This is a genomic window from Labrys okinawensis, assembly GCF_002982075.1.
Lineage (GTDB): Bacteria > Pseudomonadota > Alphaproteobacteria > Rhizobiales > Labraceae > Labrys > Labrys okinawensis_A.
Genome location: NZ_PUEJ01000004.1, coordinates 508,084 through 621,285 on the forward strand (window position 1 = coordinate 508,084; position 113,202 = coordinate 621,285).

The following is a 113,202-nucleotide window of genomic DNA, read 5'->3' on the forward strand; positions in this document are numbered from 1 at the left end:
CCGTCGCCTACTACCTCGCCATCAAGGCACCGCCCCGCTGGCGGCTGATTCTCCTGGCGCTGGTCGTCATCCCGTTCTGGACCAGCCTTTTGATGCGCTCCTATGCCTGGATGTACATCCTCGGCTCGCGCGGTATCCCGGCGTTGCTCGACCTGGTGGGCATTGCCGATATCAGGCTGCTCAACACGCCGGGCTCGGTGCTGGTCGGCATCGTCTATGGCTACCTGCCGCTGATGATCCTGCCGATCTATGTCAGTCTCGAACGGCTCGACCGGCGCCTGCTGGAAGCCTCGGCCGACCTCGGCGCCACCCCCTTCTCGACCTTTTTCGGCGTCACGCTGCCTTTGTCCCTGCCCGGCGTGATGACGGGTTTCAGCCTGGTGATGATCCTGCTGCTCGGCGAATATCTGATCCCGACCCTGCTCGGCGGAGGCAAGGTGTTCTTCATCGGCAACGCCCTGGTCGATCTCTTCCTGCAATCGCGCAACTGGCCGTTCGGCTCGGCCATCGCCGTGACGCTGGTCGTCGCCTCGGTCGTGGTGCTGCTGATCGCCAACCGCATCACCGCACGCGTCTCGGGCGCCCGGCAGGTGGACCTGATCTGATGAGAGCCTTCGTCGCCGCCGTCTTTGCCTTCCTCTATCTGCCCATCGGGCTGCTGGTGCTGTTCTCCTTCAATGCCGGCCGCAATGCCAGCGAGATCGTCGGCTTCTCGACCAAATGGTACGGCACGGCGCTCGCCAACCCCTTCCTCACCGAAGCCCTGCGCAACAGCCTGATCGTCGCCTCCAGCAGCGCCCTGCTGGCCGCGATCTTCGGCACGGCCGCCGCCCTCGGCCTTTCGCGCGTGGGACCCCGGACCCGCCTCGTCTTCGATGCCCTTTTCGGCGCCGCCCTCGTGGTGCCCGGCGTGGTCATCGGCATCGCCACGCTGGTGGCGCTGGTCCAGGTCTTCGCCTTCGCCAATCCGCTGCTCGCCGCAATCTGGCCCGGCGACGCCCCGCCCAGGCTGGGCCTCGGCTACGGCTCGATCATCGCCGCCCACGGCCTGTTCTCGATGGCACTGGTAACCATGATCGTGCGGGCCAGGCTCGGCAGCCTGAGCCGGGACCTGGTGGAGGCTTCGAGCGATCTCTACGCCACGCCCTTCACCACTTTCCGTTCCATCGTGCTGCCGCAGATCTTCCCGGCCATTCTCGCCGGCTTGCTGCTGGCCTTCACCTTTTCCTTCGACGATTTCATCGTCGCCTTCTTCGTGGCCGGCCCCCAAACCACCCTGCCGATCTATGTGTTCGCCTCGATCCGCCGGGGCGTCACTCCCGAGATCAACGCCATCGCCACGCTGGTGCTGGTCGCCTCGGTGCTGATGGTGCTGCTGGCCCAGTTCCTGCTGCGCAAGCGCCGGTAACGGGCGTTGCGCCCACCAATCCTGAGTGAGTGACCATGATCCTCGAAAATCGCATCGCCATCGTCACCGGCTCGGGCTCGGGCATTGGCCAGGCTGGCGCCCTTGCCATGGCGCGCGAGGGCGCCATCGTGGTCGTCGCCGATCGGGACAACGATGCCGGCGAGGCGACCGCCAGCATGATTCGCGCGCAAGGCGGCCGTGCCGATGCCGTCACCACCGACGTGGCAGATGACACGGCGGTCGAACGCCTCATCGGCGGCACGCTCGACCGCCATGGCCGCATCGACATTCTGCACAACCATGCCGGCATTCAGGTCGGCGGTCCGCTGACAGAGGTCAGCCCGGATGGATTCGACGCCTCCTGGCGCATCAATGTGCGCGCGCATTTTCTGGCGGCGCGCCTCGCCATGCCGGCGATGATCGCGGCAGGGGGTGGCGTCATCCTCAACACCGCTTCCAATTCCGGCGTGTTCTACGATCGGGAAATGATCGCCTATGCCACCTCCAAGCATGCCGTGGTGGCGATGACGCGCCAGATGGCGCTCGACTATGCCCGGCACAAGGTTCGAGTGAATGCCCTCTGTCCCGGCTGGGTCGACACGCCGTTCAACGAGCCCTTCATTGCCCAGATGGGCGGCCGCGCCGCCATCGAGGCCTATGTGCGCGAAAAGATCCCGATGGGCCGCTGGGCCACGGCGGAAGAGATCGCCGAGGCCATTCTCTTCCTGGTCTCGGACCGTTCCGCCTTCATGACCGGCCAGGCCCTGGTCGTCGACGGCGGCGAAAGCATCGGCTGATACCAAGCCTCGGAGATGCCGACGGGTCAAAGCATGGCCTGCCTGCGATCGGAGGAAGGGTCAAATCAAAGACTTGACATGAGCCGTCGCCGCCAGCTCGGGCCAACTCGTATGAAGTCTGATTTACCCGCTCTGTCATTGTGAGCGAAGCGAAGCAATCCAGAGGCTTGAAGGCACAGAGTTTGCGGCCTCTGGATTGCTTCGCTTCGCTCACAATGACGGGCGGCCTTTTGGGTTCCTGATATTACAAATCAGCTCTACTCGTCTCCCGCGCGCCTTCCGCGCGGGCGGTATGGTCCTGCCTCGCGTTGACCAAAATGAACGCCCCTGTTTTTCGAGCAAAACACCCTGTCAATATTCGGCAGGAAACGTGTCGGTCGTCATCTGCAAAAGCGCTTTGAAAAGGCTTGACTCGGGCCGCCGGCTGGAGTGCAACTATGTCAATAACATGACAAATCTGTCGCAAACATTTGTCATCCGCGTTTTTCCGACGCTGTTGTCTGATGATTTGCCAGGGGAATCTCGCTTGCCTGCTTCCCGCCAGATGCAACCGTTAGGTCAAACGAGGGGGTCAACTTGAATAGGAATTTCGTCTACGTGATGATCGGTCTCGTGCTGGGCATCGCGCTCGGCATCGCCTGTTACTATTCCTTCCCCGACAAGAAAACGGCGGCCACGATCGCCGACTACATGTCCCTCGTCAGCACGATCTTCCTGAAGCTGATCAAGATGATCATCGGCCCGCTGGTGCTCTCCACCCTGATCGTCGGCATCGGCCATATGGGCGACGCGGCTACCCTGGGGCGGGTCGGCGCCAAGACCATGGGCTGGTTCATTTCCGCTTCGATCGTGTCGCTGCTGCTCGGCTTGGTCATGGCCAATCTCGTCCAGCCGGGGCACGGCATCGTCATCGCCGACCAGAGCGGCAATACCGCCAACATCCAGACGGCCTCCTTCAGCTTCAAGAATTTCATCGAACATCTGGTCCCGACCTCGATCTTCAAGGCGATGGCCGAAGGCGAGATCTTGCAGATCGTGGTGTTCTCGCTGTTCGCGGGCGTCGCCTGCATGGCCTTGGGCGAGCGCGGCAAGCCCCTCGTCCACCTGGCCGACGACGTCGCCCACATGATGCTCACCATCACGGGTTATGTGATGACGCTGGCGCCGCTGGCAGTATGCGCGGCCGTGGCCTCCGTCATAACTACATCCGGCCCGGGCGTACTGTTGAACTTCGTCAAGTTCCTCGGCGGCTTCTATCTGACGCTGTTCATCCTTTGGGCAATCCTGATCGGCATCGGCTATTTTCTGCTCGGCGCCCGCATGGGCAACCTGATCCGGCGCATGCGCGAGCCCTTCCTGCTCGCCTTCTCGACCGCGAGTTCGGAAGCCGCCTATCCCAAGATCCTCGACCAGCTCGAGAGGTTCGGCGTCCCCAAGCGCATCGCCAGTTTCGTGCTGCCGCTCGGCTATTCCTTCAATCTCGACGGCACCATGGCCTATACGACCTTCGCGACCCTCTTCGTCGCCCAGGCCTATGGCATGGAGCTTTCGCTCGGTACCCAGCTTGCCATCGCCGGTACGCTGATGCTGACGTCGAAGGGGGTCGCCGGCGTACCGAAGGCATCGCTGGTGGTGATCCTCGCCACCTTGCACCAGTTCAACATCCCGGATGCGGGGCTCTACTTGATCATCGGCATCGATCAGTTCCTCGACATGGGCCGCAGCGCCACCAATGTGATCGGCAACTCGCTGGCGGCCTCGGCAGTCGCCAAGTTCGAGGGCGGCCTCGGCCCCGAGAAGGACGACATCAACGCGCCGGAGGCGGCGCCTGTGGCGGCACCCGCCTGAGCCATCGGCGGCGGCACGGCTCGTGCCGCCGCTATCGTCCGGCAGTTCTCGCATGGCTACGCCCGGATTTTTCAGGAGAGACTCTTGCACAAACTCGTTGCGCTTGCTGCCGTCGCCCTGCTGACGGCAGCCGGGCCTGCCAAAGCCGAGGACATGATCGGGCAGGACCTGACGGCCGCGCCGAAGCAGGACTATTTTCCGCTGGAGCTGTCCGGCGTGCTGCTGAAGGCGAACCAGGCCGGTACTGTCACGATTGGCTATCGCGACGCCTCCTTCCCCTTCTCCTTCAAGCTCCCGACGCAGGCGGAGCCACAGGGCTACGCCATAGAACTGTGCAAGGGTGTGGTCGAGGAGATCTCCCGCGAACTGCACGACAAGCCGGTGCGCGTCGACTACAAGCTCGTCACCTCAGACACCCGCATCGCGGCCGTGACCTCAGGTGACGTCGACCTCGAATGCGGCTCGACCACCGCCAATGTCGAACGACAGAAGAGCGTCGCCTTCTCGCCCGTCACCTATGTCGCGGGCACCAAGCTGCTGGTCAAACGCGGCTCGGGCATCCGCTCCTACAAGGATCTGCAGGGCAAGACCCTGGTTGTGACGGCCGGTACCACCAATGAGGCGGCGCTGAAGCAGCTCAACGACAAATACCATCTCGGCATGATCATCGCCTCGGCACCGGACCATCAGCAGTCCTACGATATGCTGTCGGCCGGAAAGGCCGATGCTTTCGCCACCGACGATGTGCTGCTCTACGGCTTCATCGCCCGCAACCATGCCCAGAAGTCGCTGGCCGTGGTCGGTGATTTCATCACCTATGACGCCTATGGCATCATGTTCCGCAAGGACGACCCCCTGATGGCCGAAGCCGTCAAGCGCGCCTTCGCGGCGATGGCCGAACAGGGCAAGTTGGTGAGGACATACCGCAGATGGTTCCTCCAGCCGACCCCGACGGGCGAAAACCTCAATCTGCCGATCTCCCTGCAATTGACCGAAGCTTGGCGGGCGCTTGGCATCGACGCATTTTGATTGGCCAAGCCCCGGATGACGAACACCCCCGAATCTGGTTCGGGGGTGCCGATCGTCAGGCTGCGGAGACGATTTTCATCAGCGCCAGCAGACGCGGCGGTTCACCCAGCGCCAACCGTAATAGGTGTGGACGCGCACGCGCTGCCAGCGGCAGTAACGCGCCGGACGCGGACGCCAATGCGGGCGGTAATAGTGCGGACGGTAATAATGCGGGCGGCCACGGTGGTAGACCTTCTGTGCGGCATCCGGTGACGGGGCCGACTGCTCGATGGCCTGAATCACACCGGCATTGGCTGCGGGATGAACCACTGCAGCCTGGGCCGACTGCGCCGTCATTGCAGCGCCCCCCATGCCGAAAGCCAAGGCGGCTGCCAAAGCGAGTTTGCGAAACATTCGTTCCTCCTGCGATTCAAATCGGTGAAAGCTCGACCCAACCCCGAAGGGCCAGCTTACTATGATGTTAACTGCCGGAGCCGTGAAGGTTCCGGAGGAGCGGCGATTGTCGTTCGTCCCTTCCTGCCTTCACTATCCCCAGCATCGGCTGAATGCTGCTTGATCGACCCGTTCATCCAGCATTCAGCCAATAAGCCAACCTATCGTTCCGCCGGGATTTCGTGCCTATATGAAGCAAAGGCGTTCATCACCTTCTCGTGAGGATTGCCGTTTCACGATGCAAAGGAAAGGCGGAGCTGCGTTGACGACACCCGATACCCCGAAATCGGACAATCCATTGAAGCGAAGTTTCGGCCGAATCCGGCAGTTGCTGCCCGAGAAGTGGCGCCAGCCCGCGCCCGTGATCGCCGTCCTTCCGCTTTCCGGCACCATCGGCACCGGCTCTCGTTTCAGCAGCAGCCTCAGCATGACCAAGGTCGCCAAACTCATCGACGGCGCTTTCGCCGTGAAAGGCGCCAAGGCGGTGGCGCTGGTCATCAATTCGCCCGGCGGCTCGCCGGCACAATCGCATCTGATCATGCGCCGTATCCGGGCCCTCTCTGCCGAGAAGAAGCTGCCGGTCTTCGCCTTCGTGGAGGATGTCGCGGCCTCGGGCGGTTACATGATCGCCTGCGCCGCCGACGAGATCATCGCCGATCCTGCCTCGATCCTGGGTTCCATCGGCGTGGTCTCCGCCTCGTTCGGCTTCGACAAATTGATCGAGAAGATCGGGGTCGAGCGCCGCGTCCACACGGCCGGGCGCTCCAAGACGATGCTGGATCCTTTCCGCCCCGAAAACCCCGAGGATGTCGAAAGGCTGGCCGCCCTGCAGCGCGACATCCACGACATGTTCATCGCCCTCGTCAAAGAGCGCCGCGCCGGCAAGCTCAAGGGCGAGGACGAGCAGTTGTTTTCGGGCGAGTTCTGGCTCGCGCCGCGGGCCATCGAACTCGGCCTTGCCGACGCCATCGGCGACGTAAGGTCCACCATGCGCGCGCGCTATGGCGAGAAGGTGCGCTTCAAGACCGTTACCGAACCACGTGGTCTGCTTGCCCGGCGCCTCGGGCTCGGCGCCCATTTTTCGGCCGCCGAAAGCGAGCAATTAACCGAAGGCATTCTTGCCGCACTCGAAGGGCGTGCAATTCGAGCCCGTTTCGGTTTATAGTTACGAAATGATGAATGAAGAGGACCTGCCATGCATCCTGTCGTTCTAGCCGTCGCCAGCCTTGTCGGGACCGTGGTTCTCGCGCGTCTGGTCAAGCGCGAATGGGAGCGAGTGAACAACGAACTCTACAAGCCCCAGCCCGTGCGGCAGGAAGCCATCAATCTGCGACGCGATCCGCGCAGCGGCGTCTATCGCCCGGAGTAGGGCCGAGCCCCGTCTGGCCGGTCCGGTCGCGGGCCCTCACGCAGTTCCATCAAACGCAAAGAAGCAGGTTCTTGCGAACCTGCTTCTGCTTTTTTGGCAGAACTTCGATCAATCGACGTTGCGGATGATCCGGCAATGCTTGCGCATCGGTACCGTCCGATCCTCGATGACGCTGCCGTCATCCAGCACCACCTGGCGCCAGACATTGGTGCAGCGCTGCTGATCGACGAATTTGAGCTGGACCTTGACCGGAGCGGGGACCGGGCGGCGCGGCGGCGGATTGCAGGCATGGGTGGGGCAAGGCGGCGGGTTGGTGATGATCACGCGCGCCTGGTCGGACATGCCGCCACCACCGCCGCCGCCACCCGGGTTTGACGGGCCGGAGCCGCGGTTGCCGCCGCCGCCACCACCGCCATTGCCGCCACTGCTGGCGGAGCCCGGACCAGTGCTCGCGGCAAAGGAGGTGGAAATAGAGCCGGCCAGCGAGCCCATGATCAGGGCTGCGACGAGACCGGTACGAAGAAGGGATTGCCTGGACATTATACTTACTCTCCTGAGGTTTGATTGTACGGGATCGGTTGATGTGTCCCGTTGCATCCCTTGTCTCATGAGAGCCTTCCGGCATCTGTGCGGACAGGCACAAGGCCGCGTGCCGCACAAACAGGTTTCCCCAGTGTCGATCTTGCTCTAAGGGTCGGGCACAGGTCTGTACCGGCGGAAACAGTTGCCCCGGCACGGCTCCGCTGGAGAAAAGTACGGTTTTCCTGAACCGCAATTTTCCGGTCTCTTTTGTTTTGACGCATCTTCTCAATCGAACAGCCGGCCGGCTTTCCAGAGAAGATGCTCTAGTTCGAGAACCGTCATGGCCGACGCTATTCCTGCCCATATGCGCCCTGAACGCTCCTTTCAGGGCCTGATCCTGACCCTTCAGCGCTATTGGGCCGATCACGGCTGTGTGGTGCTGCAGCCCTATGACATGGAAGTGGGCGCCGGTACCTTCCACCCCGCCACCACCTTGCGTTCGCTCGGTCCCAAGGCCTGGAAAGCAGCCTATGTGCAGCCTTCGCGCCGTCCCAAGGACGGGCGTTATGGCGAGAACCCCAACCGCCTGCAGCATTATTACCAGTTCCAGGTCATCCTGAAGCCTTCGCCGCCGGAGCTGCAGGACCTTTATCTCGGCTCGCTTGCCGCCATCGGGCTCGATCCCCTGGTCCATGACGTGCGCTTCGTCGAGGACGATTGGGAGAGCCCCACGCTCGGGGCCTGGGGCCTGGGCTGGGAGTGCTGGTGCGACGGCATGGAAGTGTCGCAGTTCACCTATTTCCAGCAGGTCGCCGGCCAGGAATGCAACCCCGTCTCCGGGGAACTGACCTATGGCCTCGAACGCCTGGCCATGTATGTGCAGGGCGTCGAGAACGTCTACGACCTCAACTATAACGGCCGCGAAGGCGCCGAGAAGGTGACCTACGGCGATGTCTTCCTGCAGGCCGAGCAGGAATATTCGCGCCATAATTTCGAGCATGCCGACATCGAGATGCTCAAGCAGCACTTCATCGATGCCGAAAAGGAGTGCAAGGCCCTGCTCGCGGCCGGCGACAAGGGCAACCGACATCAGCTCGCCCTACCTGCCTATGACCAATGCATCAAGGCGAGCCACCGTTTCAACCTGCTCGACGCGCGCGGCGCCATCTCGGTGACGGAGCGCCAGAGCTACATCCTGCGCGTGCGCGAACTCGCCAAGGCCTGCGGCGAGGCGTGGGTCAAGACCGAAGCCGGCGGGGCCTAGCGCGACTACCCTCCCCTGCAGGGGGAGGGTCGACGCGAAGCGTCGGGGTGGGGTGCGCGACGGCGGGTTTCAAATGACCGGGCTGCAATTTCGATGAGCAGAAAGACGATATCGGACTTTCGCCGCACCACGGCTCAGCGTCTTCGCGCCGACACAACGGAAGCGGAAAGAAAACTCTGGCGAGCTTTGGAACGTTTGCCGCTTGAGGGTACCCATTTTCGCCGGCAAGCGCCGTTAGGATCTTATGTCGTCGATTTTCTATGTCCCGCAGCCAAACTCGTCATCGAGCTTGATGGTGAACAACATGGTCGCGAAGAGATCAAGGCTCGGGACGACATTCGGACCCGATGGCTCAATAGCCAGGGTTACAATGTCGTTCGTTTTTGGAATCACGAGATCTTCGACAATTTAGAAGGTGTCCTGGACACCCTTTATGCAGCTCTTTACGGAGAGTTGAATACGCCAGCAACTCGGTTTCGCCACATCAGATATGTGAAGGCAAGGCCGGCAGATCACCCCACCCCGACGCTACGCGTCGACCCTCCCCCTCCAGGGGAGGGTGAAGCTCAGTAGACCATCCCATGCCCGACCTCCTGCTCGAACTCTTCTCCGAGGAAATCCCCGCCCGCATGCAGGCCAAGGCGGCCGACGACCTCAAGAAAATGGTGACGGATGCGCTCGTCGAGCGTGGCGTCGTCTATGAGGGCGCCTCGGCCTATGCCACGCCGCGCCGTCTGGCCCTGACGGTGCACGGCCTGCCGATCCGCCAGCCCGACACGCGCGAGGAGCGCAAGGGCCCCCGTGTCGGCGCCCCCGACGGCGCGATCCAGGGCTTCCTGAAGGCGGCCGGCCTCGCCTCGCTCGATCAGGCGCGTATCGAAAGCGACCCAAAGAAGGGCGAGTTCTATGTCGCGGTGGTGGAAAAGGCCGGACGGGCCGTGCCCGACCTCATCGCCGAGATCGTGCCCGAGGTCATCCGCAGTTTCCCCTGGCCCAAATCCATGCGCTGGGGGTCGGGAAGCCTGCGCTGGGTGCGCCCGCTGCATTCGATCCTCTGCACCTTCGGCCCCGAGACCGAGGACCCGGAGGTGGTGCGCTTCGAGATCGAGGGCGTCGCCGTCGGCGATACCACCAAGGGCCATCGCTTCCTGGCGCCCGGCACCATCCAGGTGAGGCGCTTCGAGGATTATGTCGCCAAGCTGGAAGCGGCCAAGGTGGTGCTCGATCCGGCCCGCCGGCGCGACATCATCCTCACCGATGCCCGCAACCTCGCTTTCGCCCAAGGGCTGGAATTGGTCGAGGACGATGCCGTGCTGCACGAGGCCGCCGGCCTGGTGGAATGGCCGGTGGTGCTGATGGGCTCCTTCGAGGAGAGCTTCCTCTCGGTGCCGGACGAAGCGATCCAGGCTACCATCCGCGCCAACCAGAAGTGCTTCGTGGTGCGCAATCCCAAGACCGGGCGCCTTGCCAACCGCTTCATCCTAATTGCCAATATCGAGGCGAGCGATGGCGGAGCGGCCATCGTCGCCGGCAATGAGCGCGTCATCCGCGCCCGTCTGTCCGATGCCAAGTTCTTCTGGGAAACCGACCAGAAGCCCCTGCCCGGCTACGAAGATGAAGGCAAACCGCTCGACCAGCGTCTCGCCAAGATCGTCGCTTCGAACGTGGTGTTCCACGAGAAGCTCGGCACGCAGGGCCAGCGCATCGAACGCATCGCCTCTCTCGCCAGGGCGCTGGCCCCCGCCGTGGGTGCCGACCCGGCCAAGGCCGAGCGGGCAGCCAGGCTCGCCAAGGCTGACCTCGCCACCGAAATGGTCGGCGAATTCCCCGAATTGCAGGGGCTGATGGGCCGCTATTACGCCACGGCCCAGGGTGAGGACGCCGCCATCGCCGCCGCGCTGGAGGATCATTACCGGCCCAAGGGTGCCGGCGATAGCGCGCCGACCGATCCTGTCGCGGTCGCCGTGGCGCTCGCCGACAAGCTCGACACGCTGATCGGCTTCTGGACCATCGACGAGAAGCCGACCGGCAGCAAGGATCCCTATGCCCTTCGACGGGCCGCTCTCGGCGTCATCCGCCTGGTACTCGACAACAGGCTGCGCCTTCCGCTGCTGGCTGTCATCGCCAAGGCTCCCTTTGCCAAGAGCAACGACATCGCCGACGACCTCCTCGCCTTCTTCGCCGACCGCCTGAAGGTGCAGCTGCGCGAACAGGGCGCCCGGCACGATCTCGTCGACGCCGTCTTCGGCCTTGGCGGGCAGGACGATCTCCTGCTCATCGTCCGCCGCGTCGAGGCGCTCGGCCGCTTCCTCGGCAGCGAGGACGGCAAGGCCCTGCTGGCCGGGGCCAAGCGCGCCGCCAATATCCTGCGCATCGAGGAGAAGAAGGACGGCGCCGGGGCCTATGCCGGCGGCGCAGACGCCTCTCTTCTCACCGAGCCGGAGGAGAAGGGCCTGCAGGCGGCTCTGCAGACGGCGAGGCAGGCAGCCACCAGCGCCATCGACTCCGAGGATTATGAAGGTGCGATGACGGCCCTCGCGCAACTGCGCCGGCCCGTCGACGCCTTCTTCGACAAGATCCTCGTCAATGCCGAGGATGCCGCCCTGCGCCTCAACCGCTTGAAGCTGCTGGAGGAGATCCGGACGGCAACCCGCAGCGTGGCCGATTTCTCGCGCATCGAGGGCTGAAATCACGCTGCTCCTCGCCTCGATCCTCTCTGCCCGCGGCCAGAGGATAGAACCGAGGGGCAACGCGCCCTGACTGGCAAAGCCCGGAAAAACATTTGTTTAGGTCCAGGGCGGATTGTCATCCACAAGATGATCTTGCGCCGTTGCTCGTCGGTGCTATAGCGTTTTGCGATTAGACGGAGCCACCAAGAATCGCAAAGACGCGTCAGAACAATGAGTTAGAGCAAATAAGCGTTCACGCTTGAACGCGCTTTGCTCTAGGACTAGAGAGCCTTTATCAGATCCGCGTTTCTTGCCGCCAGGGACGCCTGCATGACCGTTTCTGACTCCGCTCTACAGCGTCCATCTCCCAATTGGGATGATTACCGTTATGTTCGCGCCGTCGCGGAGACCAAATCCCTCGCTGGCGCGGCAACGGCGCTCGGGGTCAACCATTCTACCGTGTTCCGCCGCATCAATGCCGTCGAGGAAATGCTCGGCGCCCGCCTGTTCGAGCGCGGGCGCAGCGGCTATGCGCTCACTGCGGCGGGGGAAGAGATGGTGGCGCTCGCCGGCCGCATGGCCGAGGACATCAGCGGCTTCGAGCGCCGTGTGGCGGGACGGGACGTCAAACCCTCCGGGGAACTGCGCGTCACCACCAATGACAGCATCATGGCCCACCTGGCGATGCCGGTCTTCACCAGCTTCCTGACCAGCTTTCCCGACATTCGCCTCGACGTCGTGGTCTCCAACCTGCCGCTGAACCTGTCCAAGCGGGACGCCGACATCGCGATCCGTGCCACATCGGCGCCCCCCGATACGCTGGTGGGGCGGCGGGTCTGCACCATTGCCTGGGCCATCTACGGCCCGGAGCGCCTGAAAGGGGCCGAACTCACGGATCTCTTCGCCGAGCGCTGGATCGCCACCGGCGAAGGGCTCTCCAACATCCCGCCGGCGCGTTGGGTGGAACGCGAAGTGCCGAACGAGCGCATCGTGTTGCGCCTCAACACCATTCTCGGCGTCGCCGAGGCCCTGCGGGCCGGCTTCGGCGTCGGCCTGCTGCCCTGCTATATCGGCGATACCCTGCCGCTGCCGCGCCTGTCCGAACCGCTGCCGGGCGTCGGCGCCGGCCTGTGGCTCCTGACCCATCCCGATCTCAAGCACTCGGCCAAGGTCCGCGTCTTCATGGACCATGGCTGGGACGCGCTGACGAAGCTGCGGCCCCTGCTGGAGGGAACCGGCGAAGCCTGAGCACCTGCTCCGCCAATCGGGCATCGCAGTTTTCGTTTCCCGCTACACCACCATCCCGGTCCGCCTGCCCGCTCCCCGATAGGCCAGCGCCGCTGCCGCCAGGGCCAAGGCGGCCAGGCCCGCGCCGATGCCCGGCAGATAGACGATCGGCACCCGCTCCACCGCGACGCCGCCCAGGGCCGTGCCGAGGCCGACCCCGATATGCATGGCCGACAGATTGAGGCTCACCCCCGCCTCCGCGGTATCGGGCCCCGTCGCGATCAGGAAACTCTGCACCACCGGCGAGATCATCCAGCTCAGGCAGGCCCAGACCATCATCACCGGAAAGAAGGCCAGGCTCGTGCCGGCTGCGAACGGGATCAGCACGAGCGCCGCGAGATAGCCTGCCGGGACCAGCACGATCGCCCGGCGCGGCGTGACCTTGTCGGCAGCGAGGCCGCCGAGATAGCCGCCCGAGACGCCGGCGACGCCGAAGGCGACGAAGCCCACTACGATTCCAGCGCCGGTGACGCCGAGGACGTCGGCAATATAAGGCGAAAGATAGCCGAACAGGACGAAGTGGCCTGATATCATCAGGATGGAAACGAGCTGGGCACTCGCCAATGGAGTGGAGCGCAGATGGGTCCCGTAATCAGGCGAGCCCTGCCGGCTGGCGCCGATGTCGGGCAGCTTCAGGCGGCAGACGATCAGGACGCCGGCAGCCAGGGCGGCAAGCGCCAGGAACACGCTGCGCCAGCCTGCAAGCGAGCTGACCAGCATGCCGATCGGCACGCCGAGCACCAGCGAGCCGCTGACCCCCATGAAGATCATGCCGATCGCCCGGCCTTTCATGCGCTCGTCGACGAGTTCGGTGGCGAGCATGGTCGCCAGCAATGCGATGGTGGCGCTCGCCGCCGCCATGCCGATGCGGGCGGCAAACAAAACGCCATAGCCGGGGCTGGCGGCGGCGAGGAGGTTGCAGAGGAGGAAGGCGGCAAGAGCGGCCGTGAAGGCGCCCTTGCGCTCGAAGCGCGCAGTCAGCAGCAGAGCGAGCGGCGCCGCCAGCGCAAAGGTGATCGAAAAGATCGCCGTGAGCTGGCCGGCCAGGCCGATGGAGACGCCGAGTCCGCCGGCGATGTCAGGCAGGATGCCGATGACGATGTTCTCGGCGGTGCCGGTGACGAAGGTGGCGAGTGCGAGGAGCAGGACGCGGCGATCCATCTGGTCTTCCCGATCATGAGACCTCGCGTTCGCGATCGGGATGGTGCCGACGATCCGCCTCGCGAGGACAAGGATGTCGGGTTTCGAGGCAGCGCTTCGGTTATCCCTCCGGGGCTCCGGATAGCATGGAGCGGGCGATTTTGGAACGGCGCCGGCGAATCCCGGGGCTCAGAACTCAGGTTGACGAGTGCCGTTAATACCCTCCCCTGGAGGGGGAGGGTAAAGAAAGGCCGCCTCGCTTTACGACGCAGTAGTGCTCAAACCGACACATGCCCCGCCCTTGACCCAGGCACCGGCGCCGGCCGAAGCTGGATTGCCGGGTCAAGCCCGGCAATGGCACAAGGCCGGCAAGCTCTGCCGTATCGGGTTTTGGCCGCCCCTCAGCCGATCTCGACCACCACCCGCCCCCTCACCTTGCCCTCCAGGATGCTGGCGGCGGTTTCGCGGACCTCGTCGAAGGGGATCGAGCTCGTCATGGCATCGAGCTTGTCGCGGTCGAGCTCGTTGGCAAGGCGCCGCCAGGCCTCCTGGCGGACGACCTGGGGGCATTGCACCGAATCGATGCCGAGCAATGAGACCCCCCGCAGGATGAATGGCATCACGCTGGACGGCAGGTCCGATCCACCTGCCAGGCCGCAAGCGGCGACGGCGCCGCCATATTTGATCTGCGACAATACATTGGCGAGGGTGAGCGAACCGACCGTATCGACGGCGCCGGCAAAGCGCTCCTTGCCGAGAGGGCGCAGGGGGCCGGTGAGTTCGGCCCGATCGATCACCTCGGAGGCGCCCAGATTCTTGAGATAATCGCCTTCTTCCGGGCGCCCTGTCGAGGCGATCACCGTGTAGCCGGCCCGCGCCAGCAAGGCGACGGCCGTGGAACCCACGCCGCCGGCGGCGCCGGTCACCAGCACCGGCCCGCGGGCGGGCGTGATGGCATGGGCCTCGAGCGCCATCAGGCTCAGCATCGCGGTATAGCCGGCGGTGCCGATCGCCATCGCCTGCGCATGCGTCATGCCATAGGGCACCCGCACCAGCCATTCGCCCTTGACGCGGGCCCGCTCGGCATAGCCGCCGAGATGGGTCTCGCCCACGCCCCAGCCATTGAGGATGACATGGTCGCCCGGATCCCAGTCCTTCGAGGAGGAGGCGATCACCTCGCCGGCGAAATCGACGCCCGGAATCATCGGAAAACGGCGCACCACCGGCCCCTTGCCGGTTATGGCAAGGCCGTCCTTGTAGTTGACGGTCGAGTGGGTGACCCGGACCGTGACGTCGCCATCCATGAGATCGCGCTCGTCGAACTCAGCGAAGTTGCAGGCATAGCCGGTATCCGGCTTGGTGACGACGAGAGCCTTGAAAGTCGACATGCACGCTCCTGCAATTGCTGTCTGGTGTCCAGATCGTGTCTTGGCGTTTTCGAGGCCCGAGCCGGTTATGGCAAGCGGAAAAATGGCCGCATGGTCGGCGATCCGTCACGCCGATCCGGCCAGCGATCCCTGGACAAAGCCATATCGAGCGTTCGGTCCAATTAATCCGACATATAAGGCCCTGGACACGTCGGTTCTTCAGACAAAAGCAGGGTCAGACGCAATTATTACACTCTGACACATTTTGTTATCCGGCCAACCTATCGATTTAGACGTTTGAAGAATTGAATTTATCGGCCGGCTGTGGAAAGGCTCTGCGCCAAATACGTGCCGGCGTAATCGGCCAATCCGAAATCACTGAGGAAGTGCAATGACGAAGTGGGTGTATGGGTTCGGCGACGGCAAGGCCGAAGGCGAACAGGGCATGAAAAACCTGCTGGGCGGCAAGGGCGCCAACCTGGCGGAGATGTCGAATCTGGGCCTTCCGGTGCCGCCCGGCTTCACCATCACCACGGAAGTCTGCACCTATTACTATGCCAACGAGCGGACCTATCCGCCAGAACTGAAGGGTCAGGTCGAAGCGGCCCTGGCCGAGATCGGCCGCATCACCGGCAAGGCCTTCGGCGATGCCAGGAACCCGCTGCTGGTCTCGGTGCGCTCGGGCGCCCGCGCCTCGATGCCGGGCATGATGGATACGGTGCTCAATCTCGGCCTCAATGACACCACGGTCGCCGCGGTGGCGGCAGCCTCCAACAACGAGCGCTTCGCCTGGGATTCCTACCGGCGTTTCATCACCATGTTCTCCGATGTGGTGCTCGGCGTCGACCACGGCCATTTCGAGGAGATCCTCGACACCTACAAGGAGCGCAAGGGCTATGTGCTCGACACCGATCTCCAGGCCGGCGACTGGAAGACGCTGGTCGGCCAATACAAGGCCCTGGTGCTCGAGGAGCTCGGCAAGCCCTTCCCCGAAGACCCGCAGGAGCAGCTCTGGGGCGCTGTCGGCGCCGTATTCGCTTCGTGGATGAATGCGCGCGCCATCACCTATCGCTCGCTGCACAACATTCCCGCCGAATGGGGCACGGGCGTCAATGTGCAGGCGATGGTATTCGGCAATCGCGGTGATACCTCGGCCACCGGCGTCGCCTTCACCCGCAATCCCTCCACCGGCGAGCATGCGCTCTATGGGGAGTTCCTGATCAACGCCCAGGGCGAGGACGTGGTGGCCGGCATCCGCACGCCGCAGCCGATCTCCAAGGCGGCCGCCCAGGCCGGCGCCTCGAACAAGCCCTCGATGGAGGAGGCGATGCCTGCCGCCTTCGCCGAATTCGTCGGCATCACCAAAGTGCTCGAGAAGCACTACCGCGACATGCAGGACATCGAGTTCACGGTCGAAGACAACAAGCTGTGGATGCTGCAGACGCGCTCGGGCAAGCGTACCGCCAAGGCCTCGCTGCGCATCGCGGTCGAAATGGCCAAGGAAGGCCTGATCAGCGAGGAAGAGGCCGTTGGCCGCGTCGATCCGGCGGCGCTCGACCAGCTCCTCCACCCCACCATCGATCCCAAGGCCGAGCGCATCGAGATCGCACGCGGCCTGCCGGCTTCCCCCGGTGCGGCCTCCGGCGAGATCGTCTTCACCTCCGAGGAGGCCGAAGCCGGCAAGGCGGCCGGCAAGACCGTCATCCTGGTGCGCCAGGAAACCAGCCCCGAGGACATCAAGGGCATGCTGGCGGCTTCCGGCATCCTCACCCGCCTGGGCGGCATGACCTCGCACGCCGCCGTGGTGGCGCGCGGCTGGGGCAAGCCCTGCGTCTCCGGCGCGGGCAGCATCCGCGTCGATGGTGCCAGCGGCACACTGATGGCCGGCGGCAAGACCTACAAGAAAGGCGACGTCATCACCATCGACGGCTCGACCGGGCAGGTGCTGGCCGGCAAGATCGCCATGGTGCAGCCCGAGCTTTCCGGCGAGTTCGCCGAGCTGATGGCCTGGGCCGACGGCGTCAGGCGCATGAAGGTGCGCACCAATGCCGAGACCCCGGCCGATGCCCGCCAGGCCCGCCAGTTCGGGGCCGAAGGTATCGGCCTGTGCCGCACCGAGCACATGTTCTTCGACGAAGGCCGCATCGTCGCCATGCGCGAAATGATCCTGGCCGACGACGAGAAGGGCCGGCGCGCAGCGCTCGCCAAGCTCCTGCCGATGCAGCGCGAGGATTTCCGCCAGCTCTTCGAGATCATGTCGGGCCTGCCGGTCACCATCCGTCTGCTTGACCCGCCGCTGCATGAGTTCCTGCCGCATTCGGAGGAAGAGATCGCCGAAGTCGCGGCGGCGATGGGCGCCTCGGCCGCCAAGCTGAAGTCGCGGGCCCAGGAGTTGCACGAGTTCAACCCGATGCTCGGCTTCCGCGGCTGCCGGCTGGCGATCGCCTTCCCGGAGATCGCCGAGATGCAGGCGCGCGCCATCTTCGAGGCGGCGGTCGAGGCCGCCGCCTCCACCGGCCAGCCGGTGACGCCGGAAATCATGGTGCCGCTGGTGGCGACGAGGACCGAACTCGACCTGGTCAAGGCCCGCATCGATGCCATGGCGCAGGCAGTGGAAAAGGAAAAGGGCGTCAAGCTGGTCTACCAGGTCGGCACCATGATCGAGCTGCCGCGCGCCGCCATCCGTGCCGGCGAGATCGCCGAGAGTGCCGAATTCTTCTCCTTCGGCACCAACGACTTGACGCAGACCACCATCGGCATCTCGCGCGACGACGCGGCCTCCTTCCTCGGCACCTATGTGCAGAAGGGCATCTTCGCCACCGATCCCTTCGTCTCGATCGACCAGGAAGGCGTCGGCGCGCTGGTGGAGATCGGCGTCGAGCGCGGCCGCAAGCAGCGCGCCAATCTCAAGCTCGGCATTTGCGGCGAGCATGGCGGCGATCCGGCTTCGATCGCCTTCTGCGAGCGCAGCGGGCTCGACTATGTCTCCTGCTCGCCCTTCCGCGTGCCGATCGCCAGGCTGGCGGCTGCCCAAGCAGCCCTGGAGGCCAAGAAGTAAGGCCTGGACCTTCCTCGGAATTCACCGAGGCGTCTTCGAGTTTGCACGACCTTTGTCATTGCCGGGTTTGACCCCGGCAATCCAGGTCGAGCCCGGCGATGACAATCTGCTTCGGACATCTCATTCCGGGGCCGTGACCATGCCCTGACCGATATCGACCTCTGGAACATCCGGGGCGAACACGTTCCGGCGGGCGCTGGCGAGAATGCGGGCGCCGACGCTGGCGGCGCTGCCGTTGATGCCTTTGTGCTCCAGCGCCTGCCACCACAAGGCAGCCACGCCCGAGACATGCGGGCAGGCCATGCTGGTGCCACTGATGGTATGAAGGCCGCCACCGGGCCAGGCCGAGGTGATGTCGACGCCGGGCGCCGCCACTGCCGCCAGCATGTTGGAAAAGGACGCCACCCTGTATGTGTCGGCGTCCCGTCCCACCGCCGCCACCGCGATCACGCCGTCGGCTGCCGCCGGCAGGGAAGCGGCGATGCGATAAGGCGTCACCGCCGCCCGTTTGCTCTCATTGCCCGCCGCCGCCACCACCAGCGGCGAAGTGCCGAGGGCGCCATGGGCCTTGAGCATTGCCATGATGGTATCGAGCATGCGCAGATTGCTGCGATAGCCCACCAGGGCCATCGAGGTGGCCGGCTCGATATCCCAGCCCTCCGAGGTCAGGCGTTTCACCAGACCGGGGAAATCGAAGCCCAGCGACATGGAGACGATATCGGCCTTCTCCGTCAGCGCCCATTGCAGGGCTTCGAAAATCATGCCGGAATCGCCCTTGCCGTCATTGCCGAGCACCTTGCCGATCAAGGCTTTGCCGACACCGCGCGCAATGCCGATACGCTGGCCGCCGACGTCCCGGCCGAAAATGGTGCCGGCGCAGTGCGTGCCATGGCCCTTGACGTCGCCATTGCCGCTGCCGGTGAAGTCCCTCTCGACCAGTGTTACGCCAGCAAAAGCCGGATGGGCGGCATCGATGCCGGTGTCGAGCACGGCAACCGTGACCCCGGCGCCGGTAAAGGGACTGGCATCGGCGCCGACGGCCGCGACGCCCCAGCTGGCGCCAGCCTCGGCTACCGCCGGTGCGGGGCTGTCGAGAGGCTCGATCAGCGCCGTCGGCATGTTCTCGGCATAGGAGATGTCCGGATCGGCCTCCAACTCGCGCAGGGCTTGGTCCGGCAGGGTCTCGACCGTGATTTCCGGCGGCTTGGGCTGGAGCCGCTCAAGCCCCATCCGACCGGGCTGGTCCGCCTTGGGCCGACGCAGAATGACATAGGATCGCATGACTTCCTCCTGCCTTGTCGCCGTACCGAACGTTCCGGTTCTCTCATGCGACAATCGGCGTTATCGCGCCGTGACAACGACCGACGGGGCTGTGGGCTGTTCCGCGGGATGCTTTGCCCCCGCCGGCGGCGTCGATATAAGGACATGATGGCTGGCTGTTCGCCGGCACGACAAAGGGGGCCTTGCATGTCGGGATTGGCACGAATTCTCGCGATCCTTGCCGTTATCGTAGTGGTGGTCGGGCTGGTGGTCAGCGGCGGCATCAACACCATTCCCACCGACGAGGAGAAGGCCAAGGCCGCCTGGAGCGAGGTCCAGAACCAGTATCAGCGCCGCGCCGATCTGGTGCCGAACCTGGTCGAGACCGTGAAGGGCTATGCCAAGCAGGAAGAAAAGGTGCTGACCGAAGTGGTCGAGGCCCGCGCCAAGGCGACCAGCGTGAAGATCGACGCCAGTACGATCACCGATCCCGAGAAGTTCAAGCAATTCCAGGAAGCGCAGCAGGGCCTGTCCGGTGCTCTCGGCCGCCTGATTGCCCTGCGGGAAGCCTATCCTGACTTGAAATCGAACCAGAACTTCCTGTCGCTGCAATCGCAGCTCGAAGGCACCGAAAACCGCATCGCCGTGGCGCGCAAGGACTATATCGAGGCGGTCCGGGTCTTCAACACCGACCTTCGCACCTTCCCGCAGAGCATCTACAAGGCGATCTTCTACAGCGGGACCAAGCCGATGGAGACCTTCAACGCCGCGCCGGAGAACCAGGCCGCCCCGAAGGTCAACTTCAACTGAGGCTTCGCGAGGCATGAGCAAGCAGGTGTTCTTCGGTGTGCCGGTCTTCTCGGCTCCATCGAGAGATGGAGCGGGACCGGCACGGGCCGCAGAGAATGCCGGTCTGAAGACCGGCAGACCATTTTGCGCTGCGCTCGCCTTGCTGCTTTTCTTCCTCGTTCCCGCCTTCGCCCTGAACTTTCCCATCCTGACGGACCGCGTGGTCGATCAGGCGGGCATCATTCCAGCCGGCGAGCGCGCCAGCCTCGACCAGTCCCTGAAGGCTCTGGAGGACAAGTCGAGCGACCAGCTCGTCGTCGTCACCCTCAAGAGCCTGGAAGGCCTGGAGATCGCCGATTACGGCTATCAGCTCGGCCGTCACTGGGGCATCGGCCAGGGCAAGCTCAACAATGGCGTGCTGCTCATCGTCGCCCCCAACGAACGCAAGGTGCGTATCGAGGTCGGCTATGGGCTTGAAGGCACGCTGACCGACGCGCTCTCCAGCGTGGTGATCCAGCAGGCGATCCTGCCCAAGTTCAAGGCCGGCGACATACCAGCCGGCATCAAGGCCGGCGTCGCCGCCATCGAGGATGTGCTGCTCAACAATGAGAGCGAATGGAAGCAGCGGGCCAAGGATGGCGCCCGCAGCGACGAAGGCTTCGATCCTCAGACCGTCTTCGTGATTTTCTTCATTCTGTTCTTCATCTTCGTGATTGCCTCGGGCTGGATCGATTCCTCGCGCGGCGGCCCCCGCGGGCCGGGTGCCCGGCGGCGGGGCTCCGGCCCTGTCTTCATCCCGACCTCGTCGGGTTGGGGCGGCGGCTCGGGCTGGGGCGGAGGATCATCCGGCGGCGGTTTTTCCGGCGGAGGCGGCTCCTTCGGCGGCGGCGGTTCGAGCGGGAGCTGGTGAGATGACCCGTGTATTGACGCAGGACGATCATCGCCGCATCGCGGCGGCCATCACCGCGGCGGAAGCGGGCACGTCCGGCGAGATCTACTGCGTCGTCAGCCATGCCGTAGCGAGCTATCGCTGGATCCCGGTAACCCTGGGCGCAGTGGCCGTGCTGCTCACTCCGGTGCTGATCGGCCTGCTGGCGCCGGATCTGCTGCACGCCTCGCTGTTCGGCGAGCCGTGGAGCAGCGGCAATTTCAGCCAGGCCGACATGGCGTCCGCCCTCAGAAAGGGGCTGCTCACCCTCAGCCTGACCCAGATCGCCGTCTTCGTGGTGGTGACCGCCCTGAGCTGGCCGCAGCGCGTGCGGCTCTGGTTTGCCCCGCCGCCCATGCGCCGCCACAAGGTGATGCTTGCGGCCCGCAGCCAGTTCCTGGCCCAGGGATTGCAGCAGACCGCCGACCGCACCGGTCTCCTCCTCTTTATCGCCATGGCCGAGCGGCAGGCTGTGCTGATCGCCGACGAAGGCATCAACGCCAAAGTCGAGCAGCAGGTCTGGGACGATACCATCGATGGCCTGACCAAGGCCGCCGCCGCCGGACGCCTCGCCGAGGGCCTGGTTGCCGCCATCGGCCAATGCGGGGGCCTGCTGGCGCAGCATTTTCCGCCTGAGAGCCAGCCGCAGAACCAACTGCCGAACCGTGTGGTGGAGCTGTAGGGCTCATACCAACAGCATTGATGCTTGACAGATCAAGCACCGTCATTGCGAGCGTAGCGAAGCAATCCAGGGGCCGTGAGCTTTGTGCCTTCAAGCCCTGGATTGCTTCGCTGCGCTCGCAATGACGGATCAGCTTTAGGCCTGTCCTGATATCATTCGCCCGTCAGCGCCTCGTCGAAGCGGCGCCAGCTGTCGGTGAGGTCGAGCACGGCGCGGCTGGCGCGGGCCTCGTCCATCTTGATGGCGGTCAGGCCAGCCGCGAGCGCGTCCACCACCGAGACCGGCAGCGGCGCGCCGTCGATCAGGTGCTTGCCGATATCGGCGGCCATCTGCTCGTCGGCGCCGTAATGGGCGGAGAGCTCCGTCGTCTCATAGCTCTTGTCGATCAGCTTTTGCGAGGTGCGCGCATCATGCACCCGGAAGTAATTGCGCACGAAATCCCCTTCGGCCATGCCTTTGGAGCCGATCACGCAGAAGCGCCGGAATTCGTCGGGCACGTTGATATTGGTGTGGAAATTGAGGGCGACGCCATTCTCGAATTCGACGATCGCCACCTGGAAATCGATGATGTCTGCATCGGAATCGAACACCTTGTCCGTGCTCAGCCAACCGCTCGGCTTGCGGTGATAAACCTCCATGTCGTTGACACCCTCGGCGCTGGGCGCATTGCCCGGCAGGAAGGTGCGGCGGCCGCCGAAGCTTGCCACCCGCACCGGGCGCGAGCCGACCAGACCCTGATAGAGGTCGATGTCGTGGCAGCATTTTTCCAGCATGAAGCCGCCGGAATAATGCTGATAGCGCCGCCAGTCACGCATGAAGAAGGCCCCGTGATAGGGCGCCAGATGCTCGGAGGCCTCGATCGAGACGATGTCGCCCAGCACGCCCTCGTCGCGCATGCGCGTGAGGTCGCGATAGAGCGAGGCATAGCGCAGCACCAGGCCGACCATCACGCTGTCGGTGCCGTGGGTGCGAAGGAGTTCGAGCAGCTTGAAGGTGTCTTCCTGCGAGGTCACCACCGGCTTTTCGGCGAAGACCTTGACGCCATGCTCGAGCCCCGCCCGAATATGGTCCAGATGCATCGCATTCGGCGAGCCGACCATCAGGAGATCGAGCGTCTCGGCGGCGAGCAAGGCATCAGGGCTGTCATGGGCGCGGCCCGCTGCGATGCCATGCTCCTTCATATAGCCCAGGCCTGCCGGCGCGGGATCGACATAGCCGACCACGGTGAAGCCCGGCACCATCAGACTGAAGATGCGGGCAAGATAGCCCATGCGATAGCCGAGCCCGATGATGCCGACCTTCATTCCGCCTACTCCGTGACTGTTCGGACAATTCCTACAGGCCTTCCGCGAACGATTGAACACATCCTTGGTGGCAGGGAGCGTTCGCCCACAGCCTGGAGGCGTCTCATTTCACAGCTCCCGCCGTAAGGCCCTGGATGAAATTGCGCTGGAAGATCAGATAGACCACGATGATCGGAGCCACGATGATCACCGCTCCTGCCGTCAGGGTCGGGATGTCGACGATATAGCGTCCCTGGAAGAACAGCATGCCGATCGGCAGCGTGCGCACTTCGTCGTTGTTGACCAGGATCAGCGGGATCAGGAATTCGTTCCAGGTCCAGATGAACAGGAAGAGCGCGAGCGTCGACATCGCCGGCTTCATCAAGGGCAGGATGACGTGGCGCAGCACCTGCAGCCGCGTGGCGCCGTCGATCACGGCGGCATCGACGAGTTCGGTCGGCAATTGCCGCATGGCACTCGCCATGAACAGGGTGGCGAAGGGGATCGACATGCCGATCTGCGGCAGGATAAGCGCCCAATAGGTGTTGAGCAGACCGAGCCAGCGGAACTCGTGGAACAGCGGAATGATGAAAGCCTCGGTCGGCACCATCATGCCCAGCGTCAGCATCGCAAAGAGCATGCGCTTGAGCGGCAGCGTGAGAAAGGCGAAGGCAAAGCCCGAAAGGATGCCGAGCACGATGGAAATGCCGACCACCGGCACCACCACCAGGATGGAATTGAGGAAATAAGTGTCGAAATGCCCGTCCACCCAGGCCCGGGCGAAATTTTCGAAATGCGGCTGCTGCGGCAGCGCGAAGGCGCCGGCCAGAACGTCCTTCTGGCTCTTGAGCGAGGTCAGCACCAGGAGCGCGAAGGGCGCGACGGTCAGCAGGGCAAACAGCCACAACAGGGCCCGAAGCGGCAGCAAGGCAGACGCGGTACGCGAGGAGGCCGCCATCAGTGCTCCCTCTCCCGTTCCGGCATGAAACGGTGGATCGCCCCGTTCACGATGAAAATCAGGATCGCGCCGATCACCGCAACCGCCGAGGCATAGCCGTAGCGCCCGAGATCGAAGCCGAGCTGATACATGTAGAGATTGGGCACCAGGGTCGCGTTGGCGGGGGCGCCCCGCGTCATGGTGAAAACGAGGTCGAAATTCTTGATCGAGAATATGATGGTCAAGAGCAGCACGATGCGCACTTCCGGCAGCAGCGAGGGCACGCTGATATGGCGGAAGGACTGCAGGGGCGTAGCGCCGTCGACCTTGGCGGCGTCGTAGAGCGAGGGCTCGATGCGCTGCAGGCCGGACATGAAGATGGCCATGCAGAAACCGGCATAATACCAGGTGGCGACGAGGCCGACCGCTGGCAGGGCGAAGGTGAAGCTGCCGAGCCAGGGCAGAGCGAGCGATTTCAGGCCGATCGCCTTCAGGGCCTGGTTCAACGGCCCGAAGGCGGGATTGTAGAGCCAGCGCCAGATGATGCCGAGCACGGCGGTGGGCATCACATAGGGCATGAAATAGAGGGTGCGCAGGACAAGCTGCTCGCGCGAATGGATCGAGGTGACGATGGCCGCCATCGCCAGGCCGAGCAGCAGCGGCAGCGCCACATAGAAGATCAGCAGAACCAGATTGTTCTTGAGCGCGACATAGAACACCGGATCGGAGAACAGCGCGGCATAGTTCTCCAGCCCGACGAAGCGCGGCGCGCTGATGCCGTCCCAGGCCGTGAATCCAAGCACGATGGAACTGAGGATCGGCACCAGCACGAAGGCGCCATAGATCAGAAGCGACGGCAATATGTAGAGAAGGTTGCGATATTTGGAAGCGTCGAGCATAGGCGCGGCTGGCCTTCCTGAGGCGTTGATCAAAGAGGGCGCGGCTTCCTTCTCCCCTGCGGGAGAAGGAGTGTCGCGCTTCTCAGGGGACCGATCCGGGGATCGTCCCTATTTCTTCAGGCTTGCCATATAGCCCTGATAATCCTTGTCGACGGCAGCGACGAAGGCCTCCGGCGTCTCTTCCTTGGCGATCACCCGGGTCAGGCCATCGGTCAGGGTCTTCAGCATGGTGGGGCTGGCCCAATCGGGATAGTGGCCGAGGGCATTGGCGGCATTGACCGTATTCCACACCTTGATGGTCTCGCCGAGCAAGGCGGGGATCTGCACCTTGTCGGGCTTTTCGAGGGCTGCCACCGGCAGGTAGCCCGCCGCCGCCCAGGCTGCCGCGGCATCGTCGGACAGAAGGTAGTTGATATAGTCGGCGGCCAGGTCCTGCGTCGCCTTGTCCTTGGCGAGCGCCGTGATGGTCCAGGCCAGCTCGACCCCGCCGACCACGAGCGGATCCTTCACGCTGGCCGCGGGCGGCAGCGCCATGAAGTGGATGTCGGGATTGGCCTGCATGTCGCCGAGCCGCCAGGTGCCGCTGATCAGAAAAGCACCCTGGCCGCCCACGAAGAGCTGCACGGCATCGTCATCCGCGATGCCCTGGAAACCGTCGTTGAAGGCTCCGCCATTGGCCCAATCCTGAACCTGCTTGGCGGCAGCGACATTGCCGGGCGTGTTCCAGCTGCCGCCCCGGCCATAGACGAGATCGTCGAGGCTCTTGCGGTCGGCGGCGCCGATCATGGCCTGCGACAGGGAGGCAAACATGTGCAGGGCCATGTCACCCTTGGTCGTGCCGAGGGTGAAGGGCGTGACGCCCTTGGCCTTCAGCGTCTCCACATCCTTGGCCAGTTCATCCAGCGTGGCCGGCGGCTTGTCGATGCCGGCTTCCTTCAGCACCTTGGCGTTGTAGTAAAGGCCGACCAGTTCGCCGAGCGCCGAAATGCCATAGGTCGGCCCCGTGCCGAATTCGCCCTTGTCGGACCAGCGGTCGCGCGCGAGCACGCCGTCGGACTGCTTCTTGTCCCAGCCATATTTGCTGATATAGGCGTCGAGGGGCAGCAGCAGCTTCTCCTTGACCAGGGCTCCCATCTGTTGCGCGCCCTGATTGGCCTTGGTGACAGCCGGCCCTCCGCCGGAGGAGAGCGTCAGCTTGAGCGTCAGCCCCAGATCCTCGAAGGTGCGTGCCGTCCGGGCGATCTTCACGCCGGGATGGGCCGCCTCGAACTTGGCATTGATCTCCGAAATCACTTTGGCCTGGGACGGCAGAGCCTGATCGTCCCAGACGGTCAGCGTCTGCGCCCCGGCGCTCTCGGGGGCAGTTCCCCACCACAGGGCGGCGAGTGCCAGGGAAGGCAGGAGCCGACACAATACAAATCTGGTTCTCAAATACGACGTCCCCGTCCGCAACATCGGCAATTCCTCCCTGCGTTGCGTTTGCACCGGATACTCGCCGCCGCGGAGAAGAGCAGAAGCGGCAGCGTCTCTCTCATCGTCGGCGCTACCATCATTGGGAAGCGTGCCCTTGGCAAGCTGCATTTGTAATACCAGTCCGCATTGGGCCTCACCCGCGGAACGACACCGGACCGGAGGGTCGATCTCAGATCGGCCCTCCGGGAAATACTGCACCTTGCGGCACGAACGATGCCGACCGGAGGCCGACACTCCGCATCGCCAGCGCCTGCTTTGGCGAAATGCGACTGCAATGCTATGGCATTTTGAGATTAGACGGCGTCACCACGAATCGCAAAGACGCGTTGAAACAAAGAGATAGAGCAAAAAGCGTTCACGCCTGAACGCTTTTTGCTCTAGGTAAGGCCGGGTGGGAGAATCCGACCCTGGACCATTCCATCCCTCGAAGTCAGCACGGGAGCGCAGCCTTGGCCGAGAATCCTGTCATCCGTCCCGCCACCGAGGCCGACCGCCCTGCCCTCTACGAAATCTGCCTGCGCACGGCCGACAATGGTTCCGACGCCAGCCATCTCTATTCCGAGCCGCGCCTACCCGGCTTCATCTGGGCGGCGCCCTATCAGGCCATCGCCCCCGACTTCGCCTTCGTGCTCGATGCCGGCGGCGGAGCCGTGGGCTATGTCGTCGCCGCCCCCGACACCGCTGCCTTCGCCGCCAGGCTCGAACGCGAATGGTGGCCCGATGTCCGCCGGCTCGTCGCCGGCCTCGCGCCGCGCACGGCCAGTGACGAAAGGGTTCTGGCCTTGATTCGCCAGCCGGAGACGAAGGATCCGGCCATGCTCGCCGGCTATCCGGCGCACCTCCACATCAATCTGCTGCCGCCGTTCCAAAGCAGCGGCTGGGGCCGTCGCCTAGTCGAAACCGAACTCGCGGCCCTGCGTGCCGGGGGCGTGCCGGGCTTGCACCTCGGCGTCAGTGCCGGCAACACCAAGGTGCTCGGCTTCTACGAAAAGCTGGGTTTCCGCGAGATCGCGCGGCCTGCGAGCATCTATATGGGCATGCGGCTGTAGCGGCGTCGGCGCGCACGGGTCCGTCCCGCCGGTCCCTTCGAATGCCGGGCTGACGCAACGTCTTTCCGGCTTCCCATGCGGCTCCTTCCGTTTTACCAACGGGGAGGCGTTTTGCGATTTGGCAGAATCGCCACGAATCGCGAAGACGCATCGAACCAAAGAGTGAGAGCAAACGAGCGTTGCCGTCTAAACGCGCTTTGCTCCTGGACGCCGCTCGGTGACAGTTCAATTCGGGAAGACATCATGCCGGCACCGCATTCCGACGCTTTCGTTCTCTTCGGCGCCACGGGTGATCTCGCCTTCAAGCAGATCTTTCCGGCCCTTTACGCCATGGTCCGCCGCAACGTGCTGACCGTTCCGGTCATCGGCGTCGCCTTCGATCCCTGGGATGTGGAGAAGCTGCGCGCCCGGGCCCGCGAGAGCACGGTGAAAGCCTATGGCGATGCCTTCGACGAGAGCGTATTCGCCCGGTTTTCCGATCTTCTCGGTTATGTCAGCGGCGATTATCGCAGCCCAGAGACCTTCGCCAAGCTGAAGGCGGCCCTGGGCCAGGCGAACCGCCCCCTGCATTATCTGGCCATCCCGCCGAGCCTGTTCGAAACGGTGGCTCAGGGCCTGCAGCAATCGGGCTGCGCCGCCAATGCCAGGCTGATGGTGGAAAAGCCTTTCGGGCATGACGAGGCCTCCGCCAAGGAGCTCAACGCCGTGCTGCATCGCTTCTTCGACGAGAGCGCCATCTTCCGCATCGATCATTATGTCGGTAAGGAAGCCATCCAGAACCTGCTCTATTTCCGCTTCGCCAATGCCTTCCTCGAACCGATCTGGAATCGCAATTTCATCGAGAGCATTCAGATCACCATGGCCGAGAATTTCGGCGTGCAGGGCCGCGGCAAGTTCTATGACGAGGTCGGCACGATCAGGGACGTGATCCAGAACCATCTCGTCAACGTCCTGATCCTGCTCGCCATGGAGCCGCCGGCCGGCCGGCTCGAGGACGATCTGATCGAGGAAAAGGTCAAGATCTTCAAGGCGATCCGCACGCTGACACCGCAGGACGTGGTACGCGGCCAGTTCGTCGGCTATCATGACGAGCCCGGCGTGGCGCCGAACTCCACCGTGGAGACCTTCGCCGCCGTCAGGATGTTCGTCGATTCCTGGCGCTGGGCGGACGTGCCGTTCTATATCCGCGCCGGCAAGAACCTGCCCGTGCGCTGCACCGAAGTGGTGGTCCGGTTCCGCAAGCCGCCGCACGACGTGTTCGCCGAACGGCTGCAGGGACCTGCCAACGAACTAAGGTTCCGCATCAATCCGCAGATCACCATCGGCCTCGGCTCACGCATCAAGGCGCCCGGCGAGAACCTGGTCGGCGAGCCGGTCGAGCTCGTGGCCGTCGACGACGGCACCGGCGACCTCGCCCCCTATGAGCGCCTGATCGGCGACGCCATGGAAGGCGACAACGCCCTGTTCACCCGGCAGGACGCCGCCGAAATCGCCTGGCGTATCTTCGATCCCGTCATCGGCAATGTCGTGCCCGTCACTCCCTATCAGCCCGGCAGCTGGGGACCACCGACCATGGCCGGCTTCGAGCCGCCTTTCGGCTGGGTCGACCCGACGGTGTGAGGGGCCGCCTATGAAGGGCGACACTGAGCTTTGTCATGCCCGGGCTTGACCCGGGCATCCATTGCAGTGCCCGGCGCGATGGCGAGAAAAGACCGGGATTGCCGGGTCAAGCCCGGCAATGACAACGGTCGCGCGAGTTCAAGCCCGCTTGCGCCGGCCGAAGCCTCAGTTGCACTTCACGGCGTAGTCCGTCACCGAGGGGTAGTCGTTGTCGCCGGCCGTGGTGACCGAGAGGGTGCCCGCCTCGCTGCGATAATTGTAGCTGCAATAACCAAGGCCGGTGCCCGAGCAGGCCTCCGCCTCGACCACGCCGAGCTTGACCAGATCGGCGACACGGCTGTCCGCACGATCCTGTTCGCTCGACGGCACGGGCACCCAGCCATTCGCCCGCAGCGCGGCGCGCGCCTTGTCGATCGACATGTTGTTGATGTTCGGCACTTTGGCGCGGCCACCGCAGACGCTGTCATTGGCCGCTACCGGGTTGAACTCGAACTTGTAGTCGTCGATCGAGCGGATGTCGCCGAGCGGCGTGGCGAGATAATCGCCGTCGAGAACCCGGACACCACCTCCTTCGAGTGCCTCGAGGCGGCCCAGCGTCGCCTTGGCCCCCTTTTCGGCATAGAGCAAAGCAACGAGCTTGCTGCCGTCGAAAACACCGACATTGCCGTCATTGACAAGACAGGTACCGCTGGTGCCCGGCTCGAACCCGCCGGCGAAGCTCACGGCGCGCAGGGCGGTCCCCAGCTTGGCCTCGCCTGTCACGGCCCAGCCGCGATCAGCCACGAGGCGGCCGGCCTCGGAGGTCGGCTTGACGGTCAGATGGCTGCACTCGTCCGCTCCTTCCACCGGCCCGGGGGCACGCGGCAAGGTCGTCAGAAGGCGGAACACCACGCCCTTGACCTCGCTGCTGGTGGAGGGCGGCTCGTCCCCCATTCCCATCGCCGCGGCCAGAGCCGGAGCCGCCGAGGCACCCAGCATCAAGACACCTGCCAAAGATGCAGCAAGGAAAGTACGCCCTCTCCCGGTGATCGCTACAGCCCGCCGTCCATCCGTCATCATGGTCTCCACTGCAGCCGATTCACGGGATCGGCGCAGGCGCCAAGATATCGGCACGCGGCGACAAGACAATCGCTGCGATGCGCAGTTTCAAGCTCTGCTGGGGATAGAGGTTTCGCAGGGAACACGGCGGTCTTCGGTCAAGGCAAGACAAGGCGCGACCGGCCTTCTCCCCTGCGGGGAGAAGGTGCGGTGCGCCTCTACCGGCACCTCCTATCGATCACCCGATGGTCATCAGGCTGGCATTGCCGCCGGCGGCCGTGGTGTTGATGGAGGTGGAAACTTCTTCCAGGAGCCAGTTGAGGCAGTAGGCGTCCGCCTTCGCCGCCAGCTCCTGAGAGGAGGCTGCCTGGACCAGAACGAGCGGGCCCGGCAGGGCGGCGATGGCCTTGCTCGCCTCCTGGATCTGCTCCGGACTTCCCTCGACCAGGGCTCCGGCGAACGGCCCGGACGTCGTCCAGTCCTTGCTCCAGCTCACCCGCGCCGCCACGCTGGCCGGGAGATTCTTGAGCACGGACTGCAGCCCGCAGGCCATGTCGATCACCACGCTGTTGCCGGTGGCGAGCGCAGCGGTGAGCTGCCGATGCAGGCCGATCTCGGTCTGCGGCACCAAGAGGATGCTGCCGCGCGGATGCAGGGCGTAAAGGTTGCGCTCACCGACGGGCCCGGTCAGCTCGATCTCCAGGCCCAGGGCCGAGTCGCCACCGATCTCCCGCGCATCCTGGGCCAGATTGTTCATGCCCCGCTGCCCCAGCCATTTGGCGAAGTCGGTCAGGGCGGGATCGGTATGGACCGTGCTGTGCCGCGGGGGAATCGGCGGGATATCGACCAGGCGCCCGAGATAGAGAGGGCCGCCCGCCTTGGGGCCGGTGCCCGACAGGCCGCGTCCGCCGAAGGGCTGCACCCCGACGACGGCTCCGATCGTGTTGCGGTTGATATAGACATTGCCGACCCTCACCAGGCTGGTGACATGGGCGATGGTCTCGTCGAGGCGGGTGTGCAGGCCGAAGGTCAGGCCATAGCCGGTGGCATTGATTTGATCGATGAGGCGTTCGAGATCGTCCCGCTTGTAGCGCACCACATGCAGCACCGGCCCGAAAACCTCGCGCTCGAGATCGGCCAGTTCGTTGATCTCGATGATGGTCGGCGCCACGAAGGTACCGCGCAGGGTTTCCTGGCCGAGTGCCAGCTGCTCGACCTTGCGGCCGCGGGCGCGCATCGCCTCGACATGGGCCTCGATGGTCGCCTTGGCCTCGGCGGTGATGACCGGACCGATATCGATCTTCAAACTGTCGGTCGAACCGATGCGCAGCTCCTTCAGCGCGCCCTTGAGCATGGTAAGGGTGCGGTCGGCGACATCCTCCTGCAGGCAGAGCACGCGCAGGGCCGAGCAGCGCTGTCCGGCGCTGTCGAAGGCGGAGGCGATCACGTCCGCCACCACCTGTTCGGCCAAGGCCGAGGAATCGACAATCATAGCATTCTGGCCGCCGGTCTCGGCGATCAGCGGGATCGGCTTGCCATGGGAACCAAGGCGCGTGGCAAGCTGGGTCTGGATCAGGCGTGCCACCTCGGTCGAGCCGGTGAACATCACACCCGCGGTCTCAGGCGCGGCGACCAGCGCCGCGCCGACCCGGCCGTCTCCCGGCAGGAGCTGCAGGGCATCGGCGGGCACGCCGGCCTCATGCAGAATGCGCACGGCCTGGGCCGCGATCAGCGGCGTTTCTTCCGCCGGCTTGGCCAGCACGGCATTGCCCGCCACCAAAGCGGCGGCAACCTGGCCGGAGAAGATCGCCAGCGGGAAGTTCCACGGGCTGATGCAGACGACCGGCCCCAGCGGCCTGTGGGCGACGCCGAGCGTGCGGCGGGCCTGGTCGGCATAATAGCGCAGGAAATCGATGGCCTCGCGCACCTCGGCAATGGCGTTCGGCATGGACTTGCCCGCCTCGCGCATGATCAGGCCGAGCAGCACCGGCATCTCGCTCTGCATGATGTCGGCGGCCCGCCCCAGTGAGGTCGCCCGTTCGGCGGGCGACCAGCGGGACCAACCCTGCATCGCCTTCTGCGCATTCGCCATCGCCATGGTGACATCGGCCTCGGTAGCCTCGGTCACCCGCCCGACGACATCGTCGTGGTTTCCCGGATTGAGCACGGGTCGGCTCTCCCCGCCGCTCTTGGCGCCGGCGAGCTGCGGCACGGAGGTCCAGGCCCGGCCGGCGCTCTCCTTGAGGATCATACCGATCTCGGCCAGCGTCGTTTCGTTGGAGAGATCGAGCCCGGCGGAATTGGCGCGCTCGTCATAGAGGTCTGCCGGCAGGGAAATCTGGTCGTGCCGCGCACCGACCACCGCCATCGACCGCACCATTTCGACGGGATCGGCGATCAGTTCGTCGACCGAGACATTGCTGTCGCCGATGCGGTTGACGAAGGAGGAGTTCGCGCCGTTTTCCAAGAGACGACGCACCAGATAGGCAAGCAGCGTCTCATGTGTGCCGACGGGCGCATAGATGCGGGCCGGCCGGCGCAACTTGTGCGCCCCGACCACCTCGTCATAGAGCGGCTCGCCCATGCCGTGCAGGCACTGGAACTCATATTGGCCGGTTTTGAAATCGGGGCCCGCCAGATGATAGATGGTGGCGAGCGACTGGGCATTGTGCGTGGCGAATTGCGGGAAGACGGCGTCGGTGGCCGCGAGCAGCTTGCGCGCGCAGGCGATGTAGGAGACGTCCGTGTGCACTTTGCGGGTGAAGACGGGAAAGTCGGCGAGGCCGTCGACCTGCGCCCGCTTGATCTCGGCATCCCAATAGGCGCCCTTGACCAGGCGCACCATCACGCGGTGCCCGGTGCGGCGCGCCAGATCAATGATGAAGTCGAGCACGAAGGGGCAGCGCTTGCCATAGGCCTGCACCACGAAGCCGATGCCGTCCCAGCCCTTGAGGTCGGGGTCCTCGCACAGGCTCTCCAGGAGATCGAGCGAGAGCTCCAGTCTGTCGGCCTCCTCGGCATCGATGTTGAGGCCGATGTCGTACTGCTTGGCGATCCCGGCCAGCGCCTTCACTCTGGGCAGCAATTCCGCCATCACGCGCTCGGCCTGGGCGCGGACATAGCGCGGATGCAGTGCCGAGAGCTTGATGGAAATGCCAGGCCCTTCATAGATGCCGCGGCCGGCCGAGGCACGGCCGATGGCATGGATGGCGGTCTCGTAGTCCTTGTAATAACGCTCGGCATCGGCGGCCGTCGTGGCTGCCTCGCCCAGCATGTCGTAGGAATAGCGAAAACCCCTCTCCTCCAGCGGGCGGGCGCGCTTGAGGGCTTCGGCGATGGTCTCGCCGGTGACGAACTGCTCTCCCATCATGCGCATCGCCATGTCGACGCCGCGGCGGATCACCGGCTCGCCGCAGCGGGCGATCAACCGCGTCAGCGCCGCCGACAGGCCGCGGTCGTTCACCGTATTCGACAATTTGCCGGTGACGACCAGGCCCCAGGTCGCGGCGTTGACGAAGAGCGAACGGCCGCCACCGACATGGGAGCGCCAGTCGCCATCGGCGATCTTGTCGCGGATCAGCGCGTCTCGCGTAGCCATGTCGGGGATGCGCAGCAGGGCCTCGGCCAGGCACATCAGCGCCACACCTTCCTGGCTGGAGAGCGAATACTCATGCACCAGCGCCTCGACCCCACCGCCCCGGCGCTTGGCGCGCAGGGCCTCGATCAGCTTGCGCGCTGTGGCGCTGATCGCTTCCCTGACACCCGCCGGCATGTCGGCCTGTTCCAGCAGTGCCGCCACGCACTCTTCCTCGGAGCGCCGATAGGCCGCCGTGATCGCCTGACGCAGCGGTGTCTGCGGCCGGATCGGCGGCGCAAAATCGGCAAAGGGCGTGGCGGCTGTCGGGGGATTCTGCAAGGAAGCTTGGCTGAATGCGGCAGATGTCGTCATGGCGATCTCGCTCTTGAAAACGTCAGGTGCCATTGGCCCGGATTGGCGATGATACCTCGCGTCGCAGCGATCACATAGCACGCCCGGCATTTGCGTTTTTGCCAAGATCATGCGCATTTATAGGCGATATCACTTTTGTTTGAGCCTCACTCAGGATTTTTGAATGGCAAAAGCGACTGAGACAGGAAATCTGGATAGCTATGATCGCAAGATCATCGACGCGCTGGTCGAAAACGGCCGCATCTCCATCACCGAACTGTCTGAAAAGATTGGGCTTTCCAAGACACCGTGCCATCAGCGCCTGAAGCGCCTGATCGACGAGGGCTATATCCGCGGCTTCCGCGCCATCCTCGATTCCGGCAAGATGGGGCTCGACCATATCGCCTATACCGAGGTGAAGCTTTCGGACACGCGCGAAGCCGCGCTCAAGGCCTTCAACGCAGCGGTGTTCAAGATCCCGGAAGTCGAGGAATGCCACATGATCGCAAGCTCCTACGACTATCTCCTCAAGGTGCGCACCGCCAATATCCGCCGCTATCGCCAGGTGCTGGGCGAGCGCATCTCAAGCCTGCCCCATGTCGCCAACACGTCCACCTTCGTGGTGATGGAATCGGTCAAGGACACCGACCTGGTGCCGTAGGTAGTGGTGAGGCGGGTCTTCGGATCCGCCTGGAAACACCATTCTAGCCGGAGAGCTTCTGCCGGATCTCAAGACCCACCCTCCCCCGCTCACGCCCCTTCACATGGGCCAGCGCCTTCACGATCCGGGCGCGGTGTCCGGGCCCTCCAGGGCCAGCGCCGCGCCCGTGACGATGGCCGCGATCTGCTCGGAGAGGCCCGGATCGGAAACGGCGCGCGCCAGCGTGACGCCGCCGCTGAGCATGGCCAGCAGCAAGATTGCCCGTTCCTCCGCGCCCGCCGGATTTTTGGCACCTGACGGGCGTTTGGACAGGCCACCGGCAACCTCTTCAATCAGTCGGCGCAGCTCGACCGTGTAGGCACCGCGCGTCTCCTCATCCGCGCGCATGACGTCTGGCGAGAGGCTCGGCAGGGCACAACTCTCGCCCAGGCCGCAGGTGCGCTTGTAGCCGAGATAATAGCTGACGAAGCTCTTCAGCCAAGCTTTCGGCTGTTGCGCCTTCAAAGCGGCGATGCCTTCCCGCAGTTCTTCCAGTCCCGTGAGCACGGCCGTACGAAACGCCTCGCTTTTGGATTTGAAATGTCCGTAGAAGGCGCCGTTGGTGACGCCGGCCGCCTTGGTCAGCGCGTCGATGCCTGCGCCGCCATAGCCTTCCTTACGAAAAATCTGTCCTGCCGCCGCGATCACCCGCTGCCGGGTTTCCCGCTTGTGCTCGGCGTTGTACCGCATGATGTCACCTATTGAGAGCAATCACTCTTTATCCTTGCATAGAGAGCGATCGGTATGTATTCATAGAGAGCAATCGATATATATATATGATGTCAGCCACTGTTCGAACAGGGAGCTACCGATGCCGATCACACTCACCATATCAGACGGCCTGCTGTCGCCGCAGGCCCAGGCAGAGGCCTTTGCCGGGCTGACGAGTGCCCTTCTCGAAGTCTCCGGCTTCACCGGCAACAGCTTCATGACGGCCAATATCGTAGGCACGATCAACGTGCTTGCGAGGGAACACGTGCTCGCAGCGGGACAATCCGCGCCGGCCGCCTTCATCGAACTCAAGCTGCCCGAGATCGCCCTGACTGCCCCCGAGGCGAAAAGAGCCTTCATCGAAAAGGCGACGGACATCCTGGAACATGCAGGCGAGGGCCGGCTGAAGCGCGAACACATCTGGATCAACATCGTCTACGCGCCCGAATGGGCGTGGGGCATCGCCGGCCGCAGTTTCAGCAATAACGACCTGATCGATGCCATTCAGGCTGCTCCTCCTGCGGGGCAGCGGCCGACGGCTCCCTCGCCGGGCAACCAGCCAAACCGCTGATCTCGTAGCTTCGACACTTCGGCGGGATGAACCATGCAGCTTGCCAATTACCTGTTCTTCACCAGCCATTGCGAAGAAGCACTGGCCTTCCACGCCCAATGCGGATTGGGTCGGGCCTCGATTCTGCTGCGCCATGGCGAGCGCGGCATTCCCCTGGCGAACGAGGCGATGCGGGGAAAGGTGATGCACGCCCGCTTCGAGGGCCCCGGCATCCTGTTCTTTGCCTCGGACAATCACGACGCGGAACCGATGCGCGGCTCCGCCCATATGCTGGTCACGCGGGACCGCGGCACGACCGCTAGGCTCTTTGCCAGCCTGGCCGATGGCGGCACCGTGACGACACCGCTCGCGGTTCAGCCCTGGGGAAGCTTTTACGGCAAGCTGACCGACCGCTTCGGCGTGCAATGGATGCTCGACTGCGCGGACGGCGATCACCATGATCCCTCGTCCGCCCCTTCGGGGCATACAGTCCACTCCTAGTGGGGGCGAAATAGACGACTGAGGATCCGTGATCGGAAAGCCTCGGCCTGAAGCACTACGCGACCTCCTGCCTTTCCCGCCGCTCCAGCCGCTCCTTGCGGAACTCGCTCGGCGTCGCCTCGAAGCGCTGGCGGAAGCGGCGGCTGAAATGGGCCGAATCCGAGAAGCCGCACTCGATGGCGATCTTGGCGAAGGACTTGTTGGAGGTCTCGACCATATGGCGGGCGAGCGACAGCCGCATCTCCATGAAGGCGGCGCGCGGCGAGGTATCGAGCGCGTTCTCGAAATGGCGTTCGAGCCGGCGCTTGGTGATCCCGAGGTGCCGGGCGATCTGTCCGACGGACAGCGGCGCATCCAGGCTTTGCTGTACCAGCAGCAGCGCCTTCCTGACCAAGGGGTCGGAGGTGTTGAAATCGAGCGTCGGGCTCGGCTGCGGCGCCTCGCCGACCTCCGCTCCATTGATCATCATGATGTGCAGGCTCTTGGTCGCGGCCGCCTTGCCGAGATGCCGCTCGACCAGAAAGGCCGCCAGGTGGGCCGCGCTGGCGCCGCCCGGACAGGTGAGGCGGTCGCGATCGACGATGAAGATCTGGTCGGAGACCGGCTGGAGACCGTCGAACTGCTCCAGGAAATCGGTGTGGCGGAACCAGCTCACGCAGCAGCGATAGCCCTCCATCAACCCCGCATGGTGCAGGATGAAGGCACCGGTGCACACCCCCACGAGTGGCACCTTCGCCGCGGCGGCCTGCTGGAGATAGCGCGAATAGGCCGGGCTGAGCTTGGGAACCTCGTCGATCAAGCCGCCCACCACCACGATATAGTCGAACTTGCCGGGATCCCCCAGCCTCTCACTGGGCGCCACCACCACGCCGCTGCTGGAGGCGATCGGGCTCATGGTGTCGGACAACACGCTCCATTCGAAGCGGATCGGCCGGCTGCGATCGCCTTCATCAGCCGCCAGGCGCAGCACGTCGACGAAATTGGCAAAGGCGTTCAGGGTGAAATGCCGCGCCAGGATGAAGCCGACGGACAGCCGTGGCACCGGCCGAACGGACCGGGCCGGCTTCCTTGTTCCCGCTTCGCTCACGCCTGTGGCTCCCCTCGCCGGACGTCGCACATGTAACATCCGACCGACGCATTCATTCTATTCTTACCGACGAGGGCTAGCAAGATGCCGGGATCGGGCCGTTTTTCTGCGGATCGGGCAATTCTGTTGCGCCCGTCATACAAGTCATGGCGACGACGGCCTTCATGCTCTAAGAAGAGGATGGGGATATCCGATTTGGGATGGAGGGGACAGTCCATCGACAGCAGGTATTTCCATGAATATGGTAGAAGCATACCGAAGATTCTTGCGCTATAGACCGCGTTCCGCGCGTCTTTTTCCGATCGTATTCCTCGGCCTGGCCACCACGCCGGCCCTGGGACAGTATCAGCCTCGGGAAACCTTTGCCCCGCGTCCTCTGACGCAGGCCGTCAACGCCTATCGCTCGGCCAATGGCCTGCCCGGCCCGCAATATTGGCAGAACAAGGCCGATTATCAGATTCATGCGACGCTCCAGCCCGACCAGCCCGCCATCAGCGGCGACGAGGTCATCACCTATACCAACAACAGCCCCGACCGGTTGAGCGAGCTCTGGCTGCAGCTGGACCAGAACATCTACAAGGCCGACAGCCGCAGCAGCTACGCCAACGGCAAGCCACGCGAGGGCACCACGGACGGCTTCGTGCTGGACAGCGTCGAGATCGGCGGCGGCAAGGCTGCGCCGGTTTCCTTTACCGTCAGCGACACCCGCATGCGCATCGCCCTGCCCAGGCCGCTGGCCGCCAAGGGCGGGCAGATCAAGCTCCATATCCGCTATCACTTCGCCATTCCGGGCGAATGGGGCGGGCGCATGGGCTGGGGCAAGGCCAAGGCCGGCCCAGTCTACGAGATCGCCCAATGGTATCCCCGCATGGCCGTCTATGACGATATCCGCGGCTGGGACACGCTGCCTTATCTCGCCCAGGAATTTTATCTCGACTATGGCGATTTCGATTATTGGGTGACGGCACCGAGCGCCATGCTGGTCGCGGGCTCGGGCGAGCTCGTAAACCCGCAGGAAGTGCTGACATCGGAGCAGCAAGGCCGGCTCAAGAAGGCCCGCGCCAGCGACAAGACCGTGACCATCCGCAGCGTCCCGGAGATCGACGATCCCAGGTCACGCCCCAAGAAAGACGGCACGCTGACCTGGCATTACCGCATGAAGGACAGCCGCGACGTGGTTTTCGCGGCCTCCGCCGCCTTTGCCTGGGATGCGGCGCGCATCAACCTGCCGGCCGGCAAGTCGGCGCTCGCCATGTCCTTCTACCCGGCCGAGAGCCAGGGCAGCGAGCGCTGGGGCCGCTCGACCGAATATCTCAAGGACGCCGTCGAGCGCTTTTCGGCCCGCTGGTATCCCTATCCCTGGCCGGTCGCGGTCAACATCGCCGGCCCCGACGATCTTGCCGGCATGGAATATCCCGGTCTGCTCTTCGACGGCATCGGCGACAAGACCAAGGACCTGTTCTGGATCACCGCCCATGAGATCGGCCATACTTGGTTTCCGATGGTCGTCGGCTTCGACGAGCGCCGCGACGCCTGGATGGACGAGGGCTTCAACACCTTCATCGACGTCTATGAATCGGACGATTTCAACCACGGCGAATATGCGCCGAAACGCGATGTCGAATATGCGCCGGGCGGGGGCAATCCGGTCGACGAAATCATCGAGGTCTTGAAGGACCGCGAGGCGCCCCCGATCCTCTCGCGCGCCGACACGGTGATCGAGAAATACCGCCATCCGGTGACCTATTTCAAATCGGCGCTCGGCCTCGTCCTGCTGCGTGAACAGATCCTGGGGCCGGAACGCTTCGATGCGGCCTTCCGCCAGTTCACCGCCGCCTGGGCCTTCAAGCATCCCAAGCCGGATGATTTCTTCCGGGCGATGGAAAGCAGCGCCGGCGAGGACCTGTCCTGGTGGTGGCGCGGCTGGTATGACCACAACTGGACGCTCGACCTCGCCATCGACAAGATCGGCCCCGTGACCGACGACAAGGAGAAGGACAACAAGGCCAAGGCGCCGAAGGGCACGGCGATCACCATCGGCAGCCACGACAAGCTGGTCATGCCGGTGACGTTGCGGGTCGACTTCGCCGACGGCGGCCATCGCGACTATCGCCTGCCCGCCGAAAGCTGGATCAGGCAGCCAGCGACCACCGTCATCGTCGAGCCGGGCAAGACGGTGGTGCAGGCCACCCTCGATCCCGACCACAAGATCCCCGACCGGAACCGCGACAACGATAAGCTGCGCCCCGGCGCCAAATAGCGCACCGGCCTGCCGTGCCCGTGAAAGGGCACGGCGATTTGATCTGGCGAGAGGCCATAGAACCTGCTCGTTTCAAGCAATCGTGGACGTTGCCTTTCGGCGCCGATATCGTCCCGACTTCACTCCGCCAGTTGGAAGGCCTCGAACCGCCCCAGCGCTTCCTCGATCGCCGGCTTGTGGGAAGCGGCATCGCCCTCGCCGACCCAGTTCCATTGCTGGATCAGCATTTTGCCGGCGGCACGGTCCGTCTTGAGATCGATGGCCGCCACGATTTCCTCGCCCACCAGCACCGGCAGGGCGAAATAGCCGAAAACCCGTTTTTCCTTCGGTACATAGGCTTCGAAGCGGTGATCATAGTCGAAGAAGAGCTTCAGCCGCTTGCGCTGGATCACCAGGGGGTCGAAGGGCGAGAGGATATGCACGAGCTCGGCCGGCGGCGCCTCGGCGGCACTGTCGAGCGTGGCGGGGCTGGCCCAATGCTCGGTCTTGCCCGCGCCTTCGACCTCGACGGCGACGAGCTCCTTGCGCCGCACCCGGCTTTCGAGGCGCTCGCGCACCGCGCCCTTGCGGCCGGCATCGAGATGGCAGATCGAATCGAGGCTGACGAGGCCCTGCGCACGCAGCGTCCGGTCGATGATGTAGTCGAGCCGCTGGCGCTCGGTCGCCGGCTTGGGCTTGAGGTCCCGCTGCTCGGCCCAGCCGAAATGGCGCTCCATCAGCTCATAGGTCTTCACCATGCCCACCCGGGCGCTGATGGTCAAAACGCCGGTATAGAAGGCGAGCTGCAGCGCCTTCTTGGAAGGCTTGCGGCTGGCCCAGGGATGGGTCTTCTCCACCAGCACGTCGTCGTCGATGTCGCGGATGGTGAGAGGCCCGCTTTTGCGGATCAGGGTCAGGACCTTGCGCAGATCCGATTTTGCCACGCTCTCGAACCAGCCATTGGGCTTGTCGAGATAGGCCTTCATATCGGGCAGGAAGTAGCGCAGGTCCTGCGTGGGAATATAGGACAGCGCATGCGTCCAGTATTCGAATACGGATTTGTCGGCGCTCTGCGCTTGGACGAGATGGTCGCGGCGGTAATCGGGGATGCGCGTCCACAAGATGTGGTGATGGCTGCGCTCGATCACATTGATGGTGTCGATCTGCACATAGCCAAGATGCGCTGTCGCCGCAGGGGTGGCCTGGGGGCCATCGCCAAAAGGGGCGAGACTGTCGAGGCGCTGAGCCCGGAGCCAGATGCGCCGGGCCTGCGTCTTGTCGATGAAAGGCGGTTTACGGGGCATGGAAGCTTCATTTCAAAGCGGAGCGGCTGGGGCCGCGAACGTCCCCGTCCGCTCTTCCCAGCCTTCATGCCCAGCAAGATAAGTTTTCCCGGCCGAGTCGCCAGCCCCGGCCCGCCATTTTGTTCACGGAACGTTTCGTCCGGCAGACTCAGGGCACGTAGAGGATCTTGACCTCCCCCGGCCCTGCGGGTCTCGCGATGATGGCGGGCACCTCCGCCAGCTTGACCTCGCGCGAGATCAGTGCGTCGAGATCGAGCGCGCCGCTGGCCACCAGCTCGGCCGCCCGTCGATGCGTGAACGGATTGATGAAGGAGCCGAACACCTTCAACTCGCGGAACAGGATATCGAAGGGCTCGACCGCCACCTTCTCCCCCTGCGCCATGACGCCGAGGATCACCACCGTGCCGCCGGGCCGGGCGAGCTGGAAGGACTGCTCCACCGTCTCAGCCACGCCGGCGCACTCGATCACCACATCGGCGCCGCCGGGCAGCAGGCCGTCGGGACCAGTGACATTGGCGATGAAGTCGCCCTGGGTGGGATCGATGCTGGCGGTCGCCCCCACACGCTCCGCCAGTTCGCGTTTCACGGCCTGGCGGGTGGAAAGCACCACGCGCGCCGCGCCGGCGAGCCTGGCCAGTTGCACCGTGATCAGCCCGATCACACCGCCGCCGAGCACGATCACCGACGAACCAGCCTGGATGTCGGCGATGTCGATGCCGTGCAGGCAGCAGGCGATCGGCTCGCAGAAGGCACCATGGCTGGCCTTCAGGGACAGCGGCAGCTCATGGGCCTGCTGCTGCGGCACGATCACATATTCGGCCAGGCCCCCGTCGCGGTGGATGCCGATGGCGGTGAGATTGCGGCACAGATTGATCCGCCCGTTCTGGCAGTGCACGCAGCGCCCGCACACGATGTTGGGATCGCCCGTCACCCGCATGCCAGGACGAAAGCCCTGCACGTCTGGGCCGAGCTCCTCGACGATGCCGCAGAATTCGTGGCCCAGGGTCACCGGCGGCTTGGAGGGAAACTCGCCCTTGAGAAGATGGCGGTCCGTGCCGCAAATGCCGGAGGCCTCGACCCGCACCAGGAGATCGCCCGGACCGGGCTTGGGCCTGTCCACGTCCTTCAGAAAAAGCTCACCCACTGCATCGAGCCGCACCGCCTTCATCGTTTCCTCCTGCAACTTTATAATCTGCGGCCATGCTCCTAGCCCCGGCGCGGCTTGGCAAGAATGGAAGGGCAGATGAGACGAAATTAATCCGACAATATGCCAATGTGGACCAGCCTGCATTTTTTCGGCGGCCCCTTGCCAAATGAGGCATGGTGCCGTCCCACTTGGACCCGATATTTCGAGAAGCGGGTCTTTCATGTCCGACATTCTGTTGAACGCCGTTGCGGGGGCCCTGGCAGGTGCTGCTACGACATTTGCCATTCTGCGGCTGCGAACGAAAGCCTCAACCGACACCCAGCAAACCCTTGCCGTTCGCGAAGCCCCTCCTCCGCAATCTCAGCAATTGCCGGAACAGGAAGCGCCCGCGTCCTCCGAGAGCATTCCTGCCGCCATGGCGCGAATCAATCAGAGTTTGGGGCCTCTTGCCGAAGAGGTGAGTCATCCGCGCGAGCTGGTCGATCTGCCTAGCTTTCAGGATGCGCTGGCACAGCTGCAGCGCCCCGACGCAACATTGGAGAGCGTGCAGAATTACGCCCTGGGCGAGAACTGGCCATTCGCCTGTGCCGCCTTCCTGGCGCTCTGTGAGCGGCCGGATCGGCACGTTCTTTCCGAGGCAGTGCTCCGGCACCTGCCCCATACCCGCCCCTATGTGCTGCCCTACGCGCTGCGTTTTCTCACATCTCTGGAACCGCGACCGGCAACCGGCCTTTCCCTGCTCGCCGCGCCTTATTGGTGGCAGCAGAATCCCGTCCTGCCCGGTTTCTTCGAGACCTATTTCGACCGCAGCGCCGAATTGGGCGATACGCCGAGTTTCGGCGCCGGGCTTTCCCTGGACGCCGAGATCGACGCTGCGCCGATCGAGGCCTTCCTGGAAAAGGTCCATCATCCCTTCGCCGCACAATTGCTCGCCGCGCTGAAAAACTGGCAGGCAACGCGCATAGATCGCAAATTCCTCAAGAGCGTCGGTACGCTTTGGGATGACGAGGAGGAAGATAGCCTGCTCGTCTCCCCCGCGGCCTGGCGAAACAGTCTTTCGGCCGCCGAAGCGGCGGTCCGGTCAGCCAAGCCGCGCTCCGTGCTGGTAAGCGGCAAGCCGCGCATCGGGAAGAGCTCGTTCCTGCGTTTGCTCGGCATCCGGCTGCGCGGTGAAGGCTGGACCGTCTTCGCCGCCACCGGCAACGAGCTGATGGCCGATCAGATGTATATCGGCCAACTCGAGGGGCGTGTTCGTCTGCTCGTCAATGCCCTGCATTCCCGCCGAAAGATCATCTGGTTCGCGGGCGACCTCTGGCAATTGGCCGGCAGTGGCATCCATCAGGGCCAGACCGCCAGCATTCTCGATCAGATCATGCCGGCCGTGGTTTCCGGCGATCTCATTTTGATGGGCGAATGCAGCCAGGCGGCAGCGACGCGCCTGTTCCAATCCCGTCCATCCCTGCGCTCGGTGATCGAGGCCGTGCCATTGGATGCCATGAACGAAAATGAGACCAGGGAACTGGCTGTCGAATTTGGCCATCGGATCACCGCAGCAACCGACATTGCGGTCGCTCCACTGGCGGTGTCCGCTGCCATGGAACTTGCCCAACATTATCTGGGAAGCGGCCAATTGCCGGGCGCTGTGCTGGAACTGATCAAGCGCGCCACAGTCCACCGCCAGCATGCGGGCGAGCCTGAAGTAACCGCCCAAAGCGTCGTCACGACACTCTCGCAGATCTCCGGCCTGCCGCAAGTCATCCTCGACACCACGCAGAAAGTGGACCTGGCGGATGTCACGCGATTTTTCGCCGGTCGCGTCATCGGCCAGGACGAAGCCGTGAAAGCCGTCATCGACCGCATCGCCATGCTCAAGGCCGGATTGACGGATCCCGGCCGCCCGATCGGCGTCTTTCTTTTCGCCGGCCCGACCGGAACCGGCAAGACCGAACTGGCCAAAACGCTGGCATCCTATCTGTTCGGTTCCCCCGACCGCATGACCCGGCTGGACATGAGCGAGTTCCAGACAGCCGAATCCACCAGCAAGATTCTCGGTCAACGAGGTGAAACGGGTTCCGACGCCTTGATCGACCGCGTTCGCAAGCAGCCCTTCTCGGTCATTCTGCTCGACGAGTTCGAAAAGGCCCATCCCAATTGCTGGGATTTGTTTCTGCAGATCTTTGACGACGGCCGCCTCAGCGACGCCGACGGAAGGGAGGCCGACTTCCGCCATTGCTTCATCATCCTCACCTCAAATCTGGGGGCCACCGCTCATCGCGGCAGCGGTATCGGTTTCAGGGCACAGTCGGGCGTTTACGGAGAGGATCAGGTTCTCACCACCGTCGGCCAGACCTTCCGGCCCGAATTCGTCAATCGCCTGGACAAGATCATCGTATTCCGGCCGCTTTCGCGCGACCTGATGCGCAGCATCCTGCACAAGGAACTCGCCCTGGTGCAGGAACGGCGAGGCCTGAAGGAACGCAACTGGGCAGTGGAGTGGGAAGCCAGCGCAATCGAGTTTCTGCTCGATCACGGCTTCACGCCGACGATGGGCGCAAGACCGCTCAAACGCGCCATAGACCAGCACCTGCTCGCCCCGCTGGCAGCCACGCTGGTCGAACATCGTTTTCCCGAAGGCGACCAGTTTCTGTTCGTACGCTCCAGCGGCACGGCAATCGAAGTCGAGTTCGTCGATCCCGATGCCGATCCGGCGCAAGCGGGCGTTCCGGAAGCACCGGCCAGCGCTGCGCTTTCCCTACCCGCCATTCTGCTCTATCCGAGCGGCTCGCCCGCGGAGAGCGGCTATCTCGACGCGGCCTGGCAGCAAATCCAGGGCACTCTGAGGGACAGCGCCTGGACCATGCTCGAAGAGGAGTTGCGTGCGGTGATGGCAGATCCTCAGATTTGGTCACGCGCCGACCGCTTCGAGATCTTCACCCGCCTCGAACTCATGGATCGGGTGAAGGAGGCGGCTCGAACCGCCGAGCGCCTCAGCCAGCGCTTCAAGGCCGTTGCGAACCGTACGAGCCGTTCTTCCCGGGAACTGGCATCGCGGCTCGCCCTGCAACTTCACAATCTCCGCGAGGGGATCGAGGACGTTTCGGCTCGAAGCCCGGTGGATGTTCTGCTGCGCGCGGTTCCAACCCTCGATAATGACGCCAACAATCCACATGCCGAGGCCTGGCGCACGAGACTATGGGCAATGTACCGCAACTGGGCGGACAAGCGCCGAATGCAATGGCGCGAATTCCCGTCCCCTGACGGCAAACGGCTCCCGATCTTGCATGTTACCGGATTTGGCGCTTTCCGAACCCTGTTGCAGGAAAATGGGCTGCATGTCCTGGAGGATACGGGCAAGGAAGGCACCGTCCGCTCGGTTGTCCGCATCAGCATTGTCCCGGGCCCAACTTCGGAACTGCCGAGCGGCAAGGAGTATGGCACAGCTGCCGCCCTGCTCGATGCCAACGCCGGCGAGCCGGTGATCGTGCGGCGCTATCGCGACGGTCCGGCGCCCCTGGTCCGCGATGTCCGGGGCTGGCGCAGCGGCCGGCTCGACAAGGTTCTCGGCGGTGATTTCGATCTGCTGGGGGCGTCGGCTCCCGCGGAGCGGCAAGATCGGGCGTGAGGATTGCCACTGGTGCTATAGAATGCCGCCATGTCCGACATATCCCCTGATTCTCAGCCCTCCAACGCCCCTGAATGGTCCGTCTCCGAGCTCTCCGGCGCGCTCAAGCGCACGGTGGAGGACGCCTTCGGCTATGTGCGCGTCCGGGGCGAGATCTCGGGCTATCGCGGCCCGGTAGCCTCGGGACACGCCTATTTCGCTCTCAAGGACGAGGGCGCCAAGATCGATGCGGTGATCTGGAAGGGCAATTTCGCCCGGCTGCGCCAGCGGCCTGAGGAGGGCATGGAGGTGATCGCCCATGGCCGGCTGACCACCTTCCCCGGCAAGTCCTCCTACCAGATCATCATCGACCGGCTCGAGCCGGCCGGCCTAGGCGCATTGATGGCGCTGCTGGAGGAGCGCCGCCGTAAACTCGCGGCCGAGGGCCTGTTCGACGAGGGCCGCAAGCGCTCGCTGCCCTTCCTGCCGCGGGTGATCGGCGTGGTCACCTCGCCCACCGGCGCCGTGATCCGCGATATCCTGCATCGCATCACGGACCGCTTTCCGCGCCGGGTCGTCGTCTGGCCGGTACGGGTGCAGGGCGACACGTCGGCCGCCGAGATCGCCAATGCCATCGCCGGCTTCGACGCTCTGCCGGCGGGCGGCACCATTCCGCGCCCGGACGTGTTGATCGTCGCGCGCGGCGGCGGCAGCCTCGAAGACTTGTGGTCGTTCAACGAGGAAATCGTGGTGCGCGCCGCCGCGGCATGCTCGATCCCGCTGATCTCGGCCGTGGGACACGAGACCGACTGGACCTTGATCGACCATGTCGCCGACCGCCGCGCCCCGACGCCGACCGGCGCCGCCGAAATGGCGGTGCCGGTCAAGGCCGACCTCTTCGCCAACCTGCACGACCTCGGTGCCCGCCTCACCGGCCATGCGCTGCGCATGATCGAGCGTCGGCGCCAGGACCTGCGCAATCTCGGCCGGGCCCTGCCCAGCGGCGAGGCCTTGCTCGCGACGCCGCGCCAAAAACTCGACCTTGCCGCCGGCCGCCTGGTGCATGCGCTCACGCTCAACACCCGCCGCCATCACCAGCGCTACGACGCCCTCACCCGCCGGCTGCTGACGCAAAGCCCCGCCAACCGGCTCGATCGCAGCCGCGACCGCTTCCATGCGGTCGCCGAGCGCCTCGAAGCCTCGGCGCGCATCGCCCTTGCCCGCAAGCGCGAGGCCTTCGCCGGCCGCGCCGCGCAGCTCACGCCACTGCTGCTGTCCCGCCGCAGCGAGGCTGGGCGCGAGCGCCTGCAAACTCTCGCCGGCCGCCTGCTGCAGGCTGCCGCCACGCGCACATCGGCCCAGCGCGAAAGGCTCGATCGTTTCGCCGTGCTCTTGGAAGCCTATTCTTACCAGGGCGTGCTGCAGCGCGGTTTTGCCCTGGTGCGCGACGAACAAGGCCGCCCCATCCGCAATGTCGCGGCAGCCCAGGCGGCCGCGAGCCTTGACCTGCAATTCGCCGATGGCCATTTCACGGTTGGCAAGGGTACGGCGGCGCCGACCCCAAGCCCGGCGAAAGCCAAGCCGAAAGCCGGACAGGCAGGCCCGCAGCCGAGCCTGTTCGACGATTAGAAACGGCTCTGTTATAGTTTCGAGAAATTCTGCAAACACATAGGCCAGCGCCTCCATGAACCGTCACGAAAGCCGCATGACTTTGCCCGGCGAAGCACAGGTCCAGTACCTCGATTCCGATTTCCGCATTCTCAAGCCGGGCAATTATGTGCGTTGCGCCGTGACGGGCACGCATATCCCGATCGACGAATTGCGTTATTGGAACGTCGACCGCCAGGAAGCCTATGCCAGCCGGGAAGCCGTGCTGGAGCGGCTGAAGGGGCTTGGGGAAATCTGATAGGATTTCCGGGTGCGCGGACGTCCCGTCCGCTCTTCCTCAATCGCAGGCAGGCCATTTCCAAGAGCGGGCAAGATGCCCGCGCACCCGGGATCTCTTATCCCGCCAGGCGGAAGCGGTTCACCAGGAAATCATGCATTGCACCCTCGTCGTCGAAGGAAAGCCGGATCGGCACCGTCTGGCTGATCGAGGCAAGGCCGATGCGCGCCGGCCCTCCCGTGAGGCGGGTCATGTCCTTGGTGGTGGTCACGGGTAGGAGCTTGGCCGCCTGCGCCCGCGCCGCTATCCGAGCCGCCTCCTCCTCGCTGAAGGCATGGTGGTCGGCGAAGACCTCCGTCGCGGCGATGATGGCCCCCATATCCGCCAGGGTCTTGAAGAATTTCTCTGGACGGCCGATGCCGGCGAAGGCCAGCACCCGCTTGCCGCGCAGCGACGGGGCCTGCGGATCGAGGCCGATACGGGCCCGGAAGACGGCAATGCTCGAGCCGCGGGCGAAATCATAGACCGCGGTGCCGGCATCGCCCGGCCCGATCACCACCACCGCCGAGGCAAAGCCGATCTGGTCATGGATATCGGCCCGCAACGGGCCGGCGGGAAAGGCAAGGCCGTTGCCGATGCCCGTCTCGCCGTCGACGGCGATGATCGAGCAATCCTTGTCGAGGGAGGGATTCTGGAAGCCGTCATCCATGATGATGATGCTGGCACCCTGCTCGATTGCAAGGGCCGCCCCGGCAGGCCGGTCGACGGACTTCACCGTCAGAGCCTTGCGGGCCAGCAGCAGGGCCTCGTCGCCCACCTTGTCGGCGGCGTCATCGGGTTTCACCACCAGCGGGCCCTTTTCGCTGCCGCCATAGCCGCGGGTGAGGAAGGCCGGGCGCTGGCCCGCCGCGATCAGGATATCGGCGACCGCGAGCGCTAACGGTGTCTTGCCGGCGCCGCCTAGCGTGAAATTGCCGATGCAGACCACGGGAACGCCGGCCCGGCTGCCCGGCTGGCGCATGCGCGCGGCGACCTTGCCGCCATAGAGACGGGCCAACGGCGCGAGCAGGCGGGCCAGCCAGCCACGCGGCCGGTACCAGAAGGCCGGCGCCTTCAAGCTGATGCGCGGCTTGAGGCTCATGGCCGCCTCGCCCCGAGCGGCAGCAGGGCAGTGAGCGTGCGCTCCAGCGCTCCGGTCAGCGTCGCGATCGCCCTGGCACCCCCCTCGGCGAGACGATCGACTTCCGCGGGTTCGTCCAGCAGCCGCGCGACGGCATCGGACAACTCGGCCGCGCCATGCACCACCACGGCGCCGCCCATACCGTCGAGCGCGCCATAGGCCTCGACGAAGTTCTGGACTTCCGGCCCATGCAGCACGGCCGCGCCGAGCTTGACCGGCTCGATCGGGTTCTGCCCCCCCTTGCCGAGCAGCGACTTGCCCATGAAGACGATGCGGGCAAGGCGATAGAACACGCCCATTTCGCCGACCGTGTCGGCAACATAGACGTCGTGCCGTGCTTCCAGGGCGATGCCCCGCGAGCGAAGGGCGACGCTCAGTCCCCTTTCCCGCAAGGCAGCGGCGATCGCCTCGCCGCGCTCGGGATGGCGCGGCACGATCAGCGTCAGCAGGTCGGCAAAACGTTCCTTCTGCGCGGCATGCACCTCGCCGGCGAGCGCCTCCTCGCCCTCATGCGTCACCGCCGCAAGCCAGAGCGGGCGGCCTGCCACCGCCTGCCGCAAGCCTTCCAGCACGCCCGGATCGGCAGGCGGCAGCGGCGCGTCGAATTTCAGATTGCCGGTGACGACGACGCGCGGCGCCCCGAGGCTGGCGAAGCGCCGGCCGTCATCCTCGCTCTGCGCAGCGATGAGGTCGAAGCGCCCCAGCAGGGCCGCGCTGGTGCGCGGCACGCGGCACCAGCGCGCGAAGGAACGCGGCGACATCCGCCCATTGACGAGGGCCAGGGGGATACCGGCCGCCTTGATCTCAGCGATCATCACCGGCCAGAGTTCCGATTCCAGGAAACAGACGAGATCGGGCCGCCAGTGATCGAGAAAACGCCCGACATAGGCGGGAATGTCGAGTGGCACGAACTGATGGATCGCTCCGGCCGGCAGGCGCTCGGCCATCAGGGCCGCCGAGGTGACGGTGCCGGTCGTCATCAGGATGCGATAGCCTTCGCCGGCCAGGCGCGTCGCCAGCGGAAGCAGCGTGATGGCCTCCCCGACACTGGCGCCGTGCAGCCAGGCCAGGCGCCCCTCGGGCCGAGGCCGGCCGGCAATGCCGAGGCGCTCGGGCCGGCGCGAAGCGTCCTCCTTGCCGCGGCGCTGGCGCTTGTCCAGCAGCAGGCCGGCGAACGGGCGAAAGCAGCTCGTCGCCAGCCGGTAGGCCTTGAGGCTGAGGGGAAGCGCTGCGCTCACGTGCCCGCCTTCACGAAGGTCCGCCCGACCATGGCATAGGCGGTGCGATGCGCCGCATCCAGGGCACTCTCCACCTCCAGGCGCTTTGCCTCCATCAGCGTCTTGTCGGCGTCCTCCGGCACATGCACGAGATCGCCGACCACGAAGGCGCCGCGCGAAAACGGCAGGTTGATCACGGCCTTGTCCCAGGTGGAGAGCTGGATCATGTTGGACGTCGCCACCGCGACCGGCACGATCGGCCGTCCCGACAGCCGCGCCAGCGTAACGATGCCGAGCCCGGCCACGCCGCCGGTGCGCGGCACATCCGCCGTCACCCCCACAGACTGGCCGCCCTTCAGCGTTGCCACCAGCTCGCGCAGGGCCGCCGGGCCCCCCTTGTGGTGCTGGCGCTGGGGCCTGCCGCCCGAGCCGCGCACCAGGCCGAGCCCCAGACGCGTCACCGCAACCGCATTGATCTCGCCATCGCCATGGCGCGAGATCAGGATGCGGAACTCATGCCCCTCGCGGCGCATGAAGGGCACCAGGAAATGCTGCCCGTGCCACATCGCCACGATATAGGGATATTGATCGCGAATGGGCGCGTAGAGATCGGCCGGGCTGTCGGCAAAGCGGCTGGTGCCGTGCACGAGCTTCAACCACGCGGCGAGGCCTTCGCCGATGGCCTTCTGCACGAAGCGGGATCGGCCGATATTCTTGATCATGCAGGATTACGAGCGTTTCGTCGTGTCGGTCGTCGGATCGAGCAGACGGTGCAGATGCACGATGAAATAGCGCATCTGGGCGTTGTCGACGCTGGCCTGGGCCTTGGCCTTCCAGGCGGCCTGAGCGCTGGCATAATTGGGGTAGATGCCGACGATGTCGAGACCCTGAAGATCCTTGAATTCCACGCCTTCGATCGAGCTCAGCTCGCCGCCGAAGACCAGATGCAGCAATTGTTTCTGAGGTTCGCTCATCCCATACTCCTATAGCGTTTTCCAGAAAAGCCGACAGGCCTTTCGATCAAGAAAGCGCATTAAAAACAAAGACTTAGAGAAAAAGACAATTCGGAAGAAAAGTCATTTTGCTCTAATATCAGTTCATGCCCTCAAGCAGGGCAACCAGATCGCCCTGGCGTTCGCGCCCGGCCATCACCAGCGGCCGATGCACGGGGTCGGGGCGGTTATAGACGATCTCCGTGCCGGCCACGGTGGTGAGGCGCCCGCCGGCTTCGTCGAGAATGATGTCGGCGGCCGCGATGTCCCAATCGTGCGAGGACCCCGAAGCGAAAGCGCCGTCGACGCTGCCTTCCGCCACCATGGCGATGCGCAGGGCCAAAGAGGACATCGACGAGGCCCGTGCCACCCTCGGCAAGCTACGTTGCGCCAGATCGAACATCGGCTTGGGCCCGGCAAGGGTGCGGGTGGCAGCGAGGGGTCCCTGGCTGGCCTTCACAGCGACGCCGTTCTTGAAGGCGCCCAGGCCGCGCGCTCCGGTGTAGAGATCGCCATTGCTGGGACGCAAGAGCACGCCGGCCAGCGGGCGCCCAGCCTCGACCAGCGCAGCCGAGATCACCCATTCGCCATTGCCGGCGATGAAACCCCGCGTGCCGTCGATGGGATCGACCACCCAGACCTGCTGCTTGTCCAGGCGCTCGGCCGTATCGGCAGCCTCTTCGGACAGCCAGCCGATCGCGCTGGAAACATGGCGCAGCCGCTCGGCCAGGTGGGCATCGATGGCCAGATCTGCCTCGGTAACGGGCGACTTGTCGGCCTTGTCGAAGACCCGGGCTCCTTCGCGCGCAAAGCCGAGCCCGATCTCGCCCGCTTCCCTCACAGCCTCGATCAGCAAAGACAACGCCTCGCCCGCACTCAACCCACGGGCCATGCGCCCTGCCTCATCCTTCTCGATCATGGCTCGGATTTAGGCGAGCAGGCCAGCGCGCGCAAGCGAGAACCATGGGTTCGGAGCAGTTGGCCTGGCAAGCCGCCTTACCTGCTTCGCCGGGGCACGTGATAAATCACGGCGGTATATTTCCTGTCGCGCCGCTCCGCCTTCGGGATTCCGCCCAGGCCTTCGGCAATCCGGCGGCTCGCCAGATTCGCCTCTGCGACCGGATATTCGAAATAGCGCACGGCCGGATCCTCGGACGCCCAGTCGGCAAGCGCCCCGACGGCCTCACGGCCATAGCCTCGCCCATGTTCGTCTTCCCGGATCCAGATGCCGAGCTCGGGCGTCCTGCTCCCGGCCCGATGCAGCCCCGCCAGGCCGAGAAACAGTCCGTCCCGCCGGCGGATGACGAAAATATAGTCGCTGCCGACCTCGGCGAGGGTGCCCCAGCTGCGCCAGACCGAGGCAAAGGCCTCGCGCGACGGCAGCGGTTCCCAGGCCATGTATCGCGTCAGGCTCGGCGTGATGCAGGCGAAGATCTCATCGGCGTCATCGGCTTCGAAGGGCCTGAGCAGGAGACGTTCGCTGGCAAGGCCGGAGGGCGGCGGGTCGAGGGGCACATTGTTCTCCGCTCACGAAATGACGGCCTGCCGATGGGCGGGAACCATGACTGACGATATACCCAGGCTGGCCTCAATTTGAGGTCTTCCGGCGATGCGGGCAATCGACAACGGCGATAATGTGCCTTTGGAAAGATTCGTCCAAGAAGGCCGCCGTGATTACCTCCCGCGTAATTGAGACGCCGCCGTCCCCCGGCCATGCTGAGCGGGCCTGAAGCGATCAGGTTTGCCAAGAGGACCCTGTCGATGACCGACCCCGCCACCATTGCCCGCATCTATATCGCCACCTGGAACGAGACCGATCCGGCCCGCCGGCGCGCCCTGCTGGACGCCTCCTGGACGAATGACGCCCTCTATGTCGATCCCTTGATGCGCGGCCAGGGCCATGACGAGATCGATGGCCTGATCGCCGCCGTGCAGCAGCGCTTCCCCGATTTTCGCTTCTCCCTGATCGGCGAGGCGGACGGCCATGGCGACCATGTCCGTTTCTCCTGGCAGTTCGGCCCGGCCGGCGCGGACGGGCCGATCAAGGGCACCGATTTCGCCCGGCTCGACCAGGGGCGTCTGCATCAGGTCAGCGGTTTCCTCGACCAGGTTCCGGCGGCGGCATGAGCGTCCGCAGCAATGCCCAGACCGTCCGTCGCCCGGGCGCCTCGCCACAGGCGAGGGCCGCCCGGGGGATCGGCGATCACCTGCGCGCCTGGCGCCAGCATCGCCGCATGAGCCAGCTCGATTTCGCGCTGGAGGCGGAAATCTCGCAGCGCCATCTCAGTTTCATGGAAAGCGGCCGTTCCAAGCCGAGCCGCGAAATGGTGCTGCATCTGGCCGAGAGGCTGGAAGTGCCGCTGCGCGAGCGCAATGCCCTGCTGCTCGCGGCCGGCTATGCACCCATCTATCAGGAGCGCGGGCTGGACGATCCGGCCCTCGCCCCGGCCCGCGAGGCGATCGACCTCGTGATCGGGGGACACGAGCCCTATCCCGCCCTCGCCGTCGACCGCCACTGGACGCTGGTCGCCGCCAACAAGGCGGTCGCACCCTTGCTGGTCGGGGTTGCCGACAAGAGCCTGCTGGAGCCTCCGGTCAACGTCCTGCGCCTTGGTCTGCATCCCGGCGGCCTTGCGCCCCATACCGACAATCTGCCCGAATGGCGCGACCACCTGCTCGAACGCCTGCGCCAACAGATCGCCGTCAGCGGCGACGAGGTCCTGGCCCGGCTCCTGGAAGAGCTTTCCGCCTATCCGGCGCCGGCCTCGCGCCCCAAGCCCCGCGCCGACCTCGGCGGCATCGTCGTGCCTTTCGAGCTCAGGACACCGCAGGGCCTGATGTCCTTCTTCTCCACCACCACCGTGTTCGGCACGCCCGTCGACATCACCTTGTCGGAACTGGCGCTGGAGTGTTTCTATCCCGCCAATGCCGACACGGCGGAGATTCTCAAGCGGACGGTGTTGTGAGGGGAGCGTGCGAGATTGGAGGGTCGATCTCCCGATCGACCATCTTGGAAACGCTGAGCGTGAGAGAGGGCGAAGACGGTCGATCGGGAGATCGACCCTCCAATCCCGCGTCCGCCCCGGAAGGTAGTATCTATTCGCAGGGATGCCTGTTCCAGACATCTCTGTCTTTGCATAGAAAACGGGCGGGTCCCCGCCCTCGCCCACCCGGAAGCTGGAGGTCGCCTTCTCCCGGGAGGACGAGGCCGAAACCCGCCCGTCATTCCCCTCGCTGAGGGGAATGCGTGATGACCAGAGCAAAGCGCGTTTGGACGCTTGCTTGCTCTCATTCTTTGGTTCGAGGCGTCTTTGCGATTCTTGGCGTGACCACCAAATCGCAAAACGCTTTAGGCTGCCTTGCTTTCGGCCGGCGCATCCAATGTCTGCAGGACTTCGAAGCCTTCGAAGACGGGATGGCCGAGCGTCAGCGCCGGGCCCTTACCGGCATTGCGATGCGACAGGCGGAAGGCCTCCGACTGGGTCCAGGCCTCGAAATCGGCCTTGGAGCGCCAGACCACATGCGAGGAATACAGGACATGATCCTCCCGCTCCGGACCACGCAGCAGGTGGAACGAGACGAAGCCGGGCAGCTTGTCGATATGCACTTCACGATCGCGCCAGACGGTCTCGAAATCCGCAGTGGATTCCTTCTTCACCTGGAAACGGTTCATGGCGATGAACATGGGTAGTTCCTTTCGTTGTTAGGATTTTGGACATTGAACGGGGACGATGCGCGAAACGGCGCCTCCCGGTGGAGGCGGCGGCGATATTCCGCGGACGGCCGCTAGCGCGGCTCTGTCCAGTGCAGAGTCCCCCGACGGGCTGCTGAGACGTACGCTGCCAACGCTACCCGTTGCGGAGACATTGAAGCCAACATTGGCACGCCTGCCACCTTGGCACGCGATTCCGCCCATGGCCCTCACGCGACTATTCACGGCCGCGACAAGAATGGCATTGTATTTTTTCACCGCAGCACCATTGGTTCGGGCACTGTCGGCGACACCGATGTCCGACATGGCCCCCTCCCCGCCTTTCTGCGCATGACGAGTCTGCGTGGTCGTGTCGAGCTTGGCCAATCGCTTGACCTCCGGCTTATCCTTGATCGGCGTTTCGACCGCCTTCGTCTTCAAGGGTCGCTCTTTAGGCCTCTCAACCTTTTTCTTGGGCTTTTCCGGAATGGGCTTCTCGATCATCGGCTCTTTCGGCTCCGTCACCGTCTCGCTCCGCACAGTGTCGGGAACAGTCGCAACGGTCGCACTGGGCTGCGTCGACGTCGTGGTGACGACGTCAGGCACCAGCGCTGCCATCCTGTCCGGCTCGACAGGCGTCGGGAGAGCCTCTTCGGCCACCTGTACGGGCGGGGATTCCACGCTTTGCTCGTGAGGCGCCGCGGGCTCGGCGGCCACCGCATCGGGCGATATCTCGGTGACGGTATCCTCAGTCAGCGTCTCGCTCTCAGCTAACGGCGAGACGACCTCTTGCGACAGTGGCGAGCTTATCTCGTTTACGGCATCATTCGAAGGCGCCGGCATCAGCGATGCCTCGATCGGACGATCGAGGCGCGTCTCGACCCCGTCATGCGGCACCATCACCCAGGCGCCGGCGAACGCCGTCAGATGCAGGAGCGCCGCTCCCGCGATCATGCCGGCCCGCCAGTCCCTGAAGATGTCGGCCGACGTCATGGCTGCGGGGCCGCCTTGTCGGCCTTGCCGATGAAGGCGAGCTGGGTGACGCCGTTGCGGCTGAGATCGGCCATCAGGTCCAGCACCTTTTCATAGGGCACGCTGGCGTCGGCGCGGATATGGGCCATCACCTTGGGATCGGCGGCAAGACGGGCGCGGATATCGGCGTCGAAAGCCTCGCCGCTGCGGGCTTCCTGGCCGATATGGAGGGAGCCGTCCGCCTTGATGGACACCACCAGCGGCTCCTTGGCCGGCGACATCGCTGCCACGCCGCTCGCCTTGGGTAGGTCGACCTTGACGCCGGCCGCCAGCATGGGCGCCGTCACCATGAAGACGATGAGCAGCACCAGCATCACGTCGACGAAGGGCGTCACATTGATGTCGGAAACGGCCTTGGGCGCCCAGGACGTAGAGCCGGACCCATCGGCGCCTTCAGATTCCCCGAGGGAAAAGCTCATTCCGCCGCCTCCCTGAAACCTGCGACCTTGACCGACGCTCCGCGGCGGGTCGCCATGGTTTCCGCCTCGCGACGCAGGATCTGCTCGAACAACCGGCCGAGCCCGGCCATGCCCTGCGAGAGGCGGTTATAGGCGATCAGCGCCGGAATGGCCGCCACCAGGCCGAGCGCCGTGGTGAACAGAGCCTCGGCAATGCCCGGCGCGACGGTCGCCAGCGAGGTATCGTTGGCGCCGGCGATGGCGGAAAACGAGTTCATCACGCCCCATACCGTGCCGAACAGGCCGATGAAGGGCGTCACGGCGGCAATGGTGGCGAGGATCGACAGGCCAGCGTCGCTGGCGCCGACCAGCCCGCCGGCCGCCTCGCGCATCGCCCGCTCGATGCGTACCCGATATTCGCCGCCGGTCTCGCCGGGCACAGCAAGCCCGGCCGACCGCTCGCCCTGCGGCTGCAAGGCCTGCTCAACGGCCGGCGCCGCGCCGAGGCCCTTGGCGGTTGCGGCTTTCAGCAACCTACGAAGCCTCGCCTGCCGCCTCACCGTCTCGAAGCTCAGCCCCCAGGACAAGACCGAAGAGATCACGAGGATCAGCATGACGGCCTTCACCACCGGATCGGCGTTGAGCAGCATATTCACGAAGGAAAAATGCGCGGCGGTTTCGGTCATGGCACCCTCGCTCTCACTTTTTGTTCCGACACCTGTGCGAAGCAGGCCTCGATGGAAGAATTCGGCCTCACTTGAAGAATTTGGGGCCCGCCTTCGAACTGACGCTGACTGCCTCGAGGCAGGAAGGAGCCCCTGCCTTGCCATTGGCGAACTGGCAGGTCGGCACGTCGTTGAGCAGGATGCTGCCGATGCCCTCGCAGGCGAGCCCGGCGACGTCGAAGGCCTTGACGATGGTCTTGTTGGCCGGGATCGGGGCGAGATCGACGGCCAGGCGCTTGGCGACCACGCCATCCGCGCCGAACATCACCAGATCGGCGCGCAGGCTCTGCACCGCTTCCGTCCGCCCGTTCACCAGCACCATGGTCAGCCGGCAATTGCCGTTCTGGGTCTCGAGCTTGTTGAGGTCGATCGACACATCGGCGGCCAGGGCCGGCAGGGGCGCCAGAACAGGCGCCAATACGGCGAGAACGGCGGCGAAGCGAGACAATTTCATCATGCGGCTTGGTCCTGTGGAACGGCGTGCACGATGCAGGGGCCGCCATCCGGGATGGCGGTACCCACGCGCACCTTGAAGACACGCTCGATGAGGGAAGGGGTAAGGGTTTCGGCCATGACGCCCTGCGCCGCTATGCGGCCGCGATCGAGCACCAGCGCATCGTCGCCATAGATCGAAGCCAGCGTCAGATCATGCAGGGTGACCACCACGGTCGCGCCCTGTTTCGCCAATTGCCGGGCTTGGCCGAGCAGGCGGTGCTGGTGTTCGGGATCGAGGCTGGACACCGGCTCGTCCAGGATGACGAGATGCGGCTCGCCCGCCTGGCTGCGGTCGAAGATCTGCGCCACGGCCTTGGCGAAGGCCACACGCTGGCGTTCGCCGCCCGAGAGCATGGTAACGGGACGGCGGGCCAGGGATGCGAGATCGGCACCGGCAAGCGCCGCCGCAATTGCCGCCTTGTCCCGCGCGGCGCGCGGCGTGCCGACATGGCAGAGCCGGCCGAGGGCCACGATATCCTCGACGCTATAGGCAAAGGGACAATCGAAATGCTGCGCCATATAGGCGCGCTGGGCCGCCATCGCTGCCGGGCGCAGACCGGTGAGCGGAGCCCCGCCGAACTCGATCCCGCCTTGGGCCGTCTTGATGGCGCCGCCGATGGCGGCGAGCAAGGTCGTCTTGCCGGCGCCGTTCGGCCCCATCACGATGAGAACGCGGCCGGCTTGGGCCGCGAACGAGACCTCGTGCAGCACCGGGCGGCCGTTGCGCTCGACCGTGAGGCCGCGGACCTGAAGATTGCCGGTTTGGAGATTGCCGACCTCAAGGCTCATGCGCGCTGGGCCTTCTTCAGAATGGCGATGAAGATCGGCCCGCCGATCAGACTGGTGACGAGGCCGATCGGCAGCTCGGCCGGCGTGATCGCGACGCGGGCCACCGTATCGGCCAGCACCACCAGGGCAGCGCCCAACAGGGCCGAGGCCGGCAGCACGAAACGGTAGCGCTGCCCGCCCAGCAGGCGCACGCAATGGGGCGCGATCAGGCCGACGAAGCCGATCAGGCCGGTGAAGGCGACGGCCGCGCCGATCGCCAGGGCCGTCGCCGCGATCACCATGCGCTTGAGATGGACGGTGTCGACGCCGGAAAGAAAGGCTTCGCTTTCGCCGAGCGTGAAGGCGTCGAGCCCGCGGGCCTGCCGGGCCATCAGCACCGCCGCAATCCCGAGCGCCGCGCCCGCCGCCAGCACGGCGACCCAGTTCGCGCCCGAGAGCGACCCCATCATCCAGAACTGGATCGAGCGGAGCTGGGTGTCGTCGGCGATGGTGATGAACAGGCCGATCACGGCCATGGCCAGGGCGTTGATGCCGATGCCGGCCAGCAGGAGATTGGCGATGCTGACATGGCCATCACGGTCGCGCGCAATGCGGTAGGTGATCACCGTGGTCAGGCCGCAGGCTGCCGCTGCCGCGACCGGCAACGCATAGCTGCCGAGACCGCCGGTGCCGCCGACATGTTCCAGCAAGACGATGCCGGCGACCACGGCGAGGATGCCGCCGGACGCCGCCCCCGTCAGGCCGGGATCCGCCAGGGGGTTGCGGAAAAGGGCCTGCATGCCGGCGCCGGACATGGCCAGACCCGCTCCCACAAGAGCGCCCAGGAACACGCGCGGCAGGCGAATATTGACCAGGATGCCCGAATAGAGGTCCCAGCTTCCGGTCGCCGTTGAGAACCAGGTCGAGACCGGAATGCGCACGCCGCCGAAGCTGAGGCCCATCGCCAGGGCGGCTGCGAGCAGCAGCGCCAGGCCGGCCTGCACCAAGACCTCCCGCCGGCGCGGCGAAAGAGCTTGGGAAAGGCCTCGCGGTGTGGCTTGCACCAGACTCATCGCCCTACCCCGAGAACCGGTCCGGATGCAGGCGCCGCGCCAGCGACTGGATCTGCGTGGCCGCTGACGGCCCGAAACTGAACAGTGTGGAAAGGTCAGTCTCGACCAGCCGGTCGGGCCGGCCCGCAAAGGCCGAGCTCAACCCCAATTGCTCAAGAAAGACCGCCGCGCCGCCGGTGTTGGAGACGACCGCGCTGTCGGCCAGGATGAAATCCGGCGGCGTGGCGGCGAGCACCTCGCGCGACACAGGCTTGAACAAGGGGAAGTCGCCGAAGGCATTGACGCCGCCGGCCAGGGCATAGGTGGCATCGACCAGTCCCATCTTGCCGCCTGCCATCGGCGTGCCCCCGTCGATGGAACGGATGAAGCCGATCCTGGGGTGGCTGGTGATGCCGTCGAGGCGCCTGGCGACATCGACCATGGTGGCGCTCACCGTGCCGGCCAGCGCTTCGGCCTCCTTCTCGCGCCCGAGCAGGGCGCCGACATGCTTGATCTTGGCGGCCATGCCCTCCCCGTTCAGGGGGAAGGAGACGATCTCGATACGCAGCCCCGTACTGCGCAACTGCTCGACTGCGGTCGGCGGTCCGAGATCGCGATTGGCGATCAGGATATCCGGCTTGAGGGAAAGGATGCCTTCCACAGAGATCTGCCTGAGATAGCCGATGGACGCCAGTTTGGTCACCTCGGGCGGCGCCTTGGAGGTGGTGTCGACGCCCTGGATGACCGAGACGCCGGCCAGCCTTGCCACGATCTCGGTGACATCCGCGCCGGCACAGACCACACGCTGGATGCCTTCGGCGCGCGCCACGGTCGGCAGGGCCAGCAAGGCGAGTGCGCCGACCAGGACACCACGGCGATTGAGTTCGGACGTTCCCATCATCGCCTCCTCACTTGCCCGCGAGCTTGACGGTGAGCGCGAACTTCGCCGCCAGACCCGTGGAGTAGTCGGAATTGAGGAACGCCTTGTAGCGGCGGTCGAAGATGTTATCGACCGCCAGGCTGGCGCTGACATTGTCGCTGTATCTGTAGCTGGCGAAGACGTCGACCAGGCCGTAGCCACCGCTCGGCTCGGTCACCTTGCGGGAGGTCGCACCGACCAGGGTGACGCGCGAACCGATGGTCAGACGGTCATCCAGGAAGCGCAGGCCCACGGTGCCGCTGATCTTGTTCGGTGCTACCGAGTTCAGTGGCTGGTCGGTGACCCGATTCTTGCCGTTGGTATGCGATCCGGCGACCGATACGAAGCCGCCGCCCCAGTCATAGGCCGCCTCGAGCTCGACACCCATCAGGCGGGCCTTGGCGATGTTCTGATATTGCTGCGTGGGGAAGCAGATCTGCGGATTCGGGTTGGGAACGTTACAGAGGAAAGGTGGAATACCTGGGAAGCCCGGCACATAGGGCGCCCCGGCGACGATGTCGATATAATCGTCGACATTGTTGACGAAGCCGTTCAGCTTGGCGCGGAAGGTATCGCCATCCCGGAAGACATTGTCATACTTGGTGTTCACGCCGATCTCGAAGGTGTGGCCGACTTCCGGCCGCAGGTTCGGGTTGGGCTTGATCGGGAAGGACGGGATGGGATGGATGCCGTCCATGAGCGTTTCGCTGATCGAAGGCGAACGATAGCCTTCGGCGTAGGTGCCGTAGAGTTCCATGCCCTTGATCGGCGTTACGCCGATGGTGATCTTGGGCGACAGATGACTGCCGTCGGACTCGTATTTGCCGCCTTCCAGCTGGTAGTGATCGTAGCGCAGGCCTCCAACCACCCGGAGCCAATCGCCGTAGCGAACCTCGTCCTGGACATAGGCGCCGAGAAGACGTCTCGTGCCCGATGGGGTGAAGGCTGTAACGAAGCCACCGGCGCCGTCCCGTGTCTCGACGCGGTCGAAGGCGGCATCGACGCCATAGGTCAGGGCGTGGTCGAAGGACCCCGTCGAGAAGCGCGACGTATTGTAGATGTCGAAGCCGAACGTCCCGACCTTGTCGGAAAGCTTGTCGCCCGGCTGCACGCCTAGGCTGGCATAGGTCCCGGGAACGATGATCGTCTTTTCATTCTCGGTTTCCGAGTAATAGACCTTGGCGTTGAAATTGATCAGCGGATTATCGGGGCTCTCGAATTTGTAGCCGGCCGTGAAGGTCGAGGTGACCACGTCGTTGCGCCAGCGTGAATTGCCGCGGCTGGTATTGTTGTTGTCGAAATCGAACTTCTGGCTCATCGCACTCAGGCTGACGGTCTGGCCGTCGCCCGGATGATAGTTGAACTTGAGAAGGCCGCCGAAATTGTTCTTGCCGGTATAGGTGACGCGATCATTGTTGCCGTCGCGATAATCGCCGGCACCGCGATAGATGAACTGGCCGTAAATGTCGGCGACCGTGCCGAAGCGCATGCCGGCCGAGGTCGAGGTGAAGGCGCCGAGGCCATTGGAGGATACGCCGACTTTCTGCTCCACGCCCCAGTTCTGGTCGGGGGTGAGGATGGAGTCGATCCCGCGGGTGGTGAAGGAGGCCACGCCACCAATGGCGCCCGAACCATAGAGATTGGAGATCGGGCCGCGCACGATGTCGATATTGTTGATGAACTCAGGCTCGAGATAGAAGCTGCCCTGCGCATTGTGGCCGGTGATCTGATAGTCCTGCCGTGCGCCGTCGACCAGGACGTTGACGCGCCCGAAATCCTGCAGGCCGCGAATGTTGATCGACTGCATCGGATCGTTCGAGCTCACCTGGGTGGCGACGCCCGGCACCGTCTTCAGCAGGTCTGAAACCGAAGCAGGCTGGGCCCGGTCGATCTCCGCCTGGGTGATCTGGCTGACGCCGCCCAGCGTGTCGATCAGCTTCTCCGAGGTCTTGGTCGCGGTCACCGTCACCGTATCGAGCACCACCGGCTCGTCGGCCGCGGCAGCCTGGCCCGCCGGCGCCTGCTGGGCGCGCGCCAGCGTCACGCTTCCCGCCAGCAAGGCAAGAGCAGCTACCGTCGCAAGGCTGCGACTGCGCATGTAATTCGACCTGACCATCTCGGCTCCGCAACGTATAATTATTCAAAACTGCGCTGCAGATAATTTATCTTGTAGAAGCAGACGCCGTTTCATACAATTTTGAGCGATTTGCGGCAGCAAACAGGACGTGTCAAGGAATTAATGCTTGATTTTATTAGCATAATTTGCGCAGTTTTGCTTTATTCTAAACTGCATAATTCCTTTTGATGCCTAGTTTTGAATTTTTCTATTTTGCGCGGATCAGAACCGAAGGAAAGAAGGGAAATGAGCGAGTTAAAACAACGGTGGCAAGCTCTCCGGGAAAGTCAGTCCGGATTGCGCATTCGCGATGCCGCGGCGCAATTGGGGGTTTCGGAAGCTGCCCTGCTGGAGACCCGGATCGGCGATGGCGTGAAGCGCCTGTCTGTCCGGATCGACGCGCTCTGCGCTGCCCTGCCACATCTGGGTACCGTGATGTCGCTCATCCGCAATGAGTCGGCCGTACACGAGAAGGATGTAGCCTTCCCAACCGCAACCAGCTCCGATGGCGAGATTCGTTTCAACGGCCCGGGATTTGACCTTACTTTGATACCGTCATCGGTCGCGCACGCCTTCTATGTTGAGGATGCCAACCCCAAGGGGCCGTTGCGCAGCATCCAGTTGTTCGATGCAGCGGGCGGTGCGCTCTGGAAGATCTATGCGCGCGACAAGGCCGATCATGCCGCTTTCGAGCGGCTGCTGGCCGACCTTGCCTGGCCGGAGGATGTGCAGCCCATTTCCTTCTCGCGTCCTGCCGCAACAGCGGCGGATCCCGCTCCGGCCGGCGCCCCGGTCGATCTTCAGGCTCTGCTGGAAGCCGCGGCTGCCGAGGCCATTCCGGTCAGGCTGGAAGTCGCCAATCACGGCGTCAGGCAGAGCCATTGCGGGCCGCTGGTGCGGATCGTCAGGATGGGACCCTGGCTCAACGTGCTCGATCCCGGCTTCGACTGGCACCTCAACGAAAAGCCTCTGTCGGGCGGCAGCATCGAGCCCGGCGACAGGCCGAGCCTGGTCCTGCACCTCGCCTCGGGCGGCGAGGCCGCGCGGCTGCAGGCCGATACCGGCGCGACGGCGGATCAGCTGGCGGCCTGGCGTGGCATCCTGCAGAAGGTGGTGACCTCATGAACCAGGCCGTGACTGCGCGCCTCACCGGCGCCATCCCCACCCTCGCCTCGCTCAGCTTCGAGGAGACCACGCAGTTCTACCAGAGGCTCGGCTTCGAAGTGTTGCACAGCGACATTTCCTTCCTGCTCCTGCATCGCGACGGCGTGCGCGTCAGCTTCTGGCTGACGGGCAACCGCCGGGTACCGCAGGCCACCAGCTGCTGGCTGGAAGTCACCGGCATCGCAGCACTCTACGAGCATTTCAACGCGCTCAACATCGTGCACCGCAAGGGGCACCTCGAGGCCAAGCCCTGGGGAACCCGCGAATTTTCGATCACGGATTGCCACGGCAACCTGATCCGCTTCGCCGAGCAATTGCAGGAACACTGAGCCTCCGACAGGCGGCATCCCCGGTTCCGGTTCGGACTGCGCTCCGACCGGAGCCGGGGCACATTGCTTACACCGTCACCACGACCTTGCCGAACTGCTGGTTGCTCTCCAGGAAGCGGTGGGCCTCGACGATATCGTCGAAGGCAAAGGTCCGGGCGATCGCGGGACGGAGCGCGCCTATTCGTACCCCGTCGAGAATGAATGTCTTGGCGGCGTCGAGGCGGGCTGGGTCGCCCGTGATCTCGTGAACGAGATAGCCGCGCAGCGTCAGGCTCTTGCTCAATACGGTGAACAGCGGAAAAGGGGTCGGCTCGCTGCTGAGGCCGCCATATTCGATCAGTAGGCCGCCACGGGCCATGGCGGCCGTGAGCGGTACGAAGAGCGGGCCGCCGATCGCGTCGAACACCACGCGCACCGCCTTCGGGCCCGCGATCGCTCTCAGGCGTGTTTCGACATCCTCCTCCTCGGCAGCAATGACATCACCGGCGCCATGGTCCAGCAGGGCCTGTCGCTTGGCGGAGCGCCGGGTGATCGCGATCGGCCGGGCGCCGAGATGATTGGCGATCTGGATCGCCGCCAGTCCCACGCTGCTCGAGGCAGCCGTGATCGCGACGAAATCCCCCGGCTGGATCCCGGCAATGTCGATCAGCGCACCATAGGCCGTGAGATATGGCATCCAGAGCGCCGCGGCATCGGCCCAGCCGAACGACGGCGGGTGCTTGACGACAAGTTCGGCGGGAAAGGTCGCCAACTCGCCATAGGCGGGCCAGCGCGCCATCGATTGGGGCGGGATGACGCTGACGGCATCGCCAAGCGAGAAGCCGCCGACGCCGGCGCCGATGCTTTCGACTACGCCCGCAGCCTCCAGGCCGAGCCCCGAGGGCAGGCTCGGCGTCTCGATATAGCTGCCCTGGCGCAGCAAGGCCTCCGCACGGTTCAGCCCCAGTGCCTTGACCTTGATGCGGATCTCGCCCCGGCCCGGCAGCGGAAGCTCTGCTTCCTCGATGTGCAGCACTTCCGGGCCGCCATAGCGATGGAAACGAACGATGCGGGACATCGACATAACTCCTAATCAATTGAACTGAATGAGTTATGCATCGGCGATTTTTCGCGATAAATGACAGTTCTGGCAGTGCAGAAGAAACCATTGGTTCGGAATTATGGATCGCCTCGCGAGCATGGCCGTCTTCGTCAGGGCCGTCGATCTCGGCTCCTTCGCGGCGGCAGCCGCCGCCCTCGATTTGTCGGGGCCGATGGTGGGCAAGCATGTCCGGTTCCTGGAAGAGCGCCTGGGCGTCCGCCTGCTCAACCGGACCACTCGCCGCCAGAGCCTGACGGAATTCGGTCGGGCCTATTATGAACGATGCCGTATCGTGCTCGCCGAAGCCGAGGCCGCGGACGCCCTCGCGGCGGACCAATTATCCGAGCCGCGGGGCAGGCTGCGCATCGCCATGCCCGCTTTGTTCGGGCGCCACTGCATCATGCCGGTCCTGATCGAGCTTGCGCGGCGGCATCCCGCCCTCGAATTCGATCTCTCGCTCGGCGATCCCATCATCGATCTTGCCGAGAACGGCTGCGACTTGGCGATCCGCACCGGCACCCTCGACGACAGGGCCGGCATCATCGCGCGGCGCATCGCGCGCCAGCGCATGATCCTGTGCGCCGCCCCAAGCTACCTGGCCGATCACGGCACGCCCGCACAGCTCGACGACCTCGCCGGACACCCCTGCATCATCTATCGCCGCTCGGGTCGGATTCGCCCCTGGCTTTTCCCCGCCACGCAAGGACAGACGCGGGAGTTCATGCCGAATGGACGCTTACGGCTGGACGATCTCGCCGCCATCGCCGACACGGCGGCGGCCGGCATGGGGCTGGCCTGGCTCCCCTCCTGGCTGGTCCGCGAACAGCTCCAGGCCGGCGCCCTGGTCAAGCTCCTGCCGGATCAGCCGGACTATCTCTATGATGCCTACGCGTTATGGCTTGAAACGCCGCATCTGCCGCTGAAGGCGCGCGTGACGGTCGATGCCCTGGCAGCAGCCCTGCCGGCGATGATGGCCTGACGACAGTTTCAGAGCCAGCGCCAGAGGCAATCCGCCATCAGCCCCGCAAACAGAATGGCGCCGGCATCGCGGTTGGAGCGGAAGAGGACCAGACACAGGGCGCCGTCGCAATGATCGAAGCGCACGACCTGCTGGGCGAGGTGGAAAGCAAAGCCGGCAAGGCCGAGATAGGAGAGGAGGCCGGCACCGTTGGCAGCCAGGGCGAGCCCGATCAGGAGGACAGCACCGGCGTAGAAGGCACCGACCGCGCCGCGCGCCTTGTCGCCGAACAGCAGCGCCGTCGAGCGTACGCCGACGATCGCATCGTCTTCCTTGTCCTGGCAGGCATAGATGGTGTCATAGGCGATCACCCACAGCACCGATCCGGCAAACAGCAGCAGGGCCGGCAGGGCCAGCCCAGCGGCAGCGCCCGCCCAGCCCATCAATGCGCCCCAGGAAAAGGCAAGGCCGAGAACGGCTTGCGGCCAGGAAGTGACCCGCTTCATGAAGGGGTAGATGGCCACCACCGCCAGCGAGGAAATGCCCAGCAGCACGGCGAAACGATTGAACTGCAGCAGGATGACGAGGCCAGCCAGAGCCTGGGCCGCCAGCCAGACCGTGGCGGCAAGGGCGGTGACCTGTCCCGACGGGATCGGCCGCGAGCGCGTGCGCTCGACCTTGTCGTCAATGTCCCTGTCCACGAGATCGTTGAGCGTGCAGCCGGCGCCACGCATGATGAAGGCGCCGCTGAGGAACAGGGCCAGATGCCAGAGCGTCTGGCCGACGGCGCCATGATGGAGGGCAGCCAGGGCCGCCGACCACCAGCAGGGCCACATCAGGAGCCAGCCGCCGATCGGACGGTCGGCGCGAGAAAGGCGCAGAAAAGGCCGCCAGGCGGACGGCGCGTGGCGGTCGACCCAGTTGCCGGAAGGCGCGTCGGCCACCTTGTTCGCCAGCCCGGTCGGACCAGCCTCGGTGGATAGCAGCCCCATGCCGGCGATCTCCCCTTACTGCAGGCGCAGATTGACGGGCGGCTTGGGCGCGGCGGGCCCGCCGCCGCCACGACCCGGCTGCGGTGCAACCTGCTGGCGCGGCGGATGCGAGCAGATCTTGGCCTTGGTCTTCTGGGTCTGGGTCAGGTCGGCCGTGATCTGCTTGATGTTCTCGTCCGTGATCGAGCAGAATTCCTTGTTGGACTGCATGTAGTCCAACATCTTCTTGTCATTCTCGATATAGGAAGAGAGGCTACCGCAGAACTCGTTGAATGTCTTCTTGGCCTGCTCGAAGGTCTTGGGCCGCCCGCGCTTGTTGATCGCCTGCAAATTGGTCGCGATCTTCGTCCGGCGATCGATCATCGGCTGCAGGTCCTTGTTGCAGAACTGATTGCCGATCGGAGCCGACTCCTGCGCTGCGACCGGCGCTGCGGCCAGCAAGGTGCCGGCGACGAGGGAAATCGAAACGAGACGCAACATGAGGACATCCGCAAGATTGGTGGTGACACTCTCGATACAGAGGAACTATTGATCTCGCAAGTTCGGGGCGGCTTGATGGCGTATCCGCCCCCTGTTTTTGCGGTGTGTTTTGTAATTCGAACGTGACGACAGCAACCGCAATGACGCTTCGAAACAAAGAATTGCAGCAAATGAGCGTTCATGCCCGGACGCGCTTTGCTCTCGAGAAAAAAGACCCGGTACATGGCCGCCTATGATTTTCTTTCCGTCCGGCTTTTCGTCGATGCGCCGCTCGGCGAAGGACAGAGCGTTGCGCTCGACAAGACGCAGCAGAACTATTTGGGCAATGTCCTGCGCCTGAAGTCGGGCGCCCGCATCCTGGTCTTCAACGGCACGGATGGCGAGTTCGCTGCCGCCGTCACGCATGAAGGCAAGCGCATCGGCCTGGAGGTCGAGGAGCAGACCCGGGCCCAGACCCCGATGCCGACGCTGCGCTGGCTGTTCGCGCCTCTCAAGCATGCAAGGCTCGACTATATGGTGCAGAAGGCGGTGGAGATGGGCGTCGGCACCATCGAGCCGGTGATCACCCGCCGCACCCAGGTTTCCCGGGTCAATCTCGAGCGCATGCGGGCAAACGCCATCGAGGCGGCCGAGCAATGCGGCGTGATTTCCGTGCCTGAGATCAGGGCGGAGCAGAACCTGATGCGCCTTGCCGAGCACTGGGATCCCGATGTGCATCTGATCTTCTGCGACGAGAGCGCCGCGATCGCCAGCCCGCTCGAGGCGCTCGCCGCCGTCCCCACGGGCCCCCTCGCCGTGCTGATCGGTCCGGAAGGCGGCTTCGACGATACCGAGCGCAGCGCGATCGGCCGGATAGCCTCCCACACCCGCCTTTCGCTCGGCCCCCGCATCCTGCGGGCCGACACGGCGGCCGTGGCGGCACTCGCCCTCGTGCAGGCCGCCCGCGGAGACTGGCGCTGAGGGTGCGAGGCGCCTTCACGGATATTTGACCCGCAGCATAGGTGCGGCATCGGTGTGCGGATCTCCAGATCGGCACCCTCTTTCGACAAACGTCTTGCGCCTGAAATGCCGATCTGGAGATCCACGCACCTTGTTTGACGCCCGCTCACACTTTTGACGCGATCTTGTGTCGGCGCCTGATTGTTTTCCCGGATGGCACTGTCTATGGTCCGGGCCGTTTTGTAAGGTTCTGCCCGCATGGCCCGCGACGTAATCGATTCAACCCCCATTGGCTCGCGCGACGAACTCGTCGCCTGGATCGAAAAGGGCGTCAAACCACCGTCCCAATTCCGCATCGGCACCGAGCACGAGAAGTTCCCCTTCCGGGCCGTCACGCATCAGCCGGTTCCCTATGAAGGTTCCAACGGCATCCGGGCGCTGCTCGAGGGCATGCAGGCCATGCTCGGCTGGGAACCCATCATGGAAGGCGAGCATATTATCGGCATGCTCGACATCACCGGCGGCGGCGCCATCTCGCTGGAACCCGGCGGCCAGTTCGAACTCTCCGGCGCGCCCCTGAACTCGATCCACCAGACTTGTTCGGAGATCCACGCCCATCTCGCCCAGGTGCGCGAAATCGGCGGCCCGCTCGGCATCCGCTTCCTGGGCCTCGGCATGTCGCCGGTATGGACGAGGGAACAGACACCACGCATGCCCAAGCGCCGCTATGAGATCATGACGAACTACATGCCCAAAGTCGGCGTGATGGGTCTCGACATGATGTACCGGACCTCGACGGTGCAGGTGAATCTCGACTTCTCCTCCGAAGCCGACATGGTGAAGAAACTGCGCGTCTCGCTCGCCTTGCAGCCGATCGCCACCGCCATCTTCGCCAATTCGCCCTTCCTGCACGGCCGGCCCAACGGCTTCCTGTCGCTGCGCTCGGAAGTCTGGCGCCACACCGACCTCGACCGCACCGGCATGCTGCCCTTCGCCTTCGACGACGGCATGGGCTTCGAGCGCTATGTCGACTACGCCCTTGACGTACCGCTCTATTTCGTCAAGCGCGGTGACGTCTATCACGACGTGGCCGGCGCTTCTTTCCGCGATCTCCTGGCAGGCACCCTACCCCAATTGCCGGGCGAGCGCGCCACCATGTCGGATTGGGCCAACCATCTGGGCACGCTGTTCCCGGAAGTGCGGCTGAAGCGCTATCTGGAAATGCGCGGCGCCGATGCCGGGCCGACCGGGAAGCTCGCCGCGCTCTCGGCCTTCTGGGTCGGCCTGCTTTATTCGAGCGAGACGCTCGATGCGGCCTGGGAGCTGGTGAAGGATTGGACCGAGGCGGAACGCCAGGCCTTGCGCGACAGCGTCAGCCGCCAGGCTCTGAAAACGCCCTTCCGCAACGAGACCGTCCGCGACATCGCCCTCAGGGCTCTCGCCATCGCACGTCGCGGCCTCAAGATCCGCAACATCGAGGATTGGGAAGGCCGCAACGAGGAGCATTTCCTCGACGGTCTGGACGACATCGTCGAGAGCGGCCTCACCGCGGCCGACGAGATGCTGGCCCGCTATCACGGCGAATGGGACGGCAAGATCGATCCGATCTTCGACGAGAAGGCATACTGAGCCAGCCGGGGAAGGACCCGTTCGGGCAAAATGCCGCCCTTCACAGGGGACTACGCTTCATAGCGCTACGAAATGATAGCAGGTCGGGTGATTGGACCTGCATGCAAACTGGGGTGCTGTCAGTCCCGGCACCGCCGAAGGCGGTGGGACGGGAATGACAGGTCAGACTCCTTGCGATCTGATACAACGGGTACTGCCGGAGCAGCACCCGTCGTCAGTCGGCTATTGCAGCCCCGCCTTCGGCACTGGCCGGCCCTCCGGAGGCGTCGGGCCGCTGGCATAGAATTTCGACGCCGGGCTGGCCTGCAGGAAATCGTAGACCACCATGCCGATCGGCCGTTTGGGGCGCTCCTGCACGGGCTGCTGCCACGGCACCACCTGACGCAGCGCCGCCAGCGCTTCGGAAGGCGCTTTGCCGAAATTGCGGGATGGGTTCTGGATCTTGCGGATTTCCATCCAGTAGCTCGCGGTCAGCAAGTCATGCGCGAGCAGTTCGAAGGAGAGGTCGACAGCCTTGCGGGCGCGTTCGGTCTTGATCCTGGTCTGCGCCTGGAGGTCCTCGACCGTCGCGACGATGGCCTGGCCTGCCGGCGCGACGGGCGTGCCCATCTCGGCCAGTTCCTGCCACAGATCGGTTGGCAGGTAGCCGCCGAATGTCGGCGCGTTCTTGCGCATTTCGGCGTTGAGGACATCGGCCGGCTTGACCACGGTGAAGAAGGGGTTCTTGAACCGTTCGATCCGTTGGGCGATCACCACACCCATATTCGTCAGGGCGATGGTGAACGCCTCGACCTGATTGGCAAGCGGATAGGGATCCCAGTTGGCGTTGGAGAAGATGTAACCCGATTTGCCGCCGCTGAGCTTCCCGCCCTTGACGTGGTACTTCATGAATTGCGGCGTGCTCAGCTCCCAGGAGCTTTCGGGCGTGAGCCCCGGCATGGTGGCCGGATTGTGATCCGATGAATTGATGGAAAGACTGACGGAATCCCTGAGCTCCGCCCAGGCCTGCCAGGCCGACCCTTGTCGCTGGCTCGAAGCCCGCATGCTTTCCGGATCCTGAATGATGCGCGCGGCATCGTCGTCGAAAAGATAGCTGCCCTTGATCATCTCCATGATGCGGGCGGCATTCCAGGTGAGCCAGTCATAGGGACGCATCGACTGGACCGGGGCGGAAATCGGCGTCACGCTGGAGTTCATGCCCAGCAGGTCCATCGCGTAGGTGAGATCGGCCCACTCCAGCAACCTCCGGGAGTCCTCCAGCAGCAGAACCGCCTGCGCCTGCGCATAGGCATTGGTGCTGATCAAAGCCGCCTCGTCTGCGGCAAAAGGTTCGAGAGGCTTAATACCGGCCTGGGCGAGAGCCTGGGAGGCGGGCATCCTGACGCCGCGGTAATAGGCGTCCCCTTCCCCGACCATCGCGGCCCCGATATTGCCGAGGGTGTTCAGATCGCCCTCGCCCAGGGTGCCGCGCGACTGCACGACGGGCGTGACGCGCTTGTTCAGCATGTCGATGAGGATCTGCGTCAAAGGCGGACTGGCCGCTTCGTACGACATCGTGTTGGCACGAATGGCCATGATCGCCCGTACCAAGGCCTCTTCCCGGATCTCCGGCCCATAGCCGCCCCTGACGCCGTTCTTGAAGCGCGCGAGCTGCTGGTCCTTCAGGAGCCTTGAGTTCTCCGGCGTGGTGGGATCGCCCGAGAAGATCACCGTCTCCCGCTGATCCCCGGCGCCGCGATTGAACCAGTAGATGGTGACGTTCTCGGCAGCGCCCTGCAGCAGAAGACCATAGGCATCGGCCGAACGCCGGCGTGCTTCGGGGCTGAGCTCGACCTTGGCACCGTTGCGGGCGATCTCGACAACCTGCTGGTAGGTGAGATCGCGTCCCGTCAGCGTCACGGTCCGTTCGGCCTGGGTTTCATTGATCGGCTGGTATTTGGCGCTCTCTTCAAACGCTATCGCCTGCGGCGCCAAAGAAAACAGGAAAGTGAAAGCTACGACAGTCAGAAATATGCGGATTTGATACGTATCACGCCTCGACATACACATTTCTCCTATCAGTTAACGAAAAATCCCATTCGATACTTCACTGATTAGAAATAAATATTCATATAAGTAAAAAATTCTTACTGAACTTTGTCAATCGCGCGAGGCTAAAATTCATCTGGTACAGGCTCCACCGCCGGATGGCGGTTTGTTCCGAGCCGATGATTGAGGACCGGGGCGAACGTAGCACCCGCAACCATCAACCGGCGCGATGATTTCCATTCGTGAGCTTGATTGGACCGATCCGCCAAATCCCCCGATAATCGAGCACATGACCAGCACGACCTTGAAGGCAGCTCCGAGCGACGCGGCGCCGCTCGGAGCTATCGATCTCGGCCTCTATGCCGGGGTCGTTTTCGTTTGGGGAACCTCCTGGATCGCCCTGCACCTGCAGCTCGGCGTCGTGGCGCCGGAAGTGTCGCTGCTGTGGCGCTTCCTGCTGGCCGCGGTGATGATGCTGGGCTGGGCCGTGCTGTCCGGCGCCCCAATGTCCTTTGCCTGGAAGGACCATCTCCGCTTCGCCGGGCTCGGCCTGTTGCTCTTCTCCACCAATTTCCTGTGCTTCTACTATGGCGGGCTGTCGACGCCCTCCGGCCTGCTCGCCGTGGTCTTTTCGTTGGCCTCGGTGTTCAACATCGTGCTGAGCGCCCTGATTTTCGGGCAGAAACCCAGCCTGCGCTCGATCGCCGCCGCCCTGATGGGTTTTGCCGGAGTCGGCCTGATGTTCGCGCCGCAGCTGGCCGGCGATCATCTTTCGGGCGCAGCCCTCACCGGTCTCGTCCTGTGCGTGGCCGGGACCCTCAGCTTCTGCTTCGGCAACATGCTGACCCTCAGCCTCAAGAAACGCGCCATTTCCCTGACCTCCGCCACCGCCTGGGGCATGGTCTACGGCACGCTTTTCCTGTTCGTCTTCAGCCTCGCACGCGGACAGGCCTTCATCATCGAGCCCAGCCTGCCCTATCTCGGCGCGCTGCTCTGGTCGGCCCTGCTCTCCTCGGTCGCCGCCTTTGCCGCCTATCTCACCTTGCTGTCGCGCATCGGCGCCAGCCGGGCCGGTTATTCCACCGTGCTGTTCCCGGTGGTCGCCCTCGCCATTTCGACGATCTTCGAGGGTTATGTCTGGAGCGCGCTGGCCATAACCGGCCTCGCGGTCGTGCTCACCGGCAACCTGCTGATGCTGACCGGGCGACGCTAGCCAGACATTCAACGGAAATTGGAGAGCCGCCTTCCTTTTCACAGAATGTTCCAGCGCTGGCTTATGACTGATTCTGGTCATAAGCTTGCCGGCCGCGGGAAATAGGGCCGGCAGCGAAGGAGCCACGGTGAAGGACAGCGCGAGGTCGGGACAGGAAACGGGCTCGGCGGCCGGAGCCGGTGCGATCCTCTGGCTGATCGCCTCAGGAAAGGCGCGCTCGCGTTCCGCCCTGATCGAAGCCTCGGGCCTGTCGCGCTCCACCGTGACCGAGCGCCTGGCCGCCCTGTTCGCCGCCGGGCTGATCGAGGAAGCGCCGGATGCGATGCCGAGCGGTGGCCGCCCCGCGCGCCTGATCCGGCTGAACACGGCCTTCGGCGTGACGCTCTGCGCCGATATCGGCGAGAGCCATGTACGCCTGGCCATCACCGATCTCGAGCCGCGAATCCTTGCGGAAGCGGTGGGAAGCGTCGACATCCGCCGCGGTCCGGTGCCGGTCCTCGGCTGGATCGTCGAGCAGTTCCGGGCGCTGCTCGCCGGGATCGGGCGCGACAGCGGCGACGTGCTGGGGATCGGTCTCGGCCTGCCGGCGCCGGTCGACCATGAGGGGGGCCGTGTCGTCGGGCCCTCCGTCATGACCGGCTGGGACGATTTCGACATCAGGAGCTGGATGCGCCGGCATTTCGATGCGCCGGTCGCGGTGGAGAACGACGTCAATCTGATGACTTTGGCGGAGTATCGGCGTTTCTGGCCCAATGTCGGCCAGTTCCTCTATATCAAGGCGGGAACCGGTATCGGCAGCGGCATCATCACCGATGGCCGTCTCTATCGCGGCGCCCAGGGCGCGGCCGGCGACATCGGCCATATCCAACTCACCCACGCTCCCGCCCCGCTCTGCCGATGCGGCAAGCTCGGCTGCGTCGAGGCACGCGCCGCCGGCTGGGCCATCGCCCGCGACCTGCGGGGCCATGGCATCGAGGCCTCGGCCGCCCGGGACATCATCGCACTGACCCAGGCGGGCGAACCGGAAGCCGTGCGCCTGGTGCGGGAAGCCGGGCGCGTGCTCGGCGAAGTGACCTCCGACGTGGTCAGCGTGCTCAATCCCAGCGTGATCGTGATCGGCGGGACCCTCGCCTTGGCCGGCGAGGACCTGATGTCGGGCATCCGAGAGCTGGTCTATCAGCGCTCGCTGCCGCTGGCCACGCGCAATCTCACCATCGCGCCGGCCCAGTCCGATCTGTCCACCGGGCTGCTGCTCGGAGCCGCTTTGCTCGTGATCGAAATGCAGACGCGCCCGGAAACGATCGAGAGCACCATTCTGCGGCACCAGCGGCCGCGCGCTGCCTGAACCCGGCGACCACTTGCGCAAGACGCGACCGCCTGCCCTTACGTCAATGTAAATTCCCGAAAAATCAGACAAAGCACAGCATATGCCCCGGCAGCTTCCGCCGTCGAGGTATAATATTCCACGATGATTTCAATCCCGAAGAATTCATTGCGTTAAATACCGTGACAATACCGTGATTCAGGCCTGACCCGCCGGGAATTCCAAGTCGACAAACCTGCGCCTCCTGCCCATCATTGCTGACAAAGGGGGATGCGATGACTGGAATTGCCGATCGTTTGCTGATCCTGCTGGCGCGCGTGACGAGCCGCTTTGGCGTCTGGTACCGCTGGCCCTTCCCTGTGAGCGTTGCCATCATGCTCGGCAGCAGGGGAATATTGAGGCAGAACAACCTCTTCGATACCGAGACCGCACCGGCACGCCCCGAACCCGCCAATGGCTTCGACATTCTCGGGTTCCGCACCGCCGACGGCAGCTACAACGATCTGGCCCAGCCCTGGATGGGGCGGGCCAAGACGCGCTTCGGCCGCAACGTCGCGCTGGACAAGACCTATGGCGAGGTGGCGCCGACCCTGTACGAGCCCAATCCGCGGCTGGTCAGTTCCAGGCTGCTGGCGCGGCAGGCCTTCGTGCCCGTGCCGCATCTGAATGTGCTCGCGGCGGCCTGGATCCAGTTCATGGTGCATGACTGGCTGAGCCACGGCACCAATCTGAAGGAAAATCCCCATCGCTTCGACGTTCCGGACGGAGACGACTGGCCGACGAAGACGATGGAAGTGCTGCGCACCCCGGCCGACGTGACGCAGGCGGATCAGGCGGGGCGGCCGGCCGCCTACACCAACACCGAAAGCCATTGGTGGGACGCCTCGCAGATCTATGGCTCCAGCCTCGCATTGCAGACCCGCATCCGCAGCGATCCTGCCACCGGCACGATCCGCGCCGACGGCAAGATCCATCTCGACGAACATGGTCATCTGCCGGTCGATACCGAGGCCAAACAGGCGGGATCGGAACTGGCTGGCGTCAACGGCAATTGGTGGATCGGCCTCTCCGTACTGCATACGCTGTTCGCCCGCGAGCACAACGCCATCGTCGACCGTCTGCGCATCGACCATCCCGACAAGCCCGGCGAATGGCTGTTCCAGAAGGCACGCCTCGTCAATGCCGCCCTGCTCGCCAAGATCCACACGGCGGAGTGGACCCCGGCCCTGATGAACTCCCCATCCGGCCGTTTTGCCATGCGGGGCAACTATTTCGGGCTGCTCGGCGAGACCTTCAAGAACAGCTTCGGCCGGATCGGCGACGGCGAGATCCTCTCGGGCATTCCCGGCTCCCCCAGGAATCATCACGGGGCGCCCTATGCCATGACGGAGGAATTCGCCGCCTGCTACCGCCTGCATTCGCTGATGCCGGACAATTTTTCCTTCCGCCGTCACGAAGACGACGGCGCCCTGTTCGAGCGCGGCCTCACCGAGGTGTTCGCGGGCAAGACCCGCACCGTCTATCAAGAGGCCGGCTTTCTCAACGTCGTCTATTCGCTTGGCACGTCCCATCCCGGCGCCCTGGTGTTGCACAATTTTCCCAACACGCTGAGAAAGCTCGACAAGAGAGCGGAGGAGAACGTCTTCGTCGACCTCGCCGCCATCGACATTCTGCGCGACCGCGAGCGCGGCGTGCCGCGTTACTGCGAGTTCCGGCGCCAGATCGGCGCCCCAGTACCGCGCAATTTCGAGGAACTCACCAATGATGCGGCCTGGCGCGCGGAGCTTGCCGAGGTTTATGGCACGGTCGAGCAGGTCGACCTTCTGGTCGGCACGCTGGCCGAGAGCAATGCCCGCAATGGCTCGCCGCCCGGCTTCGGCTTTTCGGACACGGCCTTCCGCATCTTCATCCTGATGGCCTCGCGCCGCCTCAAGAGCGACCGCTTCTTCACCGAGGATTTCCGCCCCGAGGTCTATACGCCGGCCGGTTTCCGCTGGGTCCAGGAAAACTCGTTCCTCACCGTGCTGCAACGTCATACCCCGGCGCTCGCGCCGGCCTTCGCCGCCACGCGCAACGTCTTCTTCCCCTGGACCAAGGCGAGCAGGTGAGATGGCCCGCCGCATCCGCATCCCCTTGCTGATCGATCTCCTCGAAGTCGAGGACGCCGCAGCCATCGCCGCGATCGACCGCGATCCCCGTCTCGACCGCGCCTATGGCAGGGCAGGACCCTTGTTCAACCGAATGCTGGGCGGCCGGCTGACCCGGATATTTGCCGTCGACGGCATCCCGTTTCCCACCATGCGGGCGCGCCATGACGAAGAACGCCGGGCGGTCCAGGCCGCCCTCGCCGCGAGGTTGCACGAAGCGGTCCTGCCCGAGCTGTCCGGCAAGCATCCGCTGGTCGCCTATGTCAGGGGCACCGGCCCGCGCGAACGGGTCGGGCCGGCGCTGCAGGCCGTGATCGCCCGCCAATTCGATCCGGCCTTCACAGTGCAGGAGGCGGAGGCCCAACGCCTGTGGGACGCGGCCGTCCGCTTCGATGCCGCCGCCCGCACCGTCAATCCACTGCACTGGCTGCAGCAGGCGCTGTTCGGCACGCTGCATGCCGACAGGAACATCCTGGCCGGAGCAGTCGGGCGCGATCCGGTCGCCATCCATGCGGTCGGCATCGCCGTGCACAATCTGGTGGCCAGCCTCGACCGGCTGCGCGCCCATCACGATGACCCAGGCCGCCGCTTCGCCCTCGATGGCACGGCGGCGGCGATCGCCTCGCTGACCGCGCCGGACTCGGTGCTGCGCCAGGCCAAGGGCATCGCCGATATCCCCGGCGGCTCGCTGGAACCCGGCGCTCTGGTGAGATTCAAGCTCGCTCATGCCGCCGGGCGCACGCTCGATCCCGCCACCGCCTTCCAATCCGCCTCCTGGAGCGCCTGCCCGGCCTCCGGCTTCGTGTTCCGGCTGCTCGCAGCGATCTGGACGGCGGCCCGTACCGAGGACGAGGCGCCATGAGACCAGCTGAGTCAACCGGCGAGGATCCGATCTTCACGCCGCTGCATTTTCGCAGCCTCACGGTGAAGAACCGCATCTTCCGCTCCAGCATCTCAGGACGCTGGGACAATGAGGACGGCTCGCCCACCCAGACCCGTCTCAACTGGGAGAACAAATTCGCGGCGGGCGGCGTCGGCGCCATCATCACCTCCTTCGTGCCGGTGGCGATCGAGGGGCGGATCGCGGCTAACTATGCCACCAACCATCGCGATGCCTTCATTCCGCTCTGGGCCCGCATTGCCGAGGCTGTCCACGTTCATGATTGCCGCTTCATCATGCAGCTCAGCCATTCCGGCCGGCAGATGGACGTGCCCGGCGTCACCAACCAGCATCGTCCGGTGGCCAGCCCCACCAATGCGCGCGAGACCCTGCACGGTTTTCCGACCCAGGCGATGACGCCGGGCGAGATCGGCATCCTGGTCGAGAAATTCGGGCGCGCCGCCTGGCGGGCACGCGAGGCAGGATGCGACGGCGTCGAGCTGCACGCGGCCAACGGCTACCTCTTCACCCAGTTCCTTTCCTCCGGCATCAACGACCGCACCGACCATTATGGCGGCTCCCTGCCCAATCGGGCGCGCTTCCTCCTGGAGGTGATCCGCTCGATCCGCAGTCATGTCGGCCGGGATTTCCACCTGCAGGTCAAGCTTTCGGCGGTCGATCGCAACAACGTCATTCCCTGGGAGAAGAAGGGCAACACCATCGGCGAGACCATCGAAGTGGCGCGCTACTGCCAGGCGGCGGGAGTCGATGCCATCCATGTCTCCACCGGTTCGCTCTTCCCCCATCCGCTCAACCCGCCGGGCGACCTCTCGCTCGAGACGCTCGCGGTCGTCTATGACGCCATGATCGCCTCCGGCCTCTACGGCCTGCGCAATTTCCTGCTGTTCCGCTATCCGGCCCTGCGCCCGATCTTCCGCTGGCTGTGGTTCCGCATGAAGAAGGGCCATGGCATCGAGGGCATCAGCCTGGAGGAGGCCCGCCAGTTCAGGCAGGCCCTCGACATCCCCGTGCTGGTCACCGGCGGCTTCCAGACCGCCTCGGTAGTCAGGCAGGCCCTCACCTCCGGCCAGTGCGACGGCGTGGCGATCGCCCGCTCCCTGATCGCCAACAACGATCTGCCGCGGCAATGGCAGGCCGGGCACGATCGCCCGGCCAATCCCTGCACCTATTGCAACAAATGTCTGGTCAACGCGGCCAAGAATCCGCTGGGCTGCTACGAGGAGCAGCGCTTCCAGGACCGCGACGCCATGCTGGCCGCCCTTTACTCGATCTATGCGACCAAGCCCGATCTGGTCATTCCCGGCGCGGGTTTATCCGATTCGAGCCCGGTTTCCGCGTCGGCCAGCACCATCAGAGCCGCGAGAAAACGCAAAACCTCTCACCCCGTTTCTTGAGCCGATCGGAGACCGCCGCTCGAACACATCCGAGGAAATGCACGATGCCGGACTCCTATTTCGTCACCGAAGTCGAGCGCCAATTGGCGCAACGCCGCCGGAAATGGCAGCCGGTGCGGCTCGTGCTCATTGCTGCGCTGGTGGCGGTGGTCTATCTCGCCTTGACGGCCGTCATCCTCTTCACCCGCAACGACGCACCCCGCTATGGCGAGGTGATCGAGCATTTCAAATATGGCTCGATCGGCTCGGAGACGGAAAGCGGCATTCCCTACCGGGTCTGGCAGGCCCTGCCCAGGCTGTTTCCGGATGCGTTCGAACGGCGCGACGACTACACCGCCTTCGGCTTTCTCTATGAAAAGGACAGCCTGGGGCGGCAGCGAGACCTGCCGATCGGGGTCTCGCGCCGGACGGTGCGCGGCGTCGACATGGTCTGGCTCAACTGCGCCGTCTGCCACACCGGCACCTACCGCCTGAGCCCGGACGGGGCCCGCATCATCGTGCCGGCGATGCCATCCAACAATCTGCAGTTCGAACGCTTCGTGCGTTTCATCCTGTCGACTGCCGGCGACGAACGCATGGCGCCGGACACGCTGCTTCCCGAGGCCGAAGCCGCCGGCCATCGCTTCGGCCTCGTCGAGAAGACCGCCTGGCGCTATCTCGTGCTTCCCACGCTGCGAGAGGGCCTGATCGCGCGGCACGCAAGGCTCGAATCGCTGCTGGCCCGCCAGCCCGACTGGGGACCAGGCCGGGTCGATACCTTCAATCCCTACAAGGTGGTGCAGATGAAGATCCCCGCCTCGACGCTGACGGTCGCCGAGGCGATCGGCGCCGCCGATTTTCCCGCCGTCTTCGAGCAGGGACCCCGCGAGGGCATGCATCTGCATTGGGACGGCAACAACACCTCGCTGGCCGAACGCAATCTTTCGGCGGCGCTCGGCGCGGGCGTCACCCCCGAGACGGTCGACCATGCCGCCATCAAGCGCGTTGCCGACTGGCTGCTCACCCTCAAGCCACCAGCCTCTCCCAACCGGCCGGATGCCGGCGCCGTCGCTCGGGGGCGCTCCATCTATGAGGACAGCTGCAGTTCCTGCCATGGCGAGCAGGACGCGGCGGGCTACCAATTCCGGGGCGAGGCGATCGGCAAGGTCGATCCCATCGAGCGCCTCGGCACCGACAGGGCACGCCTCGACAGCTACACGCCGGCCTTCCGGCAAAGGCAGCTCACCGAATTGTTCGCCGGCACGCCCTATGCCTTCAGGTCCTTCGAAAAGACCGATGGCTACGCCAATCTGCCGCTCGACGGCCTGTGGCTGCGCGGGCCCTATCTGCACAACGGCGCCGTTCCCACGCTGAAGGATCTGCTGGCACCACCCGCCCAGCGTCCCTCCGCCTATCTGCGCGGCAGCGACGTGATCGATGCCGTCAATGGCGGCTTCGTCTCGCCGCCCTGCGACCCCAAGGGCCCACCGCCGGCGGCCGGCTTCTGCTTCGACACCACGCAGGCCGGCAATGGCAAGGACGGTCATCTCTACGGCACCGATCTGCCGGCGTCGGCCAAATCGGACCTGCTTGCCTATCTGCTCACCTTCTGACCGGAGACCCCAGCCATGACCGATCAGGCTCTCACCCTCGGATGGACCATGGCGCAAGCCGCCAGGGCCTTGCGCAGCTACCGGCTCGTGCTCGGCTTCAACATCGCCATGCATGTGCTGATCGGGCTGGCCTGCATCGTCTGCCCCGGCTGGGTTTCGCAGATGGCGGGTCTGCCGGAAGCCGTTCCGGTGGGTTGGGAGCGCGGCTGGGGCGCCACGCTGCTGCTCGTCACCGTCTTGTATGTTCCCGGCTGGTTCAGACCATTGCTCGCCCGGACGCCCAATCTGATCGGCATCGGCGGCCGCCTGTGGATGGCGTTGATCTGGCTCTTCTGTGGCGGCGGCTTCCTATGGTTCGCGCTGTTCGACGGCTTTTTCGCCGTGGTGCTCGCCTTGCTTTACCGGCGTCTGCTGACCGCCCAGTTGATGACGCGTCCCTGACGTTCAGCCGGCACCCGCTGAAGAGCGCGGTTTGAACGCACCGAAATCAGGCGGGTTCGCCGCCCTTCGGACCCCAGAAAATCACCCAGGTCTCAAAGTCCTCGCTGAAACTCTCGAAGCGATGCTCGAGGCCGGCTTCGACGAAGATCACGTCTCCCGGCGCGAACGGCCGCAATTCCCCGGCCTTCGAGAAGGTGCCGCTGCCGGCAATCACGATATAAAGCTCGTCCTGGGCATGCGGCATCTGAAGATCACGGCCGACAGGCTTGTAGAGCTCCACCGTCATCGAGCCATGCGCCATGCCCATGAAGAAAGGCTTGCCGTCAGCGCCGAGATTGTCACGAAAATAGGAAAGGGACTTGAGCCAGTCCGTCATCCTATTCCGCCGCTTCGTTCTGGGCGAGATTGTCCAGGCTCTGGATGATCAGGCTTGCGAGCGCATCGGTGAGCGAGGTCTGCTCACGCCAGTTGCGCACCAGGCCGATCTTGCAAGAGGGCAATGGCGGGAAGCCGTCGGTTGGACCGAGGACGCGCATGCCGGGCCTCAGCGCGCTTTCCGGCAGCACCGAGACCGCAAGGCCTGCGAGGACCATGGCGCCGACCGCGGTGGAGTTCCAGCTCGAATAGAGCACGCGATAGCCGCGATTGATCGTTTCCAGCTTTTCCTGCGCCGCCTGCCGCCAGCCGCAACTCGGGCGGCCGAGCGCAAGCGGGAGCGGTGTTTCCGTGTGGACCTGGTGCCGGCTCGAAGTCACCCAAAGCAGGCGTTCATGTCGCACGAATTCGGCCGTTCCCTTGTGCTCGACATGGGTGATGATGGCGAGGTCGAGATCATTGGCGTTGATGCGTTCGATCAGCATCGGCGTCGGCTCGCAGACGATGGTCACCTCGACCCGGGGATTGGCCTGCGAGAAACGCGCCATGATCTCCGGCAGATAACGGTCTGCATAATCGTCGGGAATGCCGATGCGCACGCGCCCGGTGAGCTCGTTCTGGGAGAAGGCACAGACCGCATCCATGTTGAGCTTGACGATGCGCCTCGCATAGTCGAGCAGCTTGTCGCCGTCTTCCGTCAGCCTGGAGGCTCGCCCGTCCCGCTCGAAGATCGGCTTGCCGATGCGCTCCTCCAGCCTTTTCATCTGCATGGAAACGGCCGATTGCGTCTTGAAGACGATGTCGGCGGCGCGAGTGAAGCTGCCCGTTTCGGCGATGGCGATGAAGGTCCTGAGCTGATCGATATCCAGCAGCACGGCCATGGGCCCCTCCCTCGAGCAAGTATGTTTTAGCGAGAACGCCGTTTCCTACTCCGCCGGCTCGGCCTCATGAAGGGCGTGCCTCGATCCGCCATCGAGGAGTACGATAACAATCGCTTATGCTGAACATTAGAAACATTCGTTGGATTGATCAATACCGATGTTTCATAGTGTTACCGTTCAGTATTGGTGATGAATGGAGCGTTCCATCCGGGAGCGCAGCATCACCGGCCGCCCGATGGAGAATCCGATGAACAGCGTTGTCGTCAACAGCCAGTCTTCCTCTTTCGTCTCGAGCTTCGTCGAGACGGTGCGCGCTGTGTTCGGCAAGGTAGCCGGTCTCGCCGTCGCGCTTCACAATCGCCGGGAAATCAACCAGTTGGCCACTGCAGATGCGGCGATGTTGCGCGATCTCGGCCTGACGCCGACCGATGTCGAAGGCGCCCTGTCGCAGCCGCTCTGGCGCGATCCGTCGGCCCAGCTCGTCGCGGCGCAGATGGATTGGCGCAGCTCGGCCAAGGCCGCCAAGCATGACAATTTCGTCGGTCTGCACGCCTGATGCCTGACCGGCACGACTTCTGGCCGCTTCCCCTGCGGCAGAACGCCCCGGAAGCGTGACTTCCGCACCTCAGCCCGCTTCGTCTGAAGCGGGCTTTTTCATGCCGGCTTCATTATTTCCTGCCGAACCAGGTTTCGAGCAGCGACTGCATCGCATCGGCTTGCGCCTTCTGGAGCTGGCTGCCCGCCTCGAGCATCTGATCCATCATCGCTTCGGCGTCGCTCTTGGGAGCAGGGGCCGACATCGGCGCGAGAAACGGCGCCCATAGCGCCGCCAGAGCGCTGTTGTCGAACCAGGGTGCCGGCTTGGCCGGCGGAGGCTGGAAGGCCCGCATCATGGCATCGAACATCTCGCTCAATGGATGGCTGGGCGCCGGCGGCACGGCTGCCCGCGCCAGGCCGCTGACCAGGATGGACGCCACGGACGGCAGCATGGCGGCGATCACCGGGGCGGCGACGCCGCTCTGTAATGCGGCGAGCTGGGAAAGCGCCTTCGTCATCTCGGGCGTACCGAAAAGGGCTGCCATCACGCGCTGGCCCTGCTGTGTCGCCTGCTGGGTGAAGGCCAGCGCCGCGTCCTGGAAGCTATCGACTTGCGGCACACCCGACAGGCCGAAGAAATCCGGCGGTTCGGCGGCAGTCTTCGCTTTCTCCACCTGCCGTTTCAGGCCGAGCGAGAAAGCCGGCATCAGCGCCTCGGCTGCCGCCATGGCCTGCTTCTGGCTGAGCTCGAAATGGCGGGCCAGATTGTCGATCGCCTGCCCGTTCTGCGCGGTGTTCAATAGATCGAATAGTGTGTTCATGCCGCTTCCCATGCCACCGCCATTGTGGCTCTCAGCCCTGTCCGGGGACCTTCAGCCACCGCAGTGAACGATAGGCCCACCATACACCAAACACGCCGAAGATCACCGCGCCAAGTCCCTGCCCGGCCAACGCCCCCTCCGCTCCCCAATATTTTGCGCCAATGATGGCAAAGGGAATGGTACCGAGCGTCGCCTTACCCCAGTTGGACAGGGTCGCAGCGATCGGAAAGCCGAGATTGTTGAAGGAAGCATTGGCAACGAAGAGCAGCCCGTGGAAGACCCACGACCCTGCCGCGAACAGGCAGAAAAAGGTGATGAGCTGGGCAGCCTGCGGATCGACGATGTTGAACAGGCGGATCACCAGCTGGTGCGCGGCGGCCAGCACCGCCCACACGATCAGCGCATAGATCGTCGTGAAAGTGAAGGCATCGGTCAGGGTGCGGCGCACCCGATCGAGCCGGCCGGCGCCGTAATTCTGACCGAGAATCGGTCCCACCACACCCGAGAGCGAGAAGATCCCCCCGAAACAGAACGCGATCAGACGTCCCATCACGGCATTGCCCGCCACGGCACCATCGCCGAACGGAGCCAGCACGGCCGTCATGTAGCCATTCGCCACGGGGGTGGCGAGATTGGCGAGCATGGCCGGGCCCGCGATCGCCATGATCGGCCTGGTGTCGGCGAGCGCTTCGCGCAGCGACAACCGGCCTACCAGATCGTGCACGCGGGAGGCGCCGTACCAGCCGACCCAGACGGTAACCAGCCGCGAGATCACGATGACGATCGCCGCCCCCTCGACACCGAGGCCGAGCCAAAGAATGAAGATGGGATCGAGGATCGCCGCGGCGATGGCCCCCGACAGCGTGACATACATCGAGCGCCTGGCGTCCCCGACAGCACGAAGCACGCCGGAGAGCGCCATGCCGCTGCCCATGAGGAGGCCGCTCGGCACACTGATCTGCAGGAAGATGGTGGCCAGATCCAGCGTGCGGCCGGTGGCGCCCAGCTGTGTGAGCAGCCAGGGAATCAGCGGAAGGGCAACAGCCGCCACCAGGGTGTTGATCAGGATCATCCACACCAGGATGGAAGCCCCGTAGCGCCGAGCCAACGCGCGATTATGGGCCCCCAATGCACGCGAGCACAGAGCGCCGGCCGAGATCATCACGCCGATGCAGATCGAGGTCGCCAGAAACAGCACCGCCGCACCATAGCCGACCGCCGCCGTCGCCGCGGTGTCGCCGAGATGGGCGATGTACCACAGGTTGATGAGGTCGACGGCGAACACCGACATCAGCCCGATCGAGCCCGTCGTGGTCATCACCACGACGTGGCGCATGATCGAGCCGGTCACGAACTTTGCCGTCGGCGACAGAGGTGCCGGCTGCGCCGACGCCTCGGCGGGCGTGGCGTCGTCATCGGCTTGAGGATGGCGCATTTTCAGTCCAATTCCCGGGGAGCGCAGACCTCCCTGGCCTTCAAAGGCCGACGATCCGTACACCCCATTGCCCAGCATGGGCGAAGAGCACCGATATAGGCCGATATCATCAAGCGGAAAACCCCTGCCCTTCCTCCCCCCTCGCCAGAGATGCTCCCACGCGATAGTTTGGCCGGCAGTCAGGAAGCCCAGCCATGATTGCGCAAGAGCCGATCGCCGACCTGCCGACCCATCAGGTGACCAACCAGGTCCCGCCTTTGCTCGACTACAACCTGTTCGACAGCGATCCAGGCCTGCAGGCAGCGCTCGCCCGCGAAGGCGCCGGCTGGGCCCGGGACGCCGCGAGCGCCTTCGGGGCCTCGATCGGCAGCGCCGAGACGATCGCGCTCGGCGAGGCCGCCGGCCGGCATACGCCGGAGCTGCACAGTTTCGACCGTTTCGGCCAGCGCATCGATCATGTCGAATTCCATCCCGCCTATCATGCCCTGATGGCCCGCGGCCTGGAGGCAGGCATCCATTCCCTGCCCGCTTCCGGGCGGGCCGGCGGCTTCGTCGCCCATGCTGTCCTGGAGTATATGCTGACCCAGATCGAGCCCGGCGTGTGCTGTCCGATCACCATGACCGGCGCGAGCCTGGCCGTGCTGCGCCAGGCACCCGCCCTCTTCGGGCAATGGGGCCCGCTCATCCGGGCCGATGCCTATGACGGCTCGGCCCGCCCGGCAGCCGAGAAGGCGGCGGCGACCATCGGCATGGCGATGACCGAAAAACAGGGCGGCTCCGATGTCCGCTCCAACACCACCCTCGCCAGACCGCTCGGCGAAGATCTTTACGAACTCACCGGACACAAATGGTTCTGTTCGGCCCCGATGTCGGACGGCTTCCTCACCTTGGCCCAGACCCCCGGCGGGCTCGCCTGTTTCTTCGTGCCGCGCTGGCGGCCGGACGGCACCCGCAATCCCATCTTCATCCAGCGCCTCAAGGACAAGCTCGGCAATCGCTCCAATGCCTCGGCCGAGATCGAATATGCCGGCGCTCTGGCCTGGCGTATCGGCGAGGAGGGCCGCGGCGTCGCCACCATCATGGCCATGGTCAACCAGACCCGGCTCGACGCCGCCCTGGTCTGCGCCGGCATGATGCGCCAATGCGCGGTGCAGGCCGTGCACCACGCCGCCCACCGCCACGCTTTCGGCAGGCTCCTGATCGAACAGCCCCTGATGCAGCCGGTCCTCGCCGACCTCGTCATCGAGGCGGAAGCGGCCACCATGCTGGTGATGCGCGTGGCCCGCGCCTTCGACGGCAAGACGCCGGAGGAGACCGCCTTCGCGCGCCTCGGTGCGGCCATCGCCAAGTTCTGGGTGACCAAGCGCCTCCCCAATCACAGCTATGAGGCGCTGGAATGTCTCGGCGGCAACGGCTTCGTGGAAGAGGGGCCGCTGGCCCGTTTCTATCGCGAGGCTCCCGTCAATGCGATCTGGGAGGGCTCCGGCAACGTCAACGCACTCGACGTGCTGCGCGCGCTCGGCAAGGAGCCAGCGACCGTCGCGGCGCTGCGCGGTGAATTAAAGGCAGCGCAGGGGCTGGATCAGCGCTACGACGCCTTCGTCGCCGCCATCGAGAAAGCGATGCATGCCGGCGGCATGCAGGAGGCGCTGGCCCGCCGCCTGGTGGAAGATCTCGCTTTGGCGCTGGAAGCCTCGCTCCTGCTCCGCCACGGCCCTGCGCCAATGGCGGAAGCTTTCGTGGCCGGACGCCTCGATGGCGGAATGCGCGGCTGCTACGGCGCCCTCCCGGCCGGCCTGAGCCTGCAGCCGATTCTGGATCGGGCGAGAGTGGAACCTTCCCGGTAGCATCGAGTGCCGGCTGCGCCAGTATTCTCGAAACTTGGTAAACGCCGCCAATGGCGTAGAGCGGAGCAGCCGGCTGGGACCGTGAACGCCTCGACCGCCCCAGTGGAAACGGATGCTCGCCGCAAGGGCAGAGGTGGACGGGATGTCCGCGGTCCCAGCCTCAGCTGCAACAATCGAAGGCCGATGCCTTCCGACTTCATTTCAGCTTGTCGAAACCTTCGCCAAAGCCCTTCAGGGTCAGGGGAATGCCGATGCCCTCTTCCGGCGTCTGGAAGATGATGAAGGTGGCTTCCTTGCCGGTACGCAGCATGCCGATCTGGGAATCGTCGAGCACCACGTCGGCCAGGCAGCCCGTCGGCAGGCAGCGCACGAAGGCGGCGCGGCCGACATCCTTGCCGTCGATCTTGAGGCCGAGGCCGGACGGCAGCAGCACACCGAGCGGCGCGATCACCCGCAGCAGGCGGCTCTTCTGATCGGCCGTGCGCAGCACCAGCACCGACAGGGCCACATTGGGGCGATCGGACGCAGTGACGGCCTGCACCAGCGCGCATTGTTCCTGCTGGGCTCCCGGCGGGGTATCGCAGCGCACCTGCCAGTTGTCGTGGGTCGAGCGCAGCACGCCGAGCTGATCGGTCTGCTGTGCGGCGGCAGGACCGCCCAGCACGGCAGCCGCCAGCAGGCCCGCAAGGGAAAGGCCGGTAACCCGTCGCAGCGGGGTCGCAAGCGCATGTTTCAGCATGTGTGCCAACAAGGTACATCCTCGCCGAATCAGGGCCCGCGGGCCCGGTTTGGATTTCTGTCGCGACGGGTAGCAGACAGGCCCTGACTGTCAAGCATGGCGCCGCGACGGCGTCCGGCCCAAGTTGACGGCACATCATGGCGCTTTCGCGCCCAATTGCCGCACAAACCGTGGACGTCGAACCATTGCGATGCGCTGTGGATTGTGGTTTTTGAGTGACCGTGTGCTTTACATGAGTTCCAATCCGTGAAATCTGCGCGCCAGAGAGTTTTGCGCGATTGGCGCTCCCGACCGGTAACGAGCCAGGTGGCGTATCACGTGCCGTATGGGCTGCGTCGTGTCGGCGGGGAATTGGAGAGAAGGCGGATGGCTTTCCAGGCTAGGAAGAAAATGGGCGGGGTGGCACTGTCATCGCTGCTGTGGGGCCTCATCATCGGCACGGCCAGCGCCGAAGAGGCCGCCAAGGGCGGCCTCGGCGAGCCGCAGCCCTGGCAGATGGGCCTGCAGGAACCCGCCACGCCGGTGATGGAATATATCAACTGGTTCCATACCTATGTGATGTGGTTCATCGTCCCCATCACCCTCTTCGTGATGGTCCTGCTGCTCTATGTGATCATCCGCTTCAACAAGAAGGCCAACCCGGTCCCCTCCAAGGTCACGCACAACACCATCCTGGAGGTGGCGTGGACGGTGCTGCCGATCCTGGTGCTGGTCTGCATCGCCCTGCCTTCGTTCAAGCTCCTCTATATGGAGGAAGTGATTCCGAAGGCCGACCTGACTATCAAGGCGACGGGCAGCCAGTGGTACTGGGATTACGAATATCCCGACAATGGCGACATCTCCTTCTCGTCCACCATGGTGCGCGACCTGCCCATGAGCGATCCGCTGCGCCTGCTCAAGGTGGACAACGAGGTGGTCGTGCCCGTGAACAAGACGGTGGTGGTGCAGGTCACCTCCAACGACGTGATTCACTCCTTCTCGGTGAACTCCTTCGGCATCAAGATCGACGCCATTCCCGGCCGCCTGAACCAGACCTGGTTCAAGGCCACCCGCGAAGGCATGTATTATGGCCAGTGCTCGCGCCTTTGCGGCCGCGACCATGCCTTCATGCCGATCGCCTTCCGCGTGGTGAGCGACGAGGAGTTCCAGAAGTGGGTGGCCAGCAAGAAGACTGCAATGAACGGCGCCGCCCCGGACAAGGTCGCAGCCGCGACCTCCGTCGTAGTAAAGTAACGGCCTGACGGCTCGACTAAAGGATTGAATGTGATGGCCACTGCCCACAACGCATCGGCGCATGACGATCATGCCCATGACGCGCATGATCATCCGACCGGCTGGCGCCGTTATGTCTATTCGACCAACCATAAGGACATCGGCACGCTCTACCTGATCTTCGCGCTGGTCGCGGGTATCATTGGCGGCCTCCTGTCGGTGGCGATGCGCGCGGAACTGATGTTCCCGGGCCAGCAATTCTTCACCAACCCCTACACGTTCAATGCGTTCGTGACCGCCCACGGCCTGATCATGATCTTCTTCATGGTCATGCCCGCGATGATCGGCGGTTTCGGCAACTGGTTCGTACCGCTGATGATCGGCGCGCCGGACATGGCCTTCCCGCGCATGAACAACATCTCGTTCTGGCTGCTGATCCCGGCCTTCGGCCTCCTGATCATCTCGATGTTCGTGCCCGGCGGCCCCGGCGCCGACGACCTCGGCGTCGGTACGGGTTGGACGGCCTATCCGCCGATGTCCTCGATCAAGGGCACGCCCGGACCGGCGATGGATTTCGCCATCCTGTCGCTGCATCTGGCCGGTGCGTCCTCCATTCTGGGCGCCATCAACTTCATTACCACCATCTTCAACATGCGCGCGCCCGGCATGACGCTGCACAAGATGCCGCTGTTCGCCTGGGGCGTGCTGGTCACCGCCTTCCTGCTGCTGCTGTCGCTGCCCGTCCTCGCTGGCGCCATCACCATGCTGCTGACGGACCGTAACTTCGGCACCGCCTTCTTCGATCCGGCCAATGGCGGCGACCCGATCCTGTGGATGCATCTGTTCTGGTTCTTCGGTCATCCCGAAGTCTACATCATGATCCTCCCCGGCTTCGGCATCGTCAGCCACATCATCTCGACCTTCTCGCGCAAGCCCATCTTCGGCTATCTCGGCATGGCCTATGCCATGGTCGCCATCGGCGTCGTCGGCTTCGTCGTGTGGGCCCACCACATGTACACCGTCGGCCTCGACGTCGACACGCAGGCCTATTTCGTGTTCGCCACCATGGTGATCGCGGTGCCGACCGGCGTGAAGATCTTCTCCTGGATCGCCACGATGTGGGGCGGCTCCATCGACTTCAAGGCGCCCATGGTGTGGGCGACGGGCTTCATCTTCCTGTTCACCGTCGGCGGCGTCACCGGCGTGATGCTGGCCAATGCCGGCGTCGACCGCTCGCTGCACAACACCTATTACGTGGTGGCGCATTTCCACTACGTGCTGTCGTTGGGCGCGGTCTTCTCCATCTTCGCGGGCTGGTACTACTGGTTCCCGAAAATGTTCGGCTATGTCATCCCCGACTGGATGGGCCAGGTGCATTTCTGGATCGCCTTCGTCGGCGCCAACATGCTGTTCATGCCGCAGCACTTCCTGGGCCTGGCCGGCATGCCCCGCCACCTCGTCGACTACAACCCGGCCTTCGCCGGCTGGAACCTGGTCTCCTCGCTCGGCGCCTTCATCTTCTTCGGCGGCGTGATCTGGTTCCTGGCCATCAACTTCTACGCGGTGTTCGTCCGCAAGGAGCAGGCGGCCGCCAATCCCTGGGGCGAAGGCGCCACCACCCTGGAATGGACGCTGTCCTCACCGCCGCCCTTCCACCAGTTCGAGACGCTGCCCCGCATCCGCTGAGCCCCTCGAACGCCTGAGCTTTCGGGAGGGCGGCCGCTTCGACGGCCGCCCTCCTGCCTCCACAACTCCCGCGGTTTCCTGCTCGAGCCTTCCCGCGAGGAAGTCTCCAGCAAGCAACCAGCCCCAAAGGCAGCCGGCCGAGGCCGGTACGACGAGAAGGAACGTTCATTGACCGATATCGGCATGCCCATCCAAGGCGAGGCTGACGATGCTGTCCCCGTGATCAGCATCGCGTCGGTTGGCGACTTCCTGGCCCTGCTCAAGCCGCGTGTGATGTCGCTGGTGGTCTTCACCGCCCTCACCGGCATGGTCGTGGCTCCCGGCCAGATCCATCCTGTCATCGGCCTTGCCGCCCTGATCGCCATCGCGGTCGGCGCGGGTGCCTCCGGCGCCCTCAACATGTGGTACGATGCCGACATCGACGCCGTGATGTCGCGCACGCGCAACCGCCCGGTTCCGGCCGGCCGCGTCAGCCCGGGCGAAGCGCTCGCCTTCGGCATCATCCTGTCCGGCCTGTCGGTGCTGGCGCTCGGCGTCTTCACCAATTTCCTCGCCGCGGGCCTGCTCGCCTTCACCATCTTCTTCTACGTGGTGATCTACACCATGTGGCTGAAGCGCTGGACGGTGCAGAACATCGTCATCGGCGGCGCGGCGGGCGCCCTGCCCCCGGTCGTCGCCTATGCCGCGGTGACCGGCACGGTGACGGTGGAAAGCCTCGTCCTCTTCGCCCTGATCTTCATGTGGACCCCGCCCCATTTCTGGGCCCTGGCGCTGTTCAAGTCGGGCGACTACGAAAAGGCCGGCGTACCGATGCTGCCCGTGGTGGCGGGAGACCACGAGACCCGGCGCCAGATCCTGATCTACACGGTGCTGCTGGCCCCGATCGGCATGCTGCCCTGGCTGCTCGGCTATGCCCATTGGAGCTATGGCGTGGTCGCGGGCCTCGGCGGGCTCGGCATGCTCGGCCTCGCCGTCGACATCTGGCGCAAGCCCGGCGACATGGGACCGGCCAAGCGCATGTTCGGCTACTCGATCCTCTATCTGTTCGTGCTGTTCGCCTGCCTGCTCGGCGAGGCGCTGGTGATGAGGATCCTGGCATGATGGCACATCATCTGTGGTTCATCGGTCCGGCCCTGATCATCCTGCTGCTGATCATCCTGTTCCGCCCCCTCGCCTATCAGCGTCCGCCTCGCGACAGCTGGGTCGCCCGGCTGGCACCCGACCAGGCACGCAAGCTGCATTGGCGCTCCATCGCGATCGCCGCCGCCCTGATCGCCTTCGTGCTGCTCGTCTATGCCGTGAGCTTCGTCAAGGGCCCCGGCGTTCTCGACAAGGGGTTCTAGAATGGCCGGAATGCCCGACAAGTCCTCCCCTGCGCGCCCCAAGGTCGGCAATGGTGTCATCGCGGTGTCCTGCATCGCGTTCGTGGCATCGATGGTGGGTGCGGCCTATGCCGCCGTACCGCTCTATACGCTGTTCTGCCAGGTCACCGGCTTTGCGGGTACCACGCGCGTCGCCGAGGCTGCCCCGGGCCAGATCCTCGACCGCAGCTTCGAAGTGCGTTTCGATTCGAACATCAACCCGGCCCTGCCCTGGAAGTTCGAGCCCGAACAGCGTTCGGTGACGGTCAAGGCCGGCGAGGTGAAGACGGTCTATTACAAGATCACCAACCTCTCCTCGGAAACCACCTATGCCGCGGCCGCCTACAATGTGACGCCGCAGGAAACCGGTGCGTATTTCTCGAAGATCCAGTGCTTCTGCTTCACCAACCAGAAACTGGGACCGGGCGAGAGCCAGGAATTGCCGGTGGTCTTCTTCGTCGATCCCGCGATCGACAAGGTCGACTATCTTGCCGGCGTGCGCACGATCACGCTTTCCTACACCTACTATCCGGCCAAGCCTCCCGCGACACCGCTCGCGGCGGCCGAACCGAAAACCGACACGTCGAGCAAACCGCAGTTATAAGTTCCCGGGCGACCGGCATCTGGAGAAAGCCATGGCTCAGACCAAGAACCATGATTACCACCTCGTCAACCCGAGCCCGTGGCCGTTCGTCGGCTCGATGGCGGCTTTCGTTCTGGCCATCGGCCTGATCACCTGGATGCACAAATATTCCTACGGCCCCCTGGTGTTCGGCGTCGGCCTGATCGGCGTGCTCTACACCATGCTGATGTGGTGGTGGGACGTCATCAAGGAAGCCTCCGAGGGCGACCACACCCCGGTTGTGCAGCTCCATCACCGCTACGGCATGATGCTGTTCATCGCGTCGGAGGTGATGTTCTTCGTCGCCTGGTTCTGGGCCTATTTCGACGTCGCCCTCTTCCCCGGCGAGTCGGCGGAGGTCGCCCGCACCGCGCTGACGGGCGGCGTCTGGCCGCCCAAGGGCATCGAGACTCTCGATCCCTGGCATCTGCCGCTCCTGAACACGCTGATCCTGCTCACCTCCGGCACCACGGTGACCTGGGCCCATCACGCCTTGCTCGAGGGCGACCAGAAGGGCCTGAGGAACGGCCTGATCCTGACGGTGGTTCTCGGCGTGATCTTCACGCTGTGCCAGGCCTATGAATATGCCCACGCACCGTTCTCCTTCTCGGGCCACATCTACGGTTCGACCTTCTTCATGGCCACGGGCTTCCACGGCTTCCACGTGATCGTCGGCACCATCTTCCTGGCGGTCTGCCTGTTGCGCGCCAATCTGGGCCAGTTCACCCAGCGCCATCACCTCGGCTTCGAATTCGCCGCCTGGTACTGGCACTTCGTCGACGTGGTCTGGCTGTTCCTGTTCGCCTGCATCTACATCTGGGGCTATGGTCCCGGCGGCGTGCACGGCTGAGCCGCCTTCATACGATCAACGAGGCGGCCGGGGTTACCCGGCCGTTTCCTTTTGGGGCCTCGCGATGCCGCAAGATCACCAATACCCGCCGCTTTCACCCTTCCAGACCGGCTCGCGCGGCAAATGCCCCCGTTGCGGCCAGGGCAAGCTCTTCGACGGCTTCATCAGCCTCAAGCCGAAATGCAGCGCTTGCGGCCTGGACTACAGCTTTGCCGATTCGGGCGATGGGCCGGCCGTCCTGGTGATCCTGGTCGCCGGCTTCATCCTGCTGGGTGCGGCCGTCTATGTCGAATTCACCTTCTCACCCCCGGTCTGGGTGCACGTCATTCTCTGGCTGCCGCTTTCCCTCGCTGTTTGTCTGGGATTGCTGCGCTGGATGAAGGGCGTCCTCGTCGCCCTGCAATACACCAACAAGGCGGCCGAGGGCCGGCTGGAAGAATGACGGGGTCCGCACTCTCCTCACGTCCGCGCTCGCTCCTGGCGCTGACGATCTCGATGCTGGTGATGGGCGCCTTCCTGGTCGGTCTCGGCATCTGGCAGCTCGAACGTCTACAGTGGAAGCTCGGCCTGCTCAAGGAGATTGCCGATCGCACCACCGCGGCTCCGGTCGCTCCGCCCCCCGAAGCCGATTGGCCGCACCTGACGCGGGACGGTCTCGAATACCGGCATTGGCAGGTCTCGGGAACCTTCGACCACGCCAAAGAGATCCGCTCCTTCACCAATCTGCCCGATGTCAAAGGGCGGTTTCGCGGTGTGGGCTATTGGGTGCTGACGCCGCTCATCCGTCCCGATGGTTCCACCATCCTGATCAATCGCGGCTTCGTGCCCGAGAGCGCCAAGGATCCCGCCAGCCGCCAAGCCGGGCAGATCGCGGGCCCTGTCACCGTCTCCGGCCTCGCCCGCTGGACGGAGGACCGCAATCTCTTCACGCCGGCGGACGATCCCCTCGCCGGCAACTGGTTCACGCGCGACATCGCCGGCATTGCCAAGGCCGAGGGGTTGACGCGGGTCGCACCCTTCTTCATCGATGCCGATGCCAGCGCCCCCGGCGGCCTGCCCCAGGGCGGAGAGACCATTCTCACCTTCCCCAACAACCATCTGCAATATGCGCTGACCTGGTTCGGTCTCGCCCTCGGCCTCGTCGGGGTCTACATCGCCTTCGTCCTGCGCTACCGGCGGAGTTCAAAAAGCTAGGCCGCGTCGCCAAGTATGGCCTAGCGGGCTGGAATGTCGTCTTGCGAGCGCAGCGAAACGATCCAGTCTCTCCGCCCTGATGAAATCAGGATTGCTCCGCTGAGCCCGCAATGACGATGAAATAGGCCGGTGATCGGGGCCAGGAGCGGCGCATTCAAGCCAGCAGGCGGCGATACGCGCCTTGCCCGCCGGCCCCGGGCGGATTACAGGATGAAGACTTGTGTCCAGGACGGCGCGCGGCCGGCATCGGCGGCGCTTCCGGCACCGAAAGGATAGAACCGTGCACTATGTCTCCACGCGGGGCGAAGCCCCCGTTCTCGGCTTTTGCGATGCCCTGCTCGCCGGTCTTGCCCGCGACGGCGGGCTCTATGTGCCGCAGCATTGGCCGGTTCTGTCCCACGCCCAGATCGCCGCCTTTGCGGGCAAGCCCTATTGGCAAGTGGCCGAGGCGGTGATCTCGCCCTTCGTCGGCGGTGAGATCGAGCCGGCGGCCCTGCGCCGGATGATCCAGGAAGCCTATGGCAGCTTCGGCCATCCGGCCGTCGTGCCGCTGGTGCAGATCGGCGACAATCTTTTCGTGCAGGAACTGTTCCACGGCCCCACCCTCGCCTTCAAGGACGTGGCGATGCAGTTGCTCGCCCGGCTGATGGATCATGCCCTGAAGGCCCGCAACAAGCGCGCCACCATCGTCGGCGCCACCTCGGGCGACACCGGCAGCGCCGCCATCGAGGCTTTCCGCGGCCTCGAACAGGTCGACATCGTCATCCTCTATCCGCATGGCCGCGTCTCCGAGGTGCAGCGCCGGCAAATGACCACGGTCAATGCCGCCAATGTCCATGCGGTTGCGCTGGAGGGCAATTTCGACGATTGCCAGGCGCAGTTGAAGGCGATGTTCAACCATCTCGAATTCCGCGACGAGATCGGCCTGTCGGGTGTCAATTCCATCAACTGGGCCCGCATCGTGGCCCAGATCGTCTATTATTTCACCGCCGCGGTGGCCCTGGGCGCACCGCATCGCAAAGTGTCCTTCTCGGTGCCCACGGGCAATTTCGGCGATATTTTCGCCGGCTACGTCGCCAAGCGCATGGGCCTGCCGATCGAGCGGCTCCTGATCGCCACCAATGTCAACGACATCCTGGCGCGCACCATCGCGACCGGCGTCTACGAGGCGCGCGGCGTGACGGAGACCTCCTCTCCCTCGATGGATATCCAGGTCTCCTCCAATTTCGAACGGCTGCTCTTCGACGCCTATCGCCGCGATGCCGGCCAGGTGCGCCGCCTGATGGGCAACCTTGCCCAGTCCGGAGCCTTCGAGATCGACGAAGGCGCCTATGACGCCATCTGTGCGGAGTTCGACGCCGAGCGCGCCGACGAGAAGGAGGTCGGCAAGACGATCGGGATGGTCTGGCGCAATGCCGGCTATCTCCTGGATCCGCACACGGCCGTCGGCGTGATGGCGGCGTGGAAAGCCGAACCCGATCGCCGCGTGCCCATGGTCGTGCTCGGCACCGCCCATCCCGCCAAGTTCCCAACCGCCGTGAAGGATGCCTCCGGCGTCGAACCCAAGCTGCCGGATGCTCTTGCCGATCTCTATGAGCGGCCCGAGCGCTTTACCGTCCTGCCCAATGACCTTGGAGTGCTGGAGGCCTTCGTCCGCAAGCATTCCCGCGCGGCACAGGGTGCCGCCGCATGAGCGTCGAAGTTACCCACCTCCCCTCGGGCCTGACCGTCGTCACCGACGCGATGAGCCATCTCGAGACCGCTTCGCTCGGTGTCTTCGCCGGCGCCGGCGCCCGCTCGGAAGGCGAGAAGGAGCATGGCCTCGCCCATCTCCTCGAGCATATGGCATTCAAGGGCACGCGAACCCGTGACGCCAAGCGCATCGCCGAGGAGATCGAAAGCGCAGGCGGTGAACTCAATGCCGCGACATCGGGCGAGCAGACCGCCTACTACGCCCGTGTGCTGAAGGAAGATGTCGGCCTCGGCTTCGACATCCTGGCCGATATCCTCACCCAATCCGTCTTCGATTCCGACGAGCTGGCGCGGGAGAAGAACGTCATCCTGCAGGAGATCAGCGCCGTCGAGGATACGCCGGACGACCTGGTCTTCGACATGTTCAACCAGGCCGCATTTCCGCACCAGCCCCTCGGCCGCCCCATCCTCGGCACGCCCGAGACGGTGATGTCGTTCGACCGCCAGGCGATCCAGGCCTATCTCGACACCCATTACCGGGCCGGCCGCATGGTGGTCGCCGCAGCAGGGGCCGTCGATCATGATCGCGTCGTCGAGGAGGCGGGCCGCCTGTTCGCCCACCTGCCCGAGGGCAGCGGCCCGGAGCCCGCTTCGGCGATCTATCGCGGCGGCGAGGACGTGATGGAAACCGATCACGAGCAGGCCAATGTGCTGATCGGCTTTGGCGGCCGTTCCTACAAGGATGACCTGAGCCCGGCTCTCGGCATCTTCACCAATCTGGTCGGCGGCGGCATGTCCTCGCGCCTGTTCCAGGAGGTGCGCGAGAAAAGAGGCCTGTGCTATCAGGTCTATGCCTTTCAGTGGGGTTATGCGGATACCGGCATCTTCGGCATATCGGCCGGCGCCGGCGCCGAAGACCTCGAAGATCTCGTGCCGGTGATCCTGGATACCGTGGCTGCCGCTGCCTCGGCTCCGACCGAAGCCGAAATCGCCCGTGCCAAGGCGCAGATGAAGGCGGGCCTTCTGATGGCGCTCGAATCCTCGGCCATGCGCGCCGAGCAGATGGCGCGCCACATGCTGATCTGGGGCCGGCCCCTGCCGCCGGCGGAATTGATCGCCAAGATCGACGCGGTCACCGCCGACGACGTGCGCAAGGCCGGCGAGGCCGTGCTGGCCTCGCCGCCGACCCTGGCGGCGCTCGGCCCTGTCAGGACATTGCCCCGCCTCGACAAGATCCGCAGCCATCTGGCGGCATGAGGCGTGCATGTCCTTCCTGCGGCCCTTCTCCTTCGCCGACGTCATACCGCCGGTCCGTGGCGAGAAGGTCGAGTTGCGGGCCCCGGAAATGCGCGATTTCGAGGCCTGGGCCGCCTTGCGGGGCGCAAGCCGGGAATTCCTGCGCCCGTGGGAGCCGACCTGGCCGCCCAACGACCTGACCCGCCCGGCCTTTCGGGCGCGGATCAAGCGCTATGGTCAGGATGCGAGGGCGGACGCCGCCTACCCCTTCTTCATCTTCCGCTCCGATGACGGCGCGCTGGTCGGCGGCCTCACCCTCGGCCAGATCCGCCGCGGCGTGGCGCAGACCGGCTCGCTCGGCTATTGGATGGGCCAGGCCCATGCCGGCCAGGGCCTGATGAGCGACGCCGTGCGCGCATTGCTGCCCTATGCCTTCGGCACGCTGCGCCTGCGCCGGGTGGAAGCCGCCTGCCTGCCGGAGAACGGCCCCTCGATCCGTCTCCTGGAGCGCGTCGGCTTCATCCGCGAGGGCTATGCCCGCTCCTATCTGTGCATCGCCGGCGCCTGGCGCGACCATCTGCTCTACGCCATCCTGTCGAGCGACGAGATCCGCTGAGGCCTTCCGGGGACCGGATCGCAACTTCACGGCCATCACCACGCGGAGGGCATCATGACCGGCGCATCGCAGACCGTCATCACCCGGGCGGAAGAGCGGCCGCGGGAGGCCTGGGACGATCCTGCCAAGGGGAGCGTGGCCTGGCACACGCTGTTCAGCGCGGACATCACGCCCACGGACAGCCTCAGCGCGGGGATCGCCATCCTGCCGCCCGGCGGCACCAACCCGCCGCACCGCCACGCCGAAGCGGAGCTCTATTTCATCCTGGAAGGCAACGGCGTGCTCACGGTCGACGGCCTGGAGAGCCCCGTCGGCAAGGGAGCGGCGATCTTCATTCCCGGCCAGGCCTGGCACTCGCTGCGCAACGAAGGCGATGCCGAGCTCCGACTCTTCTATGTCTTCCCGACAGGCCGCTTTTCAGACGTGATCTACGAATTTTCCGATTGAGGCCGGACATCGCGACACGAAGTCCGCACCCAGAAAAATGGCCCGGTTTCCCGGGCCATTTCATTCAGAACCTCATCAGCCCAGCAGGGTCTTCAGCGCGGCCCTCAGCTCGTCGCCAAGGCCCTCGCGCTCGAGCGCATAGGCGATATTGGCGGTGAGGAAGCCGATCTTCATGCCGGTGTCGTAGATGCGGCCCTTGAAGATCGAACCGTAGAATTTCTGACCCTGGGCGAGCTTGAGCATGGAATCGGTAAGCTGGATCTCGCCGCCCGCGCCGCGCTCCTGCTTTTCCAGGAGATCGAAGATCTCGGGCTGCAGGATGTAGCGGCCGGAGACCGCCAGGTTGGAAGGCGCGGTGCCCTTCTTGGGCTTTTCCACCATCTGGGTGATCTCGAAAGCATTGCCGCCGACGCTCTCGCCCTTGCCGACGATGCCATATTGATGCGTCTGGTCCTCCGGCGCCTCGAACACGGCGATGTGGTTGCCGCCGACCTTGTCATAGGCCTCCACCATCTCCGCCAGGCATCCCTTGCCCTTGCCGTGATGCAGCATGTCGGGCAGCAGCAGCGCGAAAGGCTCGCGCCCGACGATCTCGCGCGCGCACCAGACGGCATGGCCGAGGCCGAGCGGGGCCTGCTGGCGCGTGAAGCTGGTCTGCCCGGCGGCCGGCAGGGCGCGCTGCAGTTCCTCATAGGCCTCCATCTTGCCGCGCTCCTTGAGCGTGGCGTCGAGTTCGAAGGCGATGTCGAAATGATCCTCGATCACTCCCTTGTTGCGGCCGGTCACGAAAATGAAGTGCTCGATGCCGGCTTCGCGGGCTTCATCCACCACATGCTGGATGACGGGTTTGTCCACCACGGTGAGCATCTCCTTGGGCACCGACTTCGTGGCAGGCAGAAAACGCGTGCCGAGGCCGGCGACGGGAAATACAGCTTTGCGAATGCGCGTCATTGGAAACCTTTGATACGTGCCCTTGGGGAAGGTTGGTTGTTCTTATTGCCCCCTCGGATGAAGGAACGGTTTATAAGACCCTACTCAGACTCGGGCCTTGCAGCAATCTCGCCCTTGCCTGCCTCAAGCGTCAAAAATGAGGTGGATCCGAAATCACCAACAACTTCCCACCGATTTCTGCCCGCCGCAGCCGGAGCGATGGGAGGCAAGAGGCCGGCCTCCATCATCCCCTCTGATTCCGCCAACAGGAATCCGATCGGCGCAGCTTGCCCAATTTCGCATTGCTGGCTACTGCTTCTCGACACAATTGAGTGGCAGGTGGGCAGGCCCTTCGAAGTGAGATGAACCAGGGTGAGGCGCGAGGGGCGCCGGGCGCCTGGCTGGAGATCGTATGTTGCAGTTCATTCGCGTCGTCGCAGCCTCTGTAGTCATGATGCTCGTCATGGCGATGGTCGGCGGCGTTGCGCATGCCCTGGAACCGGTGGACGTCAACGGCGAGGTCGATGCCATCGATCTGCTGCCCGCCGTCGAAAGCTATTCCAGCCAGGGTGACCGCATCCAGATCCAGACCGCTCCCGGCGCCGACGGCATCGTGCGCCGTATCGAGGTGCGCTCGAAACAGCCGGGCGCCAATCCGCATTGGATCGTGTTCGCCCTCGCCAACACCACGGACGAGCAGATCGACCGCATCGTGGTGGCGCCGCATTTCCGCCTGGTCGGCTCGGGCCTGGTCTGGCCGGATCTCGGCGCCTCGCGCATCGCGGAAATCACGCCCAGCCAGGGTTTCCAGCCCGAACGGCAGGAGGATGACGACGCCGATGTCTTCCGCGTGACGCTCGATCCGGGCTCGCGCGTGACCTTCGTGGCCGAATTGCGCACCTCCAAGCTGCCCCAGCTCTTCCTGTGGGACCCCGACGCCTACAAGGACAAGGTCAACTCGCTCACCCTCTACAAGGGCATCGTGCTCGGCATCGCCGGTCTGCTCGCCCTGTTCCTCACCATCGCCTTCGTGGTGAAGGGCACCGCGATGTTTCCCGCGGCCGCAGCGCTGGCCTGGGCGGTGCTGGCCTATCTGGCCATCGATTTCGGTTTCCTGCACAAATTCCTCGCCATTCCGCCGGATGGAGACAGGGTGTGGCGCGCGGGTGCCGAGGCTGTCTTCTCGGCCACGCTCCTCGTTTTCCTGTTCGCCTATCTCAATCTCAACCGCTGGCATGTGCGCTACTCCGTGGTCTCGGCGCTCTGGCTCACCGCCCTCGCCGCCCTCGTCGGCCTGGCGGTGATCAACGCCCCCGTCGCCGCCGGCGTCGCCCGCATCTCCATCGCCACCCTGGCCGTCGTCGGTCTCCTGATCATCCTGCTGCTGGCCTTCTACGGCTATGACCGGGCCGTGATGCTGATACCCACCTGGACGCTGCTGCTCGGCTGGGTGGCGGCGGCGGGATTGACCATCATGGGCCATCTCACCAACGACCTGGTGCAGCCGGCCCTCACCGGCGGCCTGGTGCTGGTGGTGATGCTGATCGGCTTCACGGTGATGCAGCATGCCTTTGCCGGCAGCGCCTTCGCGCCCGGCCTGATGACCGATACCGAACGCAAGGCCCTCGCCCTCACCGGCTCGGGCGATGTGGTCTGGGACTGGGACGTGCCGGCCGATCGCATCTATGTCAGCCCGGAGGCGGACCAGTTGCTCGGCGTCGCCCCGGGTGCGCTCGACGGGCCTGCCGCCGACTGGCTCGAACTCGTGCATATCTTCGACCGCGACCGCTTCCGCACCGCACTCGACGCGGTGATCGACCAGCGCCGCGGCCGTGTCAGCCTGGATTTCCGCATTCGGGCCGCCGACGGCCACTATATGTGGCTCAACCTCAAGGCCCGGCCGGTGGTCGGTTCCGACGGCGAGGTGGTGCGCTGCGTGGGCACCGTCTCCGATGTCACCGAGCAGAAGACGGCCGAGGAGCGCCTGCTGCACGATGCCGTCAGGGACAATCTGACCGGCCTGCCCAACCGCGAGCTCTTCACCGACCGGCTGGAAGCGGCATTGATCCAGGCCAAGCAGGACGGCACCACCAAGCCGACCGTGCTGATCCTCGACCTCGACCGCTACAAGCAGGTCAATGATGCCGTCGGCCATTCCGTCGGTGATTCGATCCTGCTGACGGTGTCACGCCGTCTTTCGCGCCTCATGAAGCCCCGCGACAGTGTCTGCCGCATCTTCGGCGATCAGTTCGGCGTGCTTCTGCTGTCGGAACCCGATCCGGAGCGGATATCGGCCTTCGCCGAGTCGATTCGCCGCTCGCTGCGCGCGCCCATCGCCGTGGCCGACCGCGAGATCTTCCTCACCGCCTCGATCGGCGTGGCGATGTATGATCCCCAGGCTCCGGTCAAGGCGGACGAACTGATCAAGGACGCCGAGATCGCCATGTACAACGCCAAGAAGATCGGCGGCGATCGCATCGAGATCTTCCGGGCGGCCATGCGGGTCGAGCGGCCGGATCGTTCCTCCCTGGAAGCCGATCTGAGACGGGCGATCGAACGCGACGAGCTCAAGGTCTTGTTCCAGCCGGTGGTGCGCCTGCAGGATCGCACCATTGCCGGCTTCGAGGCGATCGTGCGCTGGGAGCATCCCAAGCTCGGCCGCCTGCCGCCAGGCGAGTTCAACGCCATGGCCGAGGAGACGGGGCTGATCGTCGATGTCGGCCTGTTCGTGCTCGACCGCACCGCCCGCCAGCTCTCGATCTGGCAGCGCCTCGTCGAGGTCGAGCCGCCCTTGTTCGGCATGGTCAACATCTCCAGCCGGCAATTGCTGCGGCAGGACCTCGTGCAGGACATCAAGGCGGTGATGGCCCGGGCGGGCATCGAGCGCGGCTCGCTCAAGCTCGAGGTCTCCGAGAGCCTGGTGATGGAAAATCCCGAATATGCCGCACAGATCCTGGCCCAGCTCAGCGATCTCGGCGTGGGCCTCGCCATGGACGGCTTCGGCACCGGCTATTCCAGCCTGTCCTATCTCCAGCGCTTCCCCTTCGACATGCTCAAGATCGATCCGAGCTTCGTCAAGGAAGGCGACCGCGGCCGGCCGGTGATCCTGCGCTCGATCATCGCGATGGCTGGCGATCTCGGCATGGAGATCATCGCCGATGGCGCCGAGGCCGACAGCGATGCCGAAGAGCTGGGCGAGCTCGGCTGCCAGTTCGCCCAGGGCGAGGCCTTCGGCGATCCCGTGACGGCGGAGGAGGCCCGCAGGCTGATCGCCGGGCCGGTGCGGCTGAGGGCGTAGCCCGGGACCGCCGGCTTTCAGCCGGCTCTTCCCATCCTAGAGCATTATGAAATTAGGTTCGATCATATCCTGCGTTAGCGAAGAAATTCGCGCATTCGCAGGGTTTGGTCTGCTGCAAGATGTGCTGGATGGCGTGCGTGAGCTCATCGAGAGAACGAGCGGCGGCTTGGCGCAGCCAGTGTTTGAGTTTGGCGAAGAACTGCTCGATTGGGTTCAAATCGGGGGAGTATTTGGGCAGAAATAGCAGCTTTGCTCCTGCCTCTCGGATGGCTTGGCGTACCTGCTTTCCCTTGTGGGAGCCAAGATTGTCCATGACGACGATGTCGCCCGGCTTCAAGGTTGGAACCAGTTGGGTTTCCACATAGGTGCGGAAACTCTCGCCGTTGATCGGACCATCCAGGACCCAGGGTGCTTCCACCCGATCATGGCGCAGAGCGGCAATGAAGGTCTGGGTCTTCCAATGGCCATGGGGAACGACGGCCTCGAGCCGCTCACCGCATTTGCTCCAGCCGCGGAGCGGGGCCATGTTGGTCTTGGTCCAAGTTTCGTCGATGAACACAAGCCGCTCGGGGGTGATCAGGGGACGGTATTTGATCCATTGCTGCCGGCGCCGGGCGACGTCGGGCCGGCTGCGCTCGCTGGCGACCAGCGTCCTTTTTTAAAACTCAGCTTCTGCTCGTGCAGGAAATTCCACACACTGTGATGGTCGACCTTGAGCCCGCGCTCGGCCAATTCCTTGATCAACTTGGCGATCGTGAAGGCACTTCCGTCTCGGCAGCGCCCAACCAGCCAGTCATGATGCTCACCGCTGATCGCGCGCGGCTTATGGCCCCCCATCTTCCCCGGCGCCACACTGCCGTTTGCCTTGTCCCGCTGCAGCCAAAGCACCGCCGTCGAAACCGCTATGCCAAAACGCAACGCCGCCTGGTTGCGCGAAAACCCTTCTTCCTTGACCGCTCGAACAACCCGCTCACGAAGGTCCATCGAATAAGGAACTGCCATTCGCTGCGGCCTCCTCCGCCGCAGCTATCTTGAATCACTTCTCAATCGATTTGGGAATCCAACGATTCAACCAAAAATCACCCTGCTCTAAATTCGTAGCGGTTCCAAGAGCCGGCTGAAAGCCGGCGGTCCCAGGGATTACGCGTGGCCGGCATCCCGCGAGAACAGGCCGGGCTCGATGCCGAGCTTGCGCAGGGCCCGGGTATATTTGGTGTCGACCTGGTCGTCGAACAGCAGCCCCGGATCGGCATCGCAATGCAGCCAGCCATTGGCCTGGATCTCGCGTTCCAGCTGCCCGGCGCCCCAGCCGGCATAACCCAGCGCCAGCAAGGCCTGTTCCGGCCCCTCCCCGATGGCGATGCTGCGCAGAATGTCGAGCGTCGCCGTCAGGCAGATATTGTCCTCGATCGGCATGGTCGAATTGTCGATGAAGACGTCATTGGTATGGAGCACGAATCCCCGGCCGGATTCGACCGGGCCACCATTGACGATGCGGATCGGCGCGCCCCTCGGTTGACGCATGTCCGAAACCCCGTCGATGACGCCCAATTGCTTCAGCAGATCGGGAAAGCGGATGTTCTTGGCCGGCTGGTTGACCACGATGCCCATGGCACCATCGGACGAATGCGCACAGATATAGATCACCGTGCGCGCGAAGCGCTCATCCTGCATGGACGGCGTAGCCACGAGCATCTTGCCGTCGAGAAATCCGCCGGATGAATCGCTGCCGAATGGAATATACCCTGTCATGGACATGATGGTGCCGCATCGTATCGGCTTTGTTAAGGCATAAATTTGGCCAACCTTGGCGAAGTGCCCGTGGCAGGCTTCACAAGAGTGTCACGCCTTCGTGCATGGCGCTATTGGCCATTCGCAGTTATCCGTCTGCCGACAATCTCTGTTTGGACCCGCAAGCGACCCGAATGCTCAACCGTCTAACCCTTCTCGTGCTCGCCTGGTTTCTCGCCTGCTGCGCCCTGCCGGCCCAGGCCGGCTCGTCGGATCCAAGCCAGTCGGATCCAAGCCAGTCGGATCCACACGCCGCCATCCAGCTGCTTCCCGGCCAGGCGCATCCCGAGGGACTGGCCGGCCTGGCGATTCAGCTCGCGCCGGGCTGGAAGACCTATTGGCGCAATCCGGGCGATGCCGGCATTCCCCCGACCTTCGATTGGTCCAGGTCGGAGAACCTGCGCGAGGTGACGGTGCTCTGGCCGGCGCCGAGCCGCTACGATCAGGAAGGCGCGTCATCGGCCGTCTATCACGATGAAGTCGTGCTGCCCCTCAGGATCAGCGCGATCGATCCGTCCAAGCCGGTCAGGCTGGCCCTCGGCCTCGACTACGCCGCCTGCAAGACGATCTGCGTGCCGGCCAAGGGCAGTGCCGACGTCATCCTCTCGCCGGGCACACAAAAAGGGGAAGGCAGCGCCGAGATCGAGCAAGCCATGAAGAAGGTACCGGTATCGCGTGAGATCGGCGCCACTGAAACCCTCGCCATCAAGCAGGTCCGCCTGGATACCGCAACCAATCCGGCCCGCCTGACCATCGATGTCAGCGCCCCCTCCGCCTCGGCCCTGTTCGTGGAGGGGCCGATGAAATGGTACCTGCCGATGCCGGAACCGGCCGACAAGGCGGACAAGGCCAATCCCCAGCGCTTCGTGCTGCCGCTCGAAGGCCTGCCCAAGGGTGCGACCCTCGCCGGAAACGAGCTGCGCTTCACGCTCTCGACTGGCGAGGCCGGCGTCGAAAGCCTATATCGGTTGCCGTAGACTCTCGTCATGGCAGCGATCCGGCCATCCCGACCGCGCAGAGGCGCCCGGGATGACAGGGCAGCCTTCGCCATGGCGTCACCAAAGGAGATAGCAGTGACGATCAAGCCCGGCGACAAACTCCCCGATGTGACCTTCCGTCTGGTGACGCAGGACATGCCCGAGGCCAAGACGACGGCCGACATCTTCGGCGGCAAGAAGGTGGTGCTGTTCGCCGTGCCAGGCGCCTTCACGCCCACCTGCCACCGCAACCACCTGCCGGGGTATCTGGAACATTACGATGCCTTCAAGGCCAAGGGCATCGACACGGTGGCGGTGACCGCCGTCAACGACGCCTTCGTCATGCAGGCCTGGGCCAAGGCCACGGGCGGCCTCGGCAAGATCGAATTCCTCGCCGATGGCAGCGGTGACTTCGCCAAGGCGACCGGCATGGAGCTCGACCGCGTCGCCGCAGGCCTGGGCGTGCGCTCGCAGCGCTATGCCATGCTGGTGGAAGATGGCGTGGTGAAGGTGCTCAACCTCGACGACGGCGGCAAGCTCGACATTTCCGGCGCCGAGACGCTGCTTGCGGCGATCTGATTAGGAGGGCTGCTCTCCCAGTTCCATCGGAAGATGGGACTGGGTCAGCCGACCTATGTGGTACTGCTAAAATGTGGGCGCCGTAACGTAGAAATGCAAGGTCAGGAGATCATCCTGGCCGTCCGTGCCGTGAGCGAGAAGCATCTCCAGACCATATTGCCAGGTCTCGATAACGCCTTGGTCGGGCTCGACAATGCAGTGAGACCCAAGATCAAGGTGTCGACTTTTTCACGGTCCATTGCGATCCCGCTGGCGTACCAAAGCTCATCTCAATGGGATATGCGTTATTGCAAAATTCCTGATTTCGACGACATCGTTGGTGTCAGACGCTAAAGTAATCGCTGAGTTTGGTCGATCCGGGGAGATCACGTGTCGGAAGGCTATCTTCAAACACTGCAGCGCGAATTCCAAGCCGGCGAAGGATCTTTTGTGCTGCGGCTGCGCAGCGACTTACAATGGGACAGGCAAGCATTCGGAAACCTGGTTTCAGCAATGCAGGCATGCTGCAGGGAGCATGAAAGCACGCAGGTCCTTGACCGATGGATGGCCGAAGGGTTCTGGTACACTCAGTGGTTCGTCCGCAGCTGGGTCGATCATCCGAATTTTCCAAGGACGTACACGCAAGACTATTATCAGAAAGCCTGCACGCGCTTGGATGATCTGGCTCAGTGGTTCTTCTCGGGTATCAACCCATATGAGGGAGAGAGTGGCTTGGATCCCATTGAGTAAGTAGACTGGGGCGTTGCTGGATTTGCAACAGCGTTCGCATCACGACAACGCCGCCGCCCTGTCCCGCTTCTCCTGCAGATAGGGCGCCATGCCCTCCCGGGCGAGCCGGTCGGCCTCCTCGTTGAGCGGGTGGCCGGCATGGCCTTTCACCCAGTGGAACTCGACCTCGTGGCGCTCCAGCGCCGTATCGAGGCGGCGCCAAAGGTCCTCGTTCTTCACCGGCTTCTTGTCGGCGGTGCGCCAGCCATTGCGCTTCCAGCCATGGATCCAGCCGGTGATGCCGTTCTTGAGATATTGGCTGTCTGTGTGCAGGTCGACGGCGCAGCCGCGCTTCAGGGCTTCCAGCCCTTCGATCGCCGCCAGCAGTTCCATGCGGTTGTTGGTGGTCTCCAGCGCGCCGCCGCACAGGGTCTTGCGGTGCTCGCCAAACATCAGGATCGCACCCCAGCCGCCGGGGCCGGGATTGCCGGAGCAGGCGCCATCGGTATAGAGCGTCACCTTCTTTGCCGTCATAGGTCGAACCCGTATTCGGCCGGGCCGGCGACGCGCTGGTGGAAGCGCAGCTTCTTCCAATATTCCAACGGGTCCTTCGGCTTCACCAGGGCGCCGGGCGGCACGTTGAGCCAGTCGACCAGGCGCGTCAGCATGAAGCGCAGCGCCGACCCCCGGGCCAGCACCGGCATGGCCGCCATCTCGGCATCCGACAGCGGCCTGACCGCGCGATAGCCGGCCAGGAGCGCCCTGCCCTTGGTGGCGTTGTAGGCGTGGTCGGGTTCGAAGCACCAGGCATTCAGGCAGATCGCGACGTCATAGGCGAGAATGTCGGTGCAGGCGAAATAGAAGTCGATCAGGCCCGAAAGGCGCCCCTTGAGGAAGAAGACATTGTCGGGAAAGAGATCGGCATGAATGACGCCGGTCGGCAGCCCCTGCGGCCAATGCGCCCGGTGAAAGGCGAGTTCCTCGGCGATGGCGGCATCGAGCCCGGCCTGCACGCTGTCGGCCCGGCCATCCGCCTGGCTGTAGAGCGTTTCCCAGCCGGCGAGAGACAAAGCGTTGGGCCGCTCCATCGGGAAGCCCAGCGTGGCGTTGTGCATGGCCGCGAGGGCGCGGCCGACGGCGCCGCAATGCTCGACATTGGGCTTCTTGATCCAGACGCCTTCCAGGAAGCTGATCAGCGCGGCAGGCCGCCCGGCGAGTTCCCCCAGCACCTTGCCGTTCCGGCGCCGGATCGGGGTCGGGCAGGTCACGCCACTCGCGGACAGATGCTCCATCAGCGCCATGAAGAAGGGCAGATCGTCGCGCCTCACCCGCTTTTCATAGAGGGTGAGGATATAGGCACCCTTTTCGGTGCGCAGGATGTAATTGGTGTTTTCGACGCCCTCGGCGATGCCCTTGCAGGCCAGTACCCCACCGATGTCGTATTCGGCGACGAAACAGGCGAGATCCTCGTCATTGACTTCGGTATAAACGGCCATCGTACCAGCTCATCGGGTCATCCCGGACGCGGCGCAGCATGCAATGCTGCGCCGCAGATCCGGGATCGCTTGCCGAATGGAATGCAGTTTCAGGGAGGTCCCGCGTCTGCGACGCAGCATTGCATGCTGCATCGCGCGCGGAATGACGGGCGGAGCGGCGTAAACGGCCATCAGCGGCCAACATCTTCTGCGATTTTACGCATGTCGTTCTCCCTCAGATCCCGAGGCAGCGGGAAGAACACGCTTTCGTCGGCCGTCGAGACCGTCTCGACGGTGATGGTATAGCGTTCCGCGAAAGCGTCGAGGATTTCCTCGACCAGGATCTCGGGTGCGGAGGCGCCGGCGGCGACACCCAGGGATTTCAGCGAGCCGAACCGGCTCCAATCGATATCCGAAGCGCGCTGCACAAGTTCCGAGATCAGACAGCCCGAGCGCTCCGCCACTTCGCGCAGGCGCTGCGAATTGGAGGAGTTCGGCGCCCCCACTACGATGAAGGCCTCCACCCGCGGCGCCACGGCCTTGACCGCCTCCTGGCGGTTGGTGGTGGCGTAGCAGATGTCTTCCTTGTGGGGGCCGACGATCGAGGGGAAACGGACCTTCAGCGCCTCCACGATGTCGCGCGTATCGTCGACCGACAACGTGGTCTGGGTCACATAGGCGAGCGCATCCGGATTGGACGGCGTGAAGGCGGCGACATCGGCGACCGTCTCGATCAGGCTGACGGCACCGTCCGGTAGCTGCCCCATCGTGCCTATGACCTCGGGATGGCCGCGATGCCCGACCAGCACAATCTCGCGCCCGCGCTTGTGGTGGATCTCGGCCTCGCGGTGCACCTTGGTCACCAGCGGGCAGGTGGCGTCGATGGCGAAGAGATTGCGGCTCGCGGCCGCTGCCGGCACCGATTTGGCGACGCCATGCGCCGAGAAGATCACCGGCGCACGGGTCTCAGGCACCTCATCGAGCTCCTCGACGAAGATCGCGCCCTTCGATTTGAGGTTCTCGACCACATATTTGTTGTGCACGATCTCATGGCGCACATAGACCGGCGGGCCATAGATCTTCAGGGCCTGCTCGACGGCGTCGATCGCCCTGACCACCCCGGCGCAGAAGCCGCGCGGGGAGCAGAGCAGAATGGTGAGGGCGGGTTTTTCAGCAATCATCTCGGCCCGGATATGGGGCTGCGCCGCAAGGCGCGTCAAGCGCTTTGGCGACATCGCCGTCGCTATCCCCGCCCCGCCGGTTTGGCGGGCAGCCCGAGGCGGTCCGCCATGCGGATGAGATCGGCCAGCGTGTTGGCCTGCATCTTGCGCATGACCTGGCCGCGATGGATCTTCACGGTGATCTCGCTCAACTCCAGTTCCCCGGCCGTCTGCTTGTTGAGCAGGCCCTGCACCACCAGCGCCATAACCTCCTGCTGGCGCTGCGACAGGGTCGCATAGCGGCGGCGCAAATCCTCCATCAAGGCCGTCTCGCCCCTCTGTGCTCGGCTCTTGTCCAGGCAAGCGGCCACGGCGTCGAGAAGATCCTGCTCACGGAAGGGCTTGAGCAGGAATTCCATGGCACCGGCCTTGATGGCCCGGACCGACATCGGCACGTCGCCGTGGCCTGTCAGGAACACGATGGGAATGGCATCCCCGGCCCTTGCCAGTTCGGCCTGGAAGTCGAGCCCGCTCTGTCCGGGCATGCGTATGTCGAGCACCAGGCAGGACGCTCCCTCCGAGTGCCGATACTGCATGAACTCGCGGGGTGAGGCGAAGCAGCGGACGCGGTAGCCGACCGATCTCAGCAGGCTGTCCAGCCCATCCCGCACCATGGGATCATCATCCACCACATAGACAGTCGCGATCTCTTCCGACAGGTCTAATCCTTGCATGGGTCTAATCCTTGCGTCTGCGCTCTCGCGCCAGCGGCAGAGTAAAGCGAAAGGTGCTTCCATGCGGCGCGGCGGCCCTGGCTTCTATGCGCCCGCCATGCGCTTCGACGATGGAACGGCTGATGGCCAATCCGATGCCCATACCGTCCTCCTTGGTGGTGAAGAAGGGATCGAAGACATGGTCCATGGCCTGCGCCGACAAGCCACGGCCGGTATCGGTAACGCCGATGCTGACCTCCCCGTCATCGGCGGAGGCGTTGACCGTAATCTCCCGATTTCCCTGTTCCGCTTCCAGCGACGCTTCGACGGCATTGGCGATGAGGTTGAGCAGGACCTGCTGCAGTTGAACCCGGTCGCCCATCACCGGCACCACGCCATGCTGCAATTCTGTCCGCAGCGGAATCGCGTTCGCGCGCAGCTTGCCCCGCATCAAGGCCAGTGTCTCGTCGATCACCTCGATCATGTCGACGAGCTCGCGGGATGGAGGGGCACGGCGCACCAGGCGACGCACCCTTTCCACCACTTCGCCCGCCCGCTCGGCGGCTTCCACGATCCGATTGAGGGCATGCCGGGCCTCGGCCTGGTTGGGCGGCGAGGCCGAGAGCCAGCGCAGCGCAGCATTGCTGCTGGCGCCAATGGCCGCCAGGGGCTGGCTGACCTCATGGGCAATGGAGGCCGTGAGTTCACCCAGCATGGTGATGCGCGAGATGCGGGCGAGGTCCGCCTCTGCGCGGCGCACGGCGAGATCGGCAAGCTCGATCCGGATGGCGAGATAGGTAGTCGCGCCGATGGCCACCAGGCTGAGGGAGCTGTTGGCGATACCCGCCTCGGTATCGCCTCTCACCGTCATGAAGAAGCTGAGCACGGTCAGCAGGCTGCAGGCCAATCCGACGATCAGCACGGTCCGCGGCCGTCCCGTCCAGACCGAGATCAGCACCACGACCACATGCAGCACCGCGACGGCGATTTCCAGGTCGGTGACCGTATCGGCCACGAAAATGAGCAAGGCCAGCCCGGCCATGGCGAACCACAGCAGCGGCATGTCGACGGTCGATCCCGGGCGTTCGCGTTTCACCGGCTGCGTTCCCCATGATGGAAGGGCTGTCCCGCGCCACCACCGCCGCCGGCGCTGAACCCACGGCCTCATCCGTCAGGCACGATGGCGGGAATGCCACTGCAGATGTCGGCGCAGCAGCACCGCGCCCACCTTGTTGAGGCCTCCAGCCATGCGAAGCAAGCCTCTCGTCTCCGGCGGCAGCACTTGGTTGCGAAAGAAAAGGCGCCGCGTCGCCAGGCGTTCAGCTCGGGTTCTCCAGCGTGAAAAGATCCGCCGCTTCGTCATAGGCGAAATACTCGGCATACCGGGCGAGGCTGATCACGGCGCGTACGGTACCGGCGGCATAGTCCTCCGACATGTGATCCTCCAATTCGTCGCGAAAGCGGCGGGCGGGTGCCCGATGGCTCGGCCTTTCGTCGAGGATGCGGCGAATATGAGCCGCAAGCGGCACATAGGTCGCCAATTGCTGTGCAAACAGGCGCTTGCGCTCGTCCACCTCGCTTTCGGCAAAGCGCTTCCCGGCGGCCGTAAGACGAATATCACCGCCCTCCAGCTCGGCAAAGCGCAGCAGCTGCAAGGTCTCCGCCACCGGGAAGAGCTCGTCGATCTCCAGATGCAGGCCGGCGGCTAGGGGTGGCAGGTCCGCCTTGCCGTGATAGGGGGCGGCCGCCACCGCTTCGATCAGGCCGGCGAGTTCGTTGGACGAAACCTTGGGCAGCACCATGGCGATGCCGGTGCCGGGGAAAAGCCCCTCCCGCGCCGGAACCGAACCCGGACGGGCGGTCATGCGCGCATAGATGTCTTCCACCAGGGCCCGGAAGGCCGGATCGAGCCGGTTGCGCGGCTGTGGCAGCTCGACACGGACCTCGCCGATCACCCGGCCCGGATTGGAGCCGAAAATCAGGATGCGATCGCACATCAGCACCGCCTCCTCGATATTGTGGGTGACCATCAGGATGGCCTCGATCGGCATGCGGCCCTCGCACCACAGATCGAGCAGATCCGTGCGCAGGGTCTCGGCGGTGAGCACGTCGAGGGCCGAGAAGGGCTCGTCCATCAAGAGCAGCCTGGGATGCACCACCAGCGCCCGGGCGAGGCCGACGCGCTGGCGCATACCGCCCGACAGCTCCTTGGGATAGGCATTCTCATAGCCGTCGAGCCCGATCAGGTCGATCGCAGCCAAAGCCCGCTTGCGGCGCTCGGCCGGCAGGCCCCCCTGCGCCTCGAGGCCGAGCTCGACATTCTGCTGCACGGTGAGCCAGGGGAACAAGGCAAAGCTCTGGAAGACCAGCGAAATGCCGCTGCTTGTGCCACTGACCGGCTCGCCACGGAAGGAAACGCTGCCCTCGCTGGGCCGGATCAGGCCGGCGATCGCGCGCAACAGCGTGGACTTGCCGGAGCCGGAGCGGCCGAGCAGGCCAACGATTTCGCCGGATTGCAGCGTGAGGTCGACCCTGTCGAGCACGACAAGCGGGCTCGATCCGCCCTTGTCATAGGTCTGGCGCACGCCGAGGACCGAAACCAGCGGGGCATTCTTGATGGCGAGGGGAGCATTCATGGTGACGGGAGCATTCATGGCGATATCTCCGGAAATTCAGTCGAGGCGCAGGCGGCGTTCCGCGAACACATAGAGCGGGCGCCACAGCAGGCGGTTGAACGTGGTGACGAAGAGCGACATCACGGCGATGCCGAGCACGACGCGCGGAAAGTCTCCCGCCTCGGTCGCCCTGGCGATGTAGGAGCCGAGGCCGTAGGCCTGGAGCCTGGTGTTTCCCCAATTCACGAATTCGGCGACGATGCTGGCGTTCCAGGAGCCACCAGAGGCCGTGAGAGCGCCGGTCACGTAATAGGGAAAGATTCCCGGCAGCATCACCCAGCGCCACCAGGTCCAGGACCGGATCTGGTAGATCGAGGCCGCTTCCCTGAGGTCCGTCGGAAAAGCGC

The 113,202-nt window shown here is 64.6% G+C and carries 105 protein-coding genes (2 of these 105 cut by a window edge); 56 read left to right on the plus strand and 49 right to left on the minus strand.

Annotated features, from left to right (window positions below; all coding sequences use genetic code 11):
• The 5 genes from C5L14_RS12720 to C5L14_RS12740 all read left to right on the plus strand — a co-directional run.
• On the plus strand, nt 1-605 hold the 3' portion of the coding sequence (locus C5L14_RS12720; protein WP_105862402.1) for an ABC transporter permease. Its footprint begins 259 nt before the window's first position; 605 of the gene's 864 nt are visible here — the last part of the coding sequence; the start codon falls outside the window, past its left edge; the stop codon is at nt 603-605.
• Complete coding sequence (locus C5L14_RS12725; protein ID WP_105862403.1) at nt 605-1,408, plus strand: ABC transporter permease; 804 nt, start codon at nt 605-607, stop codon at nt 1,406-1,408. Before C5L14_RS12720 ends, C5L14_RS12725 begins: the two co-directional genes overlap by 1 nt.
• A 35-nt stretch (nt 1,409-1,443) precedes the next feature.
• Nucleotides 1,444-2,205, plus strand: coding sequence for an SDR family NAD(P)-dependent oxidoreductase (locus C5L14_RS12730; RefSeq protein WP_105862404.1), 762 nt, complete (start codon nt 1,444-1,446; stop codon nt 2,203-2,205).
• A gap of 600 nt (nt 2,206-2,805) precedes the next feature.
• Nucleotides 2,806-4,053: a dicarboxylate/amino acid:cation symporter gene (locus C5L14_RS12735; protein WP_105862405.1), complete on the plus strand. Its 1,248-nt coding sequence runs from the start codon at nt 2,806-2,808 to the stop codon at nt 4,051-4,053.
• 84 nt (nt 4,054-4,137) lie between these two features.
• Nucleotides 4,138-5,082, plus strand: a complete 945-nt coding sequence (locus tag C5L14_RS12740; protein ID WP_245443370.1) for an amino acid ABC transporter substrate-binding protein — start codon at nt 4,138-4,140, stop codon at nt 5,080-5,082.
• 78 nt (nt 5,083-5,160) lie between these two features.
• Here C5L14_RS12740 and C5L14_RS12745 read toward each other — a convergent pair whose 3' ends face one another.
• On the minus strand, nt 5,161-5,475 hold the full coding sequence (locus tag C5L14_RS12745) for a hypothetical protein (RefSeq protein WP_105862406.1): 315 nt from the start codon (nt 5,473-5,475) through the stop codon (nt 5,161-5,163).
• A gap of 337 nt (nt 5,476-5,812) precedes the next feature.
• Here C5L14_RS12745 and C5L14_RS12750 point away from each other — a divergent pair, with 337 nt between their 5' ends.
• Together C5L14_RS12750 and C5L14_RS30345 are read left to right on the plus strand one after the other, a co-directional pair.
• Nucleotides 5,813-6,679 carry a S49 family peptidase gene (locus tag C5L14_RS12750; RefSeq protein WP_245443371.1) on the plus strand — a complete coding sequence of 289 codons (867 nt, stop codon included), beginning with the start codon at nt 5,813-5,815 and terminating at the stop codon, nt 6,677-6,679.
• 30 nt (nt 6,680-6,709) lie between these two features.
• The gene (locus tag C5L14_RS30345) at nt 6,710-6,883 is read left to right on the plus strand and encodes a hypothetical protein (protein ID WP_156771628.1); all 174 of its coding nucleotides are present in this window, start codon (nt 6,710-6,712) and stop codon (nt 6,881-6,883) included.
• A gap of 108 nt (nt 6,884-6,991) precedes the next feature.
• Here C5L14_RS30345 and C5L14_RS30350 read toward each other — a convergent pair whose 3' ends face one another.
• Entirely contained in the window at nt 6,992-7,423 is a 432-nt protein-coding gene (locus C5L14_RS30350) for a hypothetical protein (RefSeq protein ID WP_181161148.1), read from the minus strand.
• A gap of 322 nt (nt 7,424-7,745) precedes the next feature.
• Here C5L14_RS30350 and C5L14_RS12760 point away from each other — a divergent pair, with 322 nt between their 5' ends.
• The 4 genes from C5L14_RS12760 (at nt 7,746) to C5L14_RS12775 (ending at nt 12,586) form a co-directional block, all read left to right on the plus strand.
• Nucleotides 7,746-8,669 carry a glycine--tRNA ligase subunit alpha gene (locus C5L14_RS12760; protein ID WP_105862408.1) on the plus strand — a complete coding sequence of 308 codons (924 nt, stop codon included), beginning with the start codon at nt 7,746-7,748 and terminating at the stop codon, nt 8,667-8,669.
• Between the two features lie 93 nt (nt 8,670-8,762).
• Nucleotides 8,763-9,242 carry an endonuclease domain-containing protein gene (locus C5L14_RS12765; protein ID WP_105862409.1) on the plus strand — a complete coding sequence of 160 codons (480 nt, stop codon included), beginning with the start codon at nt 8,763-8,765 and terminating at the stop codon, nt 9,240-9,242.
• An 8-nt stretch (nt 9,243-9,250) separates the two neighbouring features.
• Complete coding sequence (gene glyS, locus C5L14_RS12770; RefSeq protein WP_105862410.1) at nt 9,251-11,356, plus strand: glycine--tRNA ligase subunit beta; 2,106 nt, start codon at nt 9,251-9,253, stop codon at nt 11,354-11,356.
• Between the two features lie 312 nt (nt 11,357-11,668).
• Nucleotides 11,669-12,586, plus strand: a complete 918-nt coding sequence (locus C5L14_RS12775) for a LysR family transcriptional regulator (RefSeq protein ID WP_105862411.1) — start codon at nt 11,669-11,671, stop codon at nt 12,584-12,586.
• 42 nt (nt 12,587-12,628) lie between these two features.
• Here C5L14_RS12775 and C5L14_RS12780 read toward each other — a convergent pair whose 3' ends face one another.
• Together C5L14_RS12780 and C5L14_RS12785 are read right to left on the minus strand one after the other, a co-directional pair.
• A complete protein-coding gene (locus tag C5L14_RS12780) occupies nt 12,629-13,786 on the minus strand; it encodes an MFS transporter (protein ID WP_105862412.1) in 1,158 nt (385 codons plus the stop codon).
• Nucleotides 13,787-14,166: 380 nt separating this feature from the next.
• A complete protein-coding gene (locus C5L14_RS12785; RefSeq protein ID WP_105862413.1) occupies nt 14,167-15,153 on the minus strand; it encodes an MDR family oxidoreductase in 987 nt (328 codons plus the stop codon).
• Nucleotides 15,154-15,523: 370 nt separating this feature from the next.
• Here C5L14_RS12785 and ppdK point away from each other — a divergent pair, with 370 nt between their 5' ends.
• Complete coding sequence (gene ppdK, locus C5L14_RS12790) at nt 15,524-18,190, plus strand: pyruvate, phosphate dikinase (protein ID WP_105862414.1); 2,667 nt, start codon at nt 15,524-15,526, stop codon at nt 18,188-18,190.
• A 120-nt stretch (nt 18,191-18,310) separates the two neighbouring features.
• Here ppdK and C5L14_RS12795 read toward each other — a convergent pair whose 3' ends face one another.
• Nucleotides 18,311-19,471: a S8 family peptidase gene (locus C5L14_RS12795; RefSeq protein WP_105862415.1), complete on the minus strand. Its 1,161-nt coding sequence runs from the start codon at nt 19,469-19,471 to the stop codon at nt 18,311-18,313.
• A gap of 186 nt (nt 19,472-19,657) precedes the next feature.
• Between C5L14_RS12795 and C5L14_RS12800 the strand changes: the two genes are divergently transcribed.
• The 3 genes from C5L14_RS12800 to C5L14_RS12810 are packed head-to-tail and all read left to right on the plus strand — an operon-like array spanning nt 19,658 to nt 21,849.
• A complete protein-coding gene (locus tag C5L14_RS12800; RefSeq protein WP_105862416.1) occupies nt 19,658-20,260 on the plus strand; it encodes a LemA family protein in 603 nt (200 codons plus the stop codon).
• A gap of 13 nt (nt 20,261-20,273) precedes the next feature.
• Nucleotides 20,274-21,149, plus strand: coding sequence for a TPM domain-containing protein (locus C5L14_RS12805; protein WP_105862417.1), 876 nt, complete (start codon nt 20,274-20,276; stop codon nt 21,147-21,149).
• Between the two features lies 1 nt (nt 21,150).
• Complete coding sequence (locus tag C5L14_RS12810; RefSeq protein ID WP_105862418.1) at nt 21,151-21,849, plus strand: TPM domain-containing protein; 699 nt, start codon at nt 21,151-21,153, stop codon at nt 21,847-21,849.
• A gap of 152 nt (nt 21,850-22,001) precedes the next feature.
• Here C5L14_RS12810 and C5L14_RS12815 read toward each other — a convergent pair whose 3' ends face one another.
• From C5L14_RS12815 to C5L14_RS12830, 4 genes are all read right to left on the minus strand, one after another.
• On the minus strand, nt 22,002-23,153 hold the full coding sequence (locus C5L14_RS12815; RefSeq protein ID WP_105862419.1) for a Gfo/Idh/MocA family protein: 1,152 nt from the start codon (nt 23,151-23,153) through the stop codon (nt 22,002-22,004).
• A 103-nt stretch (nt 23,154-23,256) separates the two neighbouring features.
• A complete protein-coding gene (locus C5L14_RS12820; RefSeq protein ID WP_105862420.1) occupies nt 23,257-24,090 on the minus strand; it encodes a carbohydrate ABC transporter permease in 834 nt (277 codons plus the stop codon).
• Nucleotides 24,090-24,968, minus strand: coding sequence for a carbohydrate ABC transporter permease (locus tag C5L14_RS12825; protein ID WP_105862421.1), 879 nt, complete (start codon nt 24,966-24,968; stop codon nt 24,090-24,092). The genes C5L14_RS12820 and C5L14_RS12825 overlap by 1 nt, the downstream gene beginning before the upstream one ends.
• A gap of 108 nt (nt 24,969-25,076) precedes the next feature.
• On the minus strand, nt 25,077-26,399 hold the full coding sequence (locus tag C5L14_RS12830; protein ID WP_245196893.1) for an extracellular solute-binding protein: 1,323 nt from the start codon (nt 26,397-26,399) through the stop codon (nt 25,077-25,079).
• A gap of 491 nt (nt 26,400-26,890) precedes the next feature.
• Between C5L14_RS12830 and C5L14_RS12835 the strand changes: the two genes are divergently transcribed.
• Together C5L14_RS12835 and zwf are read left to right on the plus strand one after the other, a co-directional pair.
• Nucleotides 26,891-27,490 carry a GNAT family N-acetyltransferase gene (locus C5L14_RS12835; protein WP_105862423.1) on the plus strand — a complete coding sequence of 200 codons (600 nt, stop codon included), beginning with the start codon at nt 26,891-26,893 and terminating at the stop codon, nt 27,488-27,490.
• Nucleotides 27,491-27,733: 243 nt separating this feature from the next.
• Nucleotides 27,734-29,110 (plus strand): glucose-6-phosphate dehydrogenase, encoded by a 1,377-nt coding sequence (zwf, locus tag C5L14_RS12840; protein ID WP_105862424.1) that lies wholly within the window; start codon nt 27,734-27,736, stop codon nt 29,108-29,110.
• 165 nt (nt 29,111-29,275) lie between these two features.
• Here the strand turns inward: zwf and C5L14_RS12845 are convergent, their stop codons facing one another.
• Nucleotides 29,276-30,088, minus strand: coding sequence for a PASTA domain-containing protein (locus C5L14_RS12845; protein ID WP_105862425.1), 813 nt, complete (start codon nt 30,086-30,088; stop codon nt 29,276-29,278).
• 298 nt (nt 30,089-30,386) lie between these two features.
• Nucleotides 30,387-34,097, minus strand: a complete 3,711-nt coding sequence (putA, locus tag C5L14_RS12850) for a trifunctional transcriptional regulator/proline dehydrogenase/L-glutamate gamma-semialdehyde dehydrogenase (protein WP_105862600.1) — start codon at nt 34,095-34,097, stop codon at nt 30,387-30,389.
• A gap of 163 nt (nt 34,098-34,260) precedes the next feature.
• On the opposite strand from putA, the gene C5L14_RS12855 reads away from it, so the two are divergent.
• Nucleotides 34,261-34,737, plus strand: coding sequence for an Lrp/AsnC family transcriptional regulator (locus C5L14_RS12855; protein WP_105862426.1), 477 nt, complete (start codon nt 34,261-34,263; stop codon nt 34,735-34,737).
• A gap of 117 nt (nt 34,738-34,854) precedes the next feature.
• Here C5L14_RS12855 and C5L14_RS12860 read toward each other — a convergent pair whose 3' ends face one another.
• Entirely contained in the window at nt 34,855-35,466 is a 612-nt protein-coding gene (locus tag C5L14_RS12860; protein ID WP_105862427.1) for a TetR/AcrR family transcriptional regulator, read from the minus strand.
• A gap of 121 nt (nt 35,467-35,587) precedes the next feature.
• Here C5L14_RS12860 and C5L14_RS12865 point away from each other — a divergent pair, with 121 nt between their 5' ends.
• Together C5L14_RS12865 and C5L14_RS12870 are read left to right on the plus strand one after the other, a co-directional pair.
• Nucleotides 35,588-36,058 (plus strand): tautomerase family protein, encoded by a 471-nt coding sequence (locus C5L14_RS12865; RefSeq protein WP_105862428.1) that lies wholly within the window; start codon nt 35,588-35,590, stop codon nt 36,056-36,058.
• Between the two features lie 33 nt (nt 36,059-36,091).
• Nucleotides 36,092-36,538, plus strand: coding sequence for a VOC family protein (locus tag C5L14_RS12870; RefSeq protein ID WP_105862429.1), 447 nt, complete (start codon nt 36,092-36,094; stop codon nt 36,536-36,538).
• A 55-nt stretch (nt 36,539-36,593) separates the two neighbouring features.
• Here C5L14_RS12870 and C5L14_RS12875 read toward each other — a convergent pair whose 3' ends face one another.
• On the minus strand, nt 36,594-37,625 hold the full coding sequence (locus C5L14_RS12875) for a GlxA family transcriptional regulator (protein ID WP_245443372.1): 1,032 nt from the start codon (nt 37,623-37,625) through the stop codon (nt 36,594-36,596).
• Nucleotides 37,626-37,890: 265 nt separating this feature from the next.
• Between C5L14_RS12875 and C5L14_RS12880 the strand changes: the two genes are divergently transcribed.
• Nucleotides 37,891-39,885: a M1 family metallopeptidase gene (locus tag C5L14_RS12880; RefSeq protein WP_210203232.1), complete on the plus strand. Its 1,995-nt coding sequence runs from the start codon at nt 37,891-37,893 to the stop codon at nt 39,883-39,885.
• 119 nt (nt 39,886-40,004) lie between these two features.
• Here C5L14_RS12880 and C5L14_RS12885 read toward each other — a convergent pair whose 3' ends face one another.
• Both C5L14_RS12885 and C5L14_RS12890 read right to left on the minus strand, forming a co-directional pair.
• Nucleotides 40,005-41,168 (minus strand): winged helix-turn-helix domain-containing protein, encoded by a 1,164-nt coding sequence (locus C5L14_RS12885; RefSeq protein ID WP_105862431.1) that lies wholly within the window; start codon nt 41,166-41,168, stop codon nt 40,005-40,007.
• Nucleotides 41,169-41,316: 148 nt separating this feature from the next.
• Complete coding sequence (locus tag C5L14_RS12890; protein ID WP_105862432.1) at nt 41,317-42,336, minus strand: zinc-dependent alcohol dehydrogenase family protein; 1,020 nt, start codon at nt 42,334-42,336, stop codon at nt 41,317-41,319.
• Nucleotides 42,337-42,730: 394 nt separating this feature from the next.
• Here C5L14_RS12890 and C5L14_RS12895 point away from each other — a divergent pair, with 394 nt between their 5' ends.
• From C5L14_RS12895 to C5L14_RS12905, 3 genes are read left to right on the plus strand one after another with little or no spacing between them, the layout of a single operon-like run.
• Nucleotides 42,731-45,937: an AAA family ATPase gene (locus tag C5L14_RS12895; RefSeq protein ID WP_181161149.1), complete on the plus strand. Its 3,207-nt coding sequence runs from the start codon at nt 42,731-42,733 to the stop codon at nt 45,935-45,937.
• Nucleotides 45,938-45,967: 30 nt separating this feature from the next.
• Nucleotides 45,968-47,545, plus strand: coding sequence for an exodeoxyribonuclease VII large subunit (gene xseA / locus C5L14_RS12900; protein WP_105862434.1), 1,578 nt, complete (start codon nt 45,968-45,970; stop codon nt 47,543-47,545).
• 55 nt (nt 47,546-47,600) lie between these two features.
• Nucleotides 47,601-47,822 (plus strand): DUF2093 domain-containing protein, encoded by a 222-nt coding sequence (locus C5L14_RS12905; protein WP_105862435.1) that lies wholly within the window; start codon nt 47,601-47,603, stop codon nt 47,820-47,822.
• 97 nt (nt 47,823-47,919) lie between these two features.
• Here C5L14_RS12905 and lpxK read toward each other — a convergent pair whose 3' ends face one another.
• The 6 genes from lpxK to C5L14_RS12935 form a co-directional block, all read right to left on the minus strand.
• Nucleotides 47,920-48,942 carry a tetraacyldisaccharide 4'-kinase gene (lpxK, locus tag C5L14_RS12910; protein WP_245196892.1) on the minus strand — a complete coding sequence of 341 codons (1,023 nt, stop codon included), beginning with the start codon at nt 48,940-48,942 and terminating at the stop codon, nt 47,920-47,922.
• Nucleotides 48,939-50,219 (minus strand): 3-deoxy-D-manno-octulosonic acid transferase, encoded by a 1,281-nt coding sequence (locus C5L14_RS12915; protein WP_105862436.1) that lies wholly within the window; start codon nt 50,217-50,219, stop codon nt 48,939-48,941. Before C5L14_RS12915 ends, lpxK begins: the two co-directional genes overlap by 4 nt.
• Entirely contained in the window at nt 50,216-50,920 is a 705-nt protein-coding gene (locus C5L14_RS12920) for a lysophospholipid acyltransferase family protein (RefSeq protein ID WP_105862437.1), read from the minus strand. The genes C5L14_RS12915 and C5L14_RS12920 overlap by 4 nt, the downstream gene beginning before the upstream one ends.
• A gap of 6 nt (nt 50,921-50,926) precedes the next feature.
• A complete protein-coding gene (locus tag C5L14_RS12925) occupies nt 50,927-51,172 on the minus strand; it encodes a DUF4170 domain-containing protein (protein ID WP_068291710.1) in 246 nt (81 codons plus the stop codon).
• Between the two features lie 118 nt (nt 51,173-51,290).
• Nucleotides 51,291-52,109 carry a 3'(2'),5'-bisphosphate nucleotidase CysQ gene (locus C5L14_RS12930; RefSeq protein ID WP_105862438.1) on the minus strand — a complete coding sequence of 273 codons (819 nt, stop codon included), beginning with the start codon at nt 52,107-52,109 and terminating at the stop codon, nt 51,291-51,293.
• A gap of 77 nt (nt 52,110-52,186) precedes the next feature.
• The gene (locus tag C5L14_RS12935) at nt 52,187-52,705 is read right to left on the minus strand and encodes a GNAT family N-acetyltransferase (RefSeq protein WP_105862439.1); all 519 of its coding nucleotides are present in this window, start codon (nt 52,703-52,705) and stop codon (nt 52,187-52,189) included.
• 246 nt (nt 52,706-52,951) lie between these two features.
• On the opposite strand from C5L14_RS12935, the gene C5L14_RS12940 reads away from it, so the two are divergent.
• The gene (locus C5L14_RS12940) at nt 52,952-53,317 is read left to right on the plus strand and encodes a nuclear transport factor 2 family protein (RefSeq protein ID WP_105862603.1); all 366 of its coding nucleotides are present in this window, start codon (nt 52,952-52,954) and stop codon (nt 53,315-53,317) included.
• A complete protein-coding gene (locus C5L14_RS12945; RefSeq protein ID WP_105862440.1) occupies nt 53,314-54,156 on the plus strand; it encodes a helix-turn-helix domain-containing protein in 843 nt (280 codons plus the stop codon). Before C5L14_RS12940 ends, C5L14_RS12945 begins: the two co-directional genes overlap by 4 nt.
• A gap of 383 nt (nt 54,157-54,539) precedes the next feature.
• On the opposite strand, the gene C5L14_RS12950 is transcribed toward C5L14_RS12945, so the two are convergent.
• The 9 genes from C5L14_RS12950 to C5L14_RS12985 all read right to left on the minus strand — a co-directional run bounded on the left by C5L14_RS12950 (nt 54,540) and on the right by C5L14_RS12985 (nt 62,386).
• Nucleotides 54,540-54,875, minus strand: a complete 336-nt coding sequence (locus tag C5L14_RS12950; RefSeq protein ID WP_105862441.1) for an antibiotic biosynthesis monooxygenase family protein — start codon at nt 54,873-54,875, stop codon at nt 54,540-54,542.
• Nucleotides 54,876-54,893: 18 nt separating this feature from the next.
• Entirely contained in the window at nt 54,894-55,874 is a 981-nt protein-coding gene (locus C5L14_RS12955; protein ID WP_105862442.1) for an energy transducer TonB family protein, read from the minus strand.
• Entirely contained in the window at nt 55,871-56,332 is a 462-nt protein-coding gene (locus C5L14_RS12960) for an ExbD/TolR family protein (protein WP_105862443.1), read from the minus strand. The genes C5L14_RS12955 and C5L14_RS12960 overlap by 4 nt, the downstream gene beginning before the upstream one ends.
• Nucleotides 56,329-56,997 (minus strand): MotA/TolQ/ExbB proton channel family protein, encoded by a 669-nt coding sequence (locus C5L14_RS12965; protein WP_181161150.1) that lies wholly within the window; start codon nt 56,995-56,997, stop codon nt 56,329-56,331. The genes C5L14_RS12960 and C5L14_RS12965 overlap by 4 nt, the downstream gene beginning before the upstream one ends.
• 67 nt (nt 56,998-57,064) lie before the next feature.
• Nucleotides 57,065-57,493 carry a hypothetical protein gene (locus C5L14_RS30355; protein WP_181161151.1) on the minus strand — a complete coding sequence of 143 codons (429 nt, stop codon included), beginning with the start codon at nt 57,491-57,493 and terminating at the stop codon, nt 57,065-57,067.
• A complete protein-coding gene (locus tag C5L14_RS12970) occupies nt 57,490-58,320 on the minus strand; it encodes an ATP-binding cassette domain-containing protein (protein WP_105862445.1) in 831 nt (276 codons plus the stop codon). Before C5L14_RS12970 ends, C5L14_RS30355 begins: the two co-directional genes overlap by 4 nt.
• Nucleotides 58,317-59,303, minus strand: coding sequence for a FecCD family ABC transporter permease (locus tag C5L14_RS12975; protein ID WP_245443373.1), 987 nt, complete (start codon nt 59,301-59,303; stop codon nt 58,317-58,319). Before C5L14_RS12975 ends, C5L14_RS12970 begins: the two co-directional genes overlap by 4 nt.
• Before the next feature lie 73 nt (nt 59,304-59,376).
• On the minus strand, nt 59,377-60,252 hold the full coding sequence (locus C5L14_RS12980) for a heme/hemin ABC transporter substrate-binding protein (protein WP_105862447.1): 876 nt from the start codon (nt 60,250-60,252) through the stop codon (nt 59,377-59,379).
• 7 nt (nt 60,253-60,259) lie between these two features.
• A complete protein-coding gene (locus C5L14_RS12985) occupies nt 60,260-62,386 on the minus strand; it encodes a TonB-dependent hemoglobin/transferrin/lactoferrin family receptor (protein ID WP_245196890.1) in 2,127 nt (708 codons plus the stop codon).
• Between the two features lie 297 nt (nt 62,387-62,683).
• On the opposite strand from C5L14_RS12985, the gene C5L14_RS12990 reads away from it, so the two are divergent.
• Complete coding sequence (locus C5L14_RS12990; protein WP_181161152.1) at nt 62,684-63,511, plus strand: ChuX/HutX family heme-like substrate-binding protein; 828 nt, start codon at nt 62,684-62,686, stop codon at nt 63,509-63,511.
• Entirely contained in the window at nt 63,508-63,879 is a 372-nt protein-coding gene (locus C5L14_RS12995) for a bleomycin resistance protein (RefSeq protein ID WP_105862449.1), read from the plus strand. The genes C5L14_RS12990 and C5L14_RS12995 overlap by 4 nt, the downstream gene beginning before the upstream one ends.
• A 67-nt stretch (nt 63,880-63,946) precedes the next feature.
• Here C5L14_RS12995 and C5L14_RS13000 read toward each other — a convergent pair whose 3' ends face one another.
• Nucleotides 63,947-64,936: a zinc-dependent alcohol dehydrogenase family protein gene (locus C5L14_RS13000; protein WP_105862450.1), complete on the minus strand. Its 990-nt coding sequence runs from the start codon at nt 64,934-64,936 to the stop codon at nt 63,947-63,949.
• 103 nt (nt 64,937-65,039) lie between these two features.
• Between C5L14_RS13000 and C5L14_RS13005 the strand changes: the two genes are divergently transcribed.
• Entirely contained in the window at nt 65,040-65,939 is a 900-nt protein-coding gene (locus C5L14_RS13005) for a LysR family transcriptional regulator (protein WP_105862451.1), read from the plus strand.
• 8 nt (nt 65,940-65,947) lie between these two features.
• On the opposite strand, the gene ubiA is transcribed toward C5L14_RS13005, so the two are convergent.
• The gene (gene ubiA, locus C5L14_RS13010) at nt 65,948-66,910 is read right to left on the minus strand and encodes a 4-hydroxybenzoate octaprenyltransferase (RefSeq protein WP_105862452.1); all 963 of its coding nucleotides are present in this window, start codon (nt 66,908-66,910) and stop codon (nt 65,948-65,950) included.
• Nucleotides 66,911-66,925: 15 nt separating this feature from the next.
• Entirely contained in the window at nt 66,926-67,390 is a 465-nt protein-coding gene (locus C5L14_RS13015; protein WP_105862453.1) for a hypothetical protein, read from the minus strand.
• A gap of 222 nt (nt 67,391-67,612) precedes the next feature.
• On the opposite strand from C5L14_RS13015, the gene C5L14_RS13020 reads away from it, so the two are divergent.
• Nucleotides 67,613-68,350 carry a 16S rRNA (uracil(1498)-N(3))-methyltransferase gene (locus C5L14_RS13020; protein ID WP_105862454.1) on the plus strand — a complete coding sequence of 246 codons (738 nt, stop codon included), beginning with the start codon at nt 67,613-67,615 and terminating at the stop codon, nt 68,348-68,350.
• A 237-nt stretch (nt 68,351-68,587) separates the two neighbouring features.
• On the plus strand, nt 68,588-69,958 hold the full coding sequence (locus tag C5L14_RS13025) for a glutamate--cysteine ligase (RefSeq protein ID WP_105862455.1): 1,371 nt from the start codon (nt 68,588-68,590) through the stop codon (nt 69,956-69,958).
• Nucleotides 69,959-70,180: 222 nt separating this feature from the next.
• Here the strand turns inward: C5L14_RS13025 and C5L14_RS13030 are convergent, their stop codons facing one another.
• Nucleotides 70,181-71,857 (minus strand): aromatic amino acid ammonia-lyase, encoded by a 1,677-nt coding sequence (locus C5L14_RS13030; RefSeq protein ID WP_245443374.1) that lies wholly within the window; start codon nt 71,855-71,857, stop codon nt 70,181-70,183.
• Between the two features lie 418 nt (nt 71,858-72,275).
• Here C5L14_RS13030 and C5L14_RS13035 point away from each other — a divergent pair, with 418 nt between their 5' ends.
• The 7 genes from C5L14_RS13035 (at nt 72,276) to C5L14_RS13065 (ending at nt 80,998) form a co-directional block, all read left to right on the plus strand.
• The gene (locus C5L14_RS13035; RefSeq protein WP_105862457.1) at nt 72,276-73,199 is read left to right on the plus strand and encodes a DMT family transporter; all 924 of its coding nucleotides are present in this window, start codon (nt 72,276-72,278) and stop codon (nt 73,197-73,199) included.
• A gap of 127 nt (nt 73,200-73,326) precedes the next feature.
• Nucleotides 73,327-74,544 carry an ROK family transcriptional regulator gene (locus C5L14_RS13040; RefSeq protein WP_105862458.1) on the plus strand — a complete coding sequence of 406 codons (1,218 nt, stop codon included), beginning with the start codon at nt 73,327-73,329 and terminating at the stop codon, nt 74,542-74,544.
• 254 nt (nt 74,545-74,798) lie between these two features.
• Complete coding sequence (locus tag C5L14_RS13045; RefSeq protein WP_105862459.1) at nt 74,799-76,631, plus strand: peroxidase family protein; 1,833 nt, start codon at nt 74,799-74,801, stop codon at nt 76,629-76,631.
• Between the two features lies 1 nt (nt 76,632).
• Entirely contained in the window at nt 76,633-77,532 is a 900-nt protein-coding gene (locus tag C5L14_RS13050; protein WP_105862460.1) for a hypothetical protein, read from the plus strand.
• Entirely contained in the window at nt 77,529-78,965 is a 1,437-nt protein-coding gene (locus tag C5L14_RS13055; protein WP_105862461.1) for an NADH:flavin oxidoreductase, read from the plus strand. Before C5L14_RS13050 ends, C5L14_RS13055 begins: the two co-directional genes overlap by 4 nt.
• A 44-nt stretch (nt 78,966-79,009) precedes the next feature.
• On the plus strand, nt 79,010-80,557 hold the full coding sequence (locus C5L14_RS13060; protein WP_105862462.1) for a hypothetical protein: 1,548 nt from the start codon (nt 79,010-79,012) through the stop codon (nt 80,555-80,557).
• Nucleotides 80,558-80,572: 15 nt separating this feature from the next.
• The gene (locus C5L14_RS13065; protein ID WP_105862463.1) at nt 80,573-80,998 is read left to right on the plus strand and encodes a hypothetical protein; all 426 of its coding nucleotides are present in this window, start codon (nt 80,573-80,575) and stop codon (nt 80,996-80,998) included.
• 46 nt (nt 80,999-81,044) lie between these two features.
• Here C5L14_RS13065 and C5L14_RS13070 read toward each other — a convergent pair whose 3' ends face one another.
• Together C5L14_RS13070 and C5L14_RS13075 are read right to left on the minus strand one after the other, a co-directional pair.
• Nucleotides 81,045-81,374 carry a cupin domain-containing protein gene (locus tag C5L14_RS13070; protein WP_105862464.1) on the minus strand — a complete coding sequence of 110 codons (330 nt, stop codon included), beginning with the start codon at nt 81,372-81,374 and terminating at the stop codon, nt 81,045-81,047.
• Nucleotide 81,375: 1 nt separating this feature from the next.
• Nucleotides 81,376-82,254 (minus strand): LysR substrate-binding domain-containing protein, encoded by an 879-nt coding sequence (locus tag C5L14_RS13075; RefSeq protein ID WP_105862465.1) that lies wholly within the window; start codon nt 82,252-82,254, stop codon nt 81,376-81,378.
• A gap of 247 nt (nt 82,255-82,501) precedes the next feature.
• Between C5L14_RS13075 and C5L14_RS13080 the strand changes: the two genes are divergently transcribed.
• Nucleotides 82,502-82,810, plus strand: a complete 309-nt coding sequence (locus C5L14_RS13080; protein WP_181161153.1) for a DUF1127 domain-containing protein — start codon at nt 82,502-82,504, stop codon at nt 82,808-82,810.
• A gap of 112 nt (nt 82,811-82,922) precedes the next feature.
• On the opposite strand, the gene C5L14_RS13085 is transcribed toward C5L14_RS13080, so the two are convergent.
• Together C5L14_RS13085 and C5L14_RS13090 are read right to left on the minus strand one after the other, a co-directional pair.
• Nucleotides 82,923-83,612, minus strand: a complete 690-nt coding sequence (locus C5L14_RS13085) for a DUF937 domain-containing protein (RefSeq protein WP_105862467.1) — start codon at nt 83,610-83,612, stop codon at nt 82,923-82,925.
• A 31-nt stretch (nt 83,613-83,643) separates the two neighbouring features.
• On the minus strand, nt 83,644-85,047 hold the full coding sequence (locus C5L14_RS13090) for an MATE family efflux transporter (RefSeq protein ID WP_181161154.1): 1,404 nt from the start codon (nt 85,045-85,047) through the stop codon (nt 83,644-83,646).
• A gap of 194 nt (nt 85,048-85,241) precedes the next feature.
• On the opposite strand from C5L14_RS13090, the gene C5L14_RS13095 reads away from it, so the two are divergent.
• The gene (locus C5L14_RS13095) at nt 85,242-86,894 is read left to right on the plus strand and encodes an acyl-CoA dehydrogenase family protein (protein ID WP_210203233.1); all 1,653 of its coding nucleotides are present in this window, start codon (nt 85,242-85,244) and stop codon (nt 86,892-86,894) included.
• Between the two features lie 196 nt (nt 86,895-87,090).
• Here C5L14_RS13095 and C5L14_RS13100 read toward each other — a convergent pair whose 3' ends face one another.
• Complete coding sequence (locus C5L14_RS13100; RefSeq protein ID WP_105862469.1) at nt 87,091-87,633, minus strand: invasion associated locus B family protein; 543 nt, start codon at nt 87,631-87,633, stop codon at nt 87,091-87,093.
• A 366-nt stretch (nt 87,634-87,999) separates the two neighbouring features.
• Between C5L14_RS13100 and coxB the strand changes: the two genes are divergently transcribed.
• The 12 genes from coxB (at nt 88,000) to C5L14_RS13160 (ending at nt 98,549) form a co-directional block, all read left to right on the plus strand.
• Nucleotides 88,000-88,866: a cytochrome c oxidase subunit II gene (coxB, locus tag C5L14_RS13105; RefSeq protein WP_245196889.1), complete on the plus strand. Its 867-nt coding sequence runs from the start codon at nt 88,000-88,002 to the stop codon at nt 88,864-88,866.
• A 33-nt stretch (nt 88,867-88,899) separates the two neighbouring features.
• Entirely contained in the window at nt 88,900-90,531 is a 1,632-nt protein-coding gene (gene ctaD / locus C5L14_RS13110) for a cytochrome c oxidase subunit I (protein WP_105862471.1), read from the plus strand.
• Nucleotides 90,532-90,708: 177 nt separating this feature from the next.
• Entirely contained in the window at nt 90,709-91,632 is a 924-nt protein-coding gene (cyoE, locus tag C5L14_RS13115; protein WP_428832622.1) for a heme o synthase, read from the plus strand.
• Complete coding sequence (locus tag C5L14_RS13120) at nt 91,629-91,874, plus strand: hypothetical protein (RefSeq protein WP_245196888.1); 246 nt, start codon at nt 91,629-91,631, stop codon at nt 91,872-91,874. The genes cyoE and C5L14_RS13120 overlap by 4 nt, the downstream gene beginning before the upstream one ends.
• A 1-nt stretch (nt 91,875) precedes the next feature.
• Nucleotides 91,876-92,496 (plus strand): cytochrome c oxidase assembly protein, encoded by a 621-nt coding sequence (locus tag C5L14_RS13125; RefSeq protein ID WP_105862472.1) that lies wholly within the window; start codon nt 91,876-91,878, stop codon nt 92,494-92,496.
• Between the two features lie 31 nt (nt 92,497-92,527).
• Entirely contained in the window at nt 92,528-93,364 is an 837-nt protein-coding gene (locus tag C5L14_RS13130; RefSeq protein WP_105862473.1) for a cytochrome c oxidase subunit 3, read from the plus strand.
• A gap of 64 nt (nt 93,365-93,428) precedes the next feature.
• A complete protein-coding gene (locus C5L14_RS13135) occupies nt 93,429-93,806 on the plus strand; it encodes a DUF983 domain-containing protein (protein ID WP_105862474.1) in 378 nt (125 codons plus the stop codon).
• On the plus strand, nt 93,803-94,558 hold the full coding sequence (locus C5L14_RS13140) for an SURF1 family protein (protein WP_105862475.1): 756 nt from the start codon (nt 93,803-93,805) through the stop codon (nt 94,556-94,558). Before C5L14_RS13135 ends, C5L14_RS13140 begins: the two co-directional genes overlap by 4 nt.
• A 280-nt stretch (nt 94,559-94,838) precedes the next feature.
• On the plus strand, nt 94,839-96,251 hold the full coding sequence (thrC, locus tag C5L14_RS13145; RefSeq protein ID WP_105862476.1) for a threonine synthase: 1,413 nt from the start codon (nt 94,839-94,841) through the stop codon (nt 96,249-96,251).
• Nucleotides 96,248-97,507, plus strand: coding sequence for a M16 family metallopeptidase (locus C5L14_RS13150; RefSeq protein ID WP_105862477.1), 1,260 nt, complete (start codon nt 96,248-96,250; stop codon nt 97,505-97,507). The genes thrC and C5L14_RS13150 overlap by 4 nt, the downstream gene beginning before the upstream one ends.
• Nucleotides 97,508-97,514: 7 nt before the next feature.
• On the plus strand, nt 97,515-98,102 hold the full coding sequence (locus C5L14_RS13155; RefSeq protein ID WP_105862478.1) for a GNAT family N-acetyltransferase: 588 nt from the start codon (nt 97,515-97,517) through the stop codon (nt 98,100-98,102).
• 54 nt (nt 98,103-98,156) lie between these two features.
• Entirely contained in the window at nt 98,157-98,549 is a 393-nt protein-coding gene (locus C5L14_RS13160; RefSeq protein WP_105862479.1) for a cupin domain-containing protein, read from the plus strand.
• A 75-nt stretch (nt 98,550-98,624) separates the two neighbouring features.
• Here C5L14_RS13160 and galU read toward each other — a convergent pair whose 3' ends face one another.
• Nucleotides 98,625-99,500 (minus strand): UTP--glucose-1-phosphate uridylyltransferase GalU, encoded by an 876-nt coding sequence (gene galU, locus C5L14_RS13165; protein WP_105862480.1) that lies wholly within the window; start codon nt 99,498-99,500, stop codon nt 98,625-98,627.
• Between the two features lie 394 nt (nt 99,501-99,894).
• Here galU and C5L14_RS13170 point away from each other — a divergent pair, with 394 nt between their 5' ends.
• Nucleotides 99,895-102,777, plus strand: a complete 2,883-nt coding sequence (locus C5L14_RS13170; protein ID WP_428832623.1) for an EAL domain-containing protein — start codon at nt 99,895-99,897, stop codon at nt 102,775-102,777.
• A gap of 52 nt (nt 102,778-102,829) precedes the next feature.
• Here the strand turns inward: C5L14_RS13170 and C5L14_RS13175 are convergent.
• Together C5L14_RS13175 and C5L14_RS13180 are read right to left on the minus strand one after the other, a co-directional pair.
• Nucleotides 102,830-103,779, minus strand: a protein-coding gene (locus tag C5L14_RS13175) for an IS630 family transposase (RefSeq protein ID WP_105862481.1) whose coding sequence is annotated in 2 segments (ribosomal slippage) — nt 102,830-103,429 and nt 103,432-103,779 — 948 coding nt in all. Because the reading frame shifts where the segments join, the coding sequence is not laid out codon by codon here.
• Nucleotides 103,780-103,917: 138 nt separating this feature from the next.
• Nucleotides 103,918-104,535, minus strand: coding sequence for a YqgE/AlgH family protein (locus C5L14_RS13180; RefSeq protein ID WP_068291605.1), 618 nt, complete (start codon nt 104,533-104,535; stop codon nt 103,918-103,920).
• A 167-nt stretch (nt 104,536-104,702) separates the two neighbouring features.
• Here C5L14_RS13180 and C5L14_RS13185 point away from each other — a divergent pair, with 167 nt between their 5' ends.
• From C5L14_RS13185 to C5L14_RS13200, 3 genes are all read left to right on the plus strand, one after another.
• Nucleotides 104,703-105,545, plus strand: a complete 843-nt coding sequence (locus tag C5L14_RS13185; protein ID WP_181161155.1) for a protein-disulfide reductase DsbD domain-containing protein — start codon at nt 104,703-104,705, stop codon at nt 105,543-105,545.
• A 96-nt stretch (nt 105,546-105,641) separates the two neighbouring features.
• Complete coding sequence (locus C5L14_RS13190) at nt 105,642-106,124, plus strand: peroxiredoxin (protein WP_105862483.1); 483 nt, start codon at nt 105,642-105,644, stop codon at nt 106,122-106,124.
• A gap of 369 nt (nt 106,125-106,493) precedes the next feature.
• Nucleotides 106,494-106,853 carry a hypothetical protein gene (locus tag C5L14_RS13200; RefSeq protein ID WP_210203234.1) on the plus strand — a complete coding sequence of 120 codons (360 nt, stop codon included), beginning with the start codon at nt 106,494-106,496 and terminating at the stop codon, nt 106,851-106,853.
• 39 nt (nt 106,854-106,892) lie between these two features.
• On the opposite strand, the gene rnhA is transcribed toward C5L14_RS13200, so the two are convergent.
• The 7 genes from rnhA to C5L14_RS13235 form a co-directional block, all read right to left on the minus strand.
• On the minus strand, nt 106,893-107,366 hold the full coding sequence (gene rnhA, locus C5L14_RS13205; RefSeq protein WP_105862485.1) for a ribonuclease HI: 474 nt from the start codon (nt 107,364-107,366) through the stop codon (nt 106,893-106,895).
• Nucleotides 107,363-108,328 carry a homoserine kinase gene (locus C5L14_RS13210; RefSeq protein ID WP_105862486.1) on the minus strand — a complete coding sequence of 322 codons (966 nt, stop codon included), beginning with the start codon at nt 108,326-108,328 and terminating at the stop codon, nt 107,363-107,365. Before C5L14_RS13210 ends, rnhA begins: the two co-directional genes overlap by 4 nt.
• A 170-nt stretch (nt 108,329-108,498) precedes the next feature.
• Nucleotides 108,499-109,488, minus strand: a complete 990-nt coding sequence (gene ispH / locus C5L14_RS13215; protein ID WP_209431945.1) for a 4-hydroxy-3-methylbut-2-enyl diphosphate reductase — start codon at nt 109,486-109,488, stop codon at nt 108,499-108,501.
• Nucleotides 109,489-109,550: 62 nt separating this feature from the next.
• Nucleotides 109,551-110,201 (minus strand): response regulator transcription factor, encoded by a 651-nt coding sequence (locus tag C5L14_RS13220; RefSeq protein ID WP_105862487.1) that lies wholly within the window; start codon nt 110,199-110,201, stop codon nt 109,551-109,553.
• 4 nt (nt 110,202-110,205) lie between these two features.
• A complete protein-coding gene (locus C5L14_RS13225; RefSeq protein ID WP_245443375.1) occupies nt 110,206-111,276 on the minus strand; it encodes a sensor histidine kinase in 1,071 nt (356 codons plus the stop codon).
• Nucleotides 111,277-111,499: 223 nt separating this feature from the next.
• Nucleotides 111,500-112,834 carry an AAA-associated domain-containing protein gene (locus tag C5L14_RS13230; protein WP_210203235.1) on the minus strand — a complete coding sequence of 445 codons (1,335 nt, stop codon included), beginning with the start codon at nt 112,832-112,834 and terminating at the stop codon, nt 111,500-111,502.
• Between the two features lie 18 nt (nt 112,835-112,852).
• Nucleotides 112,853-113,202, minus strand: the 3' end of a protein-coding gene (locus C5L14_RS13235) for an ABC transporter permease (protein WP_105862488.1). It continues 1,402 nt past the right edge of the window; 350 of the gene's 1,752 nt are visible here — the last part of the coding sequence; its start codon lies off the right edge, out of view; it ends in the stop codon at nt 112,853-112,855.

Excerpts from the sequence above, each read along its gene's own strand:
- C5L14_RS13000 (WP_105862450.1), bottom strand. The coding sequence starts at position 64,936 with ATGTCCCGCATCGTTCGTTTCCATCGCTATGGCGGCCCGGAAGTGCTG.
- C5L14_RS13160 (WP_105862479.1), top strand. The coding sequence starts at position 98,157 with ATGACCGGCGCATCGCAGACCGTCATCACCCGGGCGGAAGAGCGGCCG.
- C5L14_RS12895 (WP_181161149.1), top strand. The coding sequence starts at position 42,731 with ATGGCGCGAATCAATCAGAGTTTGGGGCCTCTTGCCGAAGAGGTGAGT.
- C5L14_RS13130 (WP_105862473.1), top strand. The coding sequence starts at position 92,528 with ATGGCTCAGACCAAGAACCATGATTACCACCTCGTCAACCCGAGCCCG.
- C5L14_RS12735 (WP_105862405.1), top strand. The coding sequence starts at position 2,806 with ATGATCGGTCTCGTGCTGGGCATCGCGCTCGGCATCGCCTGTTACTAT.
- rnhA (WP_105862485.1), bottom strand. The coding sequence starts at position 107,366 with ATGACGGCAAAGAAGGTGACGCTCTATACCGATGGCGCCTGCTCCGGC.
- putA (WP_105862600.1), bottom strand. The coding sequence starts at position 34,097 with ATGACGACATCTGCCGCATTCAGCCAAGCTTCCTTGCAGAATCCCCCG.
- C5L14_RS12985 (WP_245196890.1), bottom strand. The coding sequence starts at position 62,386 with ATGGTCAGGTCGAATTACATGCGCAGTCGCAGCCTTGCGACGGTAGCT.
- C5L14_RS12930 (WP_105862438.1), bottom strand. The coding sequence starts at position 52,109 with ATGATCGAGAAGGATGAGGCAGGGCGCATGGCCCGTGGGTTGAGTGCG.
- C5L14_RS13210 (WP_105862486.1), bottom strand. The coding sequence starts at position 108,328 with ATGGCCGTTTATACCGAAGTCAATGACGAGGATCTCGCCTGTTTCGTC.
- C5L14_RS12940 (WP_105862603.1), top strand. The coding sequence starts at position 52,952 with ATGACCGACCCCGCCACCATTGCCCGCATCTATATCGCCACCTGGAAC.
- C5L14_RS12820 (WP_105862420.1), bottom strand. The coding sequence starts at position 24,090 with ATGGCGGCCTCCTCGCGTACCGCGTCTGCCTTGCTGCCGCTTCGGGCC.
- C5L14_RS12965 (WP_181161150.1), bottom strand. The coding sequence starts at position 56,997 with ATGACCGAAACCGCCGCGCATTTTTCCTTCGTGAATATGCTGCTCAAC.
- zwf (WP_105862424.1), top strand. The coding sequence starts at position 27,734 with ATGCCGGCACCGCATTCCGACGCTTTCGTTCTCTTCGGCGCCACGGGT.
- C5L14_RS13220 (WP_105862487.1), bottom strand. The coding sequence starts at position 110,201 with ATGCAAGGATTAGACCTGTCGGAAGAGATCGCGACTGTCTATGTGGTG.
- C5L14_RS13185 (WP_181161155.1), top strand. The coding sequence starts at position 104,703 with ATGCTCAACCGTCTAACCCTTCTCGTGCTCGCCTGGTTTCTCGCCTGC.
- C5L14_RS13015 (WP_105862453.1), bottom strand. The coding sequence starts at position 67,390 with ATGTTGCGTCTCGTTTCGATTTCCCTCGTCGCCGGCACCTTGCTGGCC.
- galU (WP_105862480.1), bottom strand. The coding sequence starts at position 99,500 with ATGACGCGCATTCGCAAAGCTGTATTTCCCGTCGCCGGCCTCGGCACG.
- C5L14_RS13060 (WP_105862462.1), top strand. The coding sequence starts at position 79,010 with ATGCCGGACTCCTATTTCGTCACCGAAGTCGAGCGCCAATTGGCGCAA.
- C5L14_RS12805 (WP_105862417.1), top strand. The coding sequence starts at position 20,274 with ATGAGCAAGCAGGTGTTCTTCGGTGTGCCGGTCTTCTCGGCTCCATCG.
- C5L14_RS12945 (WP_105862440.1), top strand. The coding sequence starts at position 53,314 with ATGAGCGTCCGCAGCAATGCCCAGACCGTCCGTCGCCCGGGCGCCTCG.
- C5L14_RS12845 (WP_105862425.1), bottom strand. The coding sequence starts at position 30,088 with ATGCTGGGTGCCTCGGCGGCTCCGGCTCTGGCCGCGGCGATGGGAATG.
- C5L14_RS13075 (WP_105862465.1), bottom strand. The coding sequence starts at position 82,254 with ATGGCCGTGCTGCTGGATATCGATCAGCTCAGGACCTTCATCGCCATC.
- lpxK (WP_245196892.1), bottom strand. The coding sequence starts at position 48,942 with ATGAGCCTCAAGCCGCGCATCAGCTTGAAGGCGCCGGCCTTCTGGTAC.
- C5L14_RS12765 (WP_105862409.1), top strand. The coding sequence starts at position 8,763 with ATGAGCAGAAAGACGATATCGGACTTTCGCCGCACCACGGCTCAGCGT.
- C5L14_RS12785 (WP_105862413.1), bottom strand. The coding sequence starts at position 15,153 with ATGTCGACTTTCAAGGCTCTCGTCGTCACCAAGCCGGATACCGGCTAT.
- C5L14_RS12870 (WP_105862429.1), top strand. The coding sequence starts at position 36,092 with ATGCAGCTTGCCAATTACCTGTTCTTCACCAGCCATTGCGAAGAAGCA.
- C5L14_RS13085 (WP_105862467.1), bottom strand. The coding sequence starts at position 83,612 with ATGAACACACTATTCGATCTATTGAACACCGCGCAGAACGGGCAGGCG.
- C5L14_RS13090 (WP_181161154.1), bottom strand. The coding sequence starts at position 85,047 with ATGCGCCATCCTCAAGCCGATGACGACGCCACGCCCGCCGAGGCGTCG.
- C5L14_RS12995 (WP_105862449.1), top strand. The coding sequence starts at position 63,508 with ATGAACCAGGCCGTGACTGCGCGCCTCACCGGCGCCATCCCCACCCTC.
- C5L14_RS13065 (WP_105862463.1), top strand. The coding sequence starts at position 80,573 with ATGACCGATCAGGCTCTCACCCTCGGATGGACCATGGCGCAAGCCGCC.
- C5L14_RS12950 (WP_105862441.1), bottom strand. The coding sequence starts at position 54,875 with ATGTTCATCGCCATGAACCGTTTCCAGGTGAAGAAGGAATCCACTGCG.
- C5L14_RS12725 (WP_105862403.1), top strand. The coding sequence starts at position 605 with ATGAGAGCCTTCGTCGCCGCCGTCTTTGCCTTCCTCTATCTGCCCATC.
- C5L14_RS12865 (WP_105862428.1), top strand. The coding sequence starts at position 35,588 with ATGCCGATCACACTCACCATATCAGACGGCCTGCTGTCGCCGCAGGCC.
- C5L14_RS13035 (WP_105862457.1), top strand. The coding sequence starts at position 72,276 with ATGACCAGCACGACCTTGAAGGCAGCTCCGAGCGACGCGGCGCCGCTC.
- C5L14_RS13005 (WP_105862451.1), top strand. The coding sequence starts at position 65,040 with ATGGATCGCCTCGCGAGCATGGCCGTCTTCGTCAGGGCCGTCGATCTC.
- C5L14_RS12885 (WP_105862431.1), bottom strand. The coding sequence starts at position 41,168 with ATGCCCCGTAAACCGCCTTTCATCGACAAGACGCAGGCCCGGCGCATC.
- ubiA (WP_105862452.1), bottom strand. The coding sequence starts at position 66,910 with ATGGGGCTGCTATCCACCGAGGCTGGTCCGACCGGGCTGGCGAACAAG.
- C5L14_RS13150 (WP_105862477.1), top strand. The coding sequence starts at position 96,248 with ATGAGCGTCGAAGTTACCCACCTCCCCTCGGGCCTGACCGTCGTCACC.
- C5L14_RS13155 (WP_105862478.1), top strand. The coding sequence starts at position 97,515 with ATGTCCTTCCTGCGGCCCTTCTCCTTCGCCGACGTCATACCGCCGGTC.
- xseA (WP_105862434.1), top strand. The coding sequence starts at position 45,968 with ATGTCCGACATATCCCCTGATTCTCAGCCCTCCAACGCCCCTGAATGG.
- C5L14_RS12970 (WP_105862445.1), bottom strand. The coding sequence starts at position 58,320 with ATGAGCCTTGAGGTCGGCAATCTCCAAACCGGCAATCTTCAGGTCCGC.
- C5L14_RS12780 (WP_105862412.1), bottom strand. The coding sequence starts at position 13,786 with ATGGATCGCCGCGTCCTGCTCCTCGCACTCGCCACCTTCGTCACCGGC.
- C5L14_RS12920 (WP_105862437.1), bottom strand. The coding sequence starts at position 50,920 with ATGATCAAGAATATCGGCCGATCCCGCTTCGTGCAGAAGGCCATCGGC.
- C5L14_RS13095 (WP_210203233.1), top strand. The coding sequence starts at position 85,242 with ATGATTGCGCAAGAGCCGATCGCCGACCTGCCGACCCATCAGGTGACC.
- ppdK (WP_105862414.1), top strand. The coding sequence starts at position 15,524 with ATGACGAAGTGGGTGTATGGGTTCGGCGACGGCAAGGCCGAAGGCGAA.
- ctaD (WP_105862471.1), top strand. The coding sequence starts at position 88,900 with ATGGCCACTGCCCACAACGCATCGGCGCATGACGATCATGCCCATGAC.
- C5L14_RS13055 (WP_105862461.1), top strand. The coding sequence starts at position 77,529 with ATGAGACCAGCTGAGTCAACCGGCGAGGATCCGATCTTCACGCCGCTG.
- C5L14_RS13230 (WP_210203235.1), bottom strand. The coding sequence starts at position 112,834 with ATGAATGCTCCCGTCACCATGAATGCTCCCCTCGCCATCAAGAATGCC.
- C5L14_RS13120 (WP_245196888.1), top strand. The coding sequence starts at position 91,629 with ATGATGGCACATCATCTGTGGTTCATCGGTCCGGCCCTGATCATCCTG.
- C5L14_RS12775 (WP_105862411.1), top strand. The coding sequence starts at position 11,669 with ATGACCGTTTCTGACTCCGCTCTACAGCGTCCATCTCCCAATTGGGAT.
- C5L14_RS12925 (WP_068291710.1), bottom strand. The coding sequence starts at position 51,172 with ATGAGCGAACCTCAGAAACAATTGCTGCATCTGGTCTTCGGCGGCGAG.
- C5L14_RS13050 (WP_105862460.1), top strand. The coding sequence starts at position 76,633 with ATGGCCCGCCGCATCCGCATCCCCTTGCTGATCGATCTCCTCGAAGTC.
- glyS (WP_105862410.1), top strand. The coding sequence starts at position 9,251 with ATGCCCGACCTCCTGCTCGAACTCTTCTCCGAGGAAATCCCCGCCCGC.
- C5L14_RS13140 (WP_105862475.1), top strand. The coding sequence starts at position 93,803 with ATGACGGGGTCCGCACTCTCCTCACGTCCGCGCTCGCTCCTGGCGCTG.
- C5L14_RS12890 (WP_105862432.1), bottom strand. The coding sequence starts at position 42,336 with ATGAAGGCGGTGCGGCTCGATGCAGTGGGTGAGCTTTTTCTGAAGGAC.
- C5L14_RS13025 (WP_105862455.1), top strand. The coding sequence starts at position 68,588 with ATGGCCCGCGACGTAATCGATTCAACCCCCATTGGCTCGCGCGACGAA.
- C5L14_RS13100 (WP_105862469.1), bottom strand. The coding sequence starts at position 87,633 with ATGCTGAAACATGCGCTTGCGACCCCGCTGCGACGGGTTACCGGCCTT.
- C5L14_RS13045 (WP_105862459.1), top strand. The coding sequence starts at position 74,799 with ATGACTGGAATTGCCGATCGTTTGCTGATCCTGCTGGCGCGCGTGACG.
- C5L14_RS12800 (WP_105862416.1), top strand. The coding sequence starts at position 19,658 with ATGTCGGGATTGGCACGAATTCTCGCGATCCTTGCCGTTATCGTAGTG.
- C5L14_RS12815 (WP_105862419.1), bottom strand. The coding sequence starts at position 23,153 with ATGAAGGTCGGCATCATCGGGCTCGGCTATCGCATGGGCTATCTTGCC.
- C5L14_RS13020 (WP_105862454.1), top strand. The coding sequence starts at position 67,613 with ATGGCCGCCTATGATTTTCTTTCCGTCCGGCTTTTCGTCGATGCGCCG.
- C5L14_RS12905 (WP_105862435.1), top strand. The coding sequence starts at position 47,601 with ATGAACCGTCACGAAAGCCGCATGACTTTGCCCGGCGAAGCACAGGTC.
- C5L14_RS13180 (WP_068291605.1), bottom strand. The coding sequence starts at position 104,535 with ATGTCCATGACAGGGTATATTCCATTCGGCAGCGATTCATCCGGCGGA.
- C5L14_RS12855 (WP_105862426.1), top strand. The coding sequence starts at position 34,261 with ATGGCAAAAGCGACTGAGACAGGAAATCTGGATAGCTATGATCGCAAG.
- C5L14_RS30355 (WP_181161151.1), bottom strand. The coding sequence starts at position 57,493 with ATGATGAAATTGTCTCGCTTCGCCGCCGTTCTCGCCGTATTGGCGCCT.
- coxB (WP_245196889.1), top strand. The coding sequence starts at position 88,000 with ATGGCTTTCCAGGCTAGGAAGAAAATGGGCGGGGTGGCACTGTCATCG.
- ispH (WP_209431945.1), bottom strand. The coding sequence starts at position 109,488 with ATGATTGCTGAAAAACCCGCCCTCACCATTCTGCTCTGCTCCCCGCGC.
- C5L14_RS12860 (WP_105862427.1), bottom strand. The coding sequence starts at position 35,466 with ATGCGGTACAACGCCGAGCACAAGCGGGAAACCCGGCAGCGGGTGATC.
- C5L14_RS30350 (WP_181161148.1), bottom strand. The coding sequence starts at position 7,423 with ATGTCCAGGCAATCCCTTCTTCGTACCGGTCTCGTCGCAGCCCTGATC.
- C5L14_RS13080 (WP_181161153.1), top strand. The coding sequence starts at position 82,502 with ATGAACAGCGTTGTCGTCAACAGCCAGTCTTCCTCTTTCGTCTCGAGC.
- C5L14_RS12955 (WP_105862442.1), bottom strand. The coding sequence starts at position 55,874 with ATGACGTCGGCCGACATCTTCAGGGACTGGCGGGCCGGCATGATCGCG.
- C5L14_RS12760 (WP_105862408.1), top strand. The coding sequence starts at position 7,746 with ATGGCCGACGCTATTCCTGCCCATATGCGCCCTGAACGCTCCTTTCAG.
- C5L14_RS12730 (WP_105862404.1), top strand. The coding sequence starts at position 1,444 with ATGATCCTCGAAAATCGCATCGCCATCGTCACCGGCTCGGGCTCGGGC.
- C5L14_RS13070 (WP_105862464.1), bottom strand. The coding sequence starts at position 81,374 with ATGACGGACTGGCTCAAGTCCCTTTCCTATTTTCGTGACAATCTCGGC.
- C5L14_RS12810 (WP_105862418.1), top strand. The coding sequence starts at position 21,151 with ATGACCCGTGTATTGACGCAGGACGATCATCGCCGCATCGCGGCGGCC.
- C5L14_RS12795 (WP_105862415.1), bottom strand. The coding sequence starts at position 19,471 with ATGCGATCCTATGTCATTCTGCGTCGGCCCAAGGCGGACCAGCCCGGT.
- C5L14_RS12745 (WP_105862406.1), bottom strand. The coding sequence starts at position 5,475 with ATGTTTCGCAAACTCGCTTTGGCAGCCGCCTTGGCTTTCGGCATGGGG.
- C5L14_RS13125 (WP_105862472.1), top strand. The coding sequence starts at position 91,876 with ATGGCCGGAATGCCCGACAAGTCCTCCCCTGCGCGCCCCAAGGTCGGC.
- C5L14_RS12825 (WP_105862421.1), bottom strand. The coding sequence starts at position 24,968 with ATGCTCGACGCTTCCAAATATCGCAACCTTCTCTACATATTGCCGTCG.
- C5L14_RS30345 (WP_156771628.1), top strand. The coding sequence starts at position 6,710 with ATGCATCCTGTCGTTCTAGCCGTCGCCAGCCTTGTCGGGACCGTGGTT.
- C5L14_RS12980 (WP_105862447.1), bottom strand. The coding sequence starts at position 60,252 with ATGATGGGAACGTCCGAACTCAATCGCCGTGGTGTCCTGGTCGGCGCA.
- C5L14_RS13135 (WP_105862474.1), top strand. The coding sequence starts at position 93,429 with ATGCCGCAAGATCACCAATACCCGCCGCTTTCACCCTTCCAGACCGGC.
- C5L14_RS12960 (WP_105862443.1), bottom strand. The coding sequence starts at position 56,332 with ATGAGCTTTTCCCTCGGGGAATCTGAAGGCGCCGATGGGTCCGGCTCT.